Source organism: Catenulispora sp. MAP12-49, from assembly GCF_041262705.1.
In the GTDB taxonomy this organism is placed as follows: domain Bacteria; phylum Actinomycetota; class Actinomycetes; order Streptomycetales; family Catenulisporaceae; genus Catenulispora.
This window is the reverse complement of sequence record NZ_JBGCCP010000001.1, coordinates 285,897-401,239: the sequence shown is the minus strand read 5'-3', so window position 1 is coordinate 401,239 and position 115,343 is coordinate 285,897. Positions and strand designations below refer to the sequence as shown.

At 69.4% G+C, this 115,343-nt stretch carries 93 protein-coding genes, 2 tRNA genes and 4 pseudogenes (2 of these 99 cut by a window edge); 48 read left to right on the top strand and 51 right to left on the bottom strand.

Going from position 1 to position 115,343, the window contains the following annotated elements:
• The 3 genes from ABIA35_RS01760 to ABIA35_RS01750 all read left to right on the top strand — a co-directional run.
• Positions 1–453, top strand: partial view of an acyl-CoA carboxylase subunit beta gene (locus ABIA35_RS01760; RefSeq protein ID WP_370343065.1) — the final stretch only. 1,140 nt of this gene lie to the left of the window's left edge; only the last 453 of its 1,593 coding nucleotides appear in the window; the start codon falls outside the window, past its left edge; its stop codon occupies positions 451–453.
• Positions 454–510: 57 nt separating this feature from the next.
• Positions 511–2,499 carry a biotin carboxylase N-terminal domain-containing protein gene (locus ABIA35_RS01755; RefSeq protein ID WP_370356252.1) on the top strand — a complete coding sequence of 663 codons (1,989 nt, stop codon included), beginning with the start codon at positions 511–513 and terminating at the stop codon, positions 2,497–2,499.
• A 76-nt stretch (positions 2,500–2,575) separates the two neighbouring features.
• Positions 2,576–3,337: an AMP-binding protein gene (locus tag ABIA35_RS01750; protein WP_370343062.1), complete on the top strand. Its 762-nt coding sequence runs from the start codon at positions 2,576–2,578 to the stop codon at positions 3,335–3,337.
• A gap of 55 nt (positions 3,338–3,392) precedes the next feature.
• On the opposite strand, the gene ABIA35_RS01745 is transcribed toward ABIA35_RS01750, so the two are convergent.
• Together ABIA35_RS01745 and ABIA35_RS01740 are read right to left on the bottom strand one after the other, a co-directional pair.
• Positions 3,393–4,058, bottom strand: a complete 666-nt coding sequence (locus ABIA35_RS01745; protein ID WP_370343253.1) for a TetR family transcriptional regulator — start codon at positions 4,056–4,058, stop codon at positions 3,393–3,395.
• A 215-nt stretch (positions 4,059–4,273) separates the two neighbouring features.
• Positions 4,274–5,239: an acyl-CoA desaturase gene (locus ABIA35_RS01740; RefSeq protein WP_370356250.1), complete on the bottom strand. Its 966-nt coding sequence runs from the start codon at positions 5,237–5,239 to the stop codon at positions 4,274–4,276.
• Between the two features lie 230 nt (positions 5,240–5,469).
• Between ABIA35_RS01740 and ABIA35_RS01735 the strand changes: the two genes are divergently transcribed.
• The 9 genes from ABIA35_RS01735 (at position 5,470) to ABIA35_RS01695 (ending at position 13,452) form a co-directional block, all read left to right on the top strand.
• Positions 5,470–5,541 (top strand) — tRNA-Gln (locus tag ABIA35_RS01735).
• A 148-nt stretch (positions 5,542–5,689) separates the two neighbouring features.
• A complete protein-coding gene (gene glmU / locus ABIA35_RS01730; protein ID WP_370343059.1) occupies positions 5,690–7,216 on the top strand; it encodes a bifunctional UDP-N-acetylglucosamine diphosphorylase/glucosamine-1-phosphate N-acetyltransferase GlmU in 1,527 nt (508 codons plus the stop codon).
• Positions 7,217–7,279: 63 nt separating this feature from the next.
• Positions 7,280–8,260 carry a ribose-phosphate diphosphokinase gene (locus ABIA35_RS01725; protein WP_370343058.1) on the top strand — a complete coding sequence of 327 codons (981 nt, stop codon included), beginning with the start codon at positions 7,280–7,282 and terminating at the stop codon, positions 8,258–8,260.
• A 129-nt stretch (positions 8,261–8,389) separates the two neighbouring features.
• The gene (locus ABIA35_RS01720) at positions 8,390–9,022 is read left to right on the top strand and encodes a 50S ribosomal protein L25/general stress protein Ctc (protein ID WP_370343056.1); all 633 of its coding nucleotides are present in this window, start codon (positions 8,390–8,392) and stop codon (positions 9,020–9,022) included.
• Positions 9,023–9,051: 29 nt separating this feature from the next.
• The gene (pth, locus tag ABIA35_RS01715; RefSeq protein WP_370356248.1) at positions 9,052–9,648 is read left to right on the top strand and encodes an aminoacyl-tRNA hydrolase; all 597 of its coding nucleotides are present in this window, start codon (positions 9,052–9,054) and stop codon (positions 9,646–9,648) included.
• Positions 9,649–9,759: 111 nt separating this feature from the next.
• Positions 9,760–10,776 (top strand): ABC transporter ATP-binding protein, encoded by a 1,017-nt coding sequence (locus ABIA35_RS01710; protein WP_370356246.1) that lies wholly within the window; start codon positions 9,760–9,762, stop codon positions 10,774–10,776.
• A complete protein-coding gene (locus tag ABIA35_RS01705) occupies positions 10,776–11,564 on the top strand; it encodes an ABC transporter permease (RefSeq protein ID WP_370356245.1) in 789 nt (262 codons plus the stop codon). The genes ABIA35_RS01710 and ABIA35_RS01705 overlap by 1 nt, the downstream gene beginning before the upstream one ends.
• A complete protein-coding gene (locus ABIA35_RS01700) occupies positions 11,564–12,802 on the top strand; it encodes a sensor histidine kinase (protein WP_370356243.1) in 1,239 nt (412 codons plus the stop codon). Before ABIA35_RS01705 ends, ABIA35_RS01700 begins: the two co-directional genes overlap by 1 nt.
• Before the next feature lie 8 nt (positions 12,803–12,810).
• Complete coding sequence (locus tag ABIA35_RS01695; RefSeq protein ID WP_370356241.1) at positions 12,811–13,452, top strand: response regulator; 642 nt, start codon at positions 12,811–12,813, stop codon at positions 13,450–13,452.
• Here ABIA35_RS01695 and ABIA35_RS01690 read toward each other — a convergent pair.
• The gene (locus ABIA35_RS01690; RefSeq protein ID WP_370343049.1) at positions 13,445–13,783 is read right to left on the bottom strand and encodes a DUF1330 domain-containing protein; all 339 of its coding nucleotides are present in this window, start codon (positions 13,781–13,783) and stop codon (positions 13,445–13,447) included. The genes ABIA35_RS01695 and ABIA35_RS01690 overlap by 8 nt on opposite strands.
• Before the next feature lie 142 nt (positions 13,784–13,925).
• On the opposite strand from ABIA35_RS01690, the gene ABIA35_RS01685 reads away from it, so the two are divergent.
• Entirely contained in the window at positions 13,926–14,069 is a 144-nt protein-coding gene (locus ABIA35_RS01685) for a hypothetical protein (RefSeq protein WP_370343047.1), read from the top strand.
• A gap of 72 nt (positions 14,070–14,141) precedes the next feature.
• Here ABIA35_RS01685 and ppc read toward each other — a convergent pair whose 3' ends face one another.
• Positions 14,142–16,928: a phosphoenolpyruvate carboxylase gene (ppc, locus tag ABIA35_RS01680; RefSeq protein ID WP_370356239.1), complete on the bottom strand. Its 2,787-nt coding sequence runs from the start codon at positions 16,926–16,928 to the stop codon at positions 14,142–14,144.
• Between the two features lie 399 nt (positions 16,929–17,327).
• On the opposite strand from ppc, the gene lepB reads away from it, so the two are divergent.
• The 4 genes from lepB to ABIA35_RS01660 all read left to right on the top strand — a co-directional run bounded on the left by lepB (position 17,328) and on the right by ABIA35_RS01660 (position 21,633).
• Entirely contained in the window at positions 17,328–18,287 is a 960-nt protein-coding gene (gene lepB, locus ABIA35_RS01675) for a signal peptidase I (protein ID WP_370343044.1), read from the top strand.
• Positions 18,288–18,385: 98 nt separating this feature from the next.
• Positions 18,386–20,446: a phosphocholine-specific phospholipase C gene (locus ABIA35_RS01670; protein WP_370356237.1), complete on the top strand. Its 2,061-nt coding sequence runs from the start codon at positions 18,386–18,388 to the stop codon at positions 20,444–20,446.
• Positions 20,447–20,545: 99 nt separating this feature from the next.
• The gene (locus ABIA35_RS01665; protein WP_370343042.1) at positions 20,546–20,854 is read left to right on the top strand and encodes a hypothetical protein; all 309 of its coding nucleotides are present in this window, start codon (positions 20,546–20,548) and stop codon (positions 20,852–20,854) included.
• A gap of 56 nt (positions 20,855–20,910) precedes the next feature.
• Positions 20,911–21,633 (top strand): hypothetical protein, encoded by a 723-nt coding sequence (locus ABIA35_RS01660; RefSeq protein WP_370356235.1) that lies wholly within the window; start codon positions 20,911–20,913, stop codon positions 21,631–21,633.
• Positions 21,634–22,624: 991 nt separating this feature from the next.
• On the opposite strand, the gene ABIA35_RS01655 is transcribed toward ABIA35_RS01660, so the two are convergent.
• Positions 22,625–23,542 carry a hypothetical protein gene (locus ABIA35_RS01655; protein ID WP_370343040.1) on the bottom strand — a complete coding sequence of 306 codons (918 nt, stop codon included), beginning with the start codon at positions 23,540–23,542 and terminating at the stop codon, positions 22,625–22,627.
• Between the two features lie 878 nt (positions 23,543–24,420).
• Here ABIA35_RS01655 and ABIA35_RS01650 point away from each other — a divergent pair.
• Both ABIA35_RS01650 and ABIA35_RS01645 read left to right on the top strand, forming a co-directional pair.
• Complete coding sequence (locus tag ABIA35_RS01650; RefSeq protein WP_370356233.1) at positions 24,421–26,511, top strand: hypothetical protein; 2,091 nt, start codon at positions 24,421–24,423, stop codon at positions 26,509–26,511.
• 275 nt (positions 26,512–26,786) lie between these two features.
• A pseudogene (locus tag ABIA35_RS01645) lies at positions 26,787–27,109 on the top strand (transposase); the annotation flags it as partial.
• A gap of 491 nt (positions 27,110–27,600) precedes the next feature.
• Here ABIA35_RS01645 and ABIA35_RS01640 read toward each other — a convergent pair.
• On the bottom strand, positions 27,601–28,344 hold the full coding sequence (locus ABIA35_RS01640; RefSeq protein ID WP_370356231.1) for an IPT/TIG domain-containing protein: 744 nt from the start codon (positions 28,342–28,344) through the stop codon (positions 27,601–27,603).
• Between the two features lie 1,136 nt (positions 28,345–29,480).
• Positions 29,481–30,224: an IPT/TIG domain-containing protein gene (locus ABIA35_RS01635; protein WP_370356229.1), complete on the bottom strand. Its 744-nt coding sequence runs from the start codon at positions 30,222–30,224 to the stop codon at positions 29,481–29,483.
• 1,045 nt (positions 30,225–31,269) lie between these two features.
• On the opposite strand from ABIA35_RS01635, the pseudogene ABIA35_RS01630 reads away from it, so the two are divergent.
• From ABIA35_RS01630 to ABIA35_RS01615, 4 genes and pseudogenes are all read left to right on the top strand, one after another.
• A pseudogene (locus ABIA35_RS01630) lies at positions 31,270–31,449 on the top strand (IPT/TIG domain-containing protein); the annotation flags it as partial.
• Positions 31,450–31,578: 129 nt separating this feature from the next.
• A pseudogene (locus ABIA35_RS01625) lies at positions 31,579–31,935 on the top strand (IPT/TIG domain-containing protein); the annotation flags it as partial.
• A gap of 75 nt (positions 31,936–32,010) precedes the next feature.
• Positions 32,011–32,766, top strand: a complete 756-nt coding sequence (locus ABIA35_RS01620) for an IPT/TIG domain-containing protein (RefSeq protein WP_370356645.1) — start codon at positions 32,011–32,013, stop codon at positions 32,764–32,766.
• Between the two features lie 519 nt (positions 32,767–33,285).
• Positions 33,286–33,873: an Ig-like domain-containing protein gene (locus ABIA35_RS01615; RefSeq protein WP_370356227.1), complete on the top strand. Its 588-nt coding sequence runs from the start codon at positions 33,286–33,288 to the stop codon at positions 33,871–33,873.
• Positions 33,874–34,281: 408 nt separating this feature from the next.
• On the opposite strand, the gene ABIA35_RS01610 is transcribed toward ABIA35_RS01615, so the two are convergent.
• Both ABIA35_RS01610 and ABIA35_RS01605 read right to left on the bottom strand, forming a co-directional pair.
• The gene (locus ABIA35_RS01610) at positions 34,282–34,833 is read right to left on the bottom strand and encodes a hypothetical protein (RefSeq protein ID WP_370356225.1); all 552 of its coding nucleotides are present in this window, start codon (positions 34,831–34,833) and stop codon (positions 34,282–34,284) included.
• Between the two features lie 179 nt (positions 34,834–35,012).
• Positions 35,013–35,339, bottom strand: a complete 327-nt coding sequence (locus tag ABIA35_RS01605; RefSeq protein ID WP_370356223.1) for a C40 family peptidase — start codon at positions 35,337–35,339, stop codon at positions 35,013–35,015.
• Positions 35,340–35,549: 210 nt separating this feature from the next.
• On the opposite strand from ABIA35_RS01605, the gene ABIA35_RS01600 reads away from it, so the two are divergent.
• From ABIA35_RS01600 to ABIA35_RS01585, 4 genes and pseudogenes are all read left to right on the top strand, one after another.
• Positions 35,550–37,547 carry a fatty acyl-AMP ligase gene (locus ABIA35_RS01600; RefSeq protein WP_370356221.1) on the top strand — a complete coding sequence of 666 codons (1,998 nt, stop codon included), beginning with the start codon at positions 35,550–35,552 and terminating at the stop codon, positions 37,545–37,547.
• Entirely contained in the window at positions 37,492–41,880 is a 4,389-nt protein-coding gene (locus ABIA35_RS01595) for a beta-ketoacyl synthase N-terminal-like domain-containing protein (RefSeq protein WP_370356219.1), read from the top strand. The genes ABIA35_RS01600 and ABIA35_RS01595 overlap by 56 nt, the downstream gene beginning before the upstream one ends.
• A gap of 466 nt (positions 41,881–42,346) precedes the next feature.
• Positions 42,347–43,765, top strand: a complete 1,419-nt coding sequence (locus tag ABIA35_RS01590; RefSeq protein ID WP_370356217.1) for an MFS transporter — start codon at positions 42,347–42,349, stop codon at positions 43,763–43,765.
• A 1,068-nt stretch (positions 43,766–44,833) separates the two neighbouring features.
• A pseudogene (locus tag ABIA35_RS01585) lies at positions 44,834–45,198 on the top strand (transposase); the annotation flags it as partial.
• Positions 45,199–45,602: 404 nt separating this feature from the next.
• Here ABIA35_RS01585 and ABIA35_RS01580 read toward each other — a convergent pair.
• Positions 45,603–46,448: an alpha/beta hydrolase gene (locus tag ABIA35_RS01580; RefSeq protein WP_370356215.1), complete on the bottom strand. Its 846-nt coding sequence runs from the start codon at positions 46,446–46,448 to the stop codon at positions 45,603–45,605.
• A 637-nt stretch (positions 46,449–47,085) separates the two neighbouring features.
• Between ABIA35_RS01580 and ABIA35_RS01575 the strand changes: the two genes are divergently transcribed.
• On the top strand, positions 47,086–47,370 hold the full coding sequence (locus ABIA35_RS01575) for a hypothetical protein (protein ID WP_370356213.1): 285 nt from the start codon (positions 47,086–47,088) through the stop codon (positions 47,368–47,370).
• A gap of 186 nt (positions 47,371–47,556) precedes the next feature.
• Here the strand turns inward: ABIA35_RS01575 and ABIA35_RS01570 are convergent, their stop codons facing one another.
• The 9 genes from ABIA35_RS01570 to ABIA35_RS01530 form a co-directional block, all read right to left on the bottom strand.
• Positions 47,557–49,098 carry an ArnT family glycosyltransferase gene (locus ABIA35_RS01570; protein ID WP_370339871.1) on the bottom strand — a complete coding sequence of 514 codons (1,542 nt, stop codon included), beginning with the start codon at positions 49,096–49,098 and terminating at the stop codon, positions 47,557–47,559.
• A 51-nt stretch (positions 49,099–49,149) separates the two neighbouring features.
• Positions 49,150–49,977, bottom strand: a complete 828-nt coding sequence (locus ABIA35_RS01565) for an SDR family oxidoreductase (RefSeq protein WP_370356643.1) — start codon at positions 49,975–49,977, stop codon at positions 49,150–49,152.
• 315 nt (positions 49,978–50,292) lie between these two features.
• A complete protein-coding gene (locus ABIA35_RS01560) occupies positions 50,293–51,981 on the bottom strand; it encodes an IPT/TIG domain-containing protein (RefSeq protein WP_370339873.1) in 1,689 nt (562 codons plus the stop codon).
• A 149-nt stretch (positions 51,982–52,130) separates the two neighbouring features.
• A complete protein-coding gene (locus tag ABIA35_RS01555; RefSeq protein WP_370339874.1) occupies positions 52,131–52,898 on the bottom strand; it encodes an IPT/TIG domain-containing protein in 768 nt (255 codons plus the stop codon).
• Between the two features lie 1,573 nt (positions 52,899–54,471).
• Entirely contained in the window at positions 54,472–55,017 is a 546-nt protein-coding gene (locus ABIA35_RS01550) for a hypothetical protein (protein ID WP_370339875.1), read from the bottom strand.
• 411 nt (positions 55,018–55,428) lie between these two features.
• Positions 55,429–55,875, bottom strand: coding sequence for a hypothetical protein (locus tag ABIA35_RS01545; protein WP_370339876.1), 447 nt, complete (start codon positions 55,873–55,875; stop codon positions 55,429–55,431).
• A gap of 63 nt (positions 55,876–55,938) precedes the next feature.
• On the bottom strand, positions 55,939–56,565 hold the full coding sequence (locus ABIA35_RS01540; RefSeq protein ID WP_370356211.1) for a hypothetical protein: 627 nt from the start codon (positions 56,563–56,565) through the stop codon (positions 55,939–55,941).
• A 190-nt stretch (positions 56,566–56,755) separates the two neighbouring features.
• Entirely contained in the window at positions 56,756–57,235 is a 480-nt protein-coding gene (locus ABIA35_RS01535; protein WP_370339878.1) for a carboxymuconolactone decarboxylase family protein, read from the bottom strand.
• Positions 57,236–57,336: 101 nt separating this feature from the next.
• Positions 57,337–58,347 carry an SMI1/KNR4 family protein gene (locus tag ABIA35_RS01530; RefSeq protein WP_370356209.1) on the bottom strand — a complete coding sequence of 337 codons (1,011 nt, stop codon included), beginning with the start codon at positions 58,345–58,347 and terminating at the stop codon, positions 57,337–57,339.
• 275 nt (positions 58,348–58,622) lie between these two features.
• Between ABIA35_RS01530 and mfd the strand changes: the two genes are divergently transcribed.
• The 3 genes from mfd (at position 58,623) to ABIA35_RS01515 (ending at position 64,257) form a co-directional block, all read left to right on the top strand.
• Positions 58,623–62,117, top strand: a complete 3,495-nt coding sequence (gene mfd, locus ABIA35_RS01525; RefSeq protein WP_370356641.1) for a transcription-repair coupling factor — start codon at positions 58,623–58,625, stop codon at positions 62,115–62,117.
• 137 nt (positions 62,118–62,254) lie between these two features.
• Positions 62,255–63,469 (top strand): MFS transporter, encoded by a 1,215-nt coding sequence (locus ABIA35_RS01520; RefSeq protein ID WP_370356207.1) that lies wholly within the window; start codon positions 62,255–62,257, stop codon positions 63,467–63,469.
• A gap of 41 nt (positions 63,470–63,510) precedes the next feature.
• Entirely contained in the window at positions 63,511–64,257 is a 747-nt protein-coding gene (locus tag ABIA35_RS01515) for a hypothetical protein (RefSeq protein WP_370339881.1), read from the top strand.
• Positions 64,258–64,288: 31 nt separating this feature from the next.
• Here the strand turns inward: ABIA35_RS01515 and ABIA35_RS01510 are convergent, their stop codons facing one another.
• Together ABIA35_RS01510 and ABIA35_RS01505 are read right to left on the bottom strand one after the other, a co-directional pair.
• The gene (locus tag ABIA35_RS01510) at positions 64,289–65,293 is read right to left on the bottom strand and encodes a hypothetical protein (RefSeq protein ID WP_370356206.1); all 1,005 of its coding nucleotides are present in this window, start codon (positions 65,291–65,293) and stop codon (positions 64,289–64,291) included.
• Between the two features lie 55 nt (positions 65,294–65,348).
• A complete protein-coding gene (locus ABIA35_RS01505; RefSeq protein WP_370356204.1) occupies positions 65,349–66,098 on the bottom strand; it encodes a VC0807 family protein in 750 nt (249 codons plus the stop codon).
• 85 nt (positions 66,099–66,183) lie between these two features.
• Here ABIA35_RS01505 and ABIA35_RS01500 point away from each other — a divergent pair, with 85 nt between their 5' ends.
• From ABIA35_RS01500 to tatA, 3 genes are all read left to right on the top strand, one after another.
• Complete coding sequence (locus tag ABIA35_RS01500) at positions 66,184–66,831, top strand: TetR/AcrR family transcriptional regulator (RefSeq protein ID WP_370339884.1); 648 nt, start codon at positions 66,184–66,186, stop codon at positions 66,829–66,831.
• Positions 66,828–67,901, top strand: coding sequence for a nucleoside triphosphate pyrophosphohydrolase (locus tag ABIA35_RS01495; RefSeq protein ID WP_370339885.1), 1,074 nt, complete (start codon positions 66,828–66,830; stop codon positions 67,899–67,901). Before ABIA35_RS01500 ends, ABIA35_RS01495 begins: the two co-directional genes overlap by 4 nt.
• A gap of 104 nt (positions 67,902–68,005) precedes the next feature.
• Positions 68,006–68,257 carry a Sec-independent protein translocase subunit TatA gene (gene tatA / locus ABIA35_RS01490; protein WP_370339886.1) on the top strand — a complete coding sequence of 84 codons (252 nt, stop codon included), beginning with the start codon at positions 68,006–68,008 and terminating at the stop codon, positions 68,255–68,257.
• Between the two features lie 94 nt (positions 68,258–68,351).
• Here the strand turns inward: tatA and ABIA35_RS01485 are convergent, their stop codons facing one another.
• A complete protein-coding gene (locus ABIA35_RS01485) occupies positions 68,352–69,614 on the bottom strand; it encodes a hypothetical protein (protein WP_370356202.1) in 1,263 nt (420 codons plus the stop codon).
• 82 nt (positions 69,615–69,696) lie between these two features.
• Here ABIA35_RS01485 and ABIA35_RS01480 point away from each other — a divergent pair, with 82 nt between their 5' ends.
• A complete protein-coding gene (locus ABIA35_RS01480; protein ID WP_370356200.1) occupies positions 69,697–71,409 on the top strand; it encodes a DUF885 domain-containing protein in 1,713 nt (570 codons plus the stop codon).
• Positions 71,410–71,520: 111 nt separating this feature from the next.
• On the opposite strand, the gene ABIA35_RS01475 is transcribed toward ABIA35_RS01480, so the two are convergent.
• Both ABIA35_RS01475 and ABIA35_RS01470 read right to left on the bottom strand, forming a co-directional pair.
• Complete coding sequence (locus ABIA35_RS01475) at positions 71,521–72,177, bottom strand: response regulator (protein WP_370339889.1); 657 nt, start codon at positions 72,175–72,177, stop codon at positions 71,521–71,523.
• On the bottom strand, positions 72,153–73,499 hold the full coding sequence (locus tag ABIA35_RS01470; RefSeq protein WP_370356198.1) for a sensor histidine kinase: 1,347 nt from the start codon (positions 73,497–73,499) through the stop codon (positions 72,153–72,155). Before ABIA35_RS01470 ends, ABIA35_RS01475 begins: the two co-directional genes overlap by 25 nt.
• A gap of 272 nt (positions 73,500–73,771) precedes the next feature.
• On the opposite strand from ABIA35_RS01470, the gene eno reads away from it, so the two are divergent.
• Together eno and ABIA35_RS01460 are read left to right on the top strand one after the other, a co-directional pair.
• The gene (gene eno, locus ABIA35_RS01465; protein ID WP_370339891.1) at positions 73,772–75,058 is read left to right on the top strand and encodes a phosphopyruvate hydratase; all 1,287 of its coding nucleotides are present in this window, start codon (positions 73,772–73,774) and stop codon (positions 75,056–75,058) included.
• An 87-nt stretch (positions 75,059–75,145) separates the two neighbouring features.
• Positions 75,146–75,718 carry a septum formation initiator family protein gene (locus tag ABIA35_RS01460; RefSeq protein WP_370356196.1) on the top strand — a complete coding sequence of 191 codons (573 nt, stop codon included), beginning with the start codon at positions 75,146–75,148 and terminating at the stop codon, positions 75,716–75,718.
• A gap of 21 nt (positions 75,719–75,739) precedes the next feature.
• Here ABIA35_RS01460 and ABIA35_RS01455 read toward each other — a convergent pair whose 3' ends face one another.
• From ABIA35_RS01455 to ABIA35_RS01445, 3 genes are all read right to left on the bottom strand, one after another.
• Positions 75,740–76,369 (bottom strand): DNA-binding response regulator, encoded by a 630-nt coding sequence (locus ABIA35_RS01455; protein ID WP_370340164.1) that lies wholly within the window; start codon positions 76,367–76,369, stop codon positions 75,740–75,742.
• 179 nt (positions 76,370–76,548) lie between these two features.
• Entirely contained in the window at positions 76,549–77,853 is a 1,305-nt protein-coding gene (locus tag ABIA35_RS01450; RefSeq protein ID WP_370356194.1) for a sensor histidine kinase, read from the bottom strand.
• A gap of 159 nt (positions 77,854–78,012) precedes the next feature.
• The gene (locus tag ABIA35_RS01445; protein ID WP_370339894.1) at positions 78,013–78,249 is read right to left on the bottom strand and encodes a hypothetical protein; all 237 of its coding nucleotides are present in this window, start codon (positions 78,247–78,249) and stop codon (positions 78,013–78,015) included.
• Between the two features lie 53 nt (positions 78,250–78,302).
• On the opposite strand from ABIA35_RS01445, the gene ABIA35_RS01440 reads away from it, so the two are divergent.
• Entirely contained in the window at positions 78,303–79,925 is a 1,623-nt protein-coding gene (locus tag ABIA35_RS01440) for an AMP-binding protein (protein WP_370356193.1), read from the top strand.
• A gap of 107 nt (positions 79,926–80,032) precedes the next feature.
• Here ABIA35_RS01440 and ABIA35_RS01435 read toward each other — a convergent pair whose 3' ends face one another.
• The 6 genes from ABIA35_RS01435 to ABIA35_RS01410 form a co-directional block, all read right to left on the bottom strand.
• A complete protein-coding gene (locus tag ABIA35_RS01435) occupies positions 80,033–81,643 on the bottom strand; it encodes a sensor histidine kinase (protein WP_370356191.1) in 1,611 nt (536 codons plus the stop codon).
• A complete protein-coding gene (locus tag ABIA35_RS01430) occupies positions 81,640–82,341 on the bottom strand; it encodes a response regulator transcription factor (RefSeq protein WP_370339897.1) in 702 nt (233 codons plus the stop codon). Before ABIA35_RS01430 ends, ABIA35_RS01435 begins: the two co-directional genes overlap by 4 nt.
• An 11-nt stretch (positions 82,342–82,352) precedes the next feature.
• Positions 82,353–83,012, bottom strand: coding sequence for a hypothetical protein (locus tag ABIA35_RS01425; protein WP_370356189.1), 660 nt, complete (start codon positions 83,010–83,012; stop codon positions 82,353–82,355).
• A 35-nt stretch (positions 83,013–83,047) separates the two neighbouring features.
• A complete protein-coding gene (locus ABIA35_RS01420; RefSeq protein ID WP_370339899.1) occupies positions 83,048–84,277 on the bottom strand; it encodes an ABC transporter permease in 1,230 nt (409 codons plus the stop codon).
• On the bottom strand, positions 84,274–84,966 hold the full coding sequence (locus tag ABIA35_RS01415) for an ABC transporter ATP-binding protein (RefSeq protein WP_370340165.1): 693 nt from the start codon (positions 84,964–84,966) through the stop codon (positions 84,274–84,276). Before ABIA35_RS01415 ends, ABIA35_RS01420 begins: the two co-directional genes overlap by 4 nt.
• Positions 84,967–85,043: 77 nt before the next feature.
• A complete protein-coding gene (locus ABIA35_RS01410; RefSeq protein ID WP_370339900.1) occupies positions 85,044–86,696 on the bottom strand; it encodes an efflux RND transporter periplasmic adaptor subunit in 1,653 nt (550 codons plus the stop codon).
• A 222-nt stretch (positions 86,697–86,918) separates the two neighbouring features.
• Between ABIA35_RS01410 and ABIA35_RS01405 the strand changes: the two genes are divergently transcribed.
• Positions 86,919–87,530, top strand: coding sequence for a hypothetical protein (locus ABIA35_RS01405; RefSeq protein WP_370356187.1), 612 nt, complete (start codon positions 86,919–86,921; stop codon positions 87,528–87,530).
• Between the two features lie 74 nt (positions 87,531–87,604).
• Here the strand turns inward: ABIA35_RS01405 and ABIA35_RS01400 are convergent, their stop codons facing one another.
• Entirely contained in the window at positions 87,605–88,603 is a 999-nt protein-coding gene (locus ABIA35_RS01400) for a MerR family transcriptional regulator (RefSeq protein WP_370356185.1), read from the bottom strand.
• A gap of 161 nt (positions 88,604–88,764) precedes the next feature.
• Positions 88,765–89,730, bottom strand: a complete 966-nt coding sequence (locus ABIA35_RS01395; protein WP_370356639.1) for an NAD(P)-dependent alcohol dehydrogenase — start codon at positions 89,728–89,730, stop codon at positions 88,765–88,767.
• A gap of 55 nt (positions 89,731–89,785) precedes the next feature.
• On the opposite strand from ABIA35_RS01395, the gene ABIA35_RS01390 reads away from it, so the two are divergent.
• Both ABIA35_RS01390 and ABIA35_RS01385 read left to right on the top strand, forming a co-directional pair.
• Complete coding sequence (locus ABIA35_RS01390; protein WP_370356183.1) at positions 89,786–90,466, top strand: TetR/AcrR family transcriptional regulator; 681 nt, start codon at positions 89,786–89,788, stop codon at positions 90,464–90,466.
• A gap of 278 nt (positions 90,467–90,744) precedes the next feature.
• Positions 90,745–91,068 carry a hypothetical protein gene (locus ABIA35_RS01385; protein WP_370356181.1) on the top strand — a complete coding sequence of 108 codons (324 nt, stop codon included), beginning with the start codon at positions 90,745–90,747 and terminating at the stop codon, positions 91,066–91,068.
• 3 nt (positions 91,069–91,071) lie between these two features.
• Here ABIA35_RS01385 and ABIA35_RS01380 read toward each other — a convergent pair.
• The 4 genes from ABIA35_RS01380 to ABIA35_RS01365 form a co-directional block, all read right to left on the bottom strand.
• Positions 91,072–91,156 (bottom strand) — tRNA-Ser (locus ABIA35_RS01380).
• A gap of 63 nt (positions 91,157–91,219) precedes the next feature.
• Positions 91,220–91,867 carry a thymidine kinase gene (locus tag ABIA35_RS01375; RefSeq protein ID WP_370339905.1) on the bottom strand — a complete coding sequence of 216 codons (648 nt, stop codon included), beginning with the start codon at positions 91,865–91,867 and terminating at the stop codon, positions 91,220–91,222.
• A gap of 16 nt (positions 91,868–91,883) precedes the next feature.
• Positions 91,884–92,195 (bottom strand): hypothetical protein, encoded by a 312-nt coding sequence (locus ABIA35_RS01370; RefSeq protein ID WP_370339906.1) that lies wholly within the window; start codon positions 92,193–92,195, stop codon positions 91,884–91,886.
• A 161-nt stretch (positions 92,196–92,356) separates the two neighbouring features.
• Positions 92,357–92,785, bottom strand: a complete 429-nt coding sequence (locus ABIA35_RS01365; RefSeq protein WP_370339907.1) for a YbjQ family protein — start codon at positions 92,783–92,785, stop codon at positions 92,357–92,359.
• Between the two features lie 268 nt (positions 92,786–93,053).
• On the opposite strand from ABIA35_RS01365, the gene ABIA35_RS01360 reads away from it, so the two are divergent.
• Positions 93,054–93,953 carry a glycerophosphodiester phosphodiesterase gene (locus tag ABIA35_RS01360; protein ID WP_370340167.1) on the top strand — a complete coding sequence of 300 codons (900 nt, stop codon included), beginning with the start codon at positions 93,054–93,056 and terminating at the stop codon, positions 93,951–93,953.
• 131 nt (positions 93,954–94,084) lie between these two features.
• The gene (locus ABIA35_RS01355) at positions 94,085–94,927 is read left to right on the top strand and encodes an ATP-binding protein (RefSeq protein WP_370356179.1); all 843 of its coding nucleotides are present in this window, start codon (positions 94,085–94,087) and stop codon (positions 94,925–94,927) included.
• Between the two features lie 345 nt (positions 94,928–95,272).
• Here ABIA35_RS01355 and ABIA35_RS01350 read toward each other — a convergent pair whose 3' ends face one another.
• Positions 95,273–97,156: an anthranilate synthase family protein gene (locus tag ABIA35_RS01350; RefSeq protein ID WP_370356177.1), complete on the bottom strand. Its 1,884-nt coding sequence runs from the start codon at positions 97,154–97,156 to the stop codon at positions 95,273–95,275.
• Positions 97,157–97,451: 295 nt separating this feature from the next.
• On the opposite strand from ABIA35_RS01350, the gene ABIA35_RS01345 reads away from it, so the two are divergent.
• A complete protein-coding gene (locus ABIA35_RS01345; protein WP_370339910.1) occupies positions 97,452–98,435 on the top strand; it encodes a DUF5926 family protein in 984 nt (327 codons plus the stop codon).
• Between the two features lie 116 nt (positions 98,436–98,551).
• Here the strand turns inward: ABIA35_RS01345 and ABIA35_RS01340 are convergent, their stop codons facing one another.
• Complete coding sequence (locus ABIA35_RS01340) at positions 98,552–99,724, bottom strand: hypothetical protein (RefSeq protein WP_370356175.1); 1,173 nt, start codon at positions 99,722–99,724, stop codon at positions 98,552–98,554.
• Between the two features lie 182 nt (positions 99,725–99,906).
• Positions 99,907–100,533: a TetR/AcrR family transcriptional regulator gene (locus tag ABIA35_RS01335; protein WP_370339912.1), complete on the bottom strand. Its 627-nt coding sequence runs from the start codon at positions 100,531–100,533 to the stop codon at positions 99,907–99,909.
• Positions 100,534–100,563: 30 nt separating this feature from the next.
• Between ABIA35_RS01335 and ABIA35_RS01330 the strand changes: the two genes are divergently transcribed.
• On the top strand, positions 100,564–101,265 hold the full coding sequence (locus ABIA35_RS01330; protein ID WP_370339913.1) for a glycosyltransferase family 2 protein: 702 nt from the start codon (positions 100,564–100,566) through the stop codon (positions 101,263–101,265).
• Here the strand turns inward: ABIA35_RS01330 and ABIA35_RS01325 are convergent.
• Positions 101,231–101,551, bottom strand: coding sequence for a rhodanese-like domain-containing protein (locus tag ABIA35_RS01325; RefSeq protein WP_370356637.1), 321 nt, complete (start codon positions 101,549–101,551; stop codon positions 101,231–101,233). The two genes, ABIA35_RS01330 and ABIA35_RS01325, sit on opposite strands and share 35 nt — an antisense overlap.
• A 130-nt stretch (positions 101,552–101,681) precedes the next feature.
• On the opposite strand from ABIA35_RS01325, the gene serS reads away from it, so the two are divergent.
• A complete protein-coding gene (gene serS, locus ABIA35_RS01320; protein WP_370356173.1) occupies positions 101,682–102,959 on the top strand; it encodes a serine--tRNA ligase in 1,278 nt (425 codons plus the stop codon).
• Between the two features lie 96 nt (positions 102,960–103,055).
• Here serS and ABIA35_RS01315 read toward each other — a convergent pair whose 3' ends face one another.
• From ABIA35_RS01315 to ABIA35_RS01305, 3 genes are read right to left on the bottom strand one after another with little or no spacing between them, the layout of a single operon-like run.
• A complete protein-coding gene (locus ABIA35_RS01315; protein ID WP_370356171.1) occupies positions 103,056–104,180 on the bottom strand; it encodes a hypothetical protein in 1,125 nt (374 codons plus the stop codon).
• Positions 104,170–104,730, bottom strand: coding sequence for a SigE family RNA polymerase sigma factor (locus ABIA35_RS01310; protein WP_370339916.1), 561 nt, complete (start codon positions 104,728–104,730; stop codon positions 104,170–104,172). Before ABIA35_RS01310 ends, ABIA35_RS01315 begins: the two co-directional genes overlap by 11 nt.
• Before the next feature lie 45 nt (positions 104,731–104,775).
• Entirely contained in the window at positions 104,776–106,089 is a 1,314-nt protein-coding gene (locus ABIA35_RS01305) for an MFS transporter (RefSeq protein ID WP_370356169.1), read from the bottom strand.
• 147 nt (positions 106,090–106,236) lie between these two features.
• On the opposite strand from ABIA35_RS01305, the gene ABIA35_RS01300 reads away from it, so the two are divergent.
• Entirely contained in the window at positions 106,237–107,631 is a 1,395-nt protein-coding gene (locus ABIA35_RS01300) for a cell wall-binding repeat-containing protein (protein ID WP_370339918.1), read from the top strand.
• A 32-nt stretch (positions 107,632–107,663) separates the two neighbouring features.
• On the opposite strand, the gene hutI is transcribed toward ABIA35_RS01300, so the two are convergent.
• The 4 genes from hutI to hutU all read right to left on the bottom strand — a co-directional run bounded on the left by hutI (position 107,664) and on the right by hutU (position 113,216).
• Positions 107,664–108,812, bottom strand: coding sequence for an imidazolonepropionase (gene hutI, locus ABIA35_RS01295; RefSeq protein WP_370356167.1), 1,149 nt, complete (start codon positions 108,810–108,812; stop codon positions 107,664–107,666).
• On the bottom strand, positions 108,809–110,260 hold the full coding sequence (locus tag ABIA35_RS01290) for a formimidoylglutamate deiminase (protein WP_370356165.1): 1,452 nt from the start codon (positions 110,258–110,260) through the stop codon (positions 108,809–108,811). Before ABIA35_RS01290 ends, hutI begins: the two co-directional genes overlap by 4 nt.
• Complete coding sequence (locus ABIA35_RS01285) at positions 110,257–111,450, bottom strand: allantoate amidohydrolase (protein ID WP_370340169.1); 1,194 nt, start codon at positions 111,448–111,450, stop codon at positions 110,257–110,259. Before ABIA35_RS01285 ends, ABIA35_RS01290 begins: the two co-directional genes overlap by 4 nt.
• A gap of 65 nt (positions 111,451–111,515) precedes the next feature.
• Complete coding sequence (gene hutU / locus ABIA35_RS01280) at positions 111,516–113,216, bottom strand: urocanate hydratase (protein ID WP_370339921.1); 1,701 nt, start codon at positions 113,214–113,216, stop codon at positions 111,516–111,518.
• A gap of 91 nt (positions 113,217–113,307) precedes the next feature.
• Between hutU and hutH the strand changes: the two genes are divergently transcribed.
• Positions 113,308–114,861 carry a histidine ammonia-lyase gene (gene hutH / locus ABIA35_RS01275; protein ID WP_370356163.1) on the top strand — a complete coding sequence of 518 codons (1,554 nt, stop codon included), beginning with the start codon at positions 113,308–113,310 and terminating at the stop codon, positions 114,859–114,861.
• Positions 114,862–114,937: 76 nt separating this feature from the next.
• Here hutH and ABIA35_RS01270 read toward each other — a convergent pair whose 3' ends face one another.
• On the bottom strand, positions 114,938–115,343 hold the 3' portion of the coding sequence (locus tag ABIA35_RS01270; RefSeq protein ID WP_370356161.1) for a hypothetical protein. 92 nt of this gene lie beyond the right edge of the window; only the last 406 of its 498 coding nucleotides appear in the window; its start codon lies beyond the right edge, outside the window; its stop codon occupies positions 114,938–114,940.

Here is a 115,343-nt window from a genome sequence, read left to right as displayed (position 1 = left end):
CGCGGCGGCATCATCAAGGACGGCAGCAAGCTGATCAACGCCGTCTCCAACTCCACGGTGCCGCACGTGACGCTGATGGTCGGGGCCTCCTACGGCGCCGGCAACTACGGCATGTCCGGCCGCGCCTACGACCCCCGCTTCGTGTTCACCTGGCCGAACCACCGGATCGCCGTGATGGGCGGACGGGAGTTGGCCGGGGTGATGTCGATCGTGCAGCGGCAGAAGGCTGAGAAGGCCGGGCAGCCGTACGACGAGGCCGCCGACGCGCAGACCCGCGAGTTCATCGAGGCGATGGTCGACGGGCAGTCCGACGCCGTCTACGCCAGCGGCCGGCTGTGGGACGACGGCGTCATCGACCCGCGCCAGAGCCGCACCGTGCTGGGTCTGGCGCTGTCCGCGATCGACTCCGGGCCGGTGGCGGGGACACGGGCTTTCGCGCCTTTCCGCATGTAGTCGTGACGACGGTCACAGCTCCACGGCCGACTGTCCGACCTGTGAGACAGTGACGCCATGCCGACGTATCCGACCTTCTCGACCGTGCTCGTGGCCAACCGGGGCGAGATCGCCCGGCGGGTCTTCCGCACCGCCAAGGCGATGGGCCTGCGTACCGTCGCCGTGTACTCCGAGCCCGACGCCGACGCGCCGCACGTGCGCGAGGCCGGCGTCGCGGTGGCGCTCGGCGGCAGCACCAGCGCCGAGTCGTACCTGGACGTCGCCAAGATCCTGGACGCCGCGCGCAAGACCGGCGCCGACGCGATCCACCCCGGCTACGGCTTCCTGTCGGAGAACGCCGGCTTCGCCGAGGCGTGCGCCGAGGCCGGGATCGTCTTCGTCGGACCCTCGCCCGAGGCGATCCGCAAGATGGGCATCAAGCACGTGGCCAAGGCGATCGCGAAGGACGCCGGCGTGCCGGTGCTGCCGGACGCGCTGCTGACCACCGACGAGCCGGAGGACTGGCGCGAGGCCGCCGAAGGCGTCGGATTCCCGTTGCTGGTGAAGGCTTCCGCCGGTGGCGGCGGCAAGGGCATGCGGCTGGTCTCCGCGGTGGAGGAGCTGGAGAACGCGGTCTCCGGGGCCCGGCGCGAGGCCGCGGCGGCCTTCGGCGACGGGACGGTGTTCCTGGAGCGCTACCTGACCGCGTCCCGGCACATCGAGATCCAGGTGTTCGGCGACATGCACGGGAACGCCGTGTTCTACGGCGAGCGCGAGTGCTCGGTGCAGCGGCGGCACCAGAAGGTCGTCGAGGAGGCGCCGTCCTCCGCGGTCGGCGCGGAGGTCCGGGCGCGGATGGGCGAGGTCGCGTGCGCGCTGGTGCGCGAGCTCGGCTACGTCGGCGCCGGGACCGTGGAGTTCCTGTTCGACGACACCGCCGACTCCTACTACTTCCTGGAGATGAACACCCGGCTGCAGGTCGAGCACCCGGTCACTGAAGAGGTGTGGGACCAGGACCTGGTGCGCAGGCAGTTCGAGGTCGCGACCGGCGCGGTGCTGACCGCGCCCGACGCGGACGCCATGCGCGGCCACGCGATCGAGGTCCGCCTCTACGCCGAGGACCCGGCCCGCAAGTACATCCCCTCGCCCGGGACGCTGGCCCTGTACGAGCACGCCGATGTGCCCGGGATCCGTTATGAGGACGGCGTCCGCAGCGGCAGCGTCGTCTCGCACTACTACGACCCGATGCTGGCCAAGGTGGTCGCGACCGGTGCCACCCGCACCGACGCGGCGCTGAAGCTGGCCTCGGCGCTGGCCGGCATGCGGATCCACGGCGTGAAGACCAACCGGGACCAGCTCGTCGCGATCCTGCGCGACGCCGACTTCCTGGCCGGGACCACGCGGACCGACTTCCTGGACCTGCACCCCGCGCTGGCCGCGCCCGAGGACCGGGTCGACGTCACCGCGCACCTGGCGGCGGCCATCGCGGTGTCGGTGCACCGGCGTCGCGAGTCCGGCGGCGCCACGGCGTTCGCGCCGGCGGGCTGGCGGCTGCTGCCGTACGACGGTGCCAACGCGGCGTGGACGCGGCAGGACGTGCGCCGCGCGCCCGAAACGCCGGTTACGTACCGTTTGGACGGTTCGTCCCTGTACCTGATCCACGGCGGGGCCGAGTACGAGGTTTCCCTGAAGGATCTGGGCCCTGACTCGGCACGCGTGGCGGTGGACGGGGTCGACCGGCTGTGCCGGGTGCGGGTTGCCGACGACACCGTGGTGTGGGTCGACGACAGCGACGGCGGGCACTCGGCATGGAAGCCGACGCCGCGCTTCCCGGACGACGCCGACGCCTTCGCGACCGACGACGGGGCCGCTGAAGTGCCCGGGACCGTGGTCGCGGTGGCCGTGGCGGCCGGGGACCGGGTGAAGGCCGGGCAGGTCCTGGTGACCATGGAGGCCATGAAGATGGAGCACCAGGTGAAGGCCGGGCGTGACGGAGTGGTCGGGTCGGTGGACTGCGCGGTGGGGCAGTTTGTGGACGCGCACCAGATTTTGGTGACTTTGGCCTGATGGGGCGTGCGGAGATCGTAAGTCCCGCGCGCGCATAGTGCTGGCGTGCGGGGCGTTTACGGCACAGAATCGGGGCATGCCTGCCACGCAAAGAGCTGAGACGCGCGACCCGGTGGAGTTCCACTGGCTCGGCGACATAGTGCGTGTGAATCTTGACGAGAACGCGCGGGGCCCGGTCCTGGCCTACGGGGGCGAGGAGTGGGACTGGACGGGGTTCGACTCCCGCGTCCGCAAATGCGTGACCGGGATCCGCAGCGACCGGCTCCAGCGCGGCCAGCGCGTCGCCGTGCTCGCCCGCAACCACCCGGTCCACTTCGAGACGCTGTTCGCGGCCAGCAACATGGGGCTGGTCTGCACCTGGCTGGACTGGCGCCTGGACCGGGCCCACCTGGTCCACGCCCTGAACGAGGCCGAGGCCCGGATCCTGTTCGTCGGCGAGGAGTTCGTGGAGCTCATCGAGGACTCGATGATGGAGATCTCCTCGGTGGTCAGCACCATCACGGTCGGCGGCCGCGAGGACGAGTACGAGGAGTGGCTGGAGACCCACGAGACGCACGAGGCGCTGCTGCGCGCGGCCCGCGAGGTGGCGGCCAGCTCCGGCCGCGGCGAGGACCCGGTGCTGCGGCTGTACTCCTCGACCGGGAAGAAGGGGCCGACGCGCGGCGAGTACACGCACCGCGCGCTGCTGGCCTCGGCCTCGGCGACGCTGCGCCGCAAGGCCCTGAGCCGCGGCGACGTGGAGGCACTGGACGCGCCGGTGACGGTGCACGAGGCGGCGGTGCGGGTGCTGGCGAACATGTCGGCGGGGGCCGCGACGGTGTTGGTGCGGGAGGAGTAGGACTCTCCTGCCGCTGCCGCTGCCGCCGCTGCTACTGCCAGACCTACTGCCAGACCTACTGCTTCGCCTCGGCCCGGGCCGCCCGCGCCGTCTTGCGGGCCGCGCGCCGTACCTTCGCCTCGGCCTGCTCCTGCACGATCAGGCGCGGCTGCCCCTCCAGGTGCGACAGGCCGTTCCAGGCCAGGTTCACCAGGTGCGCGGCGACCTCGGCCTTGGGCGGCTTGCGGACGTCGAGCCACCACTGCCCGGTCAGGGCGACCATGCCGACCAGCATCTGCGCGTACATCGGGGCGAGCTTGGGGTCGTAGCCGCGGTGCATGAAGTGCACGCCGAGCAGGTCCTCGACCTGGGAGGCGATGTCGGAGATCAGGGAGGCGAAGTTGCCGGTGGAGGTGGTGACCGGGGAGTCGCGGACCAGGATGCGGAAGCCGTCGGTGCTGGACTCGATGTAGTCCAGCAGCGCGAAGGCGGCCTGTTCCAGCAGTTCGCGGGCGTGCTCGCCGGTCAGGCCGGAGGTCACCATGGACAGCAGCTTGGCCATCTCCCGGTCCACCACGACCGCGTAGAGCCCCTCCTTGCCGCCGAAGTGCTCGTAGACCACCGGCTTGGACACGCCGGCCTTGGTCGCGATCTCCTCCACCGAGGTGGCGTCGAAGCCGCGTTCGGCGAACAGGGTCCGGCCGATCTCGATGAGCTGCTCCCGCCGTTCCTTGCCGCTCATCCGGGTGCGGGACGCCGGGGCCGGGGTTCGGGAAGTCACCAGGGCATTCTCTCAGGTTCGTCGCGACATGACGCGACCGGGGCGGAGGTTGCCTCCGTATGTGGGTCCGTCAGGCGCGCCTACTGGCCGAGCTTCGCCCACCCGTCTCCCACCACCGCCCGTTAAGGAGTCGCTTCGCGACCCAGTTTCGCCCACCCGTCTCCCACCACCGCCCGTTAAGGAGTCGCTTCGCGACCAAGTTTCATGGCGACCCGCTCCCGCGAGGGCCACCGCACGTCGCGCACCCAGCCGAACTTCTCGAACAGCCAGATGACCCGGGCCGAGGAGTCGATCTGGCCGCGCAGCACGCCGTGCCGGGCCGAGGTCGGGTCGGAGTGGTGCAGGTTGTGCCAGGACTCGCCCATCGAGAGCACCGCCAGCCACCACACGTTCCCGGAGCGGTCGCGGGAGCGGAAGGGCCGCTCGCCGACGGCGTGGCAGATGGAGTTGATCGACCAGGTCGTGTGGTGCAGCAGGGCGATCCGGACCAGCGAGCCCCAGAAGAAGGCGGTCAGTATCCCCTGCCAGCTCCAGGTGACCAGCCCGCCCACGGCCGCCGGCAGCAGCAGCGAGACCAGCACCAGGGCCGGGAAGGCCCGCGAGACCCGGACGATCGCGCGGTCCTTCAGCAGGTCCGGGGCGTACTGCTGCTGGTTGGTCTGCTCGGCGTTGTACAGCCAGCCGATGTGCGCGTGCCACAGGCCCTTCATCAGGGCCGGGACGGTCTCGCCGTAGCGCCACGGCGAGTGCGGGTCGCCGTCGTGGTCGCTGTAGCGGTGGTGCTTGCGGTGGTCGGCGACCCAGCGGATCACCGGGCCCTGGACCGCCAGGGAGCCGGCGATGGCCAGGACCACCCGCAGTGCTTTCTTCGCCTTGAACGAAGAATGGGTGAACAGGCGGTGGAAGCCGACGGTGATGCCGTGCCCGCTGATCGCGTACATCACCACCGCGATGATCAGATCGGTCCACGTCAGGCCCCAGCCCCAGACCACGGGGACGGCGGCCACCAGGGCCACGAACGGCACCCCGATGACCAGGCTCAGCGCGAAACGTTCCTTGAAGGTCTGGGTCTCCCCGCCGAGGGTGCCGCGAATCGGCGCCGGGGTCGTGGGCTGCTGCTGGGGTACGGACGTCGCCGTCATCGCGATCATGCCTTGGGGGGAAGTGCCCTGGTGGGGCTGGCGGATCGGGGGAACTGACCGCAACTTACGCTGCCGTAGGTTGGGTGACAAGGATGACACGGCGGGTGACGCTCGGATGTCGGATCGGAGTACTCACTTCGGCGGGCTCCACCGGCCCCGTCTGCCCGGTGCCGCCGCGGGCAAACCAGAGCGCGTGAAGGCCCGCGGATGTGCGAAACTGGCGACGACGATCCGCCATGGGGTAATTGGCAGCCCAGCAGACTTTGGATCTGTTTGTCCAGGTTCGAGTCCTGGTGGCGGAGCACTGGGAGGACGTCAGGGCCCGCGGCCGCGGGCCGCCCTCGCGCCGGATGGCTGCTCGCAACCCCTCCCCACGATCGCTACCCTCCTAGGGAACCGCCGCCGCCGAAGTGCGGCGCGCAGCACCGCACCCACGCTAGGAGTCGCTTCATGACCGACCAGCACGCGCCGACCGTCATCATCCTGGCCGCCGGCGAGGGCAAGCGGATGAAATCGGCGACGCCGAAGGTGCTGCACGAGCTGTGCGGGCGCACGATGCTCGGCCACGTGGTGGCCGCGGCGCAGGACCTGGCGCCGCGCCGGCTCGCGGTGGTCGTGGGCAAGGGCCGGGACCTGGTAGCGCCGCACGTCGAGGCGATCGCGCCGGAGGCCCGCGTCGTCGTGCAGGAGCCGCAGAACGGCACCGGGCAGGCCGCGCGGCTGGCGCTGGAGGCCCTGGCCGCCGACGGCGAGGCCGCCGACGGCACGGTGCTGGTCCTGCTGGGGGACGGCGCCATGGTCACCGGGGACACGCTGCGCCACCTCATCGCCGTGCACGAGAAGGCCGGCAACGCCGTCACCGACCTGACCGCCGTGGTGCCGGACCCGACGGGCCTGGGCCGGATCCTGCGCGAGCCGGACGGCACCGCCGAGGGCCGGGTCCTGGGCATCGTGGAGGAGAAGGACTGCACCCCGACGCAGGCCACCATCCCGGAGATCAACTCGGGGATCTTCGCCTTCGACGGCAAGGTCCTGCGCGACGCGCTCAGCCGGCTGACCACGAACAACGCCCAGGGCGAGGAGCTGCTCACCGACGTGCTGGCGATCGCCGTCGGCGACGGCCTGCCGGTCGGCGCCGTGGTCGCCGCCGACTACCACGAGGTGCTGGCCGCCAACGACCGCGCGCAGCTGGCCGACCTGCGGCGGCTGATGAACCGGCGGATCACCCGGCACTGGATGGTCCAGGGCGTCACCATCGTGGACCCGGCGACCACGTGGATCGACGTGCACGCCACCTTGGAGCCGGACTCCACGATCCGCCCCAACACCCAGCTGGAGGGTGCGACGCGGATCGCCGCCGGGGCGGAGATCGGCCCGAACTGCACGCTGAAGGACACCGTCGTCGGCGAGCGCGCGCGGGTCACCAACGCCACCACCGACGGCGCCGAGATCGGCCCGGAGGCCACCGTGGGGCCGTACACGTACCTGCGCCCGGGCACCAAGCTCGGCCGCAAGTCGAAGGCCGGCGGCTTCGTGGAGATGAAGAAGTCGACGATCGGCGACGGTACGAAGGTGCCGCACCTGGCCTACATCGGCGACGCCACGATCGGCGAGGGCTGCAACATCGGCGCCGGCGTCATCACCGCCAACTACGACGGCTACGACAAGTTCCCCACGCGCATCGGCGACCACGCCTTCGTCGGCACCAACACCACGCTCATCGCCCCGGCCGAGGTCGCCGACGGCGCGTACATCGCCGCGGGTTCGGCGGTGAACATGCCGGTGGGCCCCGGGGAACTCGCGGTGGCGCGCGGACGGCAGCGCAACATCGCCGGATACGTCGCGCGCAAGCGTCCGGACTCGGTGGCGGCGAAGGCCGCGGAGCGCGCGATCGAGCGGGCGGCGGGCGAGGTACGGACAGCCGTTGAGACCAATCCCACAGGCGGTGAGACCGACGGACCGGGGGACGCGGTCTGAACGACTCGTTGCGTCTGAGAGTATGAAAGAGCTACGGCCCCTCGTCTCTTAGGAGAACCCACCGTGACCGGCCTCAAGACCACCGGTGAGAAGAAGCTCATGCTCTTCACCGGACGTGCTTATCCCGAGCTGGCCCAGGAAGTCGCCGAAGAGCTGGGGGTCGAGATCGCCCCCATGAAGGCGCACGACTTCGCCAACGGCGAGATCTACACCCGATTCGAGGAGTCGGTGCGCGGCAGCGACGCCTTCGTGATCCAGTGCCACTCCGCCCCGATCAACCACTCCATCATGGAGCAGCTGATCATGGTGGACGCGCTGAAGCGGGCCTCCGCCAAGCGGATCAGCGTCATCACGCCCTTCTACGGCTACGCCCGCCAGGACAAGAAGCACAAGGGCCGCGAGCCGATCTCCGCGCGCCTGATGGCCGACTTCTTCGCCACCGCCGGCGCCGACCGGCTGATGGCGGTGGACCTGCACACCGACCAGATCCAGGGCTACTTCGACGGCCCGGTGGACCACCTGTTCGCGCTGCCGATCCTGGTGGACTACATCAAGGGCAAGTACGACGCCTCGAAGCTGACGGTGGTCTCCCCCGACGCCGGCCGGGTGCGTACCGCCGACCGCTGGACGGACCGCCTGAACACGCCGCTGGCGATCGTGCACAAGCGCCGCGACCCGAACATCCCGAACACGGTCTCGGTCCACGAGATCGTCGGCGAGGTCAAGGGCCGCACCTGCGTGCTGGTCGACGACATGGTCGACACCGCCGGCACCATCTGCGCGGCCGCCGAGGCGCTGTTCGAGAACGGCGCGGCCGAGGTCATCATCGCCGCGACGCACGCGGTGCTGTCCGACCCGGCGACCGACCGGCTGAAGAACTCGCGCATCAGCGAGGTCATCTTCACCAACACGCTGCCGATCCCGGACGAGAAGCGGTTCGACAAGATGACCGTCCTGTCGATCGCGCCGATGCTGGCCCGGGCGATCCGCGAGGTGTTCGAGGACGGCTCGGTCACGTCGATGTTCGACGACCACAACCACTGAGCCTCACCCTGGTGCTCCGGACCACGTCGTGGTCCGGAGCACTGCTTTGTGGGCAGTAAGCTGGACCTTTGTCCGGCGAGGGCGCGGATGGACATCCTGCGCCGTTATCGACGAAACAAGGAGAACGAAATGGCTGAGATCCGTATAAGCGCTGAGGAGCGCTCCGAGTTCGGCAAGGGCTTCGCCCGCCGGGCCCGCGCTGCCGGCAAGATCCCGGGTGTCGTGTACGGCCACGGCGAGTCCGTGCGGCACGTGCTGCTGCCGGGTCACGACCTGATGATCGCGCTGCGGACTCCCAACGTCCTGCTGAACCTGGAGTTCGGCGACGGCAAGACCCAGCTGGCGCTGCCCAAGGACGTGCAGAAGGACCCGGTCAAGCGGACCCTGGAGCACGTGGACCTGCTGCTGGTGCGCCGCGGCGAGAAGGTCACCGTGGACATCCCGATCACCGTCACCGGCGAGGTCGTCACCGGCGCGGTCCTGGACCACTCGCTGAACAACCTGACCGTGACCGCCGAGGCCACCCACATCCCGACCGGCATCGAGGTCGACGTGGACCGCAAGGAGGAGGGCTTCCAGCTCTTCGTCCGCGACCTCCCGCTGCCCACCGGCTCCGAGCTGGTCACCGACGGCGACCAGCTGGTGCTGCAGGTCGTCGTGACCCGCGCCGAGGTGGCCGAGGAGGCCGCCGAGGGTGAGGCCGCCGAGGGTGCCGAGGGCGAGGCCGGCGAGGCCGCGTCCGAGGAGTCGGCCGCGGAGTAAGCACTCCGCGCACCGCTATCCTGGTCATCATGACCACTTCCGAGACCCGCGATCAGCTCTGGATGATCGCGGGTCTCGGCAATCCCGGGCCCGGCTATGCCGGCAACCGGCACAACGTCGGCTTCATGGTCGTGGACCTGCTCGCCTCGCGGGTCGGCGGCAAGTTCAAGTCCCACAAGGCCCGCGCGGACGTCGTGGAGGGCCGCCTCGGGATCGGCGGGCCGCGGTTGGTGCTGGCCAAGCCGAAGACCTTCATGAACCTGTCTGGCGGCCCGGTGAAGGCGCTGCGGGACTTCTACAAGATCGAGCCGGCGCAGATCGTCGTGGTGCACGACGAACTCGACGTCGACTACGGCACGCTGCGGCTCAAGCTCGGCGGCGGCGACAACGGCCACAACGGCCTGCGCTCCATCTCCTCGGCTCTGGGGACCAAGGACTACTACCGCGTGCGCTTCGGCGTGGGACGCCCGCCGGGCCGGCAGGATCCCGCGGACTTCGTGCTGAAGGACTTCTCCTCGGTCGAGAAGAAGGACCTGGACTACCACGTGGACCGGACCGCCGACGCGGCCGAGGACCTGATCCGGCGCGGGCTCGTGGACGCGCAGAACCTGTATCACGCGGCCTGACGGCTGACGCGCATGCACCGATCGGTGGATGCCGGTCCTCAGCCGGATCGGCGCCGGGGACGAGCTCGCTGGCCGATCCGCCAAGGGGTGCCCGAGGGCGAACCTTGAGGCATGGCAGCGATCGAGGTACGGAACCTCAAGAAGACCTACGGCGACACCACGGCCGTGGCCGATGTCTCCTTCGAGATCGGCGAGGGCGAGATCTTCGGCATCCTCGGCCCGAACGGCGCCGGGAAGACCACCACCGTGGAGTGCATCAGCGGTCTGCGGACGGCGGACGCCGGATCCATCCGCGTCCTGGGCCTGGACCCCGAACGGGACCGCGAGGACCTGCGCCAGGTGCTCGGGGTGCAGCTGCAGGAGAGCCAGCTGCCGGCGAAGATCCAGGTGCGGGAGGCGCTGGAGCTGTACGCGTCGTTCTACCGCGAGCCGGCCGACGTCGAGCAGCTGCTGACGCAGTGGGACCTGACGGACAAGGCCACGGCACGCTTCCGCAAGCTGTCCGGCGGCCAGAAGCAGCGCCTGGCCGTGGCGCTGGCGATGGTGGGCAACCCGCGGGTGGCGGTCCTGGACGAGCTGACCACCGGGCTGGACCCGCACGCCCGCCGCATCGCCTGGGAGATGGTCGAGCAGGTCCGCGCGGCCGGGGTCACCGTGCTGCTGGTCACCCACTTCATGGAGGAGGCCGAGCGGCTCTGCGACCGGGTCGCGATCATCGACGCCGGCCGGGTGGTGGCCGTGGACACCCCGGCGGGGCTGGCGGCCCGCGGGTCGGCCGCGGGGCAGCGGATGCGGTTCCGGCCCTCGGAGCCGGTGGAGGACGCCCCGCTGCTGGCGCTTCCCGAGGTGCGCACCGTCGAACGGCACGGCGCGTACCTGGAGGTCACGGGCACCTCGGAGGTGATCGCCGCGGTCACCGCCTACCTGGCCCGGCGGCAGATCATCGCCGCCGAGCTGCGGGTCGAGCAGAGCAGCCTGGACGACGCCTTCATCGCGCTGACCAGCCACCCGAATGCCGGCGACACGAACCCTGGCCACACGAATCCCGGCCACACGAACACCAGCGACACGAATCCCGACGCCGCCGCCTCCGCGTCCGCCACCCCCGTCCACGCCCAGGAGTCCTGATGGGCACCGCGACCTTCTCCTCCCGCTCCTCCCGTCTGCTGCCCGAGTTCCGGATGACCGGCAACGGCTTCCGCACCCTGGTCCGCACCCAGGCGCGGCTCTTGTGGCGCGAACCCGCGGTGGTGCTGTCCGGCGTCGTGCTGCCGATCGCGCTGATCACCGTCTTCGGTCTGATCCCGGCCTTCGGCAAGCCCTCGGCCTCGCTCGGCGGCCGGACGACGCTGGACGTCTACGTGCCGACCTTCGCGATGCTCTCCTCGGTGCTGACCGCCTTGACCGCGCTGCCGGTGTCGTTCGCGGACCTGCGGGAGCGCGGGGTGCTGCGGCGCCTGGCGGTCTCGCCGGTGCCGGCCGCCGGGCTGCTCGCGGCGCAGGTCGCCGTGATCGCCACGACGGCCGCCGCGACCGCGGCCTCGGTGGTGCTGATCGGCGTGGTCGGCTTCGGGGCCGCGTTCCCCGCGCACCCGGTGCTGATGCTGGCGTCCTACATACTGGGGACGACGGCCTTGCTGGCGATCGGCCTGCTGATCGCGGCGCTCGCGCCCTCGGCGGGGGTGGCCACCGGCTTCGGCGTGCCGACGATGATCCTGAACTTCTTCTTCGCCGGCGTGTACGTCCCGCTCCAGCAGCTGCCGCAGTTCCTGCGCACGGTCAGCGGGTTCGTGCCCTACGGCGCGATCGTGGACACCTGGTCCGGGACCGGCGCGGCCTGGCAGCATCTGCTGGTGTTGGCGGGGTACACGGTCGTCGGCGCGCTGGCGGCGGCCCGAGTCTTCAAGTGGGAGTAATGGATTCGGCGAAGGTCCAGCAGTGGATCCCCTATGTGGGCCTGACCGTCTCCCTGACGCTCGCTCTGAGCATCGGCCCCCGGACCGCGGCGTACTACGCCGTGGTCCTCGGCGGTTCCGCGGCCGCGGCCCTGTGGCTGCGCCGGGGCATGGCCATGCTGGAGGAGCAGGATCCTCCCGTGCTGCGCGCCGTGGTCTACTACGCGGTCCTGCTGGCGCTGCTGGCGACCTTGATCCTGACCAGCCCGCTGTTCGGCTTCTTCGGCTTCACCGGATACCTGCACGCTCTGGTCCTGCCGGGCCGGACGAAACTGGTGGGCATCGCGGGCACCGCCGCGGCGATGGCCACCACGCAGATGGGCGGGATCGCCAACATCCATGGTGTCGGCGTCTATCTCTACCTCGTCCTGTTCGCGGTGAACCTGATGATCGCTGGCGCCCTGACCGTCACCGGCGTGGCCGAGCAGGAGCACCGGCGCGAGCTGGCCGAGGCCAACGAGCGGCTGCGCGAGATGCTGGAGGAGAACGCCGGGCTGCACGCGCAGCTGGTCGCGCAGGCCCGGGAGGCCGGCGTCCTCGACGAGCGGCAGCGGCTGGCGGGGGAGATCCACGACACCATCGCGCAGGGGCTGACCGGCATCGTGCGGCAGCTGGAGGTCGTGGAACGGTTCGAGGACGACGCGGACAAGCGGCTGCACCACCTGACCCTGGCCCGGGAACTGGCGCGCGAGAGCCTGGCCGAGGCGCGCAGGTCGGTGCGGGCACTGCGGCCGGGACCGCTGGCGGTGGCCCAGCTGCCGGAGGCGCTGGCCGAGCTGACGGCGTCGTGGTCGCGCACCGCGGGGATCCAGGCGCGGGTCGAGGTCTCCGGTCATGCCGTGGTTCTGTCGCCGGAAGTGGAAGTGGTGTTGTTCCGGGCCGCGCAGGAGGCGCTCGCCAACGCCGGGAAGTACTCGGGCGCGAGCCGGGTCGGGGTGACGCTGTCCTACACGACGGACGTGGTCGTCCTGGACGTCGTCGACGACGGTCGCGGTTTCGAGCCCGGCGGGGAGCCGTCGGGGGACGGGACCGGCTACGGCCTGACGGCCATGCGCTCGCGGCTCAAGCAGATCGGCGGGACGCTCACGATCGAGAGCGAGCCGGGGGACGGGACGGCGATCAGCGCGGCCGTACCGCTCGCGCCGCCTGTGACTCCGGCTGCTGACGGGTTGCCCGGTGCGGTCCCGGTCGCGAGATGATGGCGCGCATGACTGCCATCCGCCTCTTGATCGTGGACGACCACCCGATCGTCCGCGACGGTCTGCGCGGCGTCTTCGACGGCGAGGAGGGCTTCGAGGTGGCCGGCGAGGCCTCCGACGGGGCCCAGGCCCTGGAGCGCGCGGCGGAGTTGGGGCCCGATGTGGTGCTGATGGATCTGCGGATGCCGGCCATGGGCGGCGTCGAGGCGATCCGCCGGCTGCGGGCCGATCGGCCGGATATCAGGGTCCTGGTGCTGACCACCTATGACACCGAATCCGATGTGCTGCCCGCGATCGAGGCCGGCGCGACCGGCTATCTGTTGAAGGACGCGCCGCGCGAGGACCTCATCCGCGCGGTCCGCGCCGCGGCGGAGGGCCAGCCGGTGCTGGCGCCGACGGTCGCGCAGCGTCTGATGACCCGCGTCCAGGCGCCGCCGGCTCCGGTGCCGGCCGGCGAGGCGCTGACGGACCGGGAACTGGAAGTCCTGCGCCTCGTCGCCTCCGGCACCACCAACCGCGAGACCGCTCGCACGCTGTTCATCAGTGAGGCCACGGTCAAGACCCATCTGCTGCACGCGTACGCCAAACTCGGTGTCCGCGACAGGGCGGCTGCGGTCTCCGAGGCGTACAAGCGCGGCCTGCTCAAATAAGCGTCGCGAGCTTGGCGGCGGTCTCCCCGACGTTGTAGTCCCCCGGCAGGGTGTCGAAGAGAACGATGTCGGCGACCATGTGCTCGGTCCGAAGGTGCTTGATGGCCTGGTACTCCGCTGAGTTCCACCAGGCCCGGACGGCTTCCAGGGTGGGGAACTCGATGAGGATCATGTCCCCGTCCCAGGATCCCTCGACGACGTCCTTCGCGCCGCCGTGGAAGGCGAAGCGTCCGCCGAAGGGGTCCATGGTCCCCTGGATCCGCTCCAGGTACTCGACGATGTCCGCGCAGAGTTCGACGGAACGGACGCTGGCCAGTGCGTAGGCGGTCATTTCGCTGGTCTCCTCAAGCTGTCGTATTCGCTGACGAGATCAAGGTTCTCAGGGGGATGACACCTGGCGCGATTACCCGGCAGGTAATAGATTCCTAGATCACGGGGCGGGCCGAAAACAGTGCTTAACCTGGGAGTTGTGGATGTCGATGGGAATGGTCCTGAATGCCTTCATCGCTGCGGCGGTCGGCGGGATCTGCCTGTCAGGACTGTTCAAGCGCGGCAGGGAGCGCCGGGTCACCCGGGTCAGCGGCACCGCCGACCGGTACGAGGCACAGGTGAGATGACACTGGCCGCATAGGCCTCATAGACAACACAAGGGCGGCGTCCTCGCGGACGCCGCCCTTCGTCGTTCCCGCTCAGCCGGTGTTCTTCAAGCCGGCGGCGATGCCGTTCACCGACAGCAGCAGCGCCCGTGCCAGGTCCGGGTCCACCGGGCGGCCCGCCTTTGCCGCCTCGCGCTGCCGCTTGAGCAGCGAGACCTGCAAGTACGAGATCGGGTCCAGGTACATGTCGCGGACCCGCAGCGTGCGGGCCAGCGTCGCGTTGCGGCCGAGCAGTTCGGACTCGCCGGTGATGCGCAGCACCTCGGCGACCGTGCGCTCGTACTCCTCGGTGATGGTGTCGAAGAAGTGGTGCAGCTCGCGCGGCACCAGGGTCTCCACGTAGTGCCGGGCGATCCGCAGGTCGGTCTTGGCCAGCGTCATCGAGACGTTGCCCAGGAAGTTGCGGAAGAAGTGCCAGCGCTCGTACATGTCCTGCCAGTCGGTGCCGGCGAACGCCGGGTCCTGGCGGACCGCGGCCAGGCCGGTGCCCACGCCGAACCAGCCCGGCACGATCTGCCGCGACTGCGTCCAGCCGAACACCCACGGGATCGCGCGCAGGCCGTCGATGCCGGCCGAGGTGTCCGGGCGGCGGGACGGCCGGGACCCCAGGTGCAGGTCGCCGAGCAGGTCCACCGGCGTGGAGGCGAAGAAGTAGGCCGGCAGGTCCGGGTGCTCGACCAGTTCCCGGTAGCGGTCCTGGCCCGCCGACGAGACCCGGTCCATGGTCGCCGACCACGTCGCCAGGTCCTCCGCGGACTGCCGGGGCGCCCGGTGCAGCACCGTGGCCTCCAGCGTCGCGGCCAGGGTCAGCTCCAGGTTCTCCCGCGCCAGGGCCGGGATCGCGTACTTGTCGGAGATGACCTCGCCCTGCTCGGTCACCTTGATCTCGCCGTCGAGCGTGCCCCACGGCTGGGCCAGGATCGCCTCGTGCGAGGGGCCGCCGCCGCGGCCGACGCTGCCGCCGCGGCCGTGGAACAGCCGGATGCGGACGCCGTGCCGCAGCGCGGTGTCCCGCAGCTCGCGCTGCGCGCGGTGGATCTCCCACTGCGAGGTGGAGATCCCGCCCATCTTGTTGGAGTCGCTGTAGCCGAGCATGACCTCCTGCACCCCGCCGCGCGCCGCGACGATCGCCGCGTAGGAGGGGTCCGAGAGCAGCTCGTCCAGGATCGCCCCGGCGATCTTCAGCTCCTCGGGGGTCTCCAGCAGCGGCACGAAGCCGATGGCCGCGGTGTGCGCGTGCACGTCCACCAGGCCGGCCTCGCGGGCCAGGACCACGGCGGCGAACAGGTCGTCCACGCCGCGCGTCATCGAGACGATGTAGGACTCGATGACGTCCGGGCCGTACTTCTCGAAGGCCGTGCGGATCGCGGTGAACACCCCGAAGGTCTTCACTCCGGCGGCGTCCAGCAGCGTGTCGGCCGGGACCTGGCCGAGCGGCGAGAGCGGACGCGAGGAGGCCAGCTCCTTGGCCAGCAGCCGGGTCCGGTAGTCGCGCGGCAGGTCGGAGTAGCGCCAGGGCTGGTCGCCGAGCCGGTCGAAGAGCTGGGCCAGCACGTGGTGGTGGGCGTCGGCGTGCTCGCGCACGTCGAGCACCGCGTGGTGCAGGCCGAAGGCGGCGATGGTGCGGATCGCCGTCTCCAGCTCGCCGGTGGCGATCAGCTCGCCCCGGTCGGCGCGCAGCGAGTCGCGCATCAGGCTCAGGTCGCGCAGCAGCTCGGAGGTGCCCAGGTAGTCCCGGCGCGGGTCGTGGACGCGGCCCTCGGCGATGCGGGTCCGGGTGTTGAGGAGCTTCTGCCGTATCGTCGTGGCCTTGAGCCGGTAGGGCTCCTCGGCGTTGAGCCGCCGGTAGCGGTTCGGGATCTCCGGCAGCGCCTCCAGGTCGGCGTCCAGGGACGCCCGCAGCGCCTCGGTCGGCGCCGCGATCCGCTCGGAGGTGGACAGCAGCTCGCGCAGCGAGTCCATGGCCGCCAGCGCGGTCCGGATCGCGTGCTCGTGCTGGAGCTCCAGCACGTCCAGAGTCATCTGCGGGGTGACGTTCGGGTTGCCGTCGCGGTCGCCGCCGATCCACGAGCCGAAGCTCAGCGGACGCGCCGACAGCGGCAGCTCCACGCCGAGGCGCCGCAGCTCGAAGGCGAGCTCCTCCAGCACCTCCGGGGCGGCGTGCGCGGCGAGCTCGTCCAGGTAGTAGACGGCGTTGCGGGCCTCGTCCACCGGCTCGGGCCGGGTGATCCGGATCTCGTCGGTCTGCCACAGCTGCTCGACGTTCTCGGCCAGCCGGCGCTCGTTGTACGCCGTCTGCGGCGCCTCCAGCAGCTCGGCCACCTTGCGCAGCTTGGCCAGCACGGTGCGCCGCGCGGCCTCGGTCGGGTGCGCGGTGAAGACCGGCCGGACCGACAGGTGCGACACCGCGTCGGCGGCGGACCCGGCCAGGCCCGCGGCCTGGATCCGGTCCACCGCCTGGCCCAGCCACGAGCCCTCGGCGGCCCGGGTGGCGGCCAGCTCGCGGCCGCGGTGGACCTGCTCGGCGGTGTTGGCGAGGTTGAAGTAGGCGGTGAACGCGCGCACCAGCTTGATGGCCTGCTCGGGGTCCACCGCGGCGAGCAGTTCGGACACGTCGGCGCCCTGCTTGCCCAGCGCGCGGATGGCCTCGACCTGCTCCAGCAGCTCGGGGCCGTGCTGGCGGACCAGGGTCTGGCCCAGCAGGTCCCCCAAGCGGCGGATCGCGGCGCGCAGTTCGGCGTCGTCGGCGGTGCGAGGGGTCGTTTCTGGCGGGGTCTCTACGGCTGTGTCGTCGTTCTCGGTCGACGGTACGGCGGACACAAGAGCCTCCTGTTACCTGGCTGGATCGTCCGATTCCTGCCCACTCTATGGTCGGCGGGCATTAGGGGCCGATCTCTGTCCGGCCACTGGACTTAGAGGGTGCGCGGATCGGTGGCCGGGCGGAAAATCGTCGGAGCTCCGAGCCTGGCCGCACCGGTGCCTTGCCATGCGCTGCGCTGCGCTTACGGCAAGCCAAGGACCCACAGCCAACAACGGGCTGAGGGTCCTTGTCCGGCGCGCCCAGCCTCGTTCCCGACGAGTTTTCCGTGCGCTACGGCGGCGCTGCCGCCTCGCCAGACCGGCCACCAATCCGCGCACCCTCTAACCAACCGCTCTTCCTTGGCCCGCCGATCGGCCATAAGGTGAACCGATAACCCAGGACTTGAAACGGGGGCGCACGTGGCCGCTACTGATCCCGACGCGGCCGTGGGCTCCCAGCCCGCGGACCCGCCCTTCGGCGACGGCTACAGCACAGGGAACGGCTACGGTACCGAGCACAGCTACGGCGCCGAGAACGGTTACGGCGCGGAGCACAGCTACAGCGCCGAGCACAGCGACTACAACTACGCCGCGCAGAACGGCTACGACCCGGTCGCGGCCCCCGGTCCCGATGCCGATCACCAGGCCGGCGCCGCCGGGCTCGAGTCCGAGCCGGAGCCGCGTCCCAGCCGCGGTGGCGGCCGCCGTGCGGCCCGCACTCAGCAGGCCAAGCGCCGCCGGATCCCGGCCTGGCTGGAGATCCTGGGCTACGTGGTCATCTCGCTCACGCTGACCTCGCTGATCAAGACCTTCCTGGTGCAGATGTACTACATCCCCTCGCCGTCGATGGAGCCGACGACGTACAAGGGCGACCGGGTCTTCGTCGACAAGGTGTCCACGTGGGTCGGCGGCGCTCCGGCGCGGGGCCAGGTCATCGTCTTCCACGACCCGCACAACTGGCTGATGAGCTCGGCCGGCAGCACCGGCGGTCCGATCAACCTGCCGGACCTGCTGGCTGACGTGGGCATCCTGCCGGACCAGCACGACGACCTGCTCATCAAGCGGATCATCGGCGTCGGCGGCGACACCATCGAGTGCAAGACGCAGGACGGGCCGGTGTACCGCAACGGCGTCGCGCTCGACGAGCCGTACATCATGAACGGCAAGCAGGGGATGCCCTGCTACAACGGCGTCTACAAGGTGACGGTGCCGCAGGGCGACCTGTGGGTGCTCGGCGACAACCGGGAGCACTCCGGCGACTCGTCGTGGAACTACCTGAAGAAGGGCGGCGACGCGGGCTTCGTGCCGACCAAGAACGTGGTCGGACACGTGGTCGGGGTCGTGTCCTGGCTGCGGGACGACCATCCTGCGGGTTCTTAGGTCTTTCCACGGGTCTTCGCTTCATGGTGGTTAAGAGTTCTTCCTAACCTGCGAACACTTTGGGAGCCCACCCTTGTCTCCCAAGGAGCTTCCGCCCCATGACCGCAGTGAATCGTCGCCGGTTCCTTCAGATCACCGGCGGCGCCGCCGCCGCGACCTCGATGCCGATGCTCACCGCGAGCATCGCCCGCGCCGCCGCCGTGCAGCCCGCCCGCCGGACCGGCACCATCAACGACATCGAGCACGTGGTGATCCTGATGCAGGAGAACCGCAGCTTCGACCACTACTTCGGCACGCTGCGCGGCGTGCGCGGCTTCGGCGACCCGCGTCCGGCGCGGCTGCCGAACGGCAAGGCGGTCTGGCACCAGGCCGACGCCTCGGGCACCGAGTTCCTGCCCTGGCGGCCGGCCGGCGTGCCGGACCTGGGCCTGAAGTTCCTGGACGGCCTGGACCACAGCTGGAACGGCGGCCACCAGGCCTGGAACCACGGGAACCACGACCAGTGGATCCCGGCCAAGGGCCCGGGCACGATGGCGCACTTCGAGCGCGAGGACATCCCGTTCCACTTCGCGCTGGCCGACGCCTTCACGGTCTGCGACGCCTACCACTGCTCGCTGATGACCTCGACCGACCCCAACCGCTACTACCTGTGGACCGGCTTCACGGGCAACGACGGCAAGGGCGGCGGCCCGGTCCTGGACAACGCCGAGGCCGGCTACGACTGGACCACCTACCCCGAGCGGCTGCAGGCCGCCGGCGTCTCCTGGAAGATCTACCAGGACACCGGTACCGGCCTGGACGCCAACGGCTCCTGGGGCTGGACCGACGACGCCTACATCGGCAACTACGGCGACACCTCGGTGCTGTACTTCCACCAGTACCAGAAGGCCGAGCCCGGCGACCCGCTGTACGACAACGCGCGCACCGGCACCAACGCCGCGGCCGGGCAGAGCTACTTCGACGTGCTGGCCCAGGACGTGAAGAACGGCACGCTGCCGCAGGTCTCCTGGATCACCGCGCCGGAGGCGTTCAGCGAGCACCCGAACTGGCCGGTGAACTACGGCGCCTGGTACGTCTCGCAGGTCCTGGACATCCTGTCCTCGGACGAGGAGCTGTGGAGCAAGACCGCGCTGTTCATCACCTACGACGAGAACGACGGCTTCTTCGACCACGTGGTCCCGCCGTTCGCGCCCGGCGGCCCGGTCGGCGGCGCCTCCACGGTGGACGCCTCGACCGAGTACTACTCCGCCGGCCGCGGCTTCGACGAGGGCTCCTACGGTCTGGGCCTGCGCGTGCCGATGTTCGTGGTCTCGCCCTGGAGCAAGGGCGGCTGGGTGGACTCCGAGACCTTCGACCACACCTCGGTGATCCGCTTCCTGGAGAAGCGGTTCGGCGTCCACGAGCCCAACATCTCGCCCTGGCGCCGGGCCGTCTGCGGCGACCTGACCAGTGCCTTCGACTTCGGCCTGCGCCAGACCCAGGTCCCGCCGCTGCCGAGCACCGCCTCCTACGTGCCGCCGGACCACGCGCGGCACAACAGCTACCCCGTGACCCTGCCGGCGACCGCGTCGATGCCCAAGCAGGAGGCCGGCCGGCGCCCCGCCCGCGCGGTGCCGTACGACCTGGCGGCGGACGGCCGGATCGCGGGCGGGGCGCTGCGGATCGCCTTCGCCAGCCACGGCGGCGCGGGCGCGAACTTCGTCGTGAGCTCGACCGTGGACAAGACCGGCCCGTGGAGCTACACCGTCGGCGCCGGCCAGGGCATCGACGGCTCCTGGAAGCTCGCCGGCGTCTACGACTACGACGTGCGCGGTGCCAACGGCTTCCTGCGCGAGTTCAAGGGCGACGCGGCCAAGGCCGGGCTGGACGTCCTGGCGGAGCACGTCGGGAACAGCCAGAACCTGAGGCTGCGGCTGACGAACTCCGGCCCCGCCGACGTCACCGTGACCATCACCGACTCCTACGGCTGCGACCGCCCGGCCACGCACCGCGTGCGCCCCGGCGCCTACGTGACGCACGTCGTGAACGCCTCCGGTGCCGACGGCTGGTACGACGCCGTCGTCACCTGCGACCACGACGCCGCGTACGTGCGGCGGTTCGCCGGCCACGTGGAGAACGGCCGGCCGAGCCTCAGCGACCCGGCGATCATCACCGGCTGACCGGGCCGGACACGACTGAACGCCCCGGGGCACCGCCCCGGGGCGTTTACGTATCCCTTATTGATCGAGGGCTTACCGCGCTGGGGCGACCATCGAAGCATGAAGTCGAGAATCGCATCGGCCCTGGCCGTTCTGGCCTGTGTGGGCGCCCTGGCCGCGTGCTCGGGCAAGGGATCGGCCGGCACGGGCGGATCCGCCCCGGCCGGCGCGGGCGTGACCGCCACCTCGACCGCGCCCGGCGGCGCGGCCGCGGGCGCCAGCAGCGCCGGCACCGTCGGCAGCACCGACTCCCACGGCGTGGCGGACGACCCGGACGGCGACCTGAACTCGCTGGACCAGCAGCTGTCGGACATCGACGGCGCGCTGAGCTCGGCCGAGCCGACCCAGACGGCCGGCGACAACGGCTGAGCCCGCCGGGCCCCCACATCTTCCTTCGTCCTCGAATCCTCCAAGGAGGGACCACCATGTCCATGCGTACCCGTCTGAGCGCCGCCGCCGTCGGCGCCATCATCGCCGTCGGCGCCGTCGCCCTGCCGGCGCAGGCCGCCACCACCTCCGACAACGCCGCCGGCCTGGCCAAGGCCAAGGCCGCGGTCACCGACGGCATCACCGGCCGGCTGACCGACCTGGGCAAGATGCAGACGGCGCTGGCCGCCTACAAGGACGTGCCGGACGCCGCCCGCGCCACCCTCACCCAGCTGCTGGCCTCCGACGTCTCCGGCCTGACCGCGCTGAAGACGAAGGTGGCCAGCGAGACCACCGAGGCCGCCGTCCGCGCGGACGGCAAGGCGATGGTCGACGACTACCGCGTCTACATCCTGGTGGCGCCGAAGGTCCACCTCACGCACGCGATGGACGTCGAGACCGCCGCCGCGGCGCGTCTGGTGAAGGTGCACGACGAGCTGGCCGACCGGCTGGCCAAGGACCCGGCCGCCGACACCCAGGCGAACAAGGACCTGCTGGCCGACATGAGCAGCGCGGTCCAGGCCGCCACCACCCGGATCTCCGGCCAGGACGCGAGCCTGCTGGGCCTGCAGTCCGGCCCGGACGGCAAGGCCCTGACCGCGTCGGTGAAGGGCGTCAGCGGCGCCGCCAAGGACGCCCGCGCCGACCTCAAGAAGGCGATCACGGACGCCAAGACCGTGCGCGACGTGCTGAAGGGCGCCAAGAGCACGTCGAACGGCTGACACGCATTTGGCTGACAGGGCTCTGGGAGTCCGAGCTCTGGCGCCGGGACGGCGGGGAACGCCGTCCCGGCACCACCACCGCCGGCGCGCCGGGTCGGGACGCCCGCGCGCCGGTGACGACGAGTGAATCATCGAGCTGAGCACCGCCCGCCGCTGGGTCTCCGGCCGGCGCCAGGGCGGTGCTCGCGCATGGATGAGGCCCCGCGGTACGTCTGCGGGGCCTTCTCACGTCTGGATTAGGAGCTGCACCGGAGGCCCTTGGGGCCTACTCGCGTATCACTCAAACGTGAGCATCCGAGACGTCATGTTCGATTAAGCAATCACGCTCAACGCTCGGGCAATCACGGCGCGCGGTAGAGCAGCCTCTCACTGAGAGGAGCGGCAGGCTGCTGCGGTCTACAGGAGTCCTGCCAGGAGGTTCAGGACTCCCTGAACAAAGGTCACAAGGCTCTGGAGGATCATGGTTGGCGCCTTTCTTATAGGGCTCGGTCAGATATTCCCGAGGCGGGCAGCATAACCATCGCCGTAAGCGAATGGCACATCGAATGGCCCGAATGGATGAGCATGCATTCCTGCGGGCTCATCCGAGCCGTTCTGATCGGGAATTTCCGCCTATCCGCTTGAGTGCAAGAAGTCAAAGCCACGAATCCGATGGAAGGTGTGTGGTCGGCGCTGAAACGATCACTGGTCAACCTCGTCCCACACAGCACCGACGCCCTGGCCGCGCTGGTCAAGACCCGACTACGCGTCATGCAGTACCGGCGCGACGGCTTCATCGCCGAAACCGGGCTCGGCCTCGAACCACCGTTGAACGTCAGCCCTTCATCCTCAGCAGCGCCGCCTCGACACCTTCACCGATCGCCATAGCACTCGGCGAGCCTTCCTGGCCGAAGGTGTCCTGAGTCGACCGGCGCTGATCGTATTGCAGCTCGGCCTGATACCGAAGGTCACATCCTCAGCTATCACTGATCGTCACGTGTCGGCGGCGTTTCTACAGACGTCCCACAGTGAGCCTTGCACCCCTATAACTGATCACGTGATCGCCACCTCGTCGGACAACGTGAGCGCCTCGAAGGCCAGCAACGGGATCTGTGAGGGCACCGCTGATGTCCTCGATGCGTGGGTGATAGTTCCATCGCATCTCCCACTCCTCGCCGTCGCCCCACAGGCGGCGTGACATGTGCTCTGGTCGTTCTGGGGAGTTCGGACGGCGCAGCGGGTCCCGATACCACAGGCCGACCGCCCATTGCCCGCAGACATCGACGGCGGAGAAACGCGCTACGAGCGCGGCGAGTAACGTGCGCACATCCGGGGTCGTGGGCTCCATAAGTCGGTTCAGGACGTCTTTTTCGGCAGTGCTTATAGGCACGTCCAAGTTCGCGAGCCGTCCCGAGCCGTAGTCGGCGGGGCATGTCGCCGTGTGGCCGAGGTGGCCGCTTTCATCGGCGGTCACAGTGATACTCGCTCCGGTCGGGAGGTGGCGCAGTCGGAAGCCTGAGACACTCTTGTCGAAGCTTTCCACCCGAAGCCCGGCAAGCTCACCAAAATGCACATCTTGCGTCTGCCGCACTATGTAGCTCATGACCTTGTCCGGCTCGTCAGTGATGAGGACCAAATCGTGGTACCTCGGGGACACGGTGATCCTGTACCAGGAGAGGGCGAAGACGAAGCTGTGCGCTGGAAATGCACTCGCGGCGCCCGCATTGAACAAGTGAAGCGCCAGTAGCGCCCGAAGTTCGGCTTGACCGGGGCTGCATGCATCTAACCCCAGACTCCCGTCGGGGGCGACTCCAGCCAGCGCCGACCGCATGCTCTCCTCTGTGTAGCCAGCCCGGATTCCAGCAACTACGTGCCGCGTCGAATTGAACATGAGTACCTTTGCCCATACGGTCGGCCGCTGATCGGGCATCTAGCGGATTACGAAAGTTCGATGCGCCTTCACAGAGCTACCGCACGCAGTGCCCGTGCTAAGGGTGCATGTCCGCCAGGACGCGGGAGATGCTGCATCTTGTCCGGCCTTCTGCCGACCAGGAACGGGCGAGTTTTTCGGTGATGACGCTACAGGTGCTGCCCTGCATCTCATCAAGCAGTCAAGGGGTAGCTAGTGAATATTCACTCGGACGGCTCAAATATCTGACAAAGCCTCGACGATCGAGCATCGGAAGCCAGGACGCTGTGAAGCCTGCCGACACGGGCGTCACGCCAGTCTCACGCCAGCGCTGAATCATGACCCGTCTCGGCATCTCCTCGCCAAACGATGTGAGGCCTTTAGCCCCGAGGATGGGTGCCCCGGCTTGAGTGAGCAGATCAGCGGCAAGTATGGAGCCGGGTTGCTGCTCCATTGGGTGGACGCCCATGTGCATACCACCGGAAATCCATGATCCACTTGCAGGATTGAGTAGACGAACGACTACTCTTCGTGACCTCGGGTTGACGAGAACGGAGAGCTTCGCAATGTCGGTCGTCCCTGAAGCGGACCGTCAAGGCCTACAGGCCATGACACTGTCTGTACCGGCAGGCGTCAGTGCAGCGAACGGCACCTCTGCGTCGGCGGACTGCGAACAGCCTCAGGATCACGGATGGGGATACCAGATGCGATCCGGCCTACCGGAACCCGAACCCGCCTGTATTGATGACATGGAAGCCGACAGGAGGACACAACGACAGCACACTGGGATAGCGACAGCGCTGACGCCGGGTTCTGTCCATCGTTCCGCTGCCGGCACCGGCATGCCGCAAGACGTAGGCGGTGCTCGTCGACTGCTGTCTTGGAGCCTCCTCAAGCCGTTGACCGCGATGGCACTGTCCTCTCAGTCACGACGTGGCTGGACCTCGACAACCGTCAAGATCCATGAACAGGTCATCCAGCAATATCGGGTTCAAGCCTCGCAGTGGGCCGGAGAAGCCGACTGCACAGTGCCAGGCGTGGAGGCCGCCGCGAAAGCGATGGCCGACGCGTTGATCGCGTTCGCGATCCAGTGCGAGACCGATGTGAGCCCCACCAGGTCACTGGCCGCCAACCAGGAGGCAGTCGCCATCTACCGGCGTTTGGCCGCAGCTCACCGACCCAAGTACCACGCTGACCTGGCCGCGGCTCTGAGCAGGCTGGCCGACCGCTACGAAGCCGCAGCACACTCGGATGATGCGGTGACCGCCACCGAGGAGGCTGTCACCATCTACCGGCATTTGGCCGCAGCCCGTCCCGACAAGCACTATGCCGACCTGGCCACAGCCCTGAGCAGGCTGGCCGACCGCTTCGAAGCCGCAGCCCGCTCAAGTGAGGCGATGATTGCCACCGAGGAGGCTGTCACTGTCTACCGGCGTTTGGCTGCGACCCAACCCGACTTCTACAACGCGGAGTTGGCTGCAGCGTTGCATGCCCTGGGCGTCCGGCGTGCCCGCGAAGAACGGCATGCCGCAGCGCTGGGCGCCGCTGAAGAGTCCGTGAGCCTGCGCCTACGACTGGCCGAAGTCAAACCGGACATGTTTCTGGCCGACCTCGCCGCCTCGTTACGTGTGCTGGCCGGCCGCTACGACGACAATGGATACCCCGAGAAGTCACTCGCCACGATCCACCAGGCCACCACGGCTTACCGCCGATTGGCCGAGCAGCAACCTCGCACCTTCGGCCCGGATCTGGCGGCGTGCCTGGTTGACCTGCTCTACCGCCAAGATCCAGACGACCACTCGCCAGAGAGCCTGATTCTCATCGAGGAAACCATCGCGGCACTGCGCGTCGCAGCCGATGAGGACCCGACCGGCGGATACATCCCGGATCTGGCCGCCTGCCTGCTGGCCCTGGCTGCACGGCTGGAGGCCGCAGCCCGGCCGGATGACGCCCTCGAGGCCACCGAACAGGCGGCCATTCACTATCGGCGCCTAGCCGAACTCGACCCCGCCACCTACCAGCCGGATCTGGCCGCCTGCCTGCTGGCCCTGGCTGCACGGCTGGAGGCCGCAGCCCGGCCGGATGACGCCCTCGAGGCCACCGAACAGGCGGCCATCCACTATCGGCGCCTAGCCGAACTCGACCCCGCCACCTCCCAGCCGGATCTGGCCGCCTGCCTGCTGGCCCTCGCAGTACGCCGCAGTGGAAGCGGCCGGCGCGATGGCCTGGCCGCACTTGAAGAAGCCGTCAGTCACTATGAGCGCCTAGCCACCGACCGCCCAGATCGCTACCGTCAACACTTCGCCTCCGGTCTGATGTTGCTAAGCATCTGGTGGGACGCGCTGGGCCGGCACGAGCCAGCCGCCACCGCCGCTCAAACCGCCGAAACGATCTACCGGCAACTTGCCAGTCACGACCCTGATACCCACTTGGCCGAACTCGCCGCTCATCTGCACGGACGCGCCACCCGCTGCTCCCCGCTGCTAAACCCCGACGCCGTGAACAATCTGCAAGAGGCCGCCGCGCTCTACCGGCGCCTAGCCCACAACCGCCCATCTGAGTTCACCCTTGACCTCGCAGGCTGCCTGACCGACCTGGCTGAGTTCCACGCCAGCCTCAACCAGCGTGTCGACGCACTGGCCGCCGCCGAGGAAGCCATCGTCCTCTATAGGCAACTCGCCGATACCGCCTCAGCCCTTCACAGCCCCCGCCTGGCCGCGGCACTCCATACCCTGTCTCGCCACCTCGGCATGCACGCCAAACACCTCGCCCTCCGGGAGGCCGTCGACCTCAACCGGCGCCTGGCGGAGACCGACCCAACTACCTACCAGCCCCGCCTAGCCGCCACCCTCCATACCTTGGCGACCGCCCTGGACGGGCTCGGCCGAACCGGCCAAGCCGACAGCTCCCGCACCGAGGCCAACTCCCTGCTCCACGAGGGCGAATCAGCTCCTGTGACCTCAAGGAACCAAAATCCCGCCGCACACTGAGCCAATCCAGCGTTCCATGGTGATCGCGTTCATGCCTGGGGTCCGTGTGTTGCACAGGACATTGCGGATGCGGCGTCGGCCAGGACGCTATGAAGGCGGCGGTGAAGTTGGAGCCGCGGTCCCGGATCAGGAACTTCACCGTGGCAGCAGCGTCGCCGTCTCAGATGTGGTGGTGGATGCTGATGTGCGGGGTCTGGCTGTAATCGGCTGGGTAGGGTCGTCGTGCCGATCAAGCCAGGTGTGTTGCCACCGGTGCCAGAGGCCACACTGCACGGGTGGCGAGGGCTGCGTTCGGCGAAGGGGTCGCTGGCGATGCGGGTGCGTGAGGAGCTCGGCTCGGTGTTCGCCGATGGCCGATTTGCGGCCACGTCTTCTCGCCGGGGCCGTCCGGGTCTGCCGCCGGGGATGTTGGTGCTGGTGGCGGTGTTGCAGTTCGCGGAGGGTCGGACGGATCGGGCGGCGGCGGCCGCGGTGCGCGGCGGGATCGATGTGAAGTAGGCGCTCAGGTCTTGAGCTCGACGATCCCGGGTTCGATTGCAGCGTGTTGTCGCAGTTCCGGGTACGGTTGTTGCCCGTGGCTTGGAGGCGGCGCTGTTTGAGGCGCTGGTAGACAGGGGTTTGCTAGCCGCCGACTCCGTGGCGTGCTTCCCCTCTGGCAGACCCAGGCCCTCACGCACCTGCTTGACCCCGCAACGGCCTTCCGGCGGCGAACACGGCTGCGCGGTCACCAGAATCGACAGCTCGACGCACGCCGCGTCCAACTGGTCGGCCGCCGCCTCCCAAAAGCTCACTCAAATCAAGTCCTAGCCTGCCGAATTTGACGGCGGTGGCGGCAGTGAGCGCCGTTCCGGTCAAAGTCACCGATGTGCCGCCGGACGTGAGGCCTTGGTGGGGTTGATGGTGCTCAGGGTCGGGACGGACACGGCTAGGGCCAGGTCTGGGGTGGGTTCAACGCGCTCTTCTCGCGGATCTTCAAGGGCGGGAATGGCGCTACTGGTGGAGTCCTGCGGGGCAGAGGCCGATGCGGCTTCTGCCCCGCAGAGGTAGGTGGGCCGCAGCCCGGCTGGATTGCCGGGCTGGGTGGGTGCGTCAGATGCCGGGGCCGGCCACGTAGGTGAAGCCGCCGGTGAGCGTGGCGGAGCCGCCCGTGGTGCTGACCACGAGGTCGACCGCCCCCGCGGTCCCGGGCGGAGTGACGACGGACAGTTCGGTGTCGCTGACGACCGAGAACGGCGCGACGACGCCACCGACAGTGACGGACGAGGTGGTGGTCAGGCCGGTGCCGGCGACCGTCACCCCGGTGCCGCCCGAGGTCGGGCCGGAGTTGGGGGTGACGGAGGTAGCCGTGGGGGCGTCCACATAGGTGTAGGACAGCCCGTTGCTGGCGCCACCGGCCGTGTGGACCGTGATGCCGACCGATCCGGCCGCGGCGCCGGCAGGCACCGTGACGCTGATCAGACTGTCGGAGATCACGGTGGGCGTGGCGCTGTTGGCACCGAAGTCCACGCTGGAGGCGGTGGACAGGCCGGTGCCGGACAGGGTGATGGTGTTGCCTCCGGCCGTCGGTCCGGAGTTGGCGCTGAGCGTCGCCTTGAACGGCGCCCCAACGTAGAAGAACGACAGCGGGTTGCTGGTCCCACCGCTGGTGGTCACCGTGACGCCCACGGTCCCGGTGCCGGAAGGGGAGATGGCGGTGACCGACGTAGGCGTGTTGGCGGTGATGGTGGCGGACTTGGTGCCGAACTTGACGGCGGTCGCGCCAGCGAGGTTGGTGCCGGTGATGGTGACGGTGGTCCCGCCGCCGGTGGATCCCTGGTTCGGAGAAATGGGCATGAGCGTGCTCCTTGTGCGTTGAACGGTTGATTTTGGTGGAGTTCGGGCGCTAGTCGCTGCCCCTGGTTGTGTTTGCCGGAGGCCGACATCGCGCTGTCGGCTGCCGGGCACCTGTACGTGGCCGCGGTCGAACGCCGCCGGCGGCGCAGACCGGAACGTTCAGGTGATCGCGATATCGCAATAACTGGTCCGCCGAGTCCGCATCCCCTGCTGCGCGGGCAGGACAAACGGTCGGTAAGGAACCGAACCCTGCGTTTGGGATAGAGACCCCGTAGAGCCGGGAGTATGCGAATCATTCACATGCCGACCCCCCTGGACACGCAGTACGAGTCACTCGTACCAGCTGGCTCCGGATGCTGGCTGATATATGACTGCACTACGGGAATACCCAATACGGCACTAGCCGCGAACGCTGATGAGGTCGACGTCACTCATATTGGGGATGTATGCGTTGCCTCGGCGGCATGAGCCAGCAGCGCCTGCCCGGCGCTGGGCCCGTCGAGGGGAGCTCACCGGTGTCGTGGGCTGCGGCTCTGCTTCGACCTGGAGAGACCGGTGATCCTCGTTGGGCGCCGACAGGGTGTTGATCAGTATTCCGTGGGAGCGAGCCGAACGGATACGGCGCCGAGCAAAGCGACATCGCTGATATCCTGTCTCAGGCTACTGCGCATCAGACTGGCTCCCTCGTGTCGAAGGGGAGCACCTGTGGCGGCGGTGCCTGAATTGTTGTGGATGCTACATAGTTCACTCTCGGGCTGATCTCCATGTCGCCTGGGCTTCAAGGCGAAATTCTCCAGAGGACTGTCGACCGTTGATTTCGATCGGGGTTCCTCATGAGATATCCGCAAGACGGCGCCGTCACAAGTCCGGGTCGGACTGGGTCGCAAGCCGCGCTGACTGCCCGCCACTGGACGCTGGACGAGGGCGGCGCTCTGGGAATGACGACCTTGGCTTCTTCCCGCCCGGAATCGAAGACGGCGTGGCACTCCCCACGGTCGCCCTGGGATAAATGCCGTCGCATGACGGGCTGGCGATGGGCGGAGCGCGGAGACGACCGGCCGCCGGGACAGAGGGCTTCCTCTGCCCCGGCGAGACGCTACGCAGTTCCGGTGGCCGGTTGGGCTGCGGGCCGCTGATCAGATTCCAGGTGCGGCGGTGTAGGTGAAGCCGCCCACGGCGGTGGCGCTGCCACCGGTGGTGGTGACGACCACGTCGGCGGCCCCGGCAGTACCGGGCGGGGTAACGATCGACAGTTCCGTGTCGTTGATGACCGTGAACGGCGCGACGGTGCCGCCGACGGTGACCGACTGTGTGGTGGTGAGGCCGGTTCCGGTGACCGTCACCGCGGTGCCTCCGGAGGTCGGGCCGGAGGAGGGGGTGATAGTGGTGACCGTGGGGGCGTCCACGTAGGTGTAGGAGAACCCGTTGTTGCTGCCGCCGGCGGTGGTGACGGTGACGCCGACCGACCCCGCCGCGGTACCCGCGGGGACGACGACGTCGATCAGGCTGTCGGACACCACGGTCGGCGTCGCGCTGTTGGCGCCGAACGCGACGGAGGTGGCGGTCGCGAGCCCAGTGCCGCTGATGGCGACCGTGTTTCCGCCCGCCGTCGGCCCGGAGCTGGTGCCCAGGGCGGCCTTGAACGGGGCTCCCACGTAGAAGAACGACAGCGGGTTGCTGGTGCCGCCCGCTGTGGTCACGGTCACTCCCACGGTCCCGGCGCCGGACGGCGAGGTGACCGTGACCGAGGTGGGGGTGTTCGCGGTGATGGTGGCCAGCTTGGTGCCGAAGTGCACTGCGGTCGCACCGGCGAGGTTGACTCCGGTGATGGTGACGGTGGTCCCGCCACCGGTGGATCCCTGGTTAGGAGAGATGGGCATTCGCGTTGCTCCTTGCAGTTGGCTGATGCGCGACTCCTGGTGCGGCGGGCGGTCGCGGCCGCCGACCGCGTTGTCGCAGGTCGACGTGGGATTGGTCGGCCTTGAGTACCGAGAGGAGCAGCTGTGGTCACCGCGCCACGCGTGGCGGTGACCGGGCTGCTCGGGCGGTCGCGACGGTGCTCGTGATCAAGCCCGTCGAGTCCCGGCCGCCGGCGCCCGGGCAGGGCGCGGTGGCGGGCAGCCGAACCTTGGTCCAGGACTGGGGACCCCGAAGGAGGGGGCCGGGAGCATACGAACCGTCGTCTGTATGACGCCCTTTAGGGACTTGACGTGGATCCGCCGCACCTGCCGGGTCCCCGGGGACACCGACTGGTGGCTGATTCCTCCTCCGGGGTGCCCTTGCGGCACGGACCCCGACCGCCGTTCGACGGATGGCCGAGCTCCTTGCCGCTCCCCCGGGAGGTGGGCGGCCCACCGGTTTAGCTACTTTCAGTAACCGTCGCAGGTCTCCGGGCCGCAATAGCCCTGCCGCGAAATCACTCTTTCGAGCGAAGAGCGACCATGGCGCGAGCGTGGTGCCATGGTGGATCAGGGGCCTTGTGTCGAATCTGCCGGTTGTTGCGTCGTGATGTTCCCGCGGAGCGATCCGGCGCCGAGGTGGCCGACTGTCGAGCTTGAGCCGGTCGTGCCGCGTGCCCACGCACGCGCCGCGGCTGAGCCCGCCGAACGGCTGAGCCGCGCCAGGTCATCGCCTGGGACACGGAAGAGTGATTTTCGCATCAGGGCTATTGCGCCCCCGGGACCTGTGGCGGTTACTGAAAGTAGTTAGACCTCTAGGCCGTCCCACTTTCCCCGGCGAGCGGCGCCGGCTCACCGTCAGCCCTGAGCGGCGGTCGAGCCCCGCACCTCACCCGTCATCCGCCGCGTGCCGCCGTCCCGCCGCGGAGCACTCCGGCACACCCGGCGTGTGCCTTCACGGAAAACCCGCAGGCCGCCGGCCGGATCCCGGCGCGATGAGAGCTGTCGAAAGGAAGGACCCCGCGTCATGGCGCCAGTCATCAGCAGCATCAGCCCGATCCAAGGCCCTACGGCCGGAGGTACGGCTGTCACGATCACGGGAACCGGCTTCACGGGTGCGACCAGTGTGTTGTTCGGTTCGGTCTCGACGCCGTTCATCGTGGTCAACGCCACAAAGATCACCGCCACTTCGCCTGCCGGCTCTGGTTCGGTGTCGGTGACGGTCGCATCGCCGAGCGGCACGAGCAACGGTGTCACCTATTCATACGTGGCGGCGCCGGTTGTCAACGGCATCAGCCCCACGAGTGGACCGACTGCGGGTGGGAACACGGTCACGATCACCGGGACCGGGTTCACGGGTGCCACCAGTGTGTTGTTCGGCTCGGCGTCGGCGGCGTTCACGGTGGTCAGTGCCACACAGATCACCGCCACGGCACCTGCGGGTACAGGTTCGGTGTCGGTCACCGTGACGACACCGGGCGGGACGAGTAACAGTGTTAGCTACACGTACGTGGCGGCGCCGGTAGTGAGCAGCATCAGTCCGGTGCAGGGCCCGAGTACGGGTGGGAACACGGTCACGATCACCGGGACCGGGTTCACGGGTGCCACCAGTGTGTTGTTCGGCTCGGCGTCGGCGGCGTTCACGGTGGTCAGTGCCACACAGATCACCGCCACGGCACCTGCGGGTACAGGTTCGGTGTCGGTCACCGTGACGACACCGGGCGGGACGAGTAACAGTGTTAGCTACACGTACGTGGCGGCGCCGGTAGTGAGCAGCATCAGTCCGGTGCAGGGCCCGAGTACGGGTGGGAACACGGTCACGATCACCGGGACCGGGTTCACGGGTGCCACCAGTGTGTTGTTCGGCTCGGTATCGGCGGCGTTCACGGTGGTCAGTGCCACACAGATCACCGCCACGGCACCTGCGGCACCCGTGGCGCCGGTCGCGGTCACGGTCGTCACTGCCGGAGGCACCAGCAACGGGGTGTTGTACTTCTACGTCCCGCCGCCGACCGTGGCCAGTGTCTCCCCCTCGATGGGGCCGATCGCCGGCGGCAATACCGTCACCATCACCGGCACCGGCCTGACGCTCACCACGGCCGTCCATTTCGGAACCGGCGCGGCCACCGGAATCGTGATCGTCTCAGACAATCAGATCACGGCCCAAGCCCCCAGCGGTTCCGGAACTGTCGCTGTCATGGTGACCACGCCGGGCGGCACGAGCCTGCCGGGAGTGGGCAGCCCGTACTACACCTATGTCGCCCTCCCGGTCATCACCACCCTCAACCCCACTCAGGGACCGGCCAGTGGCGGAAACGCGGTCACCATCAGCGGAAACCATCTCGGCCTGACCACATCCGTCCTGATCGGCGGAATCAGAGTGCCCTTCGTCGCCATCTCAGATGGCGAACTCGTAGCCGTCAGCCCGGGCGGCGCCCCCGGCCCCGTCTCCGTCACGGCGACCACACCGGGGGGCGTCAGCAACTCCGCCAGCTACCAGTTGGTCGCTGGCCCGGGCGTGTGAGCCGGAGCGGAATCGATACGCCTTGCGACCGAATGCCCGGCGTGGGGCCTGTGCTGAGGAGGAGCCTCGCGTCGCGGTTGCCGGGACAGGGGAACGGCCGTTCCGGCTGCTGCGTCCGGGGATCCAGCATGCTTTGACACCGCCTGGCCTGGACCCTGGTGCTGTTCCTGAACGGCGGACCTGCGAAAGCCGAGGGCCCGTATCGACTGGAGGATGCCTTGGGCTGGGAGCCGGCGGATTCGGCGTTCGATCGCAGTGTGCTGCCGCAGTTCCATCCGCGGATCCATGTCGACTTCAACTTCGTCACTCTGAAACGGGATGAAGCCATCACAACGGGCAACAGAGTCCTACACCGCTCGGCTCTGGTTGCGTCAGCGAGATTCATTTGTGGGCCATCCGAATGACTACCTGACATAGGTGGGTTGCCCGCAGCCGGCTCTGGCGAGATCACGGATGACACATCGTAGGTTGGCATGCGCTGGTTGCGCTGAAACCTCCCAGGATTGAGGAGCAGGTACCTTGCAAAGCTGGCAAAAACGGGGTGCATGGACGACCTTGGCCTTCACTGCGCTGACCGTGGTGGCCTTCGCTTCACCGGCTGAGGCGCAGGTGTCGTCGACGACCACGGTCAGCGCGTCGCCTTCGACGGCGCCCACGGGGCGATCGGTAGCATTAAATGCTGCGGTGACCTGCGCTGGAGACCCGAGCGGTGGGCTCGGCATGACGTTCTTCGACGGCGGAAAGCTGCTGGCGACCGTCCCCGTGGCGGCGGACGGGACGTCGAGCCTCACAACCGGCTTCACCACGACCGGCGCTCACACGATGACGGCGGCGTACAACGGCGACGGCAACTGTGACGCGTCGAGCGGCACGACCACGGTCGAGGTGACGCCGACACCGCCGCCCGGGCCGGACATTCACAACACCTACGATATCCACAACGCTTACAACAACATCCATATCACCCGCATCCACAATATCCACATCCACAGCATCCGCATCCACAACATCCACATCCACAGCATCCGCATCCACAGCATCGTCAAGGATGGCGGCCGCCATCGATCGTGGAAGTCCGGGTCGAACAGGCATCGGAAGTCGCACTGACTGCCCCGCGACCAGGCCAGGACGACCCGAGGGAATGACAACCCTGTTTACTCCCGCCCCTGACTCGGTCATGGCGTAGCACTCCCCAGGTCGGTCGCCCCGGGAGCATGTGCCGTCTTATGGCCGCAGGCCATGTGCGGAGCGCGCGAAGGCGACCGGTTTGCCGAGCGATCTCGCCGGGCCAGAGGGCTTCCTCTGTCCCGGCGAGGGTCTTCACGGGTCCTCCACCCTCGGTGGCCAAGCCGAGGAAGCCGATGACGACGATCGTCGCGACGGCCGAAGTCAGGAGGGCCAGCGAGGTAAGGGCACCGACGTTCCAGCCGTCAGTGGCTGTGGTGGCGCGATGAGTCGAGGTCAAGAACAGTGCCGTTTCGTGCGCAGGAGTAAGGGTTGTGGGTGACGGCACGTTTAGTCCGACATGGCGAGGCTGAGCAAGACGGGGGCGGGCGTAGAGCTGTGTGCGGTGATCGTGGCCTCGCCGGCTGGATGACCGGCGCTGACGCGGTGGACCACGAAGACTGAGGTCCCGGACTTGTTGCGTCGGATGAAATCGAACACACGGTTGCCGTCAGGGCTGATCCAACGGCGCATCGCGACTGGTTCGTTGGCGTAGCTCGCGCTCTGCCAGTCGTGATACGTGAGCGAGACTCCGACGAAGGAAGCACTCTGGTCTGGGACGTCCGGCTGGGCGCCATATGTGATGGCGGCGTCGATCGCTGCAGCGAGGGCCACCGGAGACAGGTTTTCTGCTTCGACGCTCCAGCAGTTACAGCAGATATCGGCCGAGCTCTGGCCCGTGCTGGACACTGTGGCGGTCAGGGTGACGGTTGAGAGCGGGCTGGTCCAGCTCGTGGAGAGGTAGACGGTGTCCCCGTCGATGTTCTCGGCGGGAATGTCGCGTCTCCAGTCGATGGGGAGTGCGAGTGTGACTTCGTTGCCAGCGGACGATCGGGTGCCCACCGGCTCAGCGAGCCCACCACCGTCCGGCGGAGGTTCTGATCGTCCGATACACGATCGTCGGGTCTTGGCACTGGCCATCAAATACTGCTCGACCTGCCGTTTGATGGCGCCTTGGCCACACTTTGAGGGGGTCGGGCAACGGTCACCGGAACGGTCCCCGAACTGCGCTGCGTGACGGCCTAGCGGTCCGCGCTCGGCCGAGTCGCGGCGAAGAGGTCATCCGCTGCTAGCGGGTCGAGCCGAATCGCTGCGCCCGTTTTAGGGGCGTCAAGAATGGCGCCGGCGCCGACGAAGATTGCCACATGATGAGCAAAATCGCTATTCCCATAGAAAACGAGATGCCCTGGCTTCAACGAGGTAAGGGGAACGGCCGGTCCGTGGCGATACTGGTCTGTGGCGGTGCGGGGAATGTTGATTCCGGCACTTGCGTAGGCCGCCATGGCCAACCCTGAACAGTCGTAGCCGGCATCGCCTTTGGCCGGCCCTTTGCAGCCCCAGACGTGCATCAGTGGCGACTCCATACGGGTGGCTTATGCGCATGTCGCTGGCCGCGGCCGCACGATCCGAACCGCCGCCAGCGCTTCGAATGGCCACCCGGTCACGTGCGCTTTCGTGAAACGCCCGGCTATTGAGTCACTCGGCCGTCGGACCCACCCGCCCAAACGAGCCAGGGGTAGAAGCGCTGGCGTTCACCTCCCGACCAACCCACGCTGCTCATGGAGCTGAAGCCCGGCCCATGCCCTGAGTGGCCTCGTTTGTCCGCTCCAGGGGAGGGGATCACGCCGTGTGAAGCTTGCGATGCAAGGGACCATCTCTCAATACCGGGAGCAATGATGCCTGTTCTTCAACAGCAAGATATAGCGGTCGACCAGTCGCTGATGAAGCTGCTTACTTATCGGGCGAAGAGCCGTCCATACGAGCGCGCATTCACCTTCGTAGACTTCCCTGGGTCTGACGCCACCGGGTCCCACCGCACTTTGACCTGGAGCCAGCTCGAAGCGCGGGTACAAGCAATAGCAGTGCAACTGGTGCAATGGGCGAAGCCAGACGACCGCGTAGCGTTGGCGCTACCGCAGGGCCTTGATTATGTGGCGGCATTTCTCGGGTGTCTGCGCGCTGGCGTCGTGGCAGTGCCGCTGCTTCCTCTAGATGCGGCCGGCCACGCCGACCGTGTGGCCAGAGTGCTTGAGGACTGCGAGCCAGCTTGCGCCTTGGTGCCATTCGACAGGGCGCAGGAGCTGCGGACGTTTCAGGGGGCGTCCGGAGCGCGCGAGATTCCGCTTGTGCCCGTCGCCAGCGGGCACGTGACGCCAGATACTCCGAGCGAGCGGCCGGCAGCGATATCCCGCGACTGCCCGTCGTCATCGTTTGAGCCAGAGTTGGACGAGATAGCATACCTGCAGTACACGTCGGGTTCGACGCGCTCGCCCGCCGGAGTGATGATCAGCCATCGCAACATGGTCGTCAACGCGCTCCAGGCGCTCGCGAGCCTCGGTACTCCACTGCCACAGTTGACCGCCGTCAGTTGGCTTCCCCTGTTCCACGACATGGGTCTGATGCTCGGCATCGTGGCCCCGATCGTCGGCGGGTTCCCCGCCGTGCTGATGGACCCCGTCGCATTCCTGGAGAAGCCGGAGCGATGGCTGCGCCTGCTTGGCCAGTACCCGGGCACAGTCTCGGCCGCGCCGAACTTCGCGTACGACTATTGCGTGGCGAAGCTCGACCATGCGCGGATCGGCGAGCTGCGGCTCGACCGGGTGAAGATGCTCGTCAACGGAAGCGAGCCGGTGTCGTCGACCTCCTTGCAACGCTTCCAGCAAACCTTTGCGCAAGCAGGCTTGCGCTCGGAAGCGCAGCGGCCTTCATATGGCCTTGCGGAAGCCACCGTGTTTGTCACCACCCGTGTTGAGACGGCCGCTCCGTTGTACGTGGCATGCCGCCGCGACCGGCTCGCTGAGGGCTATATCGAGCCGGTCCCGCCAGAGACGGAGCAGACGGCATCAGACGCGGTCACAATGCTCGTGAGCTGCGGCGTCCCGGTTGGCCAAGAGTTGCGGATCATCGATCCGAGGACCCGCGCCGTACTGCCGGATGACACCGTGGGCGAGATCGCGGTACGCGGCCCAAATGTTGCCCGAGGCTATTGGAAGCGCGCCGAGGAGACGGCCGAGGTCTTCGAGGCAGTGGTGCCGGGCACGGGCGAGCAGCCCTGGCTACGCACGGGCGATCTCGGGGCGGTCCACGACGGGCGGCTGCTGGTGACCGGCCGCCTCAAGGATCTGCTGATCGTCGACGGCCGCAACCACTATCCGCAGGACATTGAGGAGACAGTCCGGGCTGCGCTGGATGCCGCGCCCAACGAGCGGATCGCAGTCTTTTCTGTGCCAGGGGAAGAGGGCGGTGAACAGGTCATTGCCGTAGCTGAGCGGCGCCGGGCCCAGATCCCGCAGGGCGCCGAACGCGCCGCACTCGATAGCGTGGCACGCGGTCGAGTCGCCACCGTACACGGACTGCGGCTCGAAGGGCTCGTTCTGGTCAGCCCCGCCACGATCCCGCGCACCTCCAGTGGCAAAGTCGCGCGAGTCCAGTGCCGCGCCGCGTTCTTGCAGGGCCAATACGCCGAGCACGGCGAATCCGGCACACCTGATGGCGCCGCACATGAGCTCACAGCAGCGCTCGAATCCGGAGAGCAGAGCGTGCAACGAAATGGGTGATCTCCCGATGGGGAACGCGGGCCTCGAGGCTGATGTGCGCAGGCTGGTCTTACGCCGTCTGCATGAATGGCACAAAATCGACCCGACGTCCGTCAAGCCCGACAGACCGCTCGCCGAACAGGGTGTGAGCTCGCGCGACGCGGTGGCGCTCGCCGCGGAACTGTCGCAACTTGCCGAGGTCCGCCTTCCGGCGACGCTATTGTGGGAAGCCTCGACGCTCGATGACCTGGCGCGCGTTGTCGGCGAATACGCCGGGGCCACGACGCCACCGGTAACGTGCCCGAATGCAGCCTCCTCCCCGGGGGCGGTACAAATCGCCGTGGTCGGTGTTGGCTGCCGACTGCCCGGCGCGGTGAACTCGGCTGAAGAGTTCTGGCGTCTGCTTACCGCCGGCTCAGACGCCGTCTCCACGCTGCCCGAAGACCGGTGGCAGGGGTTTGCCTCGCGCGGTGATCCCGCAACTGCCGAGGTGACCAAACACGGCGGGTTCCTTGACGACCTTGCGGGCTTCGACGCGGAGTTCTTCGGTATTGCGCCGAGTGAGGCCGCAGCGATGGACCCCCAACAGCGCCTTTTGCTGGAGGTCGCTTACGAGAGCCTGGACCACGCCTCGATCCCAGCTCACTCACTCGCCAGCACGCGAACCGGGGTGTTCGTCGGTGTCAGCGGCAACGAATACGCGCACCTGACCACTTCCACTCTCGAGGGCATCCAAGCGTGGACTGCGCCGGGAATTGCCCTGAGCATCGTCGCGAATCGCTTGTCGTACTTGCTCGATTTGCGCGGTCCCAGCCTCGTTGTAGATACCGCGTGTTCTTCTTCCCTCGTGGCAGTCCACCAGGCGGTGCGCAGTCTCGTCGGCGGCGAGTGCGACGCCGCGCTCGCCGGTGGCGTCAACATCTTGCTTTCTCCCATGGTGACGCTGGGATTCCAGCGTGCGGGCGCACTTGCACAAGACGGCCGGTGCAAGACCTTCGATGCTGCGGCGGACGGCATGGTGCGCAGCGAGGGCTGCGCCGTCGTGGTCCTCAAGAGGCTTTCCGACGCTGAGCTTAGCGGGGACCGCGTCCTCGCCGTAATCCAATCAAGCGCAGTCAATTCGGACGGCCGCTCCAACGGGCTGCTAGCACCCAATGGGGCATCCCAGCGCGCTCTGTTATCAGAAGTCTATGCCCGAGATGGCGTCACCGCCGCCGCAGACGTCGACTACGTTGAAGCGCACGGCACAGGCACGGCACTTGGCGATCCGGTGGAGGCTGGAGCTTTGGGAGCTGTGCTGGGCCGCGGACGTGACCCAGACCGGCCGCTGCTGGTCGGCTCGGTGAAGACCAATCTTGGCCACCTCGAAGCCGCGGCCGGAATTGCGGGGCTCGTAAAGACCGTACTGGCGCTCCATCACGGCGAACTGCCGCCGAGCCTGCACTTCGAACAGCCCAACGACCACATCGACTTCGACGCCCTCTCGCTACGGGTAGTCACCGGGCCCGAGCCCTGGCCCCGCTACTCGGGCCACGCCACCGCAGGCGTATCGGCGTTCGGGTTCGGCGGCACCAACGCCCACGTAGTGCTTCGCGAATACGCACCCGCCGAGGCCCGCCCAGCGCCGGACGAAATTGCGGCGCCCGGCATGATCGCTCTGGACGCGCCGACGAGTGACAGACTGCGGGACGCCGCTGGAGACCTTGCCGCATGGCTGAATTCGCCACAGGCGGCCGGGGTGCGTTTGAGCGATGCGGCGCACACGCTTGTGAGGCGCCTCGGCGCTGGCCGGCATAGGGGCGCCGTTGTCGCACGCAGCCGTGAGCAAGCAGCTGAAGCGCTTACGCGGCTGGCGGCAGGTGAGCCGCACCCAGGATGTGTTGAATACCAAACCGACGCTCAGCAGCGCGTCGAGGCCGGCTCGGTGTGGGTGTTCTCAGGCTACGGCTCGCAGTGGCCTGGTATGGCCCGGCGTCTGCTGGACGAAGAGGCAGCCTTCGCTGCGGCCATCGACTCGATGGAGCCGGTGCTCGAGCGCTGCGCCCGGTTCTCCCTGCGCGACGTGCTCGCGACGGACTCCGCCCTGAGCGATCCCGCCATCGCACAGCCGGCGCTATTCGGGGTGCAAGTGGCGCTCGCTTCCCTGTGGCGGGCGTACGGACTGCGGCCCGCCGCCATGATTGGGCACTCCATGGGAGAGATCTCCGCGGCTGTTGCTGCCGGAGCACTCTCGCTCGAAGCGGGTGCCCAGATTATCGCCTCCCGCTCGCGCCTGCTTAGCGGGCTGACCGGCGGAGCCATGGCCGTCGTGGGCTGCAGCGAGGGCGAAATCGCGGGCATGGCCGGAGACCTGGCGAGCATCAGAATCGCTGTTCACTCGTCTCCCGAACAGGCCGTTGTCGCCGGAACAGCCGCAGACGTCGAACTGCTGACATCCCGAGTCGAGCAGGCGGGAATGACTGTGCGCGCTCTAGATATCACAGCGGCCAGCCACACGGAGCACGTCGACTCCGTTCTGGAAGCTTTCTCAAAGGAACTCGGTGTGGTCACGCACCAGGAACCGACGTGCCGGTTCTATCGGACTGCCGTTGAGGACCCGCGCGGAACCAATCCTCTCGATGCCGTCTACTGGTTGCGAAACCTGCGCATGCCGGTGCGCTTCCGCCAAGCCGTGGCCGCAGCCGCGGAGGACGGCCACCGCGTCTTCCTCGAGATCTCTCCGCACCCCACACAGCTGCATCCCATCGCGGAGACGCTGCGCGCAACTGGGGTCGAAGACGCTCTGTTGCTTCCCACCCTGCGCCGCGGCGACGACGAGACAGCAGGCTTTCGCCTCTCGCTGGCCGCCCTGATGCTCCGAGGCGATGTCGATCTCAACCGCTACAAGATTTATCCCGATGCGCAGATCATCGACATCCCCTCGAGGCGCTGGCGGCATCGGACCTACTGGGCTGGGCTTCAGCAGAACTATGTGGCCCCGGAACCCGAGAAGGCACTCCTGCACCCTGTCGCGGCCCAGCCGGTACTGAGCGCGTTAGACCGGCTGCGCGCGTGTGTTGCTCAAGTCCTGGGGTATGCGCCCGCCAGTGTCGACGGTGACACACCGCTAACACAACTCGGTCTCGATTCGTTGCAGGCTGCGCGGATCGTGACTGTCATCAAACGGGAGTTCGGCGTAGAAGTTCAGCCTCGGCTGCTCCTCGACGCGGGCACCGTTGCGAGCGTCGCCGCTCACCTCAACTTGATGCCATCAGCATCCACACCACGGAGCTGCCATCCGCAGCCGCGCGACATGACGGAACGCATGATTGCGCAGGCGTGGCAGAACGTCGGCGGCCGACCACCGGCCGGCGTGGACGACGAGCTGTCCGAGCTGGCCTCGGACTCCGTGCTGGCTGAGGCTTTCACTCGCGCCGTCAGCGCAAGCATCGGATGCTCCCTGGACACTATCGACCACTCGGATTCCCCGATCACTATTGCCTCGCTTGCCGACCGACTGCGGCCGCTGGCGGAGGCGCCCGTGGAAGGGAACCTCCGTGTGCTTCGCCCCGGTGGAAGCCGTCCACCGCTCTTCCTCATTCACCCTGCGGGCGGTACTACCGCCGTCTACCGCCCACTGTGCGACCGGCTCAGTACGGAACAGCCCTGCTTCGGGCTCGAACGACTGGACGAAGCAACCGACGTAGGCGACCGCGCGGCGCAATACGCTCGCTTGATCTGGGAGACCCACCCCGACGGCCCCTGGGCGCTCGGTGGCTGGTCGTATGGCGGCATCGTCGCGCAGGAGGCTGCGCGGCTGCTCGTGGAGGCTGGAGGCGAGGTCGGCGTTCTACTCCTGATCGATAGCGTGCTGCCGCTACCTATGCCCGCCCTCAGTTCGGGGCAGGCCGCTTGCGAGCGATACATGGCCTTCGCCGGCTATGTACGCAGCACCTACGGAGCCGAGCTGGAGTTTCCGTACGACGAACTGGCTCTGATGAACGATGCGGAGCAGATCGACACGGTCATGGGTATCTTGGAGAAGAGTGGAGCTTTGCCGCCTTCCATCCTCAAACACCAGCGCGATTCCTACACCGACCTCCTCAGCGCCGAGCGGCACGATCCGGTCTCCTACTCCGGGCGCACTGTCCTCTATCGAGCGAGCGAAACGGCTCCCCACACGGTTTCCGACCCGCGTTATGAGCAGCATGACGAGGCCCTCGGATGGCAGCGACTATGCCGCGATCTGACGGTGAGATCGGTACCGGGCCACCACTTGGCCTTGCTTGACCCGCCTGTCGTCGATGTTCTCAGCAACCTGTTCATCGCAGATCTTGAGTGCGTTGAACGGGAGCCCGCTCCGTCAACTCCGTAGTTGGGAAGCCATACCATGCCCCACTCCTTCAAGAGGATCGCCGCGTCGGCGCGCACTGCCGTCCCAGGCGGCCCCGTTCCAGCCGCGGCGCCGCGACTAGGGGTCCGGACGGCGGCCCCAAGACCGCTTCATGCGTCCCGAGGAAGGCTTCGCCAGGCCGCGGAGGACGATGTCTGTGCGCGCCAGCCACCTGGCAAGGCGATCACGAAGCCGACCTGCAGATCTGCACGCCGGCGCACAAAACCGCCATGTGGAACTGAGACAATCCGCCGCAGCAGGCAGGGAATCGCGTAGTAGGTCGCCATCGCGAACAGCCCGTCTCTGCATCGGCGCCACGCACGATTGGCCCGAACAGAACTTCAGCGTTCGAGGCCGGTCCTGGCGTAGTGCTTGCGTAGTGCCCTGGTTCTTTGCACGATCCGTCGCCGCGCGAAGCAAGCCGATACGACACGAGGATGAGTCAAGAGTGGACGAAGACCGCTCGGTTATGCAGGCCACGGCCGAATCCACTACGCGGCGCCAGACCCTGACCGGATCCAGACGTAGTCGTAGTCGTCAAGCATCATCGACGATCGCGGCACGGTTGCGCCCACGTTCCTTCGTGGTCATCAACACCGACTTCACACGACTCTGGCTCGGGCAAGCCGCGTCCGGCATCGGCGACCAGCTGGCGCTGACGACCATGGTGCTCTGGATCGGCACGACGCTGCTTCGTGGCGAGCAGCGCGCACCCGCCGTGGTCGCAGGGCTGATCGTCGCCGAGTCGATTACGGTTTTGCTTGTTGCACCTGTCGCAGGGGTCTTTGTGGACCGCTGGGACAGGCGCCGCATCATGCTGGCCGCAGACTTGGCTAGAGCCGGACTCTATGCGGGAATTGTACTTGTGGCGGCTGTCGGCGCGAGGCACGTGCAGCTCTGCATCGTGCTCCTATACGCCGTCACTGTCGGATCGGCGGCTGCGGCCCGGTTCTTCATTCCGGCCCGTGCAGCCTATGTCGCCGACATCGTCCCGGGGGCCGCCGCGCGTGCGCGGGCCTCCGGAATTGGCCAGGCAACCGACGCAGCAGCGATCATCGCCGGACCGCCTCTCGCCGCACCGCTCCTGTTGTCTGCAGGACCGCAGTGGGCCTTGGCGCTGAACGCGGCGTCGTTCCTCTTTTCCTACGCCGTGGTCCGTCGTGTCCATGCCCCGGCCCTTGCGCGGTTGACTGTTGACGAGTCAGGCGGCTGCACCTTGGGCCTCTGGAGAGAGTTCGTCGCCGGAGTGCGGTTCATCGCGAGGAACCGCGTGTTGCTGGTTCTCACTGTCTCAGTGGTGGTCAGTACACTCGGGGCTGGGGCGCTCAGCGCGCTCGGCGTCTTCTTCACCATGCGGAACCTGCACGCAACGGCAAGCTTCTATGGCTTCCTTGGACTCTCCTTCGGCATCGGGATTGCAGCCGGTGCCCTGGCCGGCGGAGCGCTTGCCGCGCGTTATGGTCCGGCTCGGGTTCTCAGCGGCGGACTGCTGTCGGCAGGGCTCTTGGTCACCGTCTATGCCAAGCAGGGCAGCCCCTGGCCCGCACTAGCCGTGCTGGCACTGATTGGAGTGCCGGTGGGCGTGCTGAATACGCTGATCGGCTCGATGCAGTTGGCTGTGACGCCGCGCGAGCTTCTCGGCCGGGTTAACGCGACGATCAATCCTATCCAGCAGGTGGCCGGCTTGGTCTCAGCAGCCGTCGCAAGCTGGCTGGTCAGTAGCGCGCTGCCAGGGCTGAACGCGGATATCGGTGGTGTGCACTTCGGGCCGATCGACACCGTCTACTTCGCGAGCGCAGTGCCCATCCTCGCCGGAGGACTGTACGCCTTTCTCGCGCTACGGCGTGAGCATCACGGACTATCCTAGATCTAACATGCGCGCGCATTTTCCAGGTGTCGAATCCATCTCGCCGTCGGATGGGGACGACGGGGGCGGTCTCCCGGATCCGGTTCAGAAACGAATAGGGTCGTGTTGTTGGGCGAGGTCAGCGGGGAGCTCAACGGGAGGCATGACTGGATCGGTCATCGGCTGTCACCACCTTTCCGGGCGGGGGATTAGCGCGAGCCGGGTAAGCGGGGGACCCAGGACGGGGTGGGATCGTCGCGGTTCAGTGCCTTCTCGATGACGATCATCTTGTGATAGCAGTGCAACGCCGTGACGGTGCGGTCGAGCAGGGATGGTTGCCGATGACGTTCCTGGAAGTGCAGGCCGTCAACGAGCGTCCGCCATCAACGGAGGCTGGGATAGTCCACAGGATCGGACAGAACTCAGCCCTCGTTCGCAGGCCTCGGATCCAAAGACCGGCCATTTGGTAGACGAGCCTAGGCAGAGGCCGGTCCACTGGCGCGGCGCGCAACTTCGCGACCGTAGCGGCAACAAGTGGTCCGCTCGACCGGCTGAAGGTGGTCCGGCCGAGCGCGGTGCGGGTGTCATCCATGACTGAACCGTCCGCTAGATCTTGTCAAGCATCGCCTCGTCGGCTGTACTCCAAACACAGTCAGCATCACCGGCGACAGCCGACGGAAGGCGCACCGTGGAGTTCACCCGGCTCGCGCCACGGGGCGCGCTGCGCTTTGGTGGTCGCAGGTTCGGATCCCGCTGAAAGAACCCTCTGACCAGACAATCCCCCCAACTGTCGCGTGAAGTGGCGCCCTGAGACCCCACCCGAGATCCGAACTCCTGATCTGAGTCTGTTAGTGGCCGCGCCGCGCGCAGAGTAGCGCTATGCCACATTTGGTTACCCGCCTTGGTAACCGCATGCCGACGCAACAATGACGAACAGGGCCGCGCCACCGCCTGCGAGGCGCGTTGGGAGCATGTCGGCCAAAGGCTGCGACCGTGGCGCCGATCTCGGTGGTGTCCTTGACTTCGGCGCCGATCTGGACGAGGCGCAGCTGTGGGTCTCAGAGGGCGCTAAGTGAGCTGTAGGAAGCGCATCCGTCGGTGTCTGGGCACTCCGGCCAGTTCGAGCTGCGGGAGATCGTGAACGGATCCTGTTTCAGGCACGGGCCGGCTGCGCGTGGCTGCCGCTGCCGCACGATCTTCCGCCGTGGTCGGCGGTGTACTACTACTTCGCCAAGTGGCGTGACGACGGCACCGATCAGTTGATCCACGATCTGCAGATTTGGCAGGTGTGGGAGAAGACTGGATGAGCCGAGGATTCGACTGCGGTGGTGATGGACTCCCAGACGGTGCGGGCGGCGAACTCCGTGCCGGCCACCATCACAAGCCTGGATGTGGGAAGGCAGTCCCCGGGCCGTAAGCGCGGGATTGCCACTGACGTCATAGGGCTGATTATCGGCTCCGAAAGGGGCGAAAGCTTATCTAACGCCCTCTAGGGGGCACAGCAATGCGCTACGGCTACCCGACCGTTTGCCCTGCTTTCCCTGCTGGGTGCACTGTATTGCTCGAAGAAAGGCGACCCGGTGCGCCAACCTGCCGAACGCCTGCCCCAGGAGCTGATCGGGGCGGAGTCCACCGCCCATATCGGCCCCGACCTAGCGAGCGCACCGAACCCGCATGCCACAGGGCAATGGGCACCTGAAGACCCTCAGGCTGGGGCAGGCGACCTGGACCTGCAGATCCCGAAGGGGTGCCGGGCCGGGCCGCCCTTCGCGAGCGCCTGAAGCCCGCGCCGAGCCGTTCGACGTCGTTCGGCGCGTAGCCGTCTCGCGACCCGCTGCCCCAGGTGATGGCGACGGTTTTAGGAAGGCAGGCCGAGGCCGGCGGCGAGCACCGGCCAGGAGGCGGCGAACGTGACCTTCCAGGAAATCCAGTTGTGAATACCGCCCCTGTAGAAGTCAGCTTGTGCCGGGATGCCGAGCATCTTCAGTCGGTTGATGAACGCGATGTTCTGCGGTAGCAGTACCCCGCCCTCCGCCCAAAGCCCGAGCGTTCCTGCTAAGTCCTGAGCTTCTTCGCCGACTCCGTCGCCGCAGGAGAGGAACAGGGAGGTCCCACGCAGGTTGGCCGCTTGTGAGTAGGGGTTGTTCTCGTCGCGTAGCCGTCTGCCGATGCTGCTGCTCGGATCCCCCCATACCGCGTTCGGTGAATATCCCTGCCACAAATCGCCCATCATCATCAGTAAGGATGTGCCGGGAGTAGTCGTGTCGACGATCCCGCTGTACGACGCGGCTGCAGCGAAGGTCCGCGGGTAGTGCGCAGCCAGGATCATGGCACCGTAACCGCCAGAGGATACGCCAGCCACAGCGCGTTTGGGTTTCGCGTGGTAGTCGCGTTCCATTAGTTGCATGAGCTCTACGGCGTCGAAGGCTTCGTAGTCGGGTCTTTCTTCGCCGTTGTTCCACCAGCGGGTCGCCAGGGCGATCGGGCTGTTGTCGGGCATGACGACGATTAGATTCCTTGTGGAGACGAAGGACTCGATGTCAGTCTCCCGAGTCCAGGCGGCGTAACTGTCCCTGCCGCCATGCAGAAGGAAGAGCACGGGCCATCGGGTGCCGTCTGCGTCGGCGCTCCAGCCGGTTGGGACGATGATCCTCACAGGGACCACGGAGCCGACAGCGGCAGAGCCGACGTCGAGGTCGGCCATGTGCGGGTCGAGCCAGGTCTCGGATTGGACGTATGATCCGTCGTCGGCCTTTCCGGTCGGCGGGGCGACCGCGATCGGCCTCGTGGATGAAGAGGGCACCGGTGATTGCAGTGACGGCGGGACCGGAATAGTCGAGGCCGATTGAGTCATACTTTGAGCCGGCATTGGGTCATCTGCCTGACCTGCGGATGAGGTCGGCGAAGAGGTCAACCAGACACATGACGTGAGTGCGAGGACCAAGGCCAGACCCCAGGCTGGACGTGGCATGTTAGACATCGTTCTTCTCTCTCAGGCGGGCGCATGGGGCGGTCTGCATCAGTGTCCGTAATGTCGGAGATATTCGCCACGAAGGCCATCGAACTGAGACGGCGGCGAACGCAGGTCCAGGCACAGGCTGTGCAAGCCGACGGCGCATAGTTGTTTGCGAGCTGTAGGGAAACTCGGAGCCGGTTGCTCGCTAGGCTGGCGACGTGTTCGGATTGTCTGGCGAATCTGACGTCAGCAGGAGCACCCGCCACAGTCTCGACGCCCATGTCAGGCCAAGTCGGCTCGTGGAGGGTGCCCCGGTCTCGTGGATCTTCGATGACGGTCTGAGCTGATCTTATGCGGCTTTTGTGTGCGTGATGGGCTGTGTCGCGTGATCCGTCTGGGTGGTTTCCTCGAGTGCTGTGAAGAGCTTCGGCATCTGGGCGTCGTCTTTGACGCGGCGGAATTGGGCGTGGCCTGGGCCATGCCGGTGCCGGTCCACAACATGACCATCTTGCCGTCGCGGCAGCGGGTGGCGTTCTTGTTGACGCGCCGGGCGATGGAGAACATCTCGGGCAGGCCTTTGGCGCAGCGATGCGGCGACACCAGGTGGGCCTTCTCCAGCGAGGCGGCCAGGTTGTGCATGGCCCGCTCGGCCCGGACCGCGTCGGGCTAGGTGAAGATCACGGCCAGCTTGGCGTCGATGCGGGCGCGGTCGGGCTCAGACAGGTGGTCGGCGACGTTGCGGCGCTTGCGGATCTGGCGTCTTTAAATAGCGATGGTGCGCCGCCCGTGCTCAGTGAAGACGCTGCGTCATCGGGTGACCAAGAATGCTGCTCTTCTCAACACCCCATCGTGGCTGTCACGGTCGGTGCATCTGGTCCCACATGCTGTCCCAGGGGGCGCGCGGTCCGGTGCACAACCAGATCGGCACGTCCTGGTTGGCAACCTCAATGTTCACGTGGTCGAGGTGGACGGTGCCCACCTGGCGCACCGAGTTGAAGAACCCTGCGATCCAGCGACCGTCGCCACCAACATAGAGTACTTGACGAGTGCTTGCAGGTGGCGGCCCGGCGTACCAGTAGCCCCGCTCTGGCCCGTACGCCGCAGGCAGACCGTCGGCGCGACCGAAGACCTCCAGCGCGCTGGCTTGCCAATAGGAGTCACCCATCACAGCCGTGTGTGTGCGAACGGCTGGGGGCACGCGGTGGTAGGCGGCTGCCGTGGCTTCCGCGAGTTTCGGCCAGCCGTAGCTACCGCTGGACACGAAGTCGACTAGCGTGACGCCGGTGAACCCGTCCGCTGGACGGACTGGCAGGCTTACGTAGATCGCCAACGGAACGGACAATACGAACACGGGCCAGGTCGGAACCCAGCGCCACCAGCGCGCCGGAGGACGACGCTCGATCCGTGCAGCCGAAGCCGCGAACAGCACCGCATACAGCCCTGCGAGGTAGTAGTAGCGGTCGGCGGAGTACACGAGCACGACGGGCACCACCACGCCCGCCCAGCCGAACATTCGATAGTCGCGCAGTTCTGGAGCGCACAACAGGCAGTAGAATCCATGGCACACGAGGAAAGCGCCGACTAAGAGGCCCGCCATCAACACCGCGAGCGGCACTATGGCCATTGGACCTCCAAGCAACCTCCGGTCCTGCTCTATGACCACCCCGCGCATTAACAGATAAGGCCATCCATGGTTGGCCTGCCAAACGAGGGTCGGCAGCGTGAACAGCACGGTGATTGCGCCGCCCAACCACAGCAACGGACGAGACAACAGTCTGCGGGGGCCTGCGACGAGCGCACCGATGGCCAGCCCGAGCCAGAAAAAGACGATCAAAAACTTGGCCTGCATCGCGACTGCCGAGGCGATCCCGGAATACAACAGGAGTCTGTCAGCGCGAGTCCGCACCCAACGCACCACTAGCCAGCTGACCAGTACCCAGCAGAACGGGTCCACCGTGTTGGTCGCCAGCATGTGTCCGGACTCGAGAAGCTGAAAAGACAGTGCGTACGCTGCCGCCGCCATGATCTGTGCTCGCGCAGCGCCGCCGAATTCGCGGGCAATGAGCGCACACAGTACTACGCCGAAGACCGTGAGCAGCATAGGCAGAAGCCTCATGCCGACCACAGAGCCGGGAAACAGCAGGTCAAAAAGCCTGGCCAGTTGGGGCAGAAGCCAAGGATTATCCTCGTATCCCCAGGCAGGGTGGTATTTCCCGGAAGCAAGAAAGTAGAGTTCGTCACCGAAGTAGCCGAACCGGGCACTCACCGCCAGCAGCACCGCCCCGGTCGCGCCCGCGATGGCGAGCACCGGCGCGCGTGAGAACGCCGGCAGGGTTCCCGACTCTTTCTGGCAGGCGTCGGCAGTGCTTACCGCCCCGGAGAATTCTGATAGGCCCACGAAATGCTCCAACCCTCACGGTTCCGGACGGCCGCAGTGGTTCGGCCGAGGTCACGCCCTGGCGGCGGTGAGCCAGTAGCGCACCCGGTCTGGCAGCCTCGCAGCCAGGGCGCCGAGGTGAGCGTCGAGGCCCACCACATACCGAGGCCTGGGGTAACGGGCGGTGAGGGCCTTTACAATAACCTGAGCAGGACGGCTCGGAGGCAAGCCACGGTGCTCGGTACGTTTGGCTGATGTTCGTGCTGCGGTAATTTGGTCCGCATATTGCTCACGTGCGGCATCCGGCAACGTCTCCTCGAGTTCCGCGAAGGACGCAGCCATCTTGCTCCATACCTGTGTAGCAACGGCACCGGGCTCAATCAGCACAACCTTGATGCCGAAAGGTGCAAGCTCGGCGCGCAGGCTGTCGGTCAAGCCGACAACGCCGAACTTCGAGATCTGGTACGGGCCATGGATAGTTCCGGCGATCCGGCCGACGATCGAACCCACCTGCACGATGCGGGCCGTCCCGCTCTGCCTCGCGGCAAGTCTCAGCGCAGGGAGCACTGCCTGGGTAACCGCAAGGTGGCCGGTCAGGTTGATCTCCAACTGTCGCCGAAACGCGTCGAGCGGTGTGTGCTCCAGCGGCCACGGCATGGGCATGGCAGCATTGTTCACCAGGCCATCGAGCGGACCGTCCGCCACCACTTGCTGCGCTGCGGCGGACACCGATTCAGGGTCGGAGAGGTCCATTCGTAACACGCGGACTCCTGCCGGATGATCTCGCAGCAGGGCTTTCTCGTCCGAATCAGAACGCACTGTGGCCCACACTCTGGCGCCTATACGCACTAGTTCGTCGACGCAGGCCCGCCCGATCCCGCTCGACGCCCCCGTGACCATATATGTCCTTACCGCCATGAAATGAAGCATATTAGTCTCGCCCGCTGGAACGATTCAGACACGCGGGTCTGGTGAGCCGGATTCGATCTGAAGACGGCGAGAAGCCTGTCCTCGCAGGTCAAATTGCGGGGTGGGGTTCGTGGAGGATGCCACGCGGTCAAGTCGGGGGACGCAGGGCCAACTACACGAATACCGTCCGATTGCCTGACCTGCATGGACGGACTTCTCAATTATTGACCAGCACAGGACGCCTGTCCGCCGGACGGAAGTAGCCGCTACATCGACCCCGTTCACCGCTACTTTGACAGACCCTGATCAGACGGCAGGGGGCTGCTGGTAGGTGAAGGCGTTCCAGGAGTTGCTGCCGCCAGCGGTCGTGACCGAGACGGTGATGTTCTGGCCCGGGGATTGTTGCGGCGCGACGGTGGTGACCTGGGTGTCGGAGATGACGCAGAAGTCGGCCGAGACGTTCTGGAAGGTGACTTGTTGCGTGGTGGCGAGGTCGGTGCCCGTGAGAGTTACGGGGGTACCGCCTTTGGTCGACCCGGTGTCGGGGGTGACGTTGGTGACGGTCGGCTCGGGCCAGTAGGTGTAGAAGAGGCCGGCGGCAGTTCCGCCCGGGGTGGTGACGGTGAGTGGGACGGTGCCGGGGTTTCGTGTGGGGGCCAGGGCGAGGGTGAGCTGGGTGTCCGTGGCGGACTGGATGGTGGCGGGGTTGGGGCCGAAGGACACGGCGATCGCACCGGCCAGGTTGAAGCCGCTGATGACGGCGGTGCTGCCCAGGATGGAGGGACCTTCGGCGGGGTTCACGTCGTTGATCTGCGGGGGTGGGAAGTAGATGAATTCGCCCAGGAATCCGGTGCCGCCAGGGGTGGTGACCGTCACGGGGACGGCCCCGGCTCCGGCGGGGATGACGACGGTGATCGAGGTCGCGGTGTTGGTGAGGATTGTGGCAGCTGCGGCACCGAAGCGTACGGCGCTGGCGTTTGCGAGGTTGTGGCCGTTGATGGTCGCGGTGGCGCCGCCCGCGGTGCTTCCCGCTTGGGGGATCAGGGTCAGCGGGATGACGCTGAGCGTGCCCGCATCGGTGTTGGTCACGTAGAGGCTGGAGTCGTCGGGGGCGACGGCGACGCCGGTGGGGCCTTGGCCGGTGCTGAGGTTTCCGGTGAGTGTGTTGGTGGCGGTGTCGATCACGCTGGCGGTGTTGGAGCCGTTGTTCGCCACGTAGACGTGGGCGCCGTTCTGGCTGACGGTCACGAAACGCGGCTCTATACCGACTGGGATACTGGCGGTGATGGTGTTGGTGGCGGTGTCGATCACGCTGATGGTGTTGCCGCTGAGGTTGCTGGCGTAGCCGCGGGTGCCGTCGGGGGTGATCGCCACGACCGCGGGACCGCCGGCCCCGGGGATGGTGGCGGTGATGGTGTTGGTGGCGGTGTCGATCACGCTGATGGTGTTGCCGTCGCTGTTGCCCACGTAGACGTGGGCGCCGTCCGGGGTGACGGTCACGCCGATCGGCGACCCTCCCACCGGGATGGTCGCGATGACGGTGGTGGTGGCGGTGTCGATCACACTGACCGTGTCTGAGCCGTTGTTCGCCACGTAGACGTGGGCGCCGTCCGGGGTGACGGTCACGCCGATCGGCGACCCTCCCACCGCGACGCTCGCCGTGACGGTGTTCGTCGCGGTGTCGATCACACTGAGCAGGCCGTCGTCGGACACGGCCGCGTAGAGGTGGGCCCCGTCGTGCGCGATCGCCAAGAACGCCGGCCCCGCACCCGTGGGAATGGTCGCGAGGACACCCTCGGTCGCGGTGTCGATCACGACGAGCGTGTTCGACGAACTGCAGGCCACGTAGGCGCGTGTCCCGTCAGGAGACAGCACCACTCCCAGCGGGTTGCCGCCCACCGGCAGGACGGGGTCGGCGGCCGAAAGCAGGGCAGGGATCCGGAGTTCCCGGCTGGGCAGGGACAACGATCGCGTATTGGTGAACAAGGCACACACTCCCTTGGATGGTCGGTTGTTTCGGCACCGGTGAACGGCGCCGTGAGAGGGCCCACGTCGGTCGCACGGGTCACCGCCGGACCGGTGGAACATCCCCGCGAGCCTCGGCTTGGAACCGGGGGCTTCTGCGGGTCTTCCCGAAAGGGCTGTCAGATGCTGGGGCCGCTTTCGTAGGTGTAGCCACCTTGTAAAGAGAACGAGCCACCGGGCGATGCGACGATGACATCGGCGGGCCCCACTGCTTCCGCGGGCGCGATCGCTGCGATCTCGGTGTCGGAGATGACGGTGAACGCGGCGTTCTGACCGCCGGCATGCACGGCGTTGGGACCGAAGACCACCTGTTCAGTTGATGTGAGGTCAGTGCCGGTGATGGTGACGATGTTGCCGCCCGAAGCCGGCCCTGAGACGGGAACGACGGCAGTCATAGTGGGGTTGGCGAGGTAGTCGTAGCTGATGCCGTCAGCGCTGCCGCCACCGGTGACCACGACGATCGACACACTGCCGGCACTACTCCCCCTCGGCACGGTGGCAATGAGGGTGCTATCGGTGACGCCGGTGATTGTGCCCGGGTTGGCTGCGAACATCACCGCACTCGCGGTGGCTAGATTGATGCCGGTGATCGTGACGGTGTTGCCGCCGCCGAACGGTCCTGAAACCGGGCTCACCGCGGTGACCGTGGGCGCACCGACGTAGAAGAACGGCGCCGGGTTGCTCTCGCCTCCCGGGGTCGTGACGGTCACCTCGACCGCGCCCGTTCCAGCGGGTGAGACAGCGGTGATCTCGGTGGGAGAAACATTGGTGACACCAGTGGCCGCAGCGACACCGAAGCGTACCGCGGTAGCCCCCGTCAGGTCGGTGCCCGTGATGGTGACCGCGGTACCGCCGGCGGTTGTACCGCGGTTGGGGGAGATTGGCATCGGAAGCTCCTTTTCATGGTTGATCGTTCCCGCGTAGGCGCGGGTGAGATCGGCAGCCGATCCCCGGTCCAGGACCGGTACACCGTGCAAAGGCGGGGCGGCAGCATACGAACCGTCATAAGACGCCCTCGGGAACCCGGCGTGGATCCACCCACACCAGCCGGGTGCCGGGTGGCACCGAGCGGCGGATCGTTCCTCCACCAGGGCGCCCGATGCGCCTGGGGGCTGGATCGCCGGGGAGGACCAGGCGGTGCCGACTGCCGCTCCCCCGGGAGGCGGGCGGCCCACCGGTTCGACTACCATCAGTAACCTGCGCAGGTCAGCGCACCGCAATAGTCCTGACGCGATACCACCCCTTCGTGCGAAGCGCGCGGGTGGCGGAGTTTGATCTCGACGCGGAAGGCGATACTGGCCCGCGGGTATGAGCGCAAGGTCGGGGACTGGCACGGCGGTTCCCAGTCCAGACTGAGCCAGCGCGCGATTGACACGGTTCCAGAGGGGGAGGGGTTGCCCCCACTGGCATGGCGCCGGCGGGAACTTGGCACCCTGTGGGTGCCGACTATTTGGCTCTGGCAAGATTTTCGTGACGTGCCTGGTGGTTGTCGTTATAGCAGCAGGACGCGCTTTCGGAGGAGCGGGAGCCCGGCTCGTCCATACATCTGCCGCTTGACCAGCTTAGAAGTTACGTGGAATCACGCCGGGGACGGAACCTTCCGTCCCCGGCGTCACCGCGTCCACGGGAGCTTCGTTGTCTGTGGTGTCTGTCGAGAAGTGGCCGGTGCTGGGCCGGCATGAGAAGGCGGCCGAGTGGCTGCAGGTGTGGAGCGATCTGGGGCGGGCAGCCCGGACGATCGACGCCTATGGTCGAGGCCTGTCGGAGTTCCTCACCGTGTGCGAGCGTACGGGTGTCGATCCGCTGGCGGCCTCCCGGGCCGACGTCGCGGTGTCCCGGACTCGTCCGAAAAGATGCGATCGACCACGGTCCGCAGCGCCTTCGCCGCCACGGGGTCGATCTCCAAATTATTGACCTCGATTACTCAGGGGTCACAGGCCTCTGATTCTGTCCCTTGATTGTCCGTACCGCCGGGTTCGTGAACGGCAGCGAGGTCTGACCACGTACCGGATCATCCGGTATGCCGACGACTGTGCGCCACGAACGCGACTGGAGGTTGCGGATCACCGACGCCAAGACGGTGCGGGACGCGCTGAAGGGCGCCAGGAACTCCACGAACGGCTGACAGGGCACCGCCACCGCTGGCGCTCCGGGTCGGGACGCCCGGCTGCCGGCGACGACGAGCGTGTCGACGACGAGTGAACCAGTGAGCTGAGTACCGCTCGGCACCGGACCTCTGCTCATTGAGGATCTCCGGCCGGTGCCGGGCGGTACTCGCGCATGCAGAAGGCCCCGCGGCGCGCATCCCGCGGGGCCTTCTCACGCTTTTCGTTTCACTCCGACGAGCGATGCGGGCTTGTCGCCCGATCAGGCGATGAGGGGGATCAGCCCTCGTCGTCCGGCCGTCGGTGGTGCGTGCCGGAGCGGACTCCGGCACGCGTCACACACCGAGGTGTGGGCTCAGCCGCCCAGGTTCAGGCCGCCCTTGCCGAGCAGGCCCGAGGAGCCGATCAGGCCGCCCGCGCCGGCGCCCGCGCCGTTGTTCTGCGAGCCCGCGCCGGTGCCGTCGGCGTGCGTGTTGCTGCTGTCGCCCGCGCCCACGCTGCCGTGGCTGTTGTTGCCGGCCTGCGACGAACCCTGGTTCGAGGTGCAGGAGTTGTCGTAGACATCGGTGTCGATGTTGCCGTTGGACAGCACGTTCAGGTGCGTGTGCTCCAGCAGGTGGTTCAGGGGCACGGCGATCGGCGCCGCGCCGACCAGGGACTGGACGTTCAGGTCCGGGACGGTGTTGTGCGCCAGGCAGCCCAGGTTCGGGGCGACGTTGACGTTGTTCAGCGTGTTGACCGGGATCAGACCGCCCTGGCCGACGTTGTTGTCGCCGACCTTGTGGTGCTCGCGGCCGCCGTTCCAGGCGTCGTCGGCCGCCGCGGAGGCGATGCCGGCCATGCCCACGACACTCGCGCTGGCCAGCGCGGCGATAACGGTGGCGTGCTTCAGAAATGCCATGTTGATCGTTCTTCCTTGTCGATGTGGATCGATGGTGACCTGACGGGCAGGGAATCTGAAGCCCGCCACCTTGTTGCTTTGAACCATACTGCCATTCACGAAGAATCGTATATCAAGTCGGGAGGCGCGCGACCCAAGACGCTGACGAGTGATTGATTGGATGTCATTCTTCGTACTTTCCACGGTGTCTACCCAGGTCGTCTGAGCTGATCAGATGTATGACCTGTCGACATCTCACTGATGGTGCCGTGCGATGCCGGGAAGGGTGGTCCGTCGACGATGTTCCGCGTTTATTGACCCCTTCGGGGGTCCGGCGGCGTACCGTCGTCGGGCCGGTTCGTTATGACCAACGATTCGCCAGACAAAATGTATTGGCGGAGTCGGTGTGGAAAGTTGGTCGGAATGCGGCGCTCAGTATGTGGCCTGAACGCCCGCGACGGACACGTTGCGAGCGATCTCGAATCCGGGTCCCGGTGCGTCGTCGTTCCTGCACACTGTGGTCGGCGCCGGACCGGATCCCAGCGGGTCGTCCATGGTGATCGGCGCGATACACATGTTGCTCAGGACGCGGACACCGCCGCCGGTGCGGTGGCGTCCGCAGGCGTCGGACACGGTCGGGAACGGGTTCGCGGTCAGCGGTCCGGTGAACCGCAGCGGGGCGACGCACCAGTTGTCGACGAACTCCAAGGCGTTCTCGACAGCCAGGATCCCCGGGGTCGGGGCGGCCCTGGGTGCTGTCGGGGGCGCCGGAGTCGTCAGCGGTGCGGTCCTCGCCGCGGCGGTACCGGCCGAGGCCGGAACGCCACCGAGCGTGGCCGCGGTCGCGGCCGCCGCCGTCAGGATTGTTCGGGCACGCAACGTGGTACTCCCTTGACTTTCGAAGCGCGGGCCCGGCGGTCGGTGCCGGGCCCGCGCCGCTTGCTAGAGCAGGCCGCCGGGCGCGTCGCCGGCGATCGGCAGACCCGCGGTGTTGTTGCCCGTCGCGAACGGAGCCTGGGTGGCGTCCGCCGGAGCCTGGGTGGCGTCGGCCGGAGCCTGGGTGGCGTCGGCCGGAGCCTGGGTGGCGTCGGCCGGAGCCGCCGACCAGCCGTGGTCGTCACCCGGGGGGCAGGGGTCCGGCGTGGGGGGCGGGCACGGCACCGGCGGCGGCGGGGGCACCGGCGGGGTGGGGGGCGTGGGCGGCGTCCAGGTGGGCGGCGGAGTCGGGGTGCAGGAGGTCGGGCACGGCTGCGGGTCCCCGACCGGCGGCGGGCCGGGCACCATGGGGGGCGTCTGGTCCCAGCCGCCGCCGCCCAGGCAGCCCTTCTGCTCCAGCTTCACTTCGATCTTGCCGATGCGGTAGTCGGCCTTCTGCATGCCGCACAGGGCGTCATCGTCGTCGTGGTGGTGGGTGAAGGGCGCCGCGTGCATCGCCATCGGGCTGGAGCCCAGCCACGGGGCGGCACGCCAGTTGTCGTTGGCGGTGGCCGCGTTGGCCGCACCGGCGGCGGCGAGAAGCGCCCCGCCGGAGGACAAGGCCACAACGGCGAGGGACAGGTACTTGCGCATCGCCGACTCCTTTCATCGCGTTCGTGAATAGGGGAACTGGCCCCTCAACGCGGAGGAAGATCGGCAGGTCACGCACAAGGCAGCATTCGGGTGGCGTGCGGGCGAACTTAACAAAAAGCAGGCACCGGCGCCCCGTGCCGGGGCGCCGGTGCCAGAGGGCTGACAAGCAGCGAGCGGAGGTGCCCGCGGGTCACTTGAGAGCGTCGAACTGCCCGGCCACGTAGTCGCCGGCCGGCTGCTTGACCAGGATGTTGCCGCGGTTGAAGGCGTTGATCAGCGCGATCTGCCCGACCAGCGTGGCCAGCTGGTCCTCGTCGTAGTGCTTGGCGGCGTTCTCCCAGACCTCGTCGCTCACGCCGGTCCCGTCGGCCAGCCGGGTGCCCGCCTCGGCCAGCTCCAGGGCGGCGCGCTCGGCGTCGGTGAAGCAGCCGGCCTCGCGCCAGGCGGCGACCAGGTTCAGCCGTTCGGCGGTCTCGCCGGCGGCGGTGGCGTCCTTGGTGTGCATGTCCAGGCAGAAGCCGCAGCCGTTGATCTGGCTGGCGCGGATGTCGACCAGGTGCAGGGTCGCGGACGGGACGCTGCCCTCGTGCAGCGCCCGGCCGGCGCCGATGAGGTACTTGGCGAACTTGGCACCGGTCGGGGTGGCGAAGGTGTTGATGCGGGCTTCCATGGTGGGCTCCCTGGTTGTTCCGGCTGGGTACAACCACTAGGACGGGGAAGCATCGGTTCCCGTGACACGGTCCGGTGTGACCTGTGCCACGGGAACTCACATCATCTGCGCGGTGCCTTCAAAGCCTCCGGGAGCGCCGCTCCCAGGTGTTCGATGTCGGTCACGGCCTTCGCGTGCCCGGAGTCCACCGCGGAGCGTGCGATGTCCACGATCTGCTGCGGCAGCGCGACCAGGTGCCGGGCGAAGTCGTCGAAGTCGTTGCCGACCTTCTTCAACAGCTCGGCGCACACGCTGACGGCGTCGCGGCTCTCGGAGTCGCGCGGGTCGTCGTCGTCGAACAGCCAGACCGAGCCGGCCTCGGTGCCGCGGATCTTCAGCGCCAGCATGCCGCCCTGCACGTAGCCGATGCCGAGGAACTCCTCGGTGAACCGGTCGTACAGCGCCTGGTTGGCGTACACCAGGTCCTGGTGCGGGTCCTCCCGGCGCAGCCCGAACATCCACTGGTCGGCGATCAGGCCGCCGGCCAGGTTCACCGCCGGGCTGATCGGCCGGCCGCCGTCGGTGCCGGCCAGGAAGCGCCGGTAGGACGGCGGCAGCGTGAAGCCCAGATGCTGCTCCAACTGCCCCATCGCGTCCTCGGGGACCGAGCCGCTGCGCTCGAAGGCGACCGGCTCCAGCATGCCCTCGGTGAACAGCCCCGAGCGGCTGCGGTCGGCCTTCAGCGTGGCCATGCCGCCGTGGTGGCGGAACGCCCCGTGCAGCTCGATCGGCACGCAGTGCAGCAGCCGGGACTCGGCGGCGTGCGCCCAGGTCCAGCCCTGCGGCGTGGCGGTGTTCGGCCGGCCGGCCCACAGCGGGTCGCCGGACTCGGCGGCCAGCAGGTTGGCGGCGATGACGTCGGTGACCCTGATCTCGTCCACGGACAGGCCGGAGGGCGGGTCCGCGATCTGCACCGTGTGGCGCGCGTAGACGGCGAACTCCGGGTAGCCGTGCATGGTCAGGTAGATACCGTGCGGGAACTTGCGGTCGAGTTCGGGGTCGCTGAACTCGATGATCCGTCCGGCGAACTGGCCGTTCGGTATGCCGTGCCGCTGTGCGGATGCCTGTGCCATCTGAGGTCTCGCTCCGGCCTTATTCACATCTGTTGGGTCCGGTAGAAAGGTACCGGCTCCGCACCGGTCAGGGGTATGTCGCCTGACCAGGTCGCCCCTTCGGGGACAGGTTCGCCCTGAAAAATCCCCAATCGGGTGTCCGAGACGAGGCGTACCCTGGGGGATATCCCGACGCCGACTCATGGCTTCGGGCTGTTCGTCGTGCGCGAAGGGTGGCCCTTGTGAGCCTGTCCGGACTTCTTGACGCCGTATCCGCCGACCGGGGTGTCGCCGCGCTGCTGGAAGCGTCGGCCACCGCCGGCCGTACCTCCTTCGACCTGGCCGCGCCGCGCTCGGTGCGGCCCTTCGCGCTGGCCGCGCTGGCCCGGGCGCAGGCCCCGGCGGGCCGGCCGGTGCTGGCCGTGACCGCGACCGGGCGCGAGGCCGAGGACCTGGTCGCGGCGCTGCGCGGGCTGCTGGACCCGGAGACCGTCGTGGACTTCCCGTCCTGGGAGACGCTGCCGCACGAGCGCCTGTCGCCGCGCAGCGACACCGTCGGGCGCCGGCTGGCGGTGCTGCGCCGTCTGGTACACCCCGACGCCGCCACCGAGGGCGCCGGCCCCCTGACGGTGGTCGTGGCGCCGATCCGCTCGGTGCTCCAGCCGCAGGTGAAGGGCCTGGCCGACCTGGTCCCGGTGGCCGCGCGCACGGGCGAGGAGATCGACCTGGACGATCTGGTGAACCGGCTCGCCGCCGCCGCGTACACCCGGACGGACCTGGTGGAGAAGCGCGGCGAGTTCGCCGTCCGGGGCGGCATCGTGGACGTCTTCCCGCCCACCGAGGAGCACCCGCTGCGGCTGGAGTTCTGGGGCGACCAGATCGAGGAGATCCGCTACTTCAAGGTCGCCGACCAGCGCTCGCTGGAGGTGGCCGAACACGGGCTGTGGGCCCCGCCGTGCCGCGAGCTGCTGCTCACCGACGAGGTCCGCAAGCGGGCCGCGGCGCTGATGGAGGAGCACCCCGAGCTGGCCGACATCCTCGGCAAGGTCTCCGAGGGCATCGGCGTGGAGGGCATGGAGTCCCTGGCGCCGGTCCTGGTCGACGAGATGGAGCTGTTGATCGACCTGCTGCCGGCCGGCTCGCCGATGGTGCTGTGCGACCCCGAGCGCGTGCGCACCCGCGCCGCCGACCTGGCCGCCACCTCCGCCGAGTTCCTGGACGCCTCCTGGGCCGCCACGGCCGGCGGCGGCCAGAGCCCGATCGACCTCGGCGCGGCCTCGCTGAAGGACCTCGCGTCGGTCCGCGAGCACGCCATCACCCTGGGCCTGCCCTGGTGGTCGCTGACGCCCTTCGCCCCGGACCTGGAGCTGCTGCCGGAGGAGGACGCCACCGAGGTCAGCGAGATCCACGACGCCGAGCAGTACGGCGGCGACACCGGCCGCGCGCTGGCCGACGTCCGGGCCCGGATCTCCGAGGGCTGGCGGGTGGTGCTGGTCACCGCGGGCCACGGCTCGGCCGAGCGCCTGGTCGAGGTGTTGAAGGGCGCTGACATCGGCGCCCGGTACGTCCCGGAGCTGGAGACCGCCCCGGACCCGGCGCTGGCCACCGTCGCCACGGCCAGCATCGACCACGGCTTCGTCGCTCCCGAGCTCAAGCTCTGGGTGATCACCGAGCAGGACGTCTCCGGGCAGCGCGCCACCGTCAAGGACATGGGGCGGATGCCCTCGCGGCGCCGCAACGTCATCGACCCGCTGCAGCTCAAGGCCGGCGACCCGGTCGTGCACGAGCAGCACGGCGTGGGCCGCTACGTGGAGATGGCGCAGCGCACCGTCGCCGGCGCCACCCGCGAGTACCTGGTGATCGAGTACGCCGCGGCCAAGCGCGGCCAGCCCGGCGACCGGCTGTTCGTCCCCACCGACCAGCTCGACCAGGTCACCAAGTACGTCGGCGGCGAGGCGCCCTCGCTGCACCGGCTCGGCGGCGCGGACTGGCAGAAGGCGAAGTCCCGGGCCCGCAAGGCGGTCAAGCAGATCGCCGGGGACCTGGTGAAGCTGTACAGCGCGCGGATGGCCGCGCCGGGGCACGCGTTCGCCGCCGACACGCCGTGGCAGCGGGAGCTGGAGGACGCGTTCCCCTACGTCGAGACGCCGGACCAGCTGGCGTGCATCGACGAGGTGAAGACGGACATGGAGAAGCCGGTCCCGATGGACCGGCTGATCTGCGGCGACGTCGGCTACGGCAAGACCGAGATCGCGGTGCGCGCGGCGTTCAAGGCGGTGCAGGACGGCAAGCAGGTGGCGGTGCTGGTGCCGACCACTCTGTTGGTGCAGCAGCACTTCTCGACCTTCGCCGAGCGCTACGCGCAGTTCCCGGTGACCCTGAAGGGCCTGTCCCGGTTCCAGACCGACAAGGAGGCCGAGGAGGTGCTGCGCGGCGTCGCCGACGGGTCGGTCGACGTCGTGATCGGCACCCACCGGCTGCTGGCGAACTCGGTGAAGTTCAAGCGCCTGGGCCTGGTCATCGTGGACGAGGAGCAGCGTTTCGGCGTCGAGCACAAGGAGCAGCTGAAGCAGGCGCGGGCCAACGTGGACGTGCTGACCATGTCCGCCACCCCGATCCCGCGCACCCTGGAGATGGCGGTCACCGGCATCCGCGAGATGTCCACGATCCAGACCCCGCCGGAGGAGCGGCACCCGGTGCTGACCTTCGTCGGACCGTACGAGGAGAAGCAGATCTCCGCGGCGATCCGCCGCGAGCTGCTGCGCGAGGGCCAGGCCTTCTACATCCACAACCGGGTGGAGTCCATCGACCGCGCGGCCTCCCGGCTGCGCGCGCTGGTGCCCGAGGCGCGGATCGCCACGGCGCACGGCCAGATGAACGAGCACGTGCTGGAGAAGCTGATCGTCGACTTCTGGAACAAGGAGTACGACGTCCTGGTCTGCACCACGATCGTGGAGTCCGGCATCGACATCACCAACGCCAACACGCTGATCGTGGAGCGCGCGGACAACTTCGGCCTGTCGCAGCTGCACCAGCTGCGCGGCCGGGTGGGGCGCGGCCGGGAGCGTGCGTACTCGTACTTCACGTACCCGCCGGAGAAGCCGCTGACCGAGACCGCGCACGAGCGTCTGGCGACCATCGCGCAGCACACCGACCTGGGCGCCGGCATGTACGTGGCGATGAAGGACCTGGAGATCCGCGGCGCCGGCAACCTGCTCGGCGGCGAGCAGTCCGGCCACATCGAGGGCGTCGGCTTCGACCTGTACATCCGCATGGTCGGCGAGGCGGTCGAGCAGTACCGCGCGGAGGCCGAGGGCCGCGAGGTCGAGGAGCAGGTGGAGATCCGCGTGGACCTGCCGGTCGACGCGCACCTGCCGCACGACTACATCCCGGGCGAGCGGCTGCGGCTGGAGGCCTACAAGCGCATCGCGAGCGCGTGCTCGCACGAGGAGCTGGCCGAGGTCCGCCAGGAGTTCACCGACCGCTACGGACGTTTTCCACAGCCTGTGGAAAACCTGCTCGCGGTCGCGGCGTTCCGGATCGACGCACGCGCGGCCGGGCTCGCGGAGGTCGCGGTGCAGGGCAACTTCGTGAAGTTCGGCTCGGTGAAGCTGCGCGAGTCCCAGGAGATGCGGCTGATGCGGCTGTACCCGAAGACGCTGGTGAAGGCCGCCACGGACACCATGCTGGTGCCCAAGCCGATGACCGCGCGGGTCGGCGGTCAGCCGCTGCGCGACCAGGAGCTGCTGGGGTGGGCCCGGGACCTGATCGACGCGGTGCTGAAGATGTAGCCCGAACCTGTCGGTGGGACCTGGTCGAATTACTTGCGAATCATTTGCAACTGCGAGTAATTTGCAAACCAGGTCGGCGACAGGGGACGCGAGTGGGCGCGACGGATCGACTTCCCAGGCAGGTCAGGGCGCTCATCGTGGCGCGCGCGGTGAACCAGCTCGGCGGGTTCTCGCTGGCCTTCCTGACGGTGCTGCTGACAAGGTCCTTCGGCGCGAGCCTCACGGCGGCCGGGATCGTCTCGGCGGCGTTCGGCCTCGCCACGATCCCCAGCCGCCTGGCCGGCGGCCGGCTCGCGGACCACTGGGGCCGCCGGCGCACGATCGTGGCCGGGCTGGTCGGCCTGGCTGTCGCGCAGCTGGGGCTGGCGGCGGCGCCCGACATGCTCGCCGCAACGCTGTGCGCGGTCCTGATGGGGCTCGCCTTCGAGCTGTTCGAGCCGCCGAGCCAGGCGACCATCGCCGACGCGGTGCCCCCGGGCGGCCGGGCCGCGGCCTTCGGGCTGCTGACCACGGCCGTGGCGGTGGGGAGCCTGGCGGCCGGCGTGATCGCCGACGTGGTCGGGCGCTGGAGTCTGCGCTGGCTGTTCGTGGTCGACGCCGGGACCGGGCTGGCGTGCGCGGCGATCGTGCTGCTGGCGCTGGCGCCGGATCACAGGAAGGCATCCGAAACCGGAGCGCGGTCTGCCGGGCCGTCCGAACCCGTTGCGCCGCCTGCGCCCTCGCCGTGGCGCGATCGGACGCTCCTGATCGTCACCGCCTCGGGGACCGTCTTCGCCCTGGTCTCCATGTTCATGGTGAGCATGCTCCCGCTGTCCCTCGGCGCGGTCGGCCTGAATCCCGCGAACGCCGGCCTGATCATGGCCGCCGCCACCGGCACCCTGGTTCTCGCGCGGCCCGTCCTGCGCAATCCGCGGCTCGCGACCCTGTCGCACTCGGCCACCTTCGTCCTGGGCTACCTCTTGATGGCCGTCGGCTTCGGCGGTTACGCGGTCGCCCACACCCTGCCCACTCTGCTGGTGCCGACGGCGTTCTACAGCCTTGGCAACCTGCTCGTCATGGGGCGGTCCTTCGCGATGGTCAGCGAACTGGCGCCGGTCTCGGCCTCGGCGCGCTATCTCGCCGTCTACGGCCTCAGTTGGGGTGTGGCCACGCTGCTCGCGCCGCTGGTGGGGACCTGGCTCATCGGCATGTCGGGGCCCGGTTTGCTGTGGGGGGCGAGTGCTGCGGTGTGCGGGTGCATGGCGTTCGCGCAGCCTCGCGTTGTGCGGCTTGCCCGGCTCTCCCATAAGGATCTTGGTGTGATCCACTCCACAAAGCCGGTGGCGGAACGCTACGATGCGGTGTCGATCTGAGTCGATCTGTATTCGCTGTGCCGCCAGGAAGGTTCAGGACTGTGAACCACGCTCGCTCCGTCCGACTCGCCGCCGTCATCGTCCTCGGCGGGGCCGTGGCCCTGGCCACCTCCGCGTGCGGGGGCCCGATGCAGGCCGGGGCCGCGGCCGTGGTGCAGGGCCAGCGCACCACCGACGCCACCGTCCAGGACCAGGTCGCCTCCATCGTCTCGCTGGTGGAGAAGAACGGCCTGACCCAGGGCGACGTCACCGACGCCCAGCGCTCGGCGCTGGCCAAGGCGCAGATCAACCTGCTGGTGCAGCAGGCGGTGTGGCAGAAGGTCGCCGACGACCAGGGCATCACGGTCACCGCGGCCGCCGACGCCAAGGAGCACACCAGCCTGGTCGAGCAGGCCCGGGCCTCGCTGACCGGGGCGAAGTTCACCGGCAGCGACAACGAGGCGGTGGCGCTGGCCGACGCCGAGTCGCAGCAGAACTCCTCGGGTCTGGCGCCCAGCAGCGTGCCGGTCTACACCCACATCCAGGCGCTGGTCACCTCGGTGGTCGACGCCGAGGCGGCCAAGCTGCACGTGGACCCCAACGACCAGAACAGCCTGACCGCCCTGCAGGGCGCGATCACGCCGATGCTGTCCAAGGCGGCCTCCGAGATCAACGTGAAGATCTCGCCGCGCTACGGCAGCTTCGACCCGTCCACCCGGCAGATCGTCGCGGCGCAGACCACGTGGATCCGGCCGACCGCGGCCCAGATCGCCGCCGCGGCCGCCGCCCAGCAGCAGCAGTCGCAGTGACGTCCGCGCACGGTCGCGGGGCCGGGGCGGCTCAGGAAGCCGCGTAGCGCTCCGCGATCGTGTGGAACACCTTCTTCGGCTCCCAGTTCAGCTCGGGGGAGTCCGGGCCGGTCATCTTCACCGTGCCGTACGCGGCCAGGTCCAGGTCGCGGTGCGGGTCCGCCGGGTCGTGCAGGGCCCGGTAGGTGGCGAAGGTGAACCAGAAGGCGGTGTCGAGCCCGGCCTGCTCGAAGACGTCGTAGAGCTCTGTGAAGTACGTGCTCTGCTCGTCCTCGCTGCGGACGTAGTCGCCGTCGACCACCGGGGGCTCCACCGAGGAGTCCAGGATCGCCCAGGCCATGCCGCCGCGCTCGCCCGAGCCGACGTAGGGGGTGCAGCCGAACTCGGTGGCCACCACCGGCTTGCCGTGCTTGAAGTGCTCGCGGATCTCCTCGGCGAACTTGTCCTTGTTCTGGGCCGAGCGGTAGGCGTCCACGGACACGAAGTCGAAGGGCGTCCAGTCGATGAACTCCCACGGCCCGGCCGCGTACGTCACCCTCCCGTGGAAGTGCTCGCGCACCACCGCGGCGGCCTCGGCCAGGTAGCCGCTGAACGCGGCCATGATCTCCCCGAGCCGGCTCCACAGCTCCATCCCGCCGCCGCCCAGCGTCTCGATCCGGGCGTAGCTGTCCTCGCCGTCGAAGTAGCCGGGACAGAACAGCGAGGTCTCGCAGCCCGCCACGAAGACCACCTCGGTGCCGGCCGCGCGGATCCGCTCCGCGCGGCGGGCGCAGTCGGCCAGGATCTCCAGCAGCTCCTCCCGCGAGGCCTCGCAAGGGAACGGCGCGAACCAGACCTCCAGTCCGGCCTCCGCCGCGGCATGCGCGGCGGCTTCGAGCCGGTCCGGCACCGCCCCGGAGATCCGGACGGCCGTGCAGTGCAGGCCGTCGGCGATGATCCCCAGTTCGCGCCGGGCGGTCTCGGCGTCGAAGTCCGGCCGCGAGTCCTTGCCCCCGGGGAAGAACCCGGTGTCGTAGTTGATGCCCTTGCCGCGCATAACGTCCGCCCCTCCGTGATGGGTCCGGTGCTGCCTTCAGACGCGATATATCGTATCAACGCTCCGCGTCGGAGGCGGCCTCGGCGCGGGCCGCGATCATCTTCTCCAGCGGCTCGACCGCGGCCCCGCCGGTGACGCAGGCCGCGCCGATCGCGACGGCCAGCACCACGGTGCCCAGCCAGGCCATCGTCGAGACCGGCAGGGTGAACGCCCCGATCAGCCGCGCGACGCACTCGGCCAGCAGCCACCCGCCCCAGATCAGGCTGTAGAGGTTCTCCTTGGCCCGGAACTCCGCGCTCTCGGCCCGCAGTTCGTCCCACGCCGCGGTCCGCCGCGTGTCGCCCTTGGTGACGAACGGCTTCAGCCCGGCGGACATCATCGGCTTGCCGCCCCGCACCGACCACAGGATCCCGAGCGCGATCGTGCTGCTCACCGCGGAGTCCTTGGCGAGCATCAGGCGGGCGTCGCCGGAGACGAAGGTCAGCGCGATCGCGACGACGTTCACCGTCAGCATCAGCATGGCCAGCGCGTTGAGCTGCCGCTTGGCGACCGCGGCGAAGATCGTGCGGGCCGCCGGCACCACGCTGCTCAGGCCCAGGGCGGCGGCGGTGCCGACGCCGAGGCCCGCGTGCAGGGCGTAGTAGCCGCCGAGCGGGATCGCGATGTCGAGGACCAACGGCACCAGGGTCTGCTTCAGGGTGTTCGGCTGGGCGGCGGCCGTTTCCTCGGCGGTGTTCGTGTTCGCGGTGTTCGTGTTCGTGTTCGTGTTCGCAGTGTTCATGGTGTCGGTGATGACGGCGGTCATCGGCAGTCCCCTCCCGGACGAGTCCCTTAGGTCTGACCCAACTTTAGGCTGGACCTACTCACTAGGTCAAGCCTAATATGGAGGCATGGAGACCCAAGGACTGCGCGAGCGCAAGAAGCGGCAGACCCGCGAGGAGATCGCCAACGTCGCGACCGCGATGTTCGCCGAGCGCGGCTTCGAGAACGTGACCATCGCCGAGGTCGCCACGGCCGCGGGCGTGGCGAAGATGACCGTGACGAACCACTTCCCGCTGAAGGAGGACCTGGTCTTCGACCGGGCCGAGCACATCGTCCACGGTCTGGCCGAGGCGGTCGGGGCGCGGCCCGGGGGCGAGCCGGTGCTGGCCGCCGCGCGCCGCTACCACGCCGAGCAGCTGGCGGCCGGCGACCCGACGCTGGGCCATCGCGGCGTGGGCTTCTCGCGGCTGGTCACGGCCAGCCCGGCGCTGGCCGCGCGCGAGCGGCAGATCCACGACCAGCGCGAGCAGGCGCTGGCCGAGGTCCTGGTGGCCCAGGCGGAGCCGGAGCAGGAGCTGGCGGCGCGGGTGGTCGCGGCCCAGATCGCCGGGGTCTACCGGATCCTGTACTTCACCGGCCGCCGCCTGTTGCTGGAGGGGGTGCAGGACTCGGAGATGGCCGCGGCGTTCGCCGACCAGGCGCGCCGGGCCTTCGCCCTGCTCGATGCCGATCTCAGCGGCTTCGACCCGCGGCCGCGCCTACGATCTACTCCATGACCGAAGCCCCGCCGCCGGACACCGGCCGCATCGTCTTCCTGGCCACCTCGCCCCGGGTCGCCCTCGGGCTGCTCTCCTGGCCGGCCTGGGAGACGCTGCGCGCGGCCGACGTGGTCTTCGCCGCCGACGCCGAGCACCCGCACATCCCGTACGTCGAGCAGGCCACCGGCGCCGTGGTGGCGCTGCCGGACCACAGTCCGGCGATGGCCGCCGAACGCCTCCTGGAGGCCGCCACGCCGTCCCGCACAGTCGTCTGGCTCGCCGAGGACGAGGAGTTCGACGAGGAGATGGCGGTCGCGCTCGGGAACCGGTTGGTGCAGCTCGCCTCCGAGTCGCTGCCCGAACTCGAAGTCCTGCCGGGTTCCTATGATCTGCCCGGAGCGCACCTGCTCGACCTCGTGGACGTCATGAACCGGCTGCGCTCGCCCGGCGGCTGCCCCTGGGACGCCGAGCAGACTCACGCCTCGCTGGTGAAGTACCTGCTCGAAGAGGCCTACGAAGCCGTGGAGACCATCGAGGACGGCGATCCTCTGACCCCCGGCCCGGGGCGCGACGCGCTGCGCGAGGAACTCGGCGACGTACTACTCCAAGTGATGTTCCACTCACGCATCGCCGAAGAACACGAAAACGATCCGTTCTCCGTCGACGACGTCGCCGACGGCATCGTGGCCAAGCTGATCCGCCGACACCCGCATGTGTTCGCCTCTGGCGACAATGGGCACAGTGGGGACGTCGACGCCCCGACGGCCGAGCACGTGGCCGCCAACTGGGAGCAGATCAAGGCCGAGGAGAAGCAGCGCGCGTCGGTGACCGAGGGCGTGCCGATGACCCAGCCGGCCCTGGCGCTGGCCGCGAAGTTGGGGAGCCGGGTCCGCAAGGCCGGGCTCGCCGTGCCCTCCGGGCCCGCCCCCGCCCTCCCGGAAACCCCTGATGAGCTGGGTGAGCAGCTTCTTGCGATGGCCGTGGCGGCGGCCGGGGCCGGCTGGGATCCGGAAGAAGTCCTGCGAACGGCTGCGCGTCGGTACCGTGACCGCGTCATTACGGCAGAGGCGGAGGTAGCCACGGGGTAGGGGTGCCGGGTTAGTCTGAACGTGGTAGGCGAAGCGGACCGGCCGACTTCTCCTCACGAATCGTTGGCTGACCGGGAGAAGAGAGACCACCTATGTTGGGCGATTTGCAGCCTTGGCACCTGATCGTCATCCTCGTTGTGCTGTTCCTGCTGTTCGGAGCGAAGAAGATGCCGGACATGGCGCGCTCCGTGGGGCAGTCCCTGCGCATCTTCAAGTCCGAGATGCGGCAGAGCCAGAAGGAGACCGAGGACGTCGTCAAGCAGGCCAATGACGCCGCGCGGGTGACCCCCGCCGTGGAGAACTCCGGTTCGACGACGGTCACCGACTCGGCTCAGAAGCACACCAACGCCGGCTGACCGGTCCGCGCTGTACCACTGAAAGCCTCAGGGCCTCCCGCGATTCGCGAGAGGCCCTTCAGTGCTGCCCGATCACTGCCCGACCACTGTCCGATCACTGCCCCGGCAGGGTGTTCTGGAACGCGCCGTGCGCGGCGGAGGTCAGCCAGTCCTTCTGGCTGTCGTCGTTGCGCAGGTCGGCGTAGACCGCCGTGGTGATCAGCACGTAGCGGTGGAAGCTGCCGAACTTGCCCTCGCGGGTGACCGCGCCGGCCTTGGCCAGCTTGGTGCAGGTGTCGGCGCCGGGCTGGCCGGCCGGCGGGCACCACTGCGCGTAGTCGCCCGTGTGCGTGGCGCTCAGCTTCTTGTAGATCGCCGAGGCGGTCGCGGCGTCGGGATAGGGGATGATCATGGCGCTGACGACGATCCGGTTGTTGTCCGGGTCGATCCAGGAGGCGGCCATGAGGTCCGTGCACTTGGCGGATTTCACGATGTTCTGCACGGCCGTGTCGCCGATCTTGGCGCAGGGCTGGGACTGCGCGTACTTCAGCGCGTAGGTCACGTTCTTGTCGTCGGTGAACGACTGCGCCACCAGGGCCTGCGCGGTGAACGGCGTCTTGTCCGTGGCCGCGTTGTCCAGGGCCGCGCCGCCGCCGGTGGAGGAGGCCGAGGCGGGCGGGGCCGCCGAGCCGGTGTAGCTGTTGTCCGGGAACGAGGCCGAGCTCGACGAGGCCGGCGTCGCCGGGGCGGTCGGGGACGCGGACGTGGTCGCCGCGGCGGGCTGCGCCTTGGTGTCCTTCTTGCTGTCGCCCTTGGTCAGCACGTAGATACCGCCCGCCGCGCCGAGGAGCACCACGACGGCGGCGACGCCCGCGACGATCCGGCCGGTGTTGCCCTTCTTCGGCGGCGGCTCCTCGCCCGGGTAGGACATGCCGGGCATCTGCGGCGGCGTGAACTGCGGGGGCGGCGGCTGCATCGTGTACTGCGGGTACGGCCCCTGGTCCGGCTGGTACGGCGCACGGTCCTGCTGCGGCGGCTGGGACTGCGGGTGCTGACCCTGGGACTGCGGATACTGGCCCTGGGACTGCGGGTACTGCCCCTGGGGCTGGGGGTACTGCCCCTGGTCCTGCGGGTACGGGATCTGGTCCTGCTGCGGCGGTTGAGCCTGCGGGAACGGGATCCGGTCGTGCTGCGGCGGCGGTCCCTGCTGCGGCGGGCCCTGGGGCGGCTGCGGAGGCACGTACGAACCCTGATTCCAACCCTCGCCCTGCGGCTGCTGCTGCGGCGGCTGCTGGGGCCCGGGCCGCGGCTGCTCCGGCGGTGGCTGGGACCCCCAACCCGGCTGGATCTGGGTCTCCCAAGGCGGCTGAGAAGACATGGTCACAGCATATGCAGTACTGATGACGGGAGTGCAGACTCTTCCTCGATCTCAGCGGCGAACAGTCCTCTATGGTCGGAGAATGGCAGACACCCCTGACGCACGCTTCGAGGCATTGGCCGCCGACATCCTGGACGGCCTGTGCCGCCGGCATCCGGACTGGGCCGGGACGCTGGGCCTGCACGAGTACGACGCGGAGCTGCCGGACCGGTCCGCCGGCGGCCTGGCCGCGGAAGCCGCCTGGCTGGCCGGGCGGGCCGCGGATCTGGCCGACCAGGACACCGCGGCGCTGTCGGTGGCCAACCGCGCGGACGCCGCGATCCTCGCCAACCACCTGGCCGCGCTGCGCTTCCAGATCGAGGACCTGCGCGAGGACGAGTGGAATCCGGCGGAGGCGAACCCCGGCATCGCCTTGTACACGCTGCTGGCGCGCGACTACGCCCCGGCCGCACAGCGGCTGAGGGCTTTCGCCGGGCGGCTGGAACAGGTGCCCTCGACGCTGGCGGACAGCCGGTCGCTGTTGACCGGCAAGCCTTTGTCGCGCATCCACGTGGAGCTCGCGATAGGCCAGTTCCAGGGCACCGTGGACCTGGTCGGGGCCGAGCTGGACGCGGCGGTCGTGGAGGCTTCGAAAGCTGATTCAGCCGGTGCCTCCGAGGCGCGGACGGCGATCGACGCGGTCCGTCCGGCGGCGGTGGAAGCACTCGAAGCGCACATCGCCTGGCTCAAGGAGCGGCTGGCCGCCGGCGACGCGGGGGAGGAGGAGTTCCGCGACCCGCGGATCGGCGCGGAACTGTTCGCCCGCAAGCTCTCCCTGAGCCTGGACGCGGAGTCGGACGCGGCGGCGATCCTGGCGCGTGCCGAAGCCGATCTGGACCGGGTCTCCGCCGAGATCGTCGAGGCCGCCGCGGACTACGAAGGCGTCGCGATCCCCTCGGCCGAGGCGGAGCGCTCGGCGCTGGTGCGGCGGGTCCTGGACCGGCTCGCCGAGGCCGCGCCGGACAACGAGACCATCCTGGAGTACAGCCGGCAGGCGCTGCTGAAGCAGTTCGCCTTCGTGCGCGAGCACGACCTCGTGACCGTGTATCCGGACCCTTATGAAGTCTCGGCCATGCCCGAGGTGCACCGGGGCGTGGCGGTGGCCTACTGCGACCCGCCCGGGCCGCTGGAGCCGGCCGAGGTGCAGACGATCCTGGCGATCTCGCCGACACCGGAGGACTGGACGCCCGAGCGCGTCGCCTCCTTCTTCCGCGAGTACAACCTGCACATGCTGCACAACCTGATGGTCCACGAGGCCATGCCGGGACACCTGCTGCAGTTGCAGCACTCGCGCCGCCAGCAGGCCCCGACCCCGGTCCGCGCCGCGCTGTGGTCCGGCTCCTTCGTCGAGGGCTGGGCCGTGTACGCCGAGGAACTGATGGCCCGCTACCGATATCCCGGCGACGGCGACCCGCGCGCAGTGCGGATGCAGCAGCTGAAGATGCAGCTCCGCATGATCATCAACACCGTGCTCGACGGCCGGGTCCACTGCCACGGCATGACCGAGGACGAGGCCATGGCGCTGATGACCGGCCGCGGATACCAGGAGGACGGCGAGGCCGCGGGCAAGTGGCGCCGCGCACTGCTGAGCAGCTCGCAGCTGTCCACGTACTACGTGGGTTACGTCGAGGTCTCCGACCTGGTCCGCGATCTGCGGGCGGACCATCCCGAATGGTCGGAGCGCGAGCTGCACGACGCGGTGCTGGGGCACGGCTCCCCGGCCGCGCGGTATCTCAGAGAGCTGATCGCCGGCTAGCGGCGCGGTTCGAGGCCGGCTTCAGGGGCCGTCTCCACGACGGCGCGGTCCATTTCCCGGGCCGCTTCGTCGCGGCCTCATGCTGAAGGCGGCGGATCCGTCGGCGCGGTCCTAGACGTTCAGGTACCGCAGAACCGCCATCACCCGGCGGTGGTCCTCCGCCGCCGGCGTGAGGTCCAGCTTGGTGAAGATGCTCGAGGTGTGCTTCTCCACCGCCTTCTCGGTCACGAACAGCCCGGCCGCGATCGCCGAGTTGGAGCGGCCCTCGGCCATCATCGCCAGGACCTCGCGCTCGCGCGGGGTCAGGGTCTCCAGGGGGTCGTTCTTCTTGCGGCGGCCCAGGAGCTGCGCCACGACCTCGGGGTCCAGGGCGGTGCCGCCGGCGGCGACGCGCTTGAGGGCGTCGACGAACTCCTCGACCTCGGCGACGCGCTCCTTCAGGAGGTAGCCCAGGCCGTTGGCGCTGGTGGAGAACAGCTCCTGGGCGTAGGCGGCCTCGACCGCCTGGCTGAAGACCAGGATGGCCATGTCCGGGTACTTGGCCCGGACCTCCACCGCGGCGCGCAGGCCCTCGTCGGTGAAGGTCGGGGGCATGCGGACGTCGGCGACGATCACGTCCGGCTTCAGGGCGTCGGCGGCCTCCACCATGCCCTTGCCGTCGTCCACCTTGGCCACGACGTCGAACCCCGAATCCGCGAGGAGCCTGGCCAGGCCCTCGCGGAGCAGGACCGCGTCTTCGGCGATCAGGACGCGGATGGCTTCGGGCATGGCATCTCCATGATGATCTGGGTCGGTCCCCCGAGTGGGCTGCTGACCGACAGAATGCCATCCAGCGGCGCGATGCGGTCGGACAATCCGGCCAGGCCGCCGCCGGTATCGGCCTCGGCGCCGCCGACGCCGTTGTCGCCGACGATCATCCGCAGGTTGCCGTCGCGCAGTTCCAGCTCGATCCAGGCCCGGGTGGCGTGGGCGTGCTTGGCCATGTTCGCCAGCGACTCGGAGGCCACGAAGTACGCCGCCGACTCCACTTCCGGGCTCGGCCGCCAGGGCAGGGCGGCGTCCACCTCGACCGGGACCGGGGAGCGGCCGGCCAGGGCGGACAGCGCCGCGTCCAGGCCGCGGTCGGTCAGCACCGCGGGGTGGATGCCGCGGGCCAGATCGCGCAGCTCGCTCAGGGCCAGCTTCACGCCCTCGTGCGCCTCGGCGACCAGCTGCGCGGCGGCCGCGGAGTCGGATTCGTCGCCGGTCTTCAGCTTCGACTTGGCCCGGCCCAGGTCCATCGCCAGGGCGACCAGCCGCTGCTGCGCGCCGTCGTGCAGGTCGCGCTCGATGCGGCGGCGCTCGGCCTCGGCGGCGCTGACCGCCTGGCTGCGGGTGGTGCGCAGGGCCGCCTCGCGGCGCGCCAGCTCGGGCCGGCCCAGGCCCAGCAGCGTGCGGCCCAAGGTGGTCTGGGCCCGGGTCGCCAGCTCCAGGACGGTCGGCCCGACGAACCAGGTGAACACCACCGCGATGGCCGAGAAGGTCAGGACGGAGGGCAGGGTGCTGATGTAGTACTCGCTGCCGTCGACGTGCATCAGCGGGATCCGGTGGTGCGGCAGGGCGCGGTACCAGAACGGCAGGGTGAGCGCGCCCAGGGTCAGCGCCCAGACGTCGACGACCGCGATGAACCACCCGAACCCCAGCGCCGAGGACAGGACCAGGTGCACCAGGTCCCGCCAGGTCGCCGGGTCGGAGACGTGGCCGAGCAGCCGCTGCAGCACGTTCCCGGCCGGAGCCGGCTCCCGGTACGGCGCGGGCACCCGCTCGCCGGTCAGGTTCAGGATCCGCCGCCGCTCGAGCCGGGCGTGCCAGCGCAGGCCCGTGATGCCGGCCAGCAGCAGCGGCAGTCCGACGACCACCAGGACCAGCGGCCCGCCGACGCTGAGCACCACGGCTATCCAGATCACCTGGACGAACGCGGTCGCGAACGAGGCGGCCAGATACCCCTGCTGGCGCAGCGCGCGCCCGGTGAAGGGACCCTTCAGCAACTCCCCCGGGCCGAGCATCGGCGCGGCGTCCTCGACCCGCCGGCCGGCAACCTTGGCTCCCACATTCGTGATCATAGGTCCAGCATCGGGGAGTGCGGCGCGGATTCCGATGGGGGTGGCCCTACTGTTCGCGCGGGGAAGACCCCCGAAACTTCCTTCGGCCCGCCCCAGGCGGCCTGGAGCGCCTCTGTTCAGCGCCTGCCCGGGGAATCCACGGCGAACAGCGCGCGGCGCGGCCCCGCCGTCTCACCCCTCGACCCTGCTGAGCACGGTGCTCGGCCTGCCGAAGGATAGGCTCTGGAGCGAAACCAACAGAGCTTAAGGAGAGATGCGACGTGGCGTCCATCGAAGCCATCAACGCGCGGGAGATCCTGGACTCGCGCGGCAACCCGACCGTCGAGGTCGAGGTGCTTCTCGAAGACGGCAGCTTCGCCCGCGCGGCGGTCCCCTCCGGCGCCTCCACCGGCGCCTTCGAGGCCGTGGAGCTGCGCGACGGCGACGCGGCCCGCTACGGCGGCAAGGGTGTCGAGCGCGCCGTGCAGGGCGTGCTGGACGAGATCTACCCCGCGGTGGTCGGCGAGGACGCCTCCGACCAGCGGCTGATCGACCAGGCCATGATCGACCTGGACGCCACGCCGAACAAGGCACGCCTGGGCGCCAACGCGCTGCTGGGTGTCTCGCTGGCCGTGGCCAAGGCCGCCGCCGAGTCCGCCGAGCTGCCGCTGTTCCGCTACCTCGGCGGCCCGAACGCGCACACCCTGCCGGTGCCGATGATGAACATCCTCAACGGCGGCGCGCACGCGGACTCCAACGTGGACATCCAGGAGTTCATGATCGCCCCGATCGGCGCGGCCAGCTTCCGCGAGGCGCTGCGCTGGGGCGCGGAGGTCTACCACGCGCTGAAGTCGGTGCTCAAGGAGCAGGGCCTGAACACGGGCCTGGGCGACGAGGGCGGCTTCGCGCCGAGCCTGCCGTCCAACCGCGACGCCCTGGACCTGATCCTGGTCGCGATCAAGAAGGCCGGCTACGAGCCCGGCCGCGACATCGCGCTGGCGCTGGACGTCGCGGCGTCCGAGTTCTACAAGGACGGCGCCTACCAGTTCGAGGGCAAGTCCCGCAGCGCCTCGGAGATGACCGACTACTACGCCGAGCTGGTCGACGCCTACCCGCTGGTGTCCATCGAGGACCCGCTGTTCGAGGACGACTGGGACGGCTGGAAGATCCTCACCGAGCGCCTGGGCACCAAGGTGCAGATCGTCGGCGACGACCTGTTCGTCACCAACCCCGAGCGCCTGGCCCGCGGCATCGCCGGCGGCCAGGCCAACGCGCTGCTGGTGAAGGTGAACCAGATCGGCACGCTGACCGAGACCTTCGACGCCGTGCAGCTGGCGCACCGCAACGGCTACCGCTGCATGATGTCGCACCGCTCCGGCGAGACCGAGGACACCACGATCGCCGACCTGGCCGTCGCGGTGGACTGCGGCCAGATCAAGACCGGCGCCCCGGCCCGCTCGGACCGCGTCGCCAAGTACAACCAGCTGCTGCGCATCGAGGAGGAGCTGGACGACGCCGCGCGCTACGCGGGCCGCTCGGCCTTCCCCCGCTTCACGCACGAGGGCTGACACCGGCTGACACAGCCTGACTTGGCTGACACCCTCGCCGCCCGCTGATACCGCCTGCCCTGACCGGCAGGCGGTATCGTCGCAGGCATGAGATCGGAAGCCGAGGGCTCGGCACCTCGGCGCTTGAGCGCGGTCCCGGCGCAGCGGCACGACGCCGCGCCGGGATCTTCGCGTTCCGCCGGCGACGGCGGCTCGGGCTCGGGCGGCCCGAACAAGAAGCGCACGCGCTACACCGCGCGCGCGGCGATCCTGATGCTGGTGCTGTGCGCGCTCGTGCTGGCGCTGGCCTATCCGCTGCAGCAGTACTTCTCGCAGGGCTCGCAGATCGACCAGCTCAAGCAGCAGAACGCGGACAAGCGCGCCGAGGTCAGCCAGCTCCAGCAGCAGCTGGCGCAGTGGCAGGACCCCGACTACGTCAAGATCCAGGCCCGGCTCCGGCTGCACTACGTGTTCCCCGGCGAGACCGGTCTGCGGCTCCTCGGGGCCGGGGACGCGGCCAGCGGCGGCCCGGACGGGACCACGGGCCCCTCGCAGGGCTCCAGTGCTTGGTACGCGCAGCTGTGGAACTCGGTGACGGCCGCGACCGGCGCACCGCCGTCAGCCACGTCCGCCCCCTCGTCAGTACCCACTTCCGTGTCCCCGACGGCGACCGGCCACTGAGGCTCGGCTACCGCACCCCGGTCACGGCGTGACCCCGAGGTACTTCAGCACCGCCAGCACCCGCCGGTGGTCCTCGTCCGCCGGCGGCAGCCCGAGCTTCGTGAAGATGTTGCTGATGTGCTTCTCCACCGAGCTGTCGGCGAGGACCAGCTGCTTGCCGATCGCGGCGTTCGAGCGGCCCTCGGCCATCAGCCCCAGCACCTCGCGCTCCCGGGCGGTCAGCGCGTCGGTGGGCCGGGAGCCGAGCAGCTGGACCACGACCTCCGGGTCCAGCACCGTGCCGCCGGCGGCGATCTTGGCCAGCGCCTCGACGAACTCGCTGACGTCGGCGACCCGCTCCTTGAGCAGATAGCCGACGCCGGAGACCCGGCCGCTGAACAGGTCGCGGGCGTAGCGGGTCTCCACATACTGCGAGAACAGCAGCACCCCGACGCCCGGGTGGCTCCGGCGCAGCTCCATCGCGGCGCGCAGGCCCTCGTCGGTGTGCGTCGGCGGCATCCGGATGTCCAGCACCACCGCGTCCGGCGGGTCGGCGGCGACCGCGGCCAGCAGCTCGTCCGCGTTCGGGACGGCGGCCGGCACCTCGTGGTCGCGCTTGGTGAGGATCTGGACCAGACCGTCCCGCAGGACGCCGGAGTCTTCGGCGATCATGATGCGCACGGGCTGGTTCTCCTTCGGCGGGCGGTCCTCAACCCACCTGAAGATAGCCGAAACGCTCGGCTCCGGCCGGAGCCCGCTGAGTACGCCCGCTGAGCCCGGCCGCTGCGTCTGCCTGCCTCGTCTGCCCGCTGTGTCTGCCCGCTGTGTCCGGCCGGCGCCGCCGGCGCGCGTCACACGTGCATCGGGAGCTTCACGACCACCCGCGTCGGGCCGCCCTGGGGGCTGTCCACGTCCAGCGACCCCTCCACGGTCCGCACCCGGTCCAGCAGTCCGGCCAGGCCCCCGCCGTAGCCGACGCGGGCGCCGCCCCGGCCGTCGTCCTCGACGATGAGCGTCAGCTTTCCCTCCTCCTGCACCACCGCCAGCGCGGCCCGGGTCGGTGCGCCGTGCTTGGCCGCGTTCGTCAGCAGCTCCGCGGCGCAGAAGTAGGCGATGGTCTCGATCGCCCGGTCCGGCCGCTCGGCCAGCGCCACGTTGACCGTCACCGGCATCGCCGAGCGGGCCGCCAGCGTGCCCAGCGCGTCGCGCAGACCGTTGTCCAGCACCGCCGGATGGATCCCGCGCGCCAGGTCCCGCAGCTCGTTGATGGCCTGCTTGGCGTTGCGGTGCGCGGTGTCGATCAGCGCCCGGGTCTCGACCAGGTCCAGCTCGGCGCCGCCGCCGGTGGCGTCCAGGTTCTCCTTGGCCTCGCCGAGCTGCATCGCCAGCGCGACCAGCTGGGCCTGCGCGCCGTCGTGCAGATCGCGCTCGATCCGGCGCAGCCGCGCCGCGGAGTCGTCCACGGCGTGCGCGCGGCTCACGGTCAGCTCCTCGACCCGGCGCTCGCTGCTGGTCGGGCCCAGCAGCACCCTCATCAGCAGGGTGTCCAGCCAGAGCCAGAACTTCAGCAGCCAGACCCCGGCGAACACCCACACCACGCCGGCCACCGTGACCAGCAGCGCGCGCGGCCAGGTGTCGAAGTAGAACCCGTCGCCGAGCTGGAGGGCCGAGTGGTGCACGACGCCGTGGCTGTCCTTGTTCTGCACGTCGAACACCGACCACCAGATCGGATAGGCGACCATGACCATGCCCTCGACCACGCCGAGGCCCAGGGTCATCAGGTACGCCACGCCCAGCGGGAAGCGCACCAGCAGGTAGGCCTGGGAGCGCCAGGCGGCCAGATCGCCCAGGGCCGCGCCGAGCTTGGCCAGCAGCCCGTGCGCGGTCTTCCAGCGGGCGTTCGGGAGCGGTGCCTCGATGTCGACGTCGAGCAGCTTGCGGGCCATCGCGCGCTGCAGGCCGCCGTACTGCTTGGCCAGGAAGATCGCGGTGGCGATCAGCGGCAGGCCGACGAAGGTGAAGGACAGCGCGCCGCCGACGGCCAGCGTGACGACCACGTAGACGAATCCCGCGATCCCGAGCGGCGCACTGATCAGGGCGAACAAATACTGGCGTGCGGTGTGCCCCGACACCGGGCTCAACAGGAAACGCTTCATGGGAAAAGCTTCGCCGATCATGGGTCGGCCGCCCACGGTGCGGCCACGGAAGTTCAACCCCCGGTTATCCCTACCATCCTTGCGCTGTCCCCACCAACATTGCCCAGCCGGCTGCGCCCTTCCGGCCCCGGGGCCGCCGGACGGCTGGGGCGGCCGCGGTCAGGAGGGGCGTGCGGGACTCGTCGTGGAGGCCGTCCAGGTCAGTTTCTCGATGCGGGTCTGGCCGCCGGCCCGGTCCACCTCGGGTACCAGATCGGCGAAGTGCTCCAGCGCCTCACTCAGCGCGGCGGCCAGGGATGCGCTGGCCAGGACCGTCTCCACGCCGCTCTCCGCGGCCCACTTGTCGGCGTCCACCGTCACTCGGACTTTGACCGTTGCCGATACGTTCACGTCCACGCACTCAGGGTAACCTCTTGCGGCCTCACGCGGGATGGCCTTCTATACGCGGCATGGCCACGGTCGCGGAGTTGATCGGCGTTCAGTCCCAGAACCCGGGCCCGGGCCTGCTCGGCCCCGCCGGTCTGCGGTATCGGCATTCCGAGATCGCCGCGCAGGCCGCCACCAGGGCCGCACTGTTCGGCGACCGGCACCGGCCGGGAACGCAGCCGCATATCGGGGTCCTGCTGGGCAACACGGACGAGTTCGTGTTCTGGCTCTCGGCCGCGGCGCTCGCCGGGGCGGCGCTGGTCGGCGTGAACCCCACGCGGCGTGGCGCCGAGCTGGCGCGCGACATCCGGCACGCGGAGTGCGAGCTGCTGGTGACCTCCCGCGCGCATCTGCCGCTGCTGGCGGGCCTCGGTCTGGAGGAGTTGTCGCTGCTGGTGGTGGACTCGCCGGAGTACCGCGAAGCGCTGGCGCCGTACCGGGGTGCGAAGCCCGCGGACGTCGTGCCGGCGGCGCCGGTCACCGAGGACACCCGGCTGCTGCTGTACTTCACCTCGGGCTCGACCGGGGCGCCGAAGGCGGTGACCTGCGTCCAGGGCCGGGTCGCGGCCTCGGGCGCGGCGATGGTGGAGCGCTTCGGCCTGACGGCGTCCGACGTCTGCTACATCCCGATGCCGATGTTCCACGGCAACGCGATCCTGGCCAACTGGGGCCCGGCCCTGGTCGCCGGGGCCACCGTGGCGCTGCGGGACCGGTTCTCGGCCTCGGGGTTCCTGCCGGACGTGCGCGCGTACCAGGCCACGTACTTCACCTACGTCGGCCGCGCGATCTCCTACATCCTGGCCACCCCGGAGCACCCCGCGGACGCCGTGAACCCGCTGCGCGCCGGCTTCGGCACCGAGGCCGGCCCGCGCGACCGGGAGCGCTTCGAGCGCCGCTTCGGCTGCCGCCTCTCCGAGGGCTACGGGGCCTCCGAAGGCGGCATCAACCTCGTCGCCCCCCGCACCTTCCCACCCTCGGTCCTGGCCCGCGGCGCCGCGGTCGGCACCACGGACCCGACCCTGGCGATCCTGGACCTGGACACCGGCGAACCCTGCCCCCCGGCCGCGTTCGACCCCGCCGGCCGCCTGCTGAACGGAGCCGCCGCCATCGGCGAACTCGTCCGCACCGGCCCCGGCGGCTTCACCGGCTACTGGAACAACCCCGCCGCCGACGCCGAACGCTTCTCCGAAGGCCGCTACCGCAGCGGCGACCTGTTCTACGCCGACACCGACGGCTGGCTCTACTTCGCCGCCCGCAAAGCCGACCGCATGCGCGTGGACGGCGAGAACATCTCGGTCGCCCTCCTGGAGGCCATCCTGGCCCGCTGGGAGCCGGTCGAGGCGGCCGCCGCCTACGCGATCCCGGACGAGGTGACCGGCGACGCGGTGATGTGCGCCCTGGTACTGAAGCAGGACACGGCATTCGACCCGGAAGCCTTCACGGACTTCCTGGCCGCCCAACCGGATCTGGGCACGAAGATGCCGCCGCGCTACCTCCGCATCGCCGCCGCGCTGACCACGACCGCCACCGAGAAGGTGTCGCGCTACGTCCTGCGGGAGCAGGGGTGGTGGGACGTCGGCGGGGACGCGGTGTGGGCGCGGGAGGCGCGGGGGGCGGGTTACGCGAGGCTCGGCGAGGTTCAGTAGCCGGGATCCCATCGGCTGTTCGGCCGCAGTTGCTCAGCAGCGACGGCGACCGGAACGATCGTCGGCCACCGCCGAGCTGAGCCTGGCCGCCCTTCCCAGCCCCCGCCTCAGCCCCGAGCCACCGGCAGCGTCAGCCGGAACTCGGCGCCGCCGCCGGCCGCCACGCCCGCGGTCACCCCGCCGCCGTGTCCGACCGCCACCTGCGTCACTATCGCCAGTCCCAGGCCGGAGCCGGGGAGGTCGCGGGCGCTGGCGGCGCGGTAGAAGCGGTCGAAGACGTGCGGGAGGTCGGCTTCCGGGATGCCGGGGCCGTGGTCGCGGACGGTCAGGGTGACCGTGCCGTCGGCGCCGGTTCTGGTGCGCACCTCGACCAGGCCGCCGTCGGGGCTGAACTTGGCCGCGTTGTCCAGCAGGTTGCGGACCGCCTTGGCCAGGCGGTCGGTGACGCCGTAGACCACCGCCTCGTCGAGGTCCGCTTTGAACACCGCCTTCGGCCAGTGTGCGGTCGCGCGGTCGGTGCAGCGCTGGACCAGCAGGTCGAAGCGGAGCTCCTCGAACAGGGCCGCCTGCTCCTCGCCGCGGGCCAGCTCGACGGTGTCGCTGACCAGCGTGGTCAGGTCGTCGAGGCCGGACATGATGCTGCGCACCAGCGCCTCGCGGTCCTCGGGGTCCAGGCGGTGGGCGTCGGCCAGCACCTCGACGTTGGTGCGCAGCGAGGTGAGCGGGGTGCGCAGTTCGTGGGAGGCGTCGGCGACCAGTTGGCGCTGGCGGTCGGTGGCCTCCTGGACCGCGTCGAGCATGCTGTTGAAGGTGGCGGCCAGGCGGCCGAGTTCGTCGCGGGGCTCGCCGGGCGAGCCGTTTATCGCGATGCGGTGCGCCAGGTCGTGGGTGCTGGCGATGCGCTCGGCGGTGCTGGTCAGCTCGGCGACCGGGCGCAGCGCGGTGCGGGTCACCAGCCAGCCCAGGCCCGCGGCCAGGACGATGCCCGCGGCGCCGGCGCCGAACAGCTGCCAGCCCAGCGTCGACAGCTGCTGGTCGATGGTGGTCAGCGGGCTCTCGATCTGCATCGCGTGGCCGCCGCCGATCTGCAGCGTCAGGATCCGCACATGCTGGCCCGCCCATTGCGTGGACCGGATGAAGCTGACCAGCGTCCCGTTCGCGACCTGGATGTCCTGCGGGGTCACCGGCAGCGGCTGGGGCAGGGCCGGGTAGGCCGCGGCAGCGTTGGTCACCGTGGACGTGGGGGTGCCGGTGCGCGGGGTCGGGTGTATCGGGACCAGCGGCGCGCCCTTGCTGTTGATGAACTGGAAGTTCAGCCGCGTCTCGCCGACCTGCGGCGTGGAGTCGTACGGCCAGATCTTGTCCCCCGACCGCTGGACGCCGGTCCGGGGGTGCGTCTGTTGCGCCTGCATCCGCATGCCCTGCTTCAGCAGTGCGTCGTCTATCTGCTGCGTCAGCGAATGCCGGACCGCGACGTAGGCGAACCCCACGCCCCCGCCGACGCCGGCCGCCACCGCGATGGTGGCCGCCAGGGCCAGCCGGGCCCGCAGCGGCGTGCGGCGCCATACGGCCACGGGGGAGCGGCGCTTGGACGACTCGGCGGGAACCTCCTCCAGGGGGGTCTGCCCGGCGCCCTCGCCGGAGTCCTGCTCGGCCCGCAGATCCGCGCTCTGCTTGGCCGCCACCAGGCGCAGCTTTCCGAACCGCTCCCGTTTCACGCCGGCGCCCGCAGCGTGTACCCGAACCCGCGCACCGTCTGCACGAGCCGCGGCTCGCCGCCGCCCTCCGTCTTGCGCCGGATGCAGGACACGAACACCTCCAGCGAGTTCGACTCCGGCCCCAGCTCGTAGCCCCAGATCCGGTCCGAGATCACTTCCCGCGGCAGCACTCGGCCGGCGTTGCGCATCAGCAGCTCCAGCAGCGCGAACTCGGTGCGGGTGAGCTCTATCGTGCGCCCGCCGCGGTAGGCCAGCCGGGACTCGGGGTCCAGCTCCAGGTCCTCGAACACCAGCCGCTCGGACTCCGGCACCGGGTCGTACTCGGAGCGCCGGAGCAGGGCCCGCATGCGGGCGTGCAGCTCGGCCAGCGCGAACGGCTTCACCAGATAGTCGTCGGCGCCGGCGTCGAGCCCGGCCACCCGGTCCCCGACCGCGTCGCGCGCGGTCAGCAGCAGCACCGGGGTGTGGTCGCCGACGCCGCGCAGGCGCCGGCACACCTCCACCCCGTCGAGCTCCGGCATCATCACGTCGAGCACGATCGCGTCCGGCGGATCGGCCGCGACCTGCTCCAGGGCGGCCAGGCCGCCGGCGGCGGTGCGCACGCGATAGCCCTGCAGGCGGAACGCCCGCGCGATCGCGTCACGGATCTCGGTGTCGTCGTCGACGACCAGCAGGCTGCGCGGTTCTCGGGTGTCCATCCCGTCCAGTATCACCCGTTTGACCCACCCGGCGAAGACGCGGTGCTGCCCGGAGTGCGGTTTCCGCCGCGTCCGCCGAAGCCGAACCCTGTGAGTCCGCTCACAACCGAACGCGCGGTGATGGTGCCGCTACTGTCCGGAGTCCCGATGACGGTCACCTGCGAACCGGTCGTCAGGTCCGTGACCGCGCCGGTCTTGCCGATCGTCACGGTGGTCTGCGGGCTGGTGTTCACCGTCACGGTCTTGCCGGTGCTGTCGGTGATGGTCAGCGTGGTGCCGTTGACCGCGGTGACGGTGCCGGTGACGGCCCCGCCGCCGGTGCGGGTCCCGCCGTTCGTGCCGCCGGTGGCGCCGCCGGTCCCGCCGCCGGTCTGCCCGAAGCCGCCGCCGTAGCCGCCGCGGGCCCGGGCCCCGGCCGCGGTGTTCGTGGTCTTGGACGAGGACGAGGAGCTGTTGCTCTTGCCCACCGCGATCCCGCCGACGAACCCGCCGGCCAGCAGCACCGCGCCGATCAGGCCCAGCGTGACCTTCGGTATCCCGGCGCCGCCGGAGCGGGCCGGCTTGAGCTGGCCGCTGATGTCCGGCGAGGACGGGGCCTGGGACAGGAGCTCGAACTCTGCGTTGTTGTTGCCGTTGTTGTTGGCGGGCTGGCCGCCGGGCTTCTCAGACATCTGTGACTTCGACTCTTCCTGCTCGTGAGGGGTTTCTATTCGTGCCGCAGTGCCTGGATGGGATGCAGCTTGGCCGCGCGGTTGGCCGGGAACGACCCGAAGAACAGCCCGATCAGCGCCGACACCGCGAAGGCCAGTGCGATCGAGGCGGGTACGATCACCGGTTTCACCCCGGCCACCGTGAACCTGGTGCCGATCAGTCCGGCGGCCACCCCGAGGGCCCCGCCGATCAGGGACAACAGCACCGCCTCGATGAGGAACTGGCCCAGGATCGCCGCACGCGGGGCGCCCAGCGCCTTGCGGATGCCGATCTCCCGGGTCCGCTCGGTCACCGTGACCAGCATGATGTTGGTGATCCCGATGCCGCCGACCAGCAGCGAGATGGCCGCCACCGCGCCGAGCAGCACCGTGAAGGTGTGCGTCGTGGAGTTGGAGGTGGCCAGCAGCGACTGCTGGTTCAGCACCCGGAAGTCCGGCGAGGCGGTGGCCGCCAGGTGGTGCCGCGCGGTGAGGATCGAGGTGATCTCGTCCTGCGCCGCGGTGGTGGCGCCGGCCGACTTGGCCTGCACCACGATCTGGCTCAGCGACCCGAAGCCGCTCAGCGAGTCCTGCACGGTGGTCAGCGGCGCGATGGCGAAGTCGTCGGCGTCCTGCAGGCCGGAGGAGCCCTTGGACTGCAGCACGCCCTCGACGGTGTAGGGGACGTTGTTGATCATGACCTGCTGCCCCACCGGGTCGGCGGTGTTGAACAGGTCGGTGGCCACCGTCTGGCCGATCACGATCACCTTGCGGGCCTGGGCCACGTCGTCGTCGGTGATCGAGGAGCCCTCGGCGATCGTCCAGTTGGTCGCCGTCAGGTAGGCCGGGTAGGTGCCGACCAGCTGCGCGATCGAGTGCGTGGCGCCCTCGTAGGTGGCCGTCGGCGACGCGGTCACCACCGGCGCCTCGTCCAGCACGTCGGGGGCGTTCACCGGGTCCACCAGCGACTGCGCGTCGGCCAGGGTCAGCGCCCCGACAGAGCTCTGCGTCCCGGTGTTGCGCGACGCGCGCGCCCCGAAGCCGCCGGCCTGCCGGGAGACCTCCAGCAGGTTCGTGCCCAGCTTGTCGATGTTGGCCTGCACCTGTGCGCCGGAGCCCTTGCCCACCGCGACCAGCAGGATCACCGCTCCGACACCGATCAGGATGCCCAGGGTGGTGAGCGACGAGCGCAGTTTGTTGGCCTTCAGGCCGGCGAAGGCGAATCGGAAGACTTCGCGGAATCTCATCGGGCGCTCCCGTGCCTCGCGCTGTGCTGTTCGGAGATCCAGCCCCGCTCGCCGTTGCGTTCGTCGGAGACGATCTGTCCGTCCATCAGCCGGATCGCGCGGTCGGCGTGCTCGGCGATGTCGTGCTCGTGGGTGATCAGGACGATGGTGCGCCCGGCGGCGTGCAGCCGGTCGAACAGGGCCATCACGTCGGACGAGGAGGTGCTGTCCAGGTTGCCGGTGGGCTCGTCGGCCAGGATCAGGCTGGGCGCGGTGACCAGCGCGCGGGCCACGGCCACCCGCTGCTGCTGGCCGCCGGAGAGCTCGTTGGGCTTGTGGTTCAGCCGCTCGCCCAGGCCCACCAGCTCCAGCGCGGCCCTGGCCCGCTGGCGCCGCTCGGTGGTGCCGACGCCGGCGTAGACCAGCGGCAGCTCCACGTTGTCCAGCGCGGTGGTGCGGGGCAGCAGGTTGAAGGACTGGAAGACGAAGCCGATCTTGCGGTTGCGGACCAGCGCGAGCTGGCGGTCCGACAGGTGCTCGACCTCGATGCCGTCCAGCAGGTACTGGCCGGAGGTGGGGACGTCCAGGCAGCCGATGATGTTCATCATCGTCGACTTGCCCGAGCCCGAGGCGCCCATGATGGCGACGTAGTCGCCGACCGGGACGGTCAGACTGACGCCGCGCAGGGCGTGGACGGCGGTGCCCTCCATGCCGTACGTCTTGCGGATGTCGGCGAGCTCGATGACCGGCTTCACACCGCTGGAGCCGCTCGAACCGCTCGGGCCGGTCACCCGCCGAACCGTCCGCCGGTGCCGCCCGTGCCGCCGAAGCCGCCCGCGCCGCCGGCGCCGCCGAAGCCGCCGGCCCCGCCCGCGCCGCCCCGGGTGCCGGTGGTGGAACCGCTGGTGGTGCGCGAGGACAGCAGGATCTGGTCGCCCTCGTTCACCCCGGAGGTGATCTCGGTGCTGGTGTCGCCGACCACGCCGACCTGCACCGGCGTCTGGGTCTGGGTCTTGCCGCTCACGACCGTGACGAAGCTCTGGCCGCCGAAGGTGGTGACCGCCGAGGACGGCACGTACAGAACGTTGGTCACGTTGTTGGTGACCACCGAGACCGACGCGGTCTGGCCCATCTTCAGCGCGGTCAGGTCCTGCTGGCCGGCCGTGAACTGGAGCGTGACGCCGTACTCGACGACGTTGGACACCACGGTCGAGGTCGGGTCGACGGACTGCACCGTCGCGGTGAGCGAGGAGCCCGGGATCGCGTTGATGGAGACCTGCGCGTCCTCGCCGGCCTTCAGCTTGGAGGCGTCGGTCTCGGCGAACTCGGCGCGCACCGTCAGGCTGGCCATGTTCCCCAGCACCACGAAGCTGCTGCCGGACTTCGCGCCGGAGGACGATGTGGACGACGAACTCGACGATCCGCCGGCCGAGCCGCCCGAAGCCCCAGAGGAACCCCCAGAAGAGCTGCCCGAGGACGAGGACGCGGCCGAGGTCGAACCCGACGTCCCGGCGGACACCGTGTCGCCGACCGAGCCGCCGACGGACAGGACCGTCCCGGCCGAGGGCGCGGTGATGACGGTGCCGGTGACGCCCTTCTGCGCGTTGGTGAGCGCGTTCTGGGCGTTGAGCACGGACTGGTTGGCCGCGTCTATCTGGTCCGGCGTGGCCGGCGCGGTGGAGACCGCCTGCTGGTCCACGGCCGTGTTGTAGGAGTTCTCGGCCTGCGTCAGCGAGGACTGAGCCTGGTGCAGGGACTGGGTGTCCTTCAGGCCGCCGCTCTTCTGCGAGTTCTGGGCCTGCGTCAGGGCATTGGTGTCCTGGGTGACCTTGTTGCCGTCCTGCGCGCAGGAGGCGGCCTTGGCAGCGCAGTCCTTCGACTGGGTCGCCTCGTCGTTGCTCAGCGTTTGTTGCGCAACTGTGACAGCGTTGGCCAGATTGCTCGCGTCCAGCGCGAGGTTGTTCTGCGTGTCGGAGAACGAGGTCTTCGCTGAGGACAGCGAGTCGGAGGCGCTCCTGAGCTGCTGCTGGCTCAGCGCGGCCTGCTGCGGCGTCTGGCCCTGCTGCAGCTTGGTGAGCTGAGCCTGGGCCGTGGCCAGCTGGGCCTGCGCGGAGGCGAGCTGCTGGTTGGCGTCGGTGGTGTCGATCTTGGCCAGCACCTGGCCGGCCTTCACCGTGTCGCCGGGTTTCACGTCGACCTCGGTCACCGTGCCCGAAGCGGTGAACGCCAGGTCGAGCTGGGTGGGAAGCGTGACGTTGCCGGAGGCGGATACCTGGGCTGTGACATCACCGCGCTGCACGGCGACGGTGCGGCCGGAGGAGGACTTGTCGGAACTCGACGAGCCGAGCAGCGCCCATGCGCCCGCTCCACCAGCGGCAACCACCACGGCGAGCGAGGTGTTTATCCAGACCCCTTTAGAGAGTCGCGGGCTATCGGTCATGGCGCCAGAGGTTGTCCTCAGTAACTGAAGCGAAGGTGAAGGGCTGCGTTCAGTCTCAAAGGTACCGTTATCAGTTCGTGACCTGGCGGTATTGGCATCGTGGCGTACCTATTGACGCCCTGGTGAATAACCGGTGATCGGCGGTAGGTTCTCCGGGTGCCGAAGATTGACTGGACCCCGGGACAGGGCCGGCGCGGCCGGCCGCTGCGCAGGGTGCTTGGCATGGGGCAGCAACAAGGTCTGTTCGTGATGTACGGACTGGCCGCCGTGGCCGTCGTGTTCGCCATGGCCGCGGCCTTCGGCGCGTTCGACGACTCCGGTTCGCCCTCCTCCGGCCGGGCCTCCACCGCGAACACGGCCCCTGGCATAGCCGGGGCGGCCGAGTCGCCGCCGGCCCCCAAGGGCGCGAACAAGTCCACGCAGATCCTGCTCGGATCGGTCCAGCACTACGCGGACCTGCTGGCCGCGGGCCAGAAGATCGTGGGCCACACGCACTACGCGAACGCGACGGCCTACGGCAGCGCCTTCGGCGACCCGAACTCTCCGGCCTCGCAGTTCTCGAAGTTCCGCACCTCGCCGAACCCCGAGAGCGACACGACGTATCTGGACGCCGAAGGCCAGGCCGCCGCGGCCTACGGCGGCGACCACGGCGGCCGGCTCGATCAGTGGCTGAAGGACATGGCCAAGCTCAAGTCCGACCTGGGGGACTGGGTCGCCACCGCCGGGCAGTACCAGCAGGGGGCGGCGCCCCAGGCGGCCCTGGACGCGGCGGCGGGGACGGTGACCCAGGACCTTGCGACGGCCCGGACGACCGCCGAATCGCTGAGTCACTGAGTCACCGAGTCACCGAGGGCCCGAGCTCGCACGGCTATACGGGATTCTCCTTAGCCATACGGGGCTCTCCTTAGCTATACGGGATTCTCCTTGAGCCAGGACAGCACTTCGCCCGCGTGCCGGTTCGGCGGGAAGACCGGGTAGAAGACGTGCTCGACCACGCCGTCGCGGATGACAAGGGTGATGCGCTTATAGAGGGTCTGGCCGTTCGCCTCGAACGTCGGCAGACGCAGTTCCGCGGCGAGGCGCAGTCCGGGGTCGGACAGCATGGAGAAGGGCAGCCGCAGCCGTTCCACCAACTCCCGCTGATAACCGGTGTCCTGGCTGGACAGACCGAACACCCGCGCCGCGCCGGCGTCGAGCAGTTCCTCGTGGTGGTCACGGAAATCGCAGGCCTGAGTCGTACAGCCTCGGGCACCCGGGATGGCGTTCCAGCCCTCGGGGACGTCCTCGCCGGGGCGGCCGCTGAGTGGATAGATATAGAGAATCGTGTGGCCGGTGCCCAGGGCGGCCAGCGCTACCGTCTCGTGCGCGGTGCTGGGGAGCGTGAGCTCCGGGACGGTCGCGCCGGGGAGATGGTCGGCGGCGCCGTCGTCCTGGGGGATCGGCAGGTCGGCGGGGAGGGTGTAGATGTCGTCCATGATGGCTTCCTCGGATTCGGGGGCCGCGGCGTCTGCGTCTTCCTGAGCGTCTGCTCGGGCCTCTCTCCTGGCGTCGCCGGGGCGTCGGCACGCGGCCCGGTCCAGGCGGGCGGCGAGGGTGTCGCGGCGCCACGTCAGCTCCCTGATGCGGCGGTCCAGGTCGCCGATGGCGTCCCGGTACTCGGCCAGCGAGGACGGGCAGTCGTCGATCTCCCCGTGGTCGGCGAGGCAGTCCAGGAACGGCCGGGTCCGCGCCGCCGGGATGCCGAGCGCGATCAGCCGCCGGACCTCCCGCACCACCCGGACGTCCTGCCCGGAGTAGTCGCGGTAGCCGTTCCCCAACCGCGCGGGGGCCAGCAGGCCCAGCGACTCGTAGTAGCGGACCGCCTTGGGCGTGACCCCGGCGTCGCGCGCCACATCGCCGATCCTCATGGTTCCTCGCTCGGTGCCTCGGGAGCTTGTGCACCGACCGTAAACCTTGCCCCCGGGGACAAGGTCAAGCGCTAGCCGGCATCTCCAGCGAGGCCAGCAGGTTGTCGTAGTCGCCGGGGTACCCGGTGTCGATCAGCGTCGCACTGTCGCCGGTGCTCGCGTCAAACCCTGATGGCGACCTTGCCCCTGGTCTTCCCGGCTCCGACATGCCGGACAGCTTCGGGGGCGTCTGCCAGCGGGTACGTGGCTTCCACGACCGGCGCGACGCGACCGGTCCCGATGAGCTCGGCGAGCGTCTCCATGTCCGGGTGCCGCTGTTTGGCGATGACCATGGTCAGCCGCTGCCGGACGAAGAGCGAGAGCGCCACTGCCCGCGCCTGACGGCCCAGGCCGAGCCACTTGCCGTCGAGCGAGCCTCCGACGATGACCAGCGTGCCGCGCGGGGTGAGGGCCCGGCGCAGCCGGGTCAGGCTGCTGTCGCCGCCGATGTCCAGGATCAGGTCGTAGCGGTGGCCGCCGGTGCCGAAGTCGGCCGTTCGATAGTCGATGACGTGGTCGGAGCCGAGCGAGCGCACGAGGTCCACCTTCTCGGTGCTGCACACACCGGTGACCTCCGCGCCGAATGCCTTGGCCAGCTGCACCGCGTACGTGCCCACACCCCCGGACGCGCCGATGACGAGCACATGCTGGCCGGCTCGGACGCGGCCGACGTCCCGCAGGGCCTGCAGCGCGGTGACGCCGGAGACCGCGACGACCGCGGCTTCCTCGTAGCTCAGCGTGGCCGGCTTGAGGGCCAGGGTGTTCTGCCGCGCGGCCGCCAGTTCGGCGAACGAGCCGCGGGCCGTGCCGAACACGTCGTCGCCGACGGCGAACCTGGTCACGGCGGCGCCGACTTCGACGACGGTTCCCGCCACGTCCATGCCCGCGACGCGGTCGCGCGGGCCGCGCAGCCCCAGGCCGAGTCGGACCGCGTAGGGCTGCCCCGTCATGAGGAGCCACGTCCCGCGATCGACGCCGGCGGCGTGAACCCGGACGAGTACCTCGTCGGCCTTGATCGCGGGCGGCTCGATCTCCGTCATCCGCAGCACATCGGCTGTGCCGTAGCCGTTCTGGACGATAGCGCGCATCATTCCGGCTCCCCCTTACTAAGTACGACTTACTTAGTACGGTACGCTGGTCGCCGTGGTTGTCAACCGTGCCCGAACCCCGCTGAGCCGGGACAAGCTGCTCGAAGCGGCGATCGCCGTCGCCGACGCCGGGGGCATCAGGGCCCTGACGATCCGGTCGGTCGCCGCCGAACTGGGCGTCAAGCCGATGTCGCTGTACCACCACGTGGCGAGCAAGGAGGCGATCATCGACGGTGTCATCGACAGCGTCTTCACCGAGATCGCCCCGCCCCCGTCCGACGTCGGCTGGCGTTCCGCGCTCGGCGAACGCGCCCACTCGGTACGCGCCGTCCTGCGCCGCCACCCCTGGGCGACGCCGCTCATGGAGTCCCGCCAGAACCCCGGCCCGGCCACTCTGGGCCACCACGACGCCGTGATCGGCACCCTGCGCCGCGCCGGCTTCTCCATCACCCTGGCCGCCCACGCCTACTCACTATTGGACAGCTACATCTACGGCTTCGCCCTTGAGGAGGCCGCGCTCCCGTTCAGCCCACAGGATGTGGAAGAAGCCGTCCAGGATTACCTGAACAAGTTCCCCTCCGAGGACGCGTATCCCTATCTGGCCGAGATGGCCAAGGAACACGTCATGAAGCCGGGATACGACTACGGCGACGAGTTCGACTTCGGGCTGGAGCTGATCCTCGACGGTTTGGAAGCTCGGCTGGCGCGCGAGGCGGAATACGGTGTCACTGACTGAGCAGCCTCGGTTAGGGTCCTGGCCATGGGCGTAGCCGACAAGTTTCTGGGGTCGAAGCGCGACCGCTTCGGCAAGGAAGTCGCTGCTCAGGTGCGGGGGCACGCCTCCGTTGCCCATGCCGAGTACGACATGGATGACTTCGTGGTCCGAGTCCGGACGTCAGACGGACGGCAGTCGGTGGTCAACCTGGCGACCGTCTTCCAGGAATGTGAGGGGGCGCCGGCAGCCGAGCGACGGGGCGCATCTCGCGACTCGTCGCGATCGTGGACACTCCCGCGGTGCCTGACACCTGGGACCAGGTCCGCCCGTTGCTGCGGCCGGTGCTCAGGCCGGCGTCGTATGTCAGCCCGGGCGAGATCATCAGTCGGCCCGTGCTCGAGTACCTGACCGAGTTCCTTGCCATCGACTTCCCTGGCAGCAGGACCTACGTCGACCCGGACTCCCGCCTCCCCTGGGACATCGTCGCCGAGGAGGTCGGCCTGACCCCGGCCGACGGCTGCCATCCGGCACGCTACCGCGTCGGGTCCTGGCCCGCGCCCGAGGTCCTCAACCGGATGAAGGCGCGTGCGGAGCAGTCCTGCAAAAGGTCAGAAGCCTGTTGACAGCGGAGGATGTGGGATTCGAACCCACGGTGACTCTCGCCACTTTGGTTTTCAAGACCAACGCCTTAGGCCACTAGGCAAATCCTCCTGACGAGCGCCCGGGCGCTCGTGAGCAGAAAGTCTCTCACAATCCGGCTGGGCCCCGTGGCCGTCAGGCGGCGCCGAACGGAAGCGTGTCCGGGCTCAGCGCGGCCGCGCCGGACCTGGCCGCGGTCAGGCGGCGGCGGTGGTGGCGGCGGCACAGGACCTCGTAGCCGATCTCGTCGGCGACGGCGGTGTCGCCGACCACGACCTGCTCGCCCTCGACCACCATCTCGCCGCCGACGGTGCGGGCGTTGTGGGTGGCGCGGGCTCCGCACCAGCACAGGGTCTGGACCTGGAGGACCTCGATGCGGTCGGCGAGCTCGATCAGGCGCTTGCTGCCGGGGAACAGGCGGGTGCGGAAGTCGGTGGTGATGCCGAAGGCGTAGACGTCGATGCTCAGCTCGTCGACCATGCGCGCCAGCTGTTCGATGTGGTCCTCGGTGTAGAACTGCGCCTCGTCGGCGACCACGTAGTCCACTTTGCCGCCGGAGGACATCATCTGCACCACGTGGTTGAGAAGGTCGGTGGTGTTCTCGACCTCCACCGCGGCGGCCTTCAGGCCCAGGCGGCTGGAGATGGTGGCGCTGCCGGCGCGGTCGTCGCGGGTGAAGATGAGTCCGGCCCGGCCACGGGCGTTGTGGTTGTGGTCGAGTTGCAAGGCGAGGGTCGACTTGCCGCTGTCCATGGTTCCGGTGAAGAAGACGAGCTCGGCCATGGTCGCACATTATCCCCTATGCGCGTGGCAGCCTGCGAACGCCGGTGATTCGGGTCCGGATACGCCCGAATGTCGGCTTCAGATACGGCCCGGCCAGGACCGCGGCCGCGGCGATCACGGCCACCACGACGAACAGCACGCGGTCGCCGGCCGTCAGCGAGGCGCGCCAGGCGGTGAGCGAGCTGTTCCAGTGGGAGCTCAGCGCGGTCCCGACCGAGACGTCGTCGATGTGCGCGACCAGGCGCACCGCGTGCAGGAAGCTGCCCGCGACGCAGCACAGCTCGGCGGCCACGGCGGCGGCCAGCGCGGTCAGCGAGCGTCGGATCACCGCTTCACGATATCCGCCGCGGGGCCGGGCCCGGCAAGCGCGTGGATCGGCCAGGTATGCGTCGGGCACGCGCGGGACATGAGTCGGCCATGCGTCGGACATGCGTCGGGCGCGGACCCCGGAAGCGGGGGCCGCGCCCGAGGGAGCGCCGACGCGGCGGATCAGCCCAGGCGGCTGATGGTCACGGCGGTGCCGTAGGCGCAGATCTCGGTCCAGACGTCGCCCATCTCCGAGGTGTCGAAGCGCATGCCGACGATGGCGTTGCCGCCGCGGTTGATCGCCTCCTGGATCATCCGCTGCATGACGTCGTTGCGGCTGTCCATCAGCGCCTTGGTCATGCCCTTGAGCTCGCCGCCGAACATCGACTTCAGGCCGGCGCCCATCTGGCTGAAGGCGTTGCGGCTGCGGACGGTGAGGCCGAAGACCTCGCCGTACACGGCGTCGATGCGGTAGCCCGGGATGTCGTTCGTGGTGACGCACAGGAAGTTCTGCTGGAACTGCTGCTGCTGGGGCGGGGGCGCGTACCCCTGCTGCTGCTGCGGCGGCGGTCCCTGCTGGTAACCGGGCTGACCGTACGGCTGCTGGCTCATTCGTCCCCCTGGGTTTGGGTGATCGGTGGTTCGTCCGTCGCTACGACGATACGACAAGGGACCCTCCGTCTGGTGGGCGAGTATGTCCGCAGCCCCAAGGGCTGGTGAAAGCGTTTTGAACACCTGGTTCTTTCTGATCGACTCAGGTGCCCGGGGGCCGGGTTCGTCTGGAAAGATTCGGGGTGTGCAATCCCTGCGCCGCCCAGAGCCCCGGCCGTCCGATCGGCGCCGCTCCGAGCCAGTGCCGGCAGACCGGCCCGATACCGGGCTGCGCCCCGGCGCCTCCGGTCCCGCGCTCCCCCGCCGGACCGCTTCGGAGATCCCCGTCATCGCCCACCGCGGCGCGTCCGAGGACGTGCCGGAGCACACGCTGGCCGCGTACGAGGCCGCGCTGTTGCAGGGCGCCGACGGCCTGGAGTGCGACGTCCGCCTCACCGCGGACATGCAGCTGGTGTGCGTGCACGACCGCCGGGTCAACCGCACCTCCAACGGCCGCGGCGTGGTCTCGACGCTGGAGCTGGCCCAGCTGCGGCAGCTGGACTTCGGCTCCTGGAAGCAGCCGGCGGGCGGCGACGACGAGTACACCGAGTACCCGGACCTGCGGCGGGAGGGCGCGCACCGGGTGCTGACCCTGGAGCGGCTGCTGGAGCTGGTGGTGGAGCACCCGCACCGGGTGGAGATGGCGATCGAGACCAAGCACCCGACCCGCTACGCCGGCCTGGTCGAGGAGCACCTGGTGGCGCTGCTGGACCGGTTCGGGCTGGCGCACCCGCGGCTCGGCGAGGCCTCGCCGGTGCGGGTGATGTCGTTCTCGGCGCTGTCGGTGCGCCGGATCCGGCGCCTGGCGCCGTCCCTGGACACGGTGCTGCTGCTGGACCGGGTGCCGCTGCGGCTGCGCGACGGTTCGCTGCCGCGCGGAGTGCGTATCGCCGGACCGGGAATCCATATTCTGCGAACGCATCCGGAATATGTGGAGCGCGTGCATTCCATGGGAAATCGCGTGCACGTCTGGACTGTGGATCAGCCCTCGGACATCGACCTGTGTGTCGAGTTGGGCGTGGACGCGATCATCTCCAACCGCCCGAAAGCAGTGCTGGCCAGGCTGGGCCGGGACGGCACGGCGCCCGGCGGCCACGGCGCGCCCCGGAGTCATCGAGCTGAACCCTGATTCACCCTGGGTTTGTCGTTTTCCGCAAGGACGAACCGGGCATCTACCGCGAGTAGCTCCTCGTCGGCAGGGAGGGAGCCGTGGGGGTCGTCATGTCGGTGCAACCGGAGAGTCCCCGGGAAACAACAAGGATGTCCCAAACGGTCACGCGCGCCCCGGCGCCGAGACCGACGGACGCAAGAGGCATAGGCGGGATCGAGTTCCCGTACACACCTGAGAGCGTCGGCACGGCCCGCCACGCGCTGGCCGACGCGTTGCAGCGCATGCGCGTGGCACCCTCGGCCGCGGACGACGCGGTCCTGATCCTCTCGGAACTGGTGAGCAACGCCCTTCGGCACGCGCTGCCGCTGGCCGGCGGCACCATCCGAGTGGCGTGGTGGATGGCGGACGACAAGGTCCTGCGCATCGCCGTGACCGACGGGGGACGCCAGCAGCCGGGACCGCGAACAAGACCCGCACCAGGGCCGGAGGCGCCAGACCTGGTGACCCCGGACTTGGTGGCCCCAGACCTGGACGACGTAGACGAGTCCGCGGTGGACGGCCGCGGACTCGGCATTGTGGGCCTGCTGGCCGACTCCTGGGGCGTGGAACCCTGGTACGCGCCGGAGACGGACGCCCCCGGCGCGCACCTGCACGCCGCGGCCCTGACCGGACTCGGCAGCGGCACGCCGCCGGGCCCCCTGGACCCGACGGACCCCGGCGCACCCAAAACGGTCTGGGCAGCGGTCCGCCTCCACGCCCGCCACGCCGCGCCGCCACCGCCCGACGACCACGACCGCCGCTGGTGGCGCCGCATGCGCGTCTCGCTGACCGCGCACCTGCCCGGCCCCGGCCGCGGCCGGCTCCGCGGCAGACTGGGCGGCTCGCGCCTGGGCGAGGCCCGCGGCGGACCGGACGGGGACACGATCGGGTCGGATACGGCCTGGGTGCCCCGCTACCCGGAGGCCCGGGTGGGGTGCGCGGCCGCGGCCTGAGCGGGATCGGGCTGCGGGGTGTGAGTGAAGTGGCGAGCGAAAGGCACGGTTGCGGCGCGGCGCTGGTGGGGCGGGGGCTGACTCGCTTCGGCGGCGGCGCGGTGGGGCCGTGAGGATTGCGGGCGGGCCTGTGGAACTGTGCGGGCTGAGCAGGTTGCGGCGCCGGCGGGGCAAGGGCTGACTTGCCTCGGCGGCGGCGCGGCTGCGGCACTGGTGCGGAGTTGCGGCTGAAGCCTGCCCTGAAGCATCCCCTGAGAAATCCCCGGCACCATCCCCCGAAGCGGGCACAAGGTGGCGCGGTCGGTGTCACATCCGACCGCGCCGCGCTTCCTTGCTTCCTTCCCTTCAACGGTCGAGCAGTCGCCGGATCTCGCGGCCCAGGATCCCGAGACCGTCCATCGTCACCACCGATTCGGGGTGGAACTGCAGGCCGGTGAAGGAGGGGCCGCGCAGGGCCGCTGTGAGGTTGGTGCCGGGCAGAGTGACGGTGTCGAGGACCAGGAACTCCGGCATGCGGGCCGCGTAGGAGTTGTAGAAGGCCACGCGCTCTGTGGTGCCGAACAGGTCCAGTTCGACCTGGGTGCCCTGCATCGGGGTGGGGAGGCGTACCAGTTCCAGGCCCAGGGCCGCGGCCAGGGCCTCGTGGCCGAGGCACAGGCCCAGGGTCGGGGTGCGGTGGTCGATCAGGAGTTTCGCCAGCTTGCGGACGCCGGTCATGCGGGGGGAGGTCTGGTCGCGCGGATCGCCGGGGCCGGGGCCGAGCAGGACCAGGTCGTAGGCGCTGTGGTCGGGTACCTCGTCGTGGGCGACGCGGGTCGTTTCCAGGCCCAGGGCGCGCAGTTCGACGGCCAGCATCGAGGTGAAGGCGTCCTCGTTGTCGATGATCAGGACCCTGCGGCCGGCCAGGGCGGGGTCGACGAGGTCCGTGGGCTCATGCTCGTTGAGCCAGAAGGCCGACAGTGATTCGTTGCGGGAGGACAGCAGGGCGGCGATCTCCGGGTCCTCGGACCAGGGCGCGGTGCGCACAGGTGCGGCGTCCTGCGGGGCGAGCGTGTTCGGTGGCGCGCTGAGCGGCGACAGGTCGGTGCCCCGTGCGCCGAATCCCACCCCGAAGGCCCGCAGCACGCCTGCCGCCTTCGCGTACGTCTCCCGCACCTCCTCGTACGGATCCGACCCGCGCACCAGCGTCGCCCCGACCGGCACCCGCACCGTCCCGTCGTTCCCCACGTACGCCACCCGCAGCAGCAGCGGGGCGTCCATCGTCGGCGCTCCCGCCTCGTCGCGGCCGATCAGGGCCGCCACGCCCGCGTAGTAGCCGCGCCCGCCGCGTTCGTGGCGCTTGATCACGCGGAACGCGTTGCGGATCGGGGAGCCGGTGGCGGTGGGGGCGAACATGGTGGTGCGCAGGATCTGGCGCGGGTCCATCGTCGTGCGCGCCTCGATGTAGTACTCCGTGTGCGCGAGGTTCGCCATCTCCTTCAGGAACGGGCCGCGCACCCGGCCGCCGAGGTCGCCCACCTCGGCGAGCATCTTCAGCTCCTCGTCCACGACCATCGCCAGTTCCTCGCGCTCCTTGGCGTCCTGGAGGAACGCCACGACGCGCTCGCGCGAAGCCGTCGCGGGGGCCTCGCGCAGCGTCCCGCTGATCGGGTTCATCACCGCGACGCCGTCCGCGAGCGACACGTGCCGCTCCGGTGTCGCGCCGACCATCAGTCCCTCGCCGGTGTCGATGAGGAAGGTCCAATAAGCGTTTCTCTCCTTCTCCAACAAGGCGCGGAACGCTCCGTAAGCCGTGTCACGCGGGGAGTCGCAGTGCCCGACGAACGTCCGGCGCAGGACGAAGTTCGATCCCTCGCCCGCGCCGATCTCCTCGTCCAGGACCCGCTTCACCGACGCGCCGTACGCCTCGTCGTCCACGTCGAAGGCCCCGTCTCGCAGCACCGGGGCCGTGGCCGGCGGCAGCTGCGAGATGCCGCATCGGTGGCGGCCGGTGATCCGCATCGCGAGCAGTGGCGCATGGTCGTCGTGGCACTCGTCTCCGCGCTCGGTGAGCTGCCGGTAGGGGACGAGTGCCAGGAGGGAGTCGGAGTCCTCTGTAGGGAGATCCGCCAGTGCCGGGAACTGCTCGAAAGCCAGTCCGGTGAGCAGTTCGACCTCCGCCTCGGCGCCGCGCCGGATCAGCGCGAACGGTCCGTCGGGGAGGCGGTTCGGGAAGTCCTGGTGTGCCATGGCGATGCCTCTCTGTGGAGGCCGCTCCGTGAGGCTCGCCGGGTCTTGTCGGAAGGTCTTCCGAGAAAAACAGAACCGGCCGCCTCGCAAGGCGGCCGGTTCGGGAGCGTGGGTGCGCTGTTACCGGGGTCCGCCTGAGACGGACCACCACCACTGTTGTGGGAAAGAGCGCATGACCGCACAGTAGCAGGGTGTCACTTGCTGTGTGGGCTCGTCTCACCCTCCGGGCCTACTAGGCTGGGCGGGAAGCAAACACCCCAGCACGAAACACCCCAGCAAGGAAGGGCCGGCACGCATGGGCAAGAAGTCGAGCAGGACCGCGAAGGCCGGGCCGGCTCAGGTTGTGGACGGCGAGATCCCGGTCGTCGGCGCACGTGAGGCGTGCCCCTGCGGGTCCGGGCGCCGCTACAAGGCCTGCCACGGGCGCGAGGCCGCCGCGTCGGCGCACCAGCACGCCGCCGAGGCGACCGCGAACAAGCGGCCGTTCGAGGGCCTGCCGGGCGAGGCCGACATCGTGGCGATGCGCGAGCTGGTGCCGGCCGCCACCGCGCCGCTGAAGCTGGCGGGCGAGCACGCCGGCCGCAGCGTCACCCTGGCCACGGTGCTGCCGATGGCCGCTCCGGCGGTGCACCGGGACACCGGCGAGATCATGCTGGCGCTCCAGACGCTGGCCACCTCCGGGGACCCGGACCGCGACCTGGCCGACGCGCTGCTGCGCGCCCTGGACAGCGAGCCCGGCACGGTCGTGGACTCGGCGGCGCCGACCACCGACGGCCCGCGGCTGCGGGACCTGCTGGACACCAGCGGCGACAGCCTGGACATCACCGTCCACGAGGACTTCTCCTTCTGGATCATCGACGGCGCGGACGTGTCGGCCGAGGCGCAGCTCTCGCTGGAGCACGCCAACGCCGCCGCGTACCCGACCAAGAAGCTGGAGTCCGTCCCCTCGGCGTACTGGACGCGCATCCGCGAGAAGGGCCACCTCCGCTGGGTCATGCCGCACGAGGAGGAGAAGCTGATGGACGCGCTGGCGCGCCTGCACGCCGCCAAGCAGTCCGGCCTCGGCGAGGGCACCCGCTACGTCGGCGCCTTCCGGGCCTGCGGCCTGGTCGTCCCGGTCTGGGACCTCCCCAAGGAGATGGAGGCCGAGGAGATCGAGAAGCCGGCCGCCGAGTTCGCCGAGCGGCTGGCCGAGGCGCTCGCCGACGACAGCCCGCTGACGAACGAGGAGCGCCGTGCGCGCGCCGGTCTGGTGAGCCGCCAGGTGACGCTGCGCTAAGGGTTGCGAGCCCTATAGCTCTATAGCTCTACAGCTCTACAGCTCTACAGACAGAAAGCGCGGGAGTCCTCTAAGGGCTCCCGCGCTTTCTGCTTGTACGCGTTACGCGTTACGCGCTACTGATGCCGCCCGCGCCGCCGCGTCGCGAAATACAACCCGGTGCCGCAGCCGAGTGCGAGCACTGACAGCACCGCCCACCACAGCGAAGCGTCGCCGCCTCCCGACGCCGTCGTGCTGTCCGCGTTAGCAGCGGGAAGCATCGTTCCGTTCTCCGGCACAGCAGGTCCGGGCTCGTCCTTGGTGCCGACCCGGGCATGCCCACTGTGTCGCGCGTGGTGCGGCGAGGCGACATACGCCGCCGGGCCCGGGGCGCCCTTAAGCGTTGACGGAGCAGCGGGGCCCGCGGTCTGCGGAACGTCTGCCGGGGTGGTTCCCACAGGGCTTCCCGGCGCGGACGTTCCAGGCATCGACGTAGGAGCCGGGGTAGTCGCCCCCGAGCTCTGACACGCCGCCTGCACATCGCCGAGCCGCAGCTTCTGTACCGGCCCGCTATAGAGCTGTTTGCCGGCGCTGTCGTAGAAGACCCCGCTGATACTCAGATCCAGATGCGCGTGCCCAGACGTAGTCGCCGTCTGCTGTGCCTGCGTGGCGGTGGTGGTGTACGAGACCTCAAGGCTCCCGTGATCCACCCCCGCGGCCCCGAGCTGGGCCCCGGTCACCGGCACCGTGGTCTTCCCGGTCGCGATGCTCGTCCCGAGTACGGTCACCGAGCTGGGGGTCGTGTGCACGTAGGTGTCGGCTCCCTGCGCCGACGGAGTGCACTCGGCATGTGTGTCCACAGCAGAGATCGAGTACAGCTTCTTGCCGTGCAGCGTGTACTCCACCGAAGGCTGCGCGTCGGCCCAGTTCTTCGCCGGGTCCGAGTGCGTCTTCGCCAGCGCCGGCTGGTCGACGGTGACCCGGTCGAGCAGCCCGGTGGGATCCTGCGTGCTGTCGGCGGAGGCGTCCCCGCCGTTCTGCACCACAGTGCTGGTCGCGTACGAGCCCTGAAAGGAGGTGAGCGAGAGCGCCGGGACGCTGTCGACGGTCACCGTGACCAGCGTGCTGGCGGCCGCGTGCGCGGTGGTGGCGGCCGACGTGGGCGTGGGCGCGGAGGCGGGTGCGGCCTGTGCGGACGCGGGCAGAGCCGCGCCTGTCAGGGCTACCAGGGCCGCCGCGCAGACGACGGTCGCCGCGGCGGTCGGCAGCAGGGCCAGGGCGCGCGGCGGGGCCGTGCGGGAAAGTGCCATGGCGGCCATGAAATCGCACGAACAGCACCGGATCCGGCATTTCGCCCGCCGCCGATTCGCGTCTCGAACAAACTTGTTTTGCGTTCAACGATCGCCCGTGGGTACTGTGCTTCCAGCCCGGTCGCTGGTGCATCCCCCGTCGCCAGCGCCCGGGTGTCTAGCTACCGGGGCGTCAGCGGCTATTACTCCACGTGTCCGGAATCGGACGGTCGCACACCGTCTTCGCCAGGCCGCAGATACGCGTCCAGCATCCCGCTGAGTTCCTCCAGCAGCCGGTCCATCGGCACGGGCCCCGCGGCCCGCGCCGAGATGACGAAGGACTGCGCCGTCAGCAGGACCGTGCGCGCCTGGAGCGCCACCGAGCCGGCCCGGATCGAGGCGTCTTCGTGTCCTTGCTCGAGCCGTACCGACAACAGGTCCAGCGCGTAGTGCTGGAGCGGGCCGAAGTCGCGGGTCAGGTAGGGCAGCAGGAACTCGGCGTCGGACTCCAGGATCTTGTGCATCAGCAGGTCGCCGTGGAACGCCCGCACCACCTCGACCGTCCCGGTGACCAGCAGGTCGCGCGCGCTGCGGCCGCCGCCGGCCAGCTCCTGCAGGCCCGCGTTGCGCCGCACCACCCTGATCAGCTGCCGGCCCAGCACCTCGGTGAGCAGGGCGTCGATGTCGGGATAGCGCCGGTACAGCGTCATCCGGGACGCGCCTGCCCGGCGCGCTACCTCGGCGAGCGTGGTGTTGCGCAGTCCCAGGTCCAGCAACGCGCTCTGCGCGGCGTCCAGGATCTTGTCGTCGCTGTGTCGGCTGCGGTCCATCGTCCGTCACGCTACCTCTAGGCTCGGGGCATGGAGGCGGAACCTGTCACAGAGGTCACATCGAGTGACGTCTTCGTCATCATCCCGGCATGGAACGAACAAGAGCGGATCGCGGCCACCGTGCGCGCCGCCGCGCTGCTGGGACCGGTGCTGGTCATGGACGACGGATCCCGCGACGCGACCACGCGGATCGCCCGCCGGGCCGGGGCCCGCGTGCTCACCACTCGGCGCAACCTGGGCAAGGGGGCGGCGATGGCCGCCGGTGTCGCGGCGCTGCCGGATCAAGCCCGCTACGTGCTCTTCCTGGACGCCGACCTCGAGGACACCGCGGCCGGGGCCGGCCCGCTGGTCGAGGCGGTCCGCACCGGGGCCTGCGACATGGCGGTCGCCCTGCCGCCGCCGCAGCCCGGCGGGGGCCACGGCCTGGTCGTCGGCCTGGCCCGGGAGGGAATCAAGAGGCTGACGGGCTTCGAGGCGGCGGCGCCGCTGTCCGGGCAGCGCTGCCTGACCCGGGACGCCGCCGAGGCCGTCCGGTACGCGCCGCGCTTCGGCGTCGAGGTGGGCCTGACCATCGACCTGCTGCGCGCCGGCTACCAGGTGGCCGAGGTCGCCGCGGACCTGCGGCACCGGGTCACCGGTGAGGACTGGCGGTCCCAGATGCACCGGGCCCGCCAGTACCGGGACGTGCTGCTGGCCCTCAGATCACGGTCCCTGCCGCCCCGGAGTCCGTGACCACCGCCTTGCCGGCGGCCTCCCAGGCCTGCATGCCGCCGGTGACGTTGACCGCCTGCACGCCGTTCTGGTCCAGGTACTGCGCCACCTGCGCGGAGCGGCTTCCGGCGCGGCAGATCACGTAGACCGGGCCCTCGGGCGTGCCCAGCTCGTCCTTGCGTGCGACGAACTCCGACATCGGGATGTGCTTCGCGGTCGGGGCGTGCCCGGCCGCCCACTCGTCGTCCTCGCGGACGTCGAGCAGCAGGCCGCCCTCGGGCAGCGAGTTCACGTCGGTCGTGGCCAGCATGAGTACTCCTAGGTCTGATGGGTCTGACGCGGTCTGGCGCGGACGGGGCTCGGGACGGCCCGGTTCCGGCTCGGGACATCCATCAAAGCATTACGGGCAGGCCACTCGGACCGGCTAGCCTTGGTCCATGATTGACCTGCGTCTCCTCCGCACAGACCCGGAGCGTGTCCGCGCCTCGCAGCGCGCCCGAGGTGAAGATCCGACCCTCGTCGACGCGCTGCTGTCCGCGGACGAGGCGCGCCGCGCGGCCGTCTCCCGCTTCGACACCCTGCGCAACGAGCAGAAGCTGCTCGGCAAGCAGATCCCCAAGGCCGCCGGGGATGAGAAGGCCGCCCTGCTGGACCAGGCCAAGAAGCTGGCCGAGGAGGTGAAGGCGGCCGAGAGCCACCAGCACGAGGCCGACGACGTGCTCCGGAGCCTGCAGCTGGCGCTGTCCAACGTGGTCATCGACGGCGTCCCCGAGGGCGGTGAGGACGACTTCGTCCTGCGCGAGACCGTCGGCACCGCCCGCGACTTCGCCGCCGAGGGCTTCGAGCCCCGCGACCACGTCGAGCTCGGCAAGCTGCTCGGCGCCATCGACCTGGAGCGCGGCGTGAAGGTCGGCGGCGCGCGGCAGTACTACCTGACCGGCGTCGGCGCGCTGCTGGAGATCGCGCTGCTGAACATGGCGATGGCCCAGGCCACGAAGTACGGCTTCACCCCGGTGATCACCCCCTCGCTGGTGAAGCCGGAGGCGATGGCCGGCACCGGCTTCCTGGGCCAGGCCGCCGAGAACGTGTACCACCTCACCGAGGACGACATGTACCTGGTCGGCACCTCGGAGGTGCCGCTGGCCGCGTACCACATGGACGAGATCCTGGACGCGGCCAAGCTTCCGCTGCGCTACGCCGGCTACTCCTCGTGCTACCGCCGCGAGGCCGGCAGCTACGGCAAGGACACCCGCGGCATCATCCGGGTGCACCAGTTCGAGAAGGTCGAGATGTTCTCCTACGTCCTGCCCGAGGAGGCCGAGGCCGAGCACCTGCGCCTGCTGGGCTGGGAGAAGGAGTTCCTGACCGCGCTGGAGATCCCGTTCCGGGTGATCGACGTCGCGGCCGGGGACCTGGGCAGTTCGGCGGCCCGCAAGTACGACTGCGAGGCCTGGATCCCCACCCAGGGCAAGTACCGCGAGGTCACCTCGACCTCGAACTGCACCGAGTTCCAGGCCCGCCGCCTGCAGATCCGGATGCGCGACGCCGACGGCGTGCGCCCGCTGGCGACGCTGAACGGCACGCTGTGCGCGATGACCCGGATGATCGTCGCGATCCTGGAGAACCACCAGAACGCCGACGGCTCGGTGACGGTGCCGGCGGCGCTGCGGCCGTACCTCGGCGGACGCGAGAAGCTGGAGCTGGTCGCGGGCTGAGGCCCGGTCTTCCCTGACAGAATGCGAGGGCGGCGCTCAATCGACTTGGATTCGATTGAGCGCCGCTTTGTTGCTTGGTGCGTTCTCCCCGAATGTTCAGGACTTCGGCAGGTTGCCGAGGTAGGCGAGGTATCCGTCGGCGTACTTCTGGAACCCGTACGAGTCGAGGAAGCCGGCCACCTGGTCCTCGGTCACGACGTGCGAGGCGGGCGGATTCCGGCCGACAGCCGTCTTGCCGGTCCACCGGTTGATCCACTTCGTGTTCCCGGTGTTGGTGCTGTCGGTGCTGTCGGTGTTGTCGAGGGTCCCGGTGTAGGTCCCCTCCCGGTACCAGGCGCTGTCGTCGTTTCCGATGTTCAACGCGATGGTCTTGCCCCGCCGTCCGGTCAGAACAGCCGACAGCTGCCACGTGGTGCCGTAGCTGTTCGGTTCCCGCCACAACGCCCCGTGCCAGCCGTCGGCCACGCCGACGGTCGTGCACTGGACGGTCTTGTTCAGCGCCGCCGGCATCTTCCCGCAGTCGTTCGAGGCGGCCGTTCCCACGAACGTGGCGGGGTGCGCCTGGTCGTAGCCGCCGTCGATCGCGAGGCGGATGGAGACGTGTTCCCGACCGGCAGCGGTGACCAGCGTGTAGCCGTCGGGGTAGTAGACGTTCGCCGGATCTTCCGGGTGGACGGCCAGGTACTTCAGCTCCGATCCGAAGTCCTTCATCTCGTCGGCGGAGCCCTTGACCGGATCGACGTAGCTGAGCTCGTCGAGGTCCTTCTTCACCAGCGTCTGGTCGGCGCGGGAATCCATGGTCAGGTCGGCGTGGTAGTCCGGAATCACCTGTACGCCCGGGAACGCCGAGCGCAGGGCCGTCTGCGTCGCCTCGCAGTTCGCCTGGTCGACCGCCGGATTCGTGGCGAGCTTGTCCACCACCACGGTGCCCGGGTTGGGCGTCCAGACCCAGTGCTGGTGCCCGCAGTAGCCAATACCCTGCGAACCTGCGCCCGGCGCGGTCGCGTCTCCGCGATGTGGCAGGGCGCTGACAGTCGTCCCGGCCGTCGCCAGCACGGCCAGTGCCACGCCCACGCCGGCCGCCTGATAGCGCCGGACCTTGACCCGGTGCGCGTACCCGGTCAGCACGCCGGGCACGACGTCCGCGGTCAGGTCGACGTCGTCCAGCGCGTCGTCGAAGAGGTGGCGCATCCTTTCGGTGTCGGGCTGTTCAGTTCCCATACGAGATCTCCCAGTGCTCGGAATCGGTGGCGGCGAACCCGTCGCCGAGCAGCACGCGCAGCCGGGCCAGGGCTCGCGAGGACTGGCTCTTGACGGTGCCGGCCGAGCACCCGAGCGCGGCGGCCGTGGCCTCCACGCTCAGGTCCTCCCAGTACCGCAGCACCACCACGGCCCGCGCCCTCGGCGGCAGCCGGTCCAGCGCCGCCAGCAGCGACAGGCGCACGCCTATGGCGCGGTCCGGGGCGGCTCGGTCCTCGGGCCACCCGGACTCCCAGGCCTTGCGCCACAAGGCTTTGCGCTCCCGGTCCGTCTTGCGCGCCGCGGTCCGGTAGGCGTTGATGAGGACCCGGTGGGCGTACGCGTCGACGTCGTCGACGCGCTGTACCCGCCGCCACGCGCGGCACAGATCCAGCAGCGCCGTCTGCGTCAGGTCCTGTGCGCTTTGGCTGTTCCCGCACAGCAGGTACGCCGTCCGCATCAGGTGCCGTTGCCGGGCGTGGGCGAACTCGGTGAAGTCCGCGAGCTCGTCGTCGGTGAGCCTGCCTAACACCGGATACCCGCCCTCCGTGGTGTGCTGTCGTTCATGACAGCCGCTTCAGAGTGCTGAGGCGTCCAGTTGGTTGCTCGGGACGGCCGTGTCTTTGCGCGGCAGCATGACGAAGGCGTAGAACCCGGCGAGGATGAACAGCAGGCCGGTGATCGTGAACATGGTGTCGATCGGCCCCATGTGCAGTCCGGCGACGTCGGTGTGGAAGTGGAGCATGACCGTGCTCATCAGCCAGCCGATCAGCACGGTCGAGCCGAGCTGGGTGACGCTGATGAACGGCATCAGCACCGAGACCACGCGGCCCAGCATCGCCCGCGGCGTCACCTGGATGACCAGCGGCTCGAAGGCGGCGTTGGCCATCCCGATGGGCAGCAGGCCCGCGAAGACGATGGGGATCGCGGCCCAGATGGACGTCTGCCGGGCGTAGACCAGGATCAGGATGCCGGAGGCCCCGACCGTCGTCCAGACCGTGTTCACCGTGCCGATCCGCGCCACCGCCCGGGTGGACAGCAGACCGCCCGCGATGGCCCCGGCGCCGGCCGCCATTCCGAGCAGGCCGTAGAGCTTGGGCGCGGAGTGCAGGTTCTGGGTGGTGAAGAAGACGTCGAGCGTGTTCATCGCCTGGCCGCCGAAGTTGGCGATGCAGGCCGAGACGATCACGACGATCAGCACCCGGGTCCTGGCGAAGAAGGCCAGTCCCGCCTTGAACTCGGTCCAGAAGCCGGATTCGGCGATGGCTTCGGCGGTCGGGGCGTTGTCCGGGATCGGGACCGAGCGGATCGCCAGGAAGGAGACCACGTAAGACAGGGCATTGATGATGATCGCCCACTGCACGCCGGCGGCGAACAACAACGGCGCGGCCAACGGCGGGCCGATCATGCCGGCCAGCGCGTCGGTGGACTGGGTGATGCCGGCCGCCTTGGCGATCTCCTCCGGACCGTTCACCACGTCGGGGACGACGGCCATGCGCGACGGGCCGAAGAACGTCCCCGCCGCGTTGACCGCGAAGACGACGGCGTAGATCACGGTGAGCCAGATCCCCACCGGAAGCTTGTCGGCGGGCAGGAAGGAGACGATCGCGAGCCCGCCGACCAGGACGGCCCGGACCGCGTCCATCCGGAGCATCGTCCGTTTCCGGTTCCAGCGGTCGGCGAAGACGCCGGCCGCCGGGGCGATGGCGAACATCGCCAGCAGGCCTGAGATGAGAACCCCGGACACGGCGATCGGGGCCCAGCTCTTGCCGTTTCCCAGCTTCGTGGCGATCCACAGGACCAGCGTCGTGTTGAAGACGTAGTCCCCGACCTTTGACACCGCCTGGCCGTACCAGAGCCTGGTGAAATCGCGGTTGATGATGGTTTTCATGTGCCCCTCCCCGTGGTGGGCACATTTACCCACAGCGTTTTAGCGAATGTCTATACGCCGTCTTACCTTTGATGACGTACGCGAAGTACGCCAGGCTCCTGAGACGTCACCGTCCGTCCCGTCTCGTCTGCTGGGGGCTCGTCGCCAATGAAACGCAGAACATCCAGCCTGCTCACCGCCGTCGCGCTGGTGTCGGGAGCGGCCGCCTCGACGCTGGCGGCCGTGCCGGCGCAGGCCGCGGCCAACTCGGGAACCTGTGCCTCAGGCTTTGAGAAGCAGGGCCCGATCAGCTTCAACCCGTCGGCCGCGGTGGCTCCCGCGACCATCGCGATCAGCGTCGCCGGCAACACCATCGACTCGAGCAACGGCTGCAAGGCCGTCCTGGACTTCGGCGACGGCTCGTCGGCCGCGCTGTCGACGGACCAGGACGTCTCGCACGTCTATCAGAACGCCGGCGACTATCGCGTCACCCTGACACTCCAGTGGCCGGGCTACTCCCCGGCGGTCGAGAGCGGGCACCTCCTCGTCGGCGGCGCCGCCGGCCAGGCGCAGATCACCCGGATCGCGGGCGTGGACCGGCTGGACACCGCGGTGAAGATCTCCCAGAAGCAGTGGCTGACGGCGGACCCGAAGAGCAGCTGGGGCCAGGCCCAGACCGCGGTCATCGCGACCTCGGGCACGTTCCCGGACGCGCTGGCCGGCGGCCCGCTGGCCGCCTACAAGCGCGGTCCGCTGCTGCTGACGCCGTCGAACTCGGGCCTGTACGGCCCGGCCAACGACGAGATCAACCGCGTCGTCCCCAAGGGCCGCACCGTCTTCATCCTCGGCGGCTACGCGGCGGTCCCGGCCTCGGTGGACCAGCAGCTGATCAACGAGGGCTACAAGGTCCAGCGCTTCGCCGGCCAGACCCGTTTCGACACCGCGCTGCAGGTCGCGAAGTTCGGCCTCGGCGACCCGGCGAACGTGGTGGTGGCCACCGGCACCGACTTCCCCGACGCGTTGTCGGCCGGCCCGCTGGCCGCCGGACCCCGGGCCACCGAGGTCGCCGGCCAGCAGCCGCAGCCGGCCGCCATCATCCTGACCAACGGCTCGAGCTTCTTCGACCCGACCACCTCGGCGTACGTGAAGAGCAAGCTCGGCACCTCGAACTGCAAGGCGGTCACGGCCGTCGGCGGCTCGGCGGTGCACGCGCTGCACGCGCTGGCCGCCGGGCAGTGCGACAGCGAGCTGTACGGCGCGAACCGCTACGAGACCTCGGCGAAGGTCTTCGGCGAGTTCGACCTGACCTACCTGGTCGGCGTGGCCAGCGGCACCACCTTCGCCGACGCCCTGACCGGCGCCGCGTACGTGGCGAACGTTCAGCAGCCGCTGCTGCTGACCGACCCGAACAGCCTGCCCGACTCGATCGGCGCCTACTTCGACGCGATGGGCAAGCAGGCCGGGATCTCCTACGTGGACGTCTTCGGCGGGTCGAAGGCGATCACGGACACCGTGTACCAGCAGATCACCGACGCCGCCCACACGGGCCAGTACAACCCGTGAGGCGGTAGCCGGTAGTCGGCAAAGAAGGACAGCTAGACGCGCGTCCCGTTTTTCCACACCCTGTGGACAAGCGGGACGCCCGGCCGGTAGGCGAGGTGGAGGAAGCTCGGGGCGTCCAGGACGGCGAAGTCCGCGCGAGCCCCGATGCCCAGGTGGCCGATATCGGTGCGGCGCAAGGCTTTGGCGCCGCCGACGGTCGCGGCCCACAGCGCTTCGGCCGGCGACATGTGCATGTCCCGCACCGCCACCGCGATGCAGAACGGCATCGAGGTGGTGTAGCAGGACCCCGGGTTGCAGTCGGTCGCGATCGCGACGGTCGCGCCGGCCTCCAGGAGGCGGCGGGCGTCCGGGTAGGGCGAGCGCGTCGAGAACTCGACGCCCGGCAGAAGCGTCGCGACGGTCTGCGACCCGGCCAGGGCCTCGATGTCCTTGTCGTCCAGGAACGTGCAGTGGTCGGCGGAAGCCGCGCCGAACTCCACGGCCAGCTGGACGCCGGGCCCGTTGCCGAGCTGGTTGGCGTGCAGCCGTACGTCGAGCCCCTTGGCCTGCGCGGCGGTGAGGATCTCGCGCGTCTGCTCCGCGTCGAAGGCGCCGCGCTCGCAGAAGACGTCGGCGTAGTCGGCGTACGGGGCGCAGGCGTCGAGCATCGGGCCCTTGACGAGCTCGACGTAGTCCTCGGGCCGGTCCTTGTACTCGGCCGGGACGACGTGCGCGCCGAGGTAGGTGACCGCCTCGGCCTGCTCGCGCGCCAGGCGCAGCGCCCGGGCCTCGTCCTCGACGGTGAGGCCGTAGCCGGACTTGCACTCGACGGTCGTCGTGCCCTGCCGCATCATCTCGCCGATGAGCCGCCCGAGGTTGTCGCGCAGGTCGTCGTCGGTGGCGGCGCGGGTGGCGGCCACGGTGGTGCGGATGCCGCCGGCGCTGTACGGCGTGCCGGTCATGCGCGCGGCGAACTCCTGCGCGCGGTCGCCGGCGAACACCAGGTGCGCGTGGCTGTCGACGAAGCCGGGGATTACCGCGCGGCCGTCAAGGTCGGCGAACTTGTCGGCGTCCGGAGCCTGGGCCGCGGATCCGGTCCAGACGACCCGGCCGTCCTCGACGACCAGGGCGGCGTCGGCGAGGGTGCCGGCCTCGGCGTGGGTGGTGAGTTCGGCGATGTTGGTGAACAGGGTGGTGGTCACTTGAAGATCGCCCCGATCGTCGCCGCCAGCCGCCCCGGCACGTCCTCCACCAGGGCGTGCCGATGATCGCGCACCGTGAAGCGCCCCGCCACCACGACATGCCGGACGTCGGCCGCCGTGGCCGCGAAGACCACCGATTCGGCGGCGTGCGCGGGCTGCACGCCGGCCAGGCGCACGGTGTCCAGCGCGATCGTCGTGAAGTCCGCGAGTGCTCCGACTTCCAGGCGTCCCGCCCCGGGCCAGCCGAGCGAGGCGTGCCCCGCTTCGGTCGCGGCCTGCAGCAGTTCCGAGGCCGGCCAGTGGCCGCGGCGTTCGGTGCGCAGGCGCTCGTCCAGTTCCACCGCGCGCGCCTCCTCGAAGAGGTCGATCACCGCGTGCGAGTCCGAGCCCAGGTTCACCGGGGCGCCGGCCAGGTGGACGGCGTGCGCCGGGCCGATGCCGTCGGCCAGGTCGCGCTCGGTCGTGGGGCACATGCAGACCGCCGTACCCGAGGTGCCCAGCAGGTCGATGTCCATCTGCGACAGGTGGGTGGCGTGGACGGCCGTGGTGCGGGGGCCGAGCGCGCCGTGCGCGTGGAGCAGTTCGGTCGGGGTCTTGTGGTGCCGGGCCAGGCACGCGTCGTTCTCCGCGCGCTGCTCGGACAGGTGGACGTGCAGCGGCATCTCGTTCTCCGCCGCGAAGGCCACCACCGGCGAGAGCTGGTCCACCGGGACCGCGCGCACGCTGTGCACCGCCGTGCCGATCCGGACCGAGTCAGAGCCCGCATACGCCTTGCGCAGCGCGTCGACCCGGTCGGCCCAGCGGCCGGCGTCCCCGTCGGAGAAGCGGCGCTGGACGTCGTTCAGCTCGGTGTCGAAGCCGCCGGACAGGTAGCAGGTGTCCAGCAGGGTGATGCGGATGCCGGCGGCCTGGGCGGCCTCGGCCAGCGCGTGGCCCATGGCGTTCGGGTCCTGGTACAGCCCGCCCTTGGGCGAGTGGTGCAGGTAGTGGAACTCCCCGACCGCCGTGACGCCGGCCAGCGCCATCTCGGCGAAGACCGCGGTGGCCAGTTCGCGGTAGGAGTCCGGGTCCAGGTGCGCGGCGGCCTCGTACATGCGCTCGCGCCAGGTCCAGAACGTGCCGGACTCGACCTGGGTGCGGCCGCGCAGGGCCCGGTGGAAGGCGTGGGAGTGCACGTTCGCCAGGCCCGGGATGGTCAGGCCGGCCAGCCTCTCGGCGTCGTCGGGGCGGGGCTTCACCCCGCAGGTGACCGCGGTGATCCGCCCCTGCGCCACCTCGATGAGCACCTTGCTCTTGATCTCGCCGCCGATCCAGGCCAGCTGGCACCAGAAGCGCTTCGGGGCTGGTGCGCTCGGTGCCGCCTGTGTGTCCTGTGTGTCCTGTGCGCTCTGAGCGCTCTGTGTGGTTTGTGCGGTCTGCGGGGCTTGCGGGTTCTCGGGGGAAGTCACTGGCACAGCTCCTGCAACACGTCGGCGAGTGCGGTCACCCCGGCCAGGCAGTCGCGGTCGTCCGCGTGCTCGCCGGGCGCGTGGGACACGCCGGTGGGGTTGCGGACGTACAGCATCGCGGTCGGTACGGCCGCCGCCAGGATCCCGGCGTCGTGCCCCGCACCCGTCGGCAGCACGGGGACGGCGCCGAAACTGAGACGGAGACTGCCCGCAAGACGGTTCCTCAAAACGTCGTCGAATTCCACGACCGGTGTGTGCGACTCGCGTTCGGTGCTCAGTATGGTGCCGTCACGGCCGGCCCGCTCGTCCGCGGCCTTGATGATCTCCTCGGTCACGGCTGCCAGGATCTCATCGCCCGGGGCCCGAACGTCCAGCCAGGCGCGCACCCGCGAAGGGATGGCGTTCGTGCCGTTGGGCTCCACGACCAGGCGCCCGAAGGTCGCCACCGCCCCGCCGAGCTTGGCCTTCTTGCGGGCCGCCAGCACGGCGTTGGCGTAGGTGAGCATCGGGTCGCGCCGGTCCTCCAGCCGGGTGGTGCCGGCGTGGTTGGCCTCGCCGGCGAACTCGAAGCGCCAGCGGCTGTGCGGCCAGATCGCCGAGGCGACCGCGACCGGCGATTCGGTGAAGGCCAGCGCCTTGCCCTGCTCGACGTGCAGCTCGACATACGCCGCGATGCCGTCCAGGCGCTCGTCGTCGCGGCCCAGCGTCGCGGGGTCCTGGCCGGCCCGCTCCATCGCCGCGGCCATCGAGACGCCGTCCAGATCGCACAGGCCCCGCGCCTTCTCGGCGTCCAGCGCGCCGGTCATCAGCCGGGATCCGGCGCAGGCGATGCCGAACCGGGCGCCCTCCTCGTCGGAGAAGCAGGCGACCGCGAAGGGCTTCGCCGGGGTGAATCCTCGGGCGCGCAGTACGTCGACGGCCGCGAACGACGACACGACGCCGAGCGGTCCGTCGAACGCGCCGCCGTCGGGCACCGAGTCCAGGTGCGACCCGGTGACGATGGCGCCGGGGCCCTTGGGCCCCCACCACGCCCACAGGTTGCCGTTGCGGTCGGTCTCCACGTCCAGGCCGCGCGCGGCGGCCTCGGAGCGGAACCATTCGCGGCACGCCAGATCCGCGGTGTTCCAAGCGAATCGGCGGTAGCCGCCGGTGTCGGAGTTCAGGCCGAGGGGCAGAAGCGAGTGCCACATTTCGTTGTAGCCGCTCGCTTCTGCTTCATCCACAGCCCTGTGGACAGTTTTTTCCACAGCCACTGTTACGCGTCACCCTCACGCATCGGCACGCGCACTCCGCGCTCGTCGGCGACCTCGTCCGCACGGTCGTAACCGGCGTCCACGTGCCTGATCACGCCCATGCCCGGGTCGTTCGTGAGGACTCGGCGGACCTTCTCCCCGGCCAGCTTCGTGCCGTCGGCGACGGTCACCTGCCCGGCGTGGATCGAGCGGCCCATGCCGACGCCACCGCCGTGGTGGATCGACACCCACGAGGCGCCGGAGGCGACGTTCACCATCGCGTTCAGCAGCGGCCAGTCCGCGATCGCGTCGGAGCCGTCGGCCATCGCCTCGGTCTCCCGGTACGGCGAGGCCACCGAACCGGCGTCCAGGTGGTCGCGGCCGATGACGATCGGCGCGGCCAGCGTGCCGTCGGCGACCATGTCGTTGAAGCGCTCGCCGGCCTTGTCGCGCTCGCCGTAGCCGAGCCAGCAGATGCGCGCCGGCAGGCCCTGGAAGTGCACGCGCTCGCCGGCCATCTTGATCCAGCGGGCCAGCGACTCGTTCTCCGGGAACAGCTCCAGGATCGCCTTGTCCGTCTTGGCGATGTCGCTCGCCTCGCCGGACAGCGCGGCCCAGCGGAACGGGCCCTTGCCCTCGCAGAACAGCGGACGGATGTAGGCCGGGACGAAGCCGGGGAAGTCGAAGGCCCGGGTGTAGCCGGCCAGCTGTGCCTCGCCGCGGATCGAGTTGCCGTAGTCGAAGACCTCGGCGCCCTTGTCCTGGAAGCCGACCATCGCCTCGACGTGCTTGGCCATCGACTCGCGGGCCCGCTGCGTGAACTCGGCCGGCTTGTCCTTCGCGAACTGCTTCATGTCGTGGAAGTCCACGCCGATCGGCAGGTACGCCAGCGGATCGTGCGCCGAGGTCTGGTCGGTGACGATGTCGATCGGCGCGTCCATCGCCAGCAGCTGCGGGACCAGCTCGGCGGCGTTGCCCAGGACGCCGATGGACAGCGGCTCGCGCTTGTCGCGGGCCTCGGTGGCCAACTGGAGCGCGTGGTCCAGGGAGTTCGCCTTGACGTCCAGGTAACGGTGCTCGACGCGGCGGTCGATGGACCGCTCGTCGCAGTCGATGCAGATCGCCACGCCGCCGTTCATCGTGACGGCCAGCGGCTGCGCGCCGCCCATGCCGCCCAGACCCGCGGTCAGGGTGATGGTCCCGGCCAGGGTGTCGTGGACTGCGGTCGCGATAGCGGAGCCCTTTTTGCTCAGCTTCGCGGCGACGGCGGCGAACGTTTCGTAGGTGCCCTGCAGGATGCCCTGCGTGCCGATGTAGATCCACGAGCCGGCGGTCATCTGGCCGTACATGGTCAGGCCGAGGGCCTCCAGGCGCCGGAACTCCTCCCAGTTCGCCCAGTCACCGACCAGGTTGGAGTTGGCCAGCAGGACGCGCGGGGCCCACTCGTGGGTCTGCATGACGCCGACCGGCTTGCCGGACTGCACCAGCATGGTCTCGTCGTTCTTCAGCGTCTGCAGGGTGCGCACCATCGCGTCGAAGGACTGCCAGTTGCGCGCCGCCTTGCCGGTGCCGCCGTAGACGACCAGCTCGTCGGGGTGCTCGGCGACCTCCGGGTCGAGGTTGTTCATCAGCATCCGCATAGCGGCTTCCTGCTGCCACCCCTGTGCGGTGATGTTCGTGCCTCGGGCGGCGCGCACCGGGCGCGGACCACTGGTCGCGGTCATTCCTGGACCCCTCTCATTCATGCGGGCGATCGACCGTATGATCTCATTCATTCAGACGGAGCAGGAACCCCACAAGGGAAGCAGGGTGGCAATGAGCCAGACAGTGGTGATCGGTGAGGCGGATCTCACTTTCGGTGACGTCGTCGCCGTGGCCCGGGGTGGCGCGCGCGTCGAACTGTCCGCGTCCGCGCTGAAGGCGTTGGCCGAGGGCCGTGCGGTGGTGGACCGGCTGGCCGCGGCCCCGACCCCGGCCTACGGCATCTCGACCGGCTTCGGCGCGCTGGCCACCCGGCACATCGACCCGGAAATGCGCGCGCAGCTCCAGCGCTCGCTGATCCGCTCGCACGCCGCCGGCATGGGCCCGGTGGTCGAGCCCGAGGTGATCCGCGCGCTGACCCTGATGCGGCTCAAGACGCTGGCCACCGGCCACACCGGCGTGCGCCCGGTGGTCGCCGAGACCATGGCCGCGCTGCTGAACTCCGGCGTCACGCCGGCGGTCCGCGAGTTCGGCTCGCTGGGGTGCTCCGGCGACCTGGCCCCGCTGTCCCACGTCGCCCTGGTGCTGATGGGCGAGGGCGAGGTCGTCGGCGCCGACGGGGTCTCGGCCGTGGCGGCCGGGCCGGTCCTGGCCGAGCACGGCATCGAGCCGCTGGAGCTGGCCCCCAAGGAGGGCCTGGCGCTGATCAACGGCACCGACGGCATGCTCGGCATGCTGATCATGGCCCTGGGCGACCTGACCGAGCTGGTGAAGATCTCCGACATCTCGGCGGCGATGTCGGTCGAGGCGCTGCTGGGCACCGACAAGGTGTTCCGCCCCGAACTGCACGCCATCCGCCCGCATCCGGGCCAGGCCGCCTCGGCCGCGAACCTGGTGAAGGTGCTGCACGGTTCGGCGATCATGGAGTCGCACCGCGAGCCCAACGAGTGCACCCGGGTCCAGGACGCCTACTCGCTGCGCTGCGCCCCGCAGGTCGCCGGCGCCACCCGCGACACCATGGCGCACGCCGCGACCGTCGCCGAGCGGGAGTTGGCCTCGATCGTCGACAACCCGGTGGTGCTGCTGGCCGACGGCCGCGTGGAGTCCAACGGCAACTTCCACGGCGCCCCGGTCGCCATGGTTCTGGACTTCCTCGCCATCGCCGCCGCCGACCTCGGCTCCATCGCCGAGCGCCGCACCGACCGCATGCTCGACGTGGCGCGCTCGCACGGTCTGCCGCCGTTCCTGGCCGACGACCCGGGTGTCGACAGCGGCCTGATGATCGCGCAGTACACGCAGGCCGCGCTGGTCAGCGAGAACAAGCGGCTGGCCGTCCCGGCGTCGGTGGACTCCATCCCGTCCTCGGCGATGCAGGAGGACCACGTCTCCATGGGCTGGTCCGCGGCGCGCAAGCTGCGCACCGCCGTCGACAACCTGCGGCGCATCCTGGCCGTCGAACTCGTCGCCGCCGCGCGCGCCCTGGAGCTGCGCGCGCCGCTGGAGCCGGCCCCCGGCACCGGCGCGGCTGTGCGCGCGCTGCGCGAGGCCGGCGTCGGCGGACCGGGCCCGGACCGGTTTCTGTCGCCGGAGCTGCGGGCCGCCGAGGACGCGCTGAAGGCCGGCGCGGTGCTCGCGGCCGTCGAGGCGGCCGTGGGACCGCTGAACTGAGGCCCTGCGGCTTGCCTCATCCCGGACCGGCGCGCGCCCGTGGGTTTCAATCCCGCTGGCGCGCGTCGCTTTTTTCTCACGGATTCTCAATACGCTGCGTCATCGTGGTCAGAAGCTGCGCGTCGAGCGAGGGGACGTAGTCGGTGCGGCCGGGGTTGATCACGAGCGCCGCTATCACGTTGTTCCAGTTGGTGAACAGGACATGGGACGCGCCCGATCGTCCCGAACCGGACCAGGCGAAGCTGGTCGCCGAACTCACCGTGGTGCCGGGGCACTTCGGCCTGGACGCCGCCATCTGCGCTGCCGCGTCGGCCGGTGAGGCGAAGACATAGATGTCCTCCGCGGCGAACGCCGTGTTGTCGTGCGCGCCGAAGTCGGCCTCCCAGACGCCGTGCGTGACCTGCGTCCCCAACGAGTTGCCGCAGAGGTCGGGCAGCGGGTGCTCGACATTGACCTCTGTGACGCCCTTACTTGTCCAGCAG

Coding starts and splice junctions, on each gene's coding strand:
- ABIA35_RS01420 (WP_370339899.1), bottom strand. CDS start 84,277: ATGAGATTCCGCGAAGTCTTCCGATTCGCCTTCGCCGGCCTGAAGGCC.
- ABIA35_RS01405 (WP_370356187.1), top strand. CDS start 86,919: ATGGGGCAGCAACAAGGTCTGTTCGTGATGTACGGACTGGCCGCCGTG.
- ABIA35_RS01550 (WP_370339875.1), bottom strand. CDS start 55,017: ATGGCATTTCTGAAGCACGCCACCGTTATCGCCGCGCTGGCCAGCGCG.
- ABIA35_RS01345 (WP_370339910.1), top strand. CDS start 97,452: ATGGGCAAGAAGTCGAGCAGGACCGCGAAGGCCGGGCCGGCTCAGGTT.
- ABIA35_RS01500 (WP_370339884.1), top strand. CDS start 66,184: ATGGAGACCCAAGGACTGCGCGAGCGCAAGAAGCGGCAGACCCGCGAG.
- ABIA35_RS01665 (WP_370343042.1), top strand. CDS start 20,546: ATGAAGTCGAGAATCGCATCGGCCCTGGCCGTTCTGGCCTGTGTGGGC.
- ABIA35_RS01540 (WP_370356211.1), bottom strand. CDS start 56,565: ATGCGCAAGTACCTGTCCCTCGCCGTTGTGGCCTTGTCCTCCGGCGGG.
- ABIA35_RS01410 (WP_370339900.1), bottom strand. CDS start 86,696: ATGACCGATAGCCCGCGACTCTCTAAAGGGGTCTGGATAAACACCTCG.
- ABIA35_RS01415 (WP_370340165.1), bottom strand. CDS start 84,966: ATGGAGGGCACCGCCGTCCACGCCCTGCGCGGCGTCAGTCTGACCGTC.
- ABIA35_RS01750 (WP_370343062.1), top strand. CDS start 2,576: ATGCCTGCCACGCAAAGAGCTGAGACGCGCGACCCGGTGGAGTTCCAC.
- ABIA35_RS01605 (WP_370356223.1), bottom strand. CDS start 35,339: ATGCACGTCTGGGGCTGCAAAGGGCCGGCCAAAGGCGATGCCGGCTAC.
- ABIA35_RS01450 (WP_370356194.1), bottom strand. CDS start 77,853: ATGAAGCGTTTCCTGTTGAGCCCGGTGTCGGGGCACACCGCACGCCAG.
- ABIA35_RS01285 (WP_370340169.1), bottom strand. CDS start 111,450: ATGTGGCACTCGCTTCTGCCCCTCGGCCTGAACTCCGACACCGGCGGC.
- ABIA35_RS01635 (WP_370356229.1), bottom strand. CDS start 30,224: ATGCCCATCTCTCCTAACCAGGGATCCACCGGTGGCGGGACCACCGTC.
- ABIA35_RS01330 (WP_370339913.1), top strand. CDS start 100,564: ATGGAGGCGGAACCTGTCACAGAGGTCACATCGAGTGACGTCTTCGTC.
- ABIA35_RS01565 (WP_370356643.1), bottom strand. CDS start 49,977: ATGGTCACGGGGGCGTCGAGCGGGATCGGGCGGGCCTGCGTCGACGAA.
- glmU (WP_370343059.1), top strand. CDS start 5,690: ATGACCGACCAGCACGCGCCGACCGTCATCATCCTGGCCGCCGGCGAG.
- ABIA35_RS01595 (WP_370356219.1), top strand. CDS start 37,492: ATGAGCTCACAGCAGCGCTCGAATCCGGAGAGCAGAGCGTGCAACGAA.
- ABIA35_RS01505 (WP_370356204.1), bottom strand. CDS start 66,098: ATGACCGCCGTCATCACCGACACCATGAACACTGCGAACACGAACACG.
- ABIA35_RS01555 (WP_370339874.1), bottom strand. CDS start 52,898: ATGCCAATCTCCCCCAACCGCGGTACAACCGCCGGCGGTACCGCGGTC.
- ABIA35_RS01455 (WP_370340164.1), bottom strand. CDS start 76,369: ATGATCGCCGAAGACTCCGGCGTCCTGCGGGACGGTCTGGTCCAGATC.
- ABIA35_RS01335 (WP_370339912.1), bottom strand. CDS start 100,533: ATGGACCGCAGCCGACACAGCGACGACAAGATCCTGGACGCCGCGCAG.
- ABIA35_RS01640 (WP_370356231.1), bottom strand. CDS start 28,344: ATGCCCATTTCTCCGAACCAGGGATCCACCGGCGGCGGGACCACCGTC.
- ABIA35_RS01425 (WP_370356189.1), bottom strand. CDS start 83,012: ATGTCTGAGAAGCCCGGCGGCCAGCCCGCCAACAACAACGGCAACAAC.
- ABIA35_RS01690 (WP_370343049.1), bottom strand. CDS start 13,783: ATGACCGCCTACGCACTGGCCAGCGTCCGTTCCGTCGAACTCTGCGCG.
- hutH (WP_370356163.1), top strand. CDS start 113,308: ATGAGCCAGACAGTGGTGATCGGTGAGGCGGATCTCACTTTCGGTGAC.
- ABIA35_RS01745 (WP_370343253.1), bottom strand. CDS start 4,058: ATGAGCGGCAAGGAACGGCGGGAGCAGCTCATCGAGATCGGCCGGACC.
- ABIA35_RS01315 (WP_370356171.1), bottom strand. CDS start 104,180: ATGGGAACTGAACAGCCCGACACCGAAAGGATGCGCCACCTCTTCGAC.
- ABIA35_RS01400 (WP_370356185.1), bottom strand. CDS start 88,603: ATGAGGATCGGCGATGTGGCGCGCGACGCCGGGGTCACGCCCAAGGCG.
- ABIA35_RS01510 (WP_370356206.1), bottom strand. CDS start 65,293: ATGCGCGGCAAGGGCATCAACTACGACACCGGGTTCTTCCCCGGGGGC.
- ABIA35_RS01700 (WP_370356243.1), top strand. CDS start 11,564: ATGGATTCGGCGAAGGTCCAGCAGTGGATCCCCTATGTGGGCCTGACC.
- ABIA35_RS01340 (WP_370356175.1), bottom strand. CDS start 99,724: ATGGCACTTTCCCGCACGGCCCCGCCGCGCGCCCTGGCCCTGCTGCCG.
- ABIA35_RS01670 (WP_370356237.1), top strand. CDS start 18,386: ATGACCGCAGTGAATCGTCGCCGGTTCCTTCAGATCACCGGCGGCGCC.
- ABIA35_RS01305 (WP_370356169.1), bottom strand. CDS start 106,089: ATGAAAACCATCATCAACCGCGATTTCACCAGGCTCTGGTACGGCCAG.
- pth (WP_370356248.1), top strand. CDS start 9,052: ATGACCACTTCCGAGACCCGCGATCAGCTCTGGATGATCGCGGGTCTC.
- ABIA35_RS01655 (WP_370343040.1), bottom strand. CDS start 23,542: ATGCCCGATCAGCGGCCGACCGTATGGGCAAAGGTACTCATGTTCAAT.
- ABIA35_RS01755 (WP_370356252.1), top strand. CDS start 511: ATGCCGACGTATCCGACCTTCTCGACCGTGCTCGTGGCCAACCGGGGC.
- ABIA35_RS01350 (WP_370356177.1), bottom strand. CDS start 97,156: ATGGCACACCAGGACTTCCCGAACCGCCTCCCCGACGGACCGTTCGCG.
- ABIA35_RS01430 (WP_370339897.1), bottom strand. CDS start 82,341: ATGGACACCCGAGAACCGCGCAGCCTGCTGGTCGTCGACGACGACACC.
- ABIA35_RS01300 (WP_370339918.1), top strand. CDS start 106,237: ATGAAACGCAGAACATCCAGCCTGCTCACCGCCGTCGCGCTGGTGTCG.
- ABIA35_RS01580 (WP_370356215.1), bottom strand. CDS start 46,448: ATGGCCGACCTCGACGTCGGCTCTGCCGCTGTCGGCTCCGTGGTCCCT.
- ABIA35_RS01695 (WP_370356241.1), top strand. CDS start 12,811: ATGACTGCCATCCGCCTCTTGATCGTGGACGACCACCCGATCGTCCGC.
- ABIA35_RS01395 (WP_370356639.1), bottom strand. CDS start 89,730: ATGCGCGCTATCGTCCAGAACGGCTACGGCACAGCCGATGTGCTGCGG.
- ABIA35_RS01460 (WP_370356196.1), top strand. CDS start 75,146: ATGAGATCGGAAGCCGAGGGCTCGGCACCTCGGCGCTTGAGCGCGGTC.
- hutU (WP_370339921.1), bottom strand. CDS start 113,216: ATGACCGCGACCAGTGGTCCGCGCCCGGTGCGCGCCGCCCGAGGCACG.
- ABIA35_RS01475 (WP_370339889.1), bottom strand. CDS start 72,177: ATGCCCGAAGCCATCCGCGTCCTGATCGCCGAAGACGCGGTCCTGCTC.
- ABIA35_RS01710 (WP_370356246.1), top strand. CDS start 9,760: ATGGCAGCGATCGAGGTACGGAACCTCAAGAAGACCTACGGCGACACC.
- ABIA35_RS01440 (WP_370356193.1), top strand. CDS start 78,303: ATGGCCACGGTCGCGGAGTTGATCGGCGTTCAGTCCCAGAACCCGGGC.
- ABIA35_RS01530 (WP_370356209.1), bottom strand. CDS start 58,347: ATGGCACAGGCATCCGCACAGCGGCACGGCATACCGAACGGCCAGTTC.
- ABIA35_RS01495 (WP_370339885.1), top strand. CDS start 66,828: ATGACCGAAGCCCCGCCGCCGGACACCGGCCGCATCGTCTTCCTGGCC.
- ABIA35_RS01355 (WP_370356179.1), top strand. CDS start 94,085: ATGTCCCAAACGGTCACGCGCGCCCCGGCGCCGAGACCGACGGACGCA.
- ABIA35_RS01720 (WP_370343056.1), top strand. CDS start 8,390: ATGGCTGAGATCCGTATAAGCGCTGAGGAGCGCTCCGAGTTCGGCAAG.
- ABIA35_RS01480 (WP_370356200.1), top strand. CDS start 69,697: ATGGCAGACACCCCTGACGCACGCTTCGAGGCATTGGCCGCCGACATC.
- ABIA35_RS01375 (WP_370339905.1), bottom strand. CDS start 91,867: ATGGCCGAGCTCGTCTTCTTCACCGGAACCATGGACAGCGGCAAGTCG.
- ABIA35_RS01485 (WP_370356202.1), bottom strand. CDS start 69,614: ATGTCTTCTCAGCCGCCTTGGGAGACCCAGATCCAGCCGGGTTGGGGG.
- ABIA35_RS01685 (WP_370343047.1), top strand. CDS start 13,926: ATGTCGATGGGAATGGTCCTGAATGCCTTCATCGCTGCGGCGGTCGGC.
- ABIA35_RS01365 (WP_370339907.1), bottom strand. CDS start 92,785: ATGAGCCAGCAGCCGTACGGTCAGCCCGGTTACCAGCAGGGACCGCCG.
- ABIA35_RS01740 (WP_370356250.1), bottom strand. CDS start 5,239: ATGACGGCGACGTCCGTACCCCAGCAGCAGCCCACGACCCCGGCGCCG.
- ABIA35_RS01705 (WP_370356245.1), top strand. CDS start 10,776: ATGGGCACCGCGACCTTCTCCTCCCGCTCCTCCCGTCTGCTGCCCGAG.
- ABIA35_RS01660 (WP_370356235.1), top strand. CDS start 20,911: ATGTCCATGCGTACCCGTCTGAGCGCCGCCGCCGTCGGCGCCATCATC.
- ABIA35_RS01600 (WP_370356221.1), top strand. CDS start 35,550: ATGGAGCTGAAGCCCGGCCCATGCCCTGAGTGGCCTCGTTTGTCCGCT.
- serS (WP_370356173.1), top strand. CDS start 101,682: ATGATTGACCTGCGTCTCCTCCGCACAGACCCGGAGCGTGTCCGCGCC.
- ABIA35_RS01535 (WP_370339878.1), bottom strand. CDS start 57,235: ATGGAAGCCCGCATCAACACCTTCGCCACCCCGACCGGTGCCAAGTTC.